The organism is Rhodobacteraceae bacterium S2214 (assembly GCA_025141675.1).
GTDB lineage: Bacteria > Pseudomonadota > Alphaproteobacteria > Rhodobacterales > Rhodobacteraceae > Yoonia.
On the sequence record CP081161.1, the window covers coordinates 2267883 to 2383225 of the forward strand.

At 55.7% G+C, this 115343-nt stretch carries 120 protein-coding genes and 3 tRNA genes (1 of these 123 only partly in view); 61 read left to right on the top strand and 62 right to left on the bottom strand.

Going from position 1 to position 115343, the window contains the following annotated elements:
* Positions 1–45: 45 nt before the first annotated feature.
* The 5 genes from K3729_11300 to rplU all read right to left on the bottom strand — a co-directional run bounded on the left by K3729_11300 (position 46) and on the right by rplU (position 2813).
* Positions 46–519, bottom strand: a complete 474-nt coding sequence (locus K3729_11300; protein UWQ98057.1) for a GNAT family N-acetyltransferase — start codon at positions 517–519, stop codon at positions 46–48.
* Positions 512–1054: a GNAT family N-acetyltransferase gene (locus K3729_11305; GenBank protein UWQ98058.1), complete on the bottom strand. Its 543-nt coding sequence runs from the start codon at positions 1052–1054 to the stop codon at positions 512–514. Before K3729_11305 ends, K3729_11300 begins: the two co-directional genes overlap by 8 nt.
* The gene (locus K3729_11310) at positions 1027–1587 is read right to left on the bottom strand and encodes a GNAT family N-acetyltransferase (GenBank protein UWR01025.1); all 561 of its coding nucleotides are present in this window, start codon (positions 1585–1587) and stop codon (positions 1027–1029) included. Before K3729_11310 ends, K3729_11305 begins: the two co-directional genes overlap by 28 nt.
* 152 nt (positions 1588–1739) lie before the next feature.
* Positions 1740–2009, bottom strand: a complete 270-nt coding sequence (gene rpmA / locus K3729_11315; GenBank protein ID UWQ98059.1) for a 50S ribosomal protein L27 — start codon at positions 2007–2009, stop codon at positions 1740–1742.
* Positions 2010–2021: 12 nt separating this feature from the next.
* Complete coding sequence (rplU, locus tag K3729_11320) at positions 2022–2813, bottom strand: 50S ribosomal protein L21 (GenBank protein ID UWQ98060.1); 792 nt, start codon at positions 2811–2813, stop codon at positions 2022–2024.
* 177 nt (positions 2814–2990) lie between these two features.
* On the opposite strand from rplU, the gene K3729_11325 reads away from it, so the two are divergent.
* Positions 2991–3338 carry a hypothetical protein gene (locus K3729_11325; protein UWQ98061.1) on the top strand — a complete coding sequence of 116 codons (348 nt, stop codon included), beginning with the start codon at positions 2991–2993 and terminating at the stop codon, positions 3336–3338.
* Here K3729_11325 and K3729_11330 read toward each other — a convergent pair.
* Both K3729_11330 and K3729_11335 read right to left on the bottom strand, forming a co-directional pair.
* Positions 3335–3823 carry a hypothetical protein gene (locus K3729_11330; GenBank protein UWQ98062.1) on the bottom strand — a complete coding sequence of 163 codons (489 nt, stop codon included), beginning with the start codon at positions 3821–3823 and terminating at the stop codon, positions 3335–3337. The genes K3729_11325 and K3729_11330 overlap by 4 nt on opposite strands.
* The gene (locus K3729_11335) at positions 3820–4647 is read right to left on the bottom strand and encodes a DUF2059 domain-containing protein (GenBank protein UWQ98063.1); all 828 of its coding nucleotides are present in this window, start codon (positions 4645–4647) and stop codon (positions 3820–3822) included. Before K3729_11335 ends, K3729_11330 begins: the two co-directional genes overlap by 4 nt.
* A 183-nt stretch (positions 4648–4830) precedes the next feature.
* Between K3729_11335 and K3729_11340 the strand changes: the two genes are divergently transcribed.
* Positions 4831–5709 carry a LysR family transcriptional regulator gene (locus K3729_11340; GenBank protein ID UWQ98064.1) on the top strand — a complete coding sequence of 293 codons (879 nt, stop codon included), beginning with the start codon at positions 4831–4833 and terminating at the stop codon, positions 5707–5709.
* Here the strand turns inward: K3729_11340 and K3729_11345 are convergent.
* Genes K3729_11345 through K3729_11370 form a run of 6 tightly spaced genes read right to left on the bottom strand, consistent with a single transcriptional unit; the run spans position 5706 to position 10501 of the window.
* A complete protein-coding gene (locus K3729_11345) occupies positions 5706–6371 on the bottom strand; it encodes a fumarate hydratase C-terminal domain-containing protein (GenBank protein UWQ98065.1) in 666 nt (221 codons plus the stop codon). The genes K3729_11340 and K3729_11345 overlap by 4 nt on opposite strands.
* Positions 6368–7324, bottom strand: a complete 957-nt coding sequence (locus K3729_11350; GenBank protein UWQ98066.1) for a fumarate hydratase — start codon at positions 7322–7324, stop codon at positions 6368–6370. Before K3729_11350 ends, K3729_11345 begins: the two co-directional genes overlap by 4 nt.
* Positions 7325–7346: 22 nt before the next feature.
* Entirely contained in the window at positions 7347–9107 is a 1761-nt protein-coding gene (locus tag K3729_11355) for an FAD-binding protein (protein ID UWQ98067.1), read from the bottom strand.
* Between the two features lies 1 nt (position 9108).
* Complete coding sequence (sdhC, locus tag K3729_11360) at positions 9109–9450, bottom strand: succinate dehydrogenase, cytochrome b556 subunit (protein ID UWQ98068.1); 342 nt, start codon at positions 9448–9450, stop codon at positions 9109–9111.
* Entirely contained in the window at positions 9447–9788 is a 342-nt protein-coding gene (locus K3729_11365; GenBank protein UWQ98069.1) for a succinate dehydrogenase, read from the bottom strand. Before K3729_11365 ends, sdhC begins: the two co-directional genes overlap by 4 nt.
* Positions 9788–10501, bottom strand: a complete 714-nt coding sequence (locus K3729_11370; protein ID UWQ98070.1) for a 4Fe-4S dicluster domain-containing protein — start codon at positions 10499–10501, stop codon at positions 9788–9790. Before K3729_11370 ends, K3729_11365 begins: the two co-directional genes overlap by 1 nt.
* Positions 10502–10618: 117 nt before the next feature.
* Here K3729_11370 and K3729_11375 point away from each other — a divergent pair, with 117 nt between their 5' ends.
* A complete protein-coding gene (locus tag K3729_11375; GenBank protein UWQ98071.1) occupies positions 10619–11449 on the top strand; it encodes a nitroreductase family protein in 831 nt (276 codons plus the stop codon).
* Between the two features lie 56 nt (positions 11450–11505).
* Here the strand turns inward: K3729_11375 and K3729_11380 are convergent.
* Positions 11506–11580 (bottom strand) — tRNA-Asn (locus K3729_11380).
* Between the two features lie 86 nt (positions 11581–11666).
* A complete protein-coding gene (locus tag K3729_11385) occupies positions 11667–12575 on the bottom strand; it encodes an MBL fold metallo-hydrolase (protein ID UWQ98072.1) in 909 nt (302 codons plus the stop codon).
* A gap of 45 nt (positions 12576–12620) precedes the next feature.
* Here K3729_11385 and K3729_11390 point away from each other — a divergent pair, with 45 nt between their 5' ends.
* On the top strand, positions 12621–13940 hold the full coding sequence (locus K3729_11390; protein ID UWQ98073.1) for a HAMP domain-containing protein: 1320 nt from the start codon (positions 12621–12623) through the stop codon (positions 13938–13940).
* Between the two features lie 6 nt (positions 13941–13946).
* On the opposite strand, the gene K3729_11395 is transcribed toward K3729_11390, so the two are convergent.
* Positions 13947–14561 (bottom strand): response regulator transcription factor, encoded by a 615-nt coding sequence (locus K3729_11395; GenBank protein UWQ98074.1) that lies wholly within the window; start codon positions 14559–14561, stop codon positions 13947–13949.
* 314 nt (positions 14562–14875) lie between these two features.
* On the opposite strand from K3729_11395, the gene K3729_11400 reads away from it, so the two are divergent.
* Both K3729_11400 and K3729_11405 read left to right on the top strand, forming a co-directional pair.
* Positions 14876–15379 (top strand): oxidoreductase, encoded by a 504-nt coding sequence (locus tag K3729_11400; protein UWQ98075.1) that lies wholly within the window; start codon positions 14876–14878, stop codon positions 15377–15379.
* A 42-nt stretch (positions 15380–15421) separates the two neighbouring features.
* Complete coding sequence (locus K3729_11405) at positions 15422–17911, top strand: response regulator (protein UWQ98076.1); 2490 nt, start codon at positions 15422–15424, stop codon at positions 17909–17911.
* Between the two features lie 6 nt (positions 17912–17917).
* Here the strand turns inward: K3729_11405 and aroB are convergent, their stop codons facing one another.
* Both aroB and K3729_11415 read right to left on the bottom strand, forming a co-directional pair.
* Complete coding sequence (aroB, locus tag K3729_11410) at positions 17918–19030, bottom strand: 3-dehydroquinate synthase (protein UWQ98077.1); 1113 nt, start codon at positions 19028–19030, stop codon at positions 17918–17920.
* Entirely contained in the window at positions 19027–19593 is a 567-nt protein-coding gene (locus K3729_11415) for a shikimate kinase (protein ID UWQ98078.1), read from the bottom strand. Before K3729_11415 ends, aroB begins: the two co-directional genes overlap by 4 nt.
* A gap of 164 nt (positions 19594–19757) precedes the next feature.
* On the opposite strand from K3729_11415, the gene K3729_11420 reads away from it, so the two are divergent.
* From K3729_11420 to K3729_11435, 4 genes are all read left to right on the top strand, one after another.
* Positions 19758–19910: a hypothetical protein gene (locus K3729_11420; GenBank protein ID UWQ98079.1), complete on the top strand. Its 153-nt coding sequence runs from the start codon at positions 19758–19760 to the stop codon at positions 19908–19910.
* Positions 19911–19995: 85 nt separating this feature from the next.
* A complete protein-coding gene (locus K3729_11425; protein ID UWR01026.1) occupies positions 19996–21468 on the top strand; it encodes a hypothetical protein in 1473 nt (490 codons plus the stop codon).
* Positions 21465–22424: a site-specific tyrosine recombinase XerD gene (locus tag K3729_11430; GenBank protein ID UWQ98080.1), complete on the top strand. Its 960-nt coding sequence runs from the start codon at positions 21465–21467 to the stop codon at positions 22422–22424. The genes K3729_11425 and K3729_11430 overlap by 4 nt, the downstream gene beginning before the upstream one ends.
* Before the next feature lie 53 nt (positions 22425–22477).
* Complete coding sequence (locus K3729_11435; GenBank protein UWQ98081.1) at positions 22478–23779, top strand: HlyC/CorC family transporter; 1302 nt, start codon at positions 22478–22480, stop codon at positions 23777–23779.
* Positions 23780–23847: 68 nt separating this feature from the next.
* Here the strand turns inward: K3729_11435 and K3729_11440 are convergent, their stop codons facing one another.
* Positions 23848–25389 carry a DUF853 domain-containing protein gene (locus K3729_11440; protein UWQ98082.1) on the bottom strand — a complete coding sequence of 514 codons (1542 nt, stop codon included), beginning with the start codon at positions 25387–25389 and terminating at the stop codon, positions 23848–23850.
* A gap of 417 nt (positions 25390–25806) precedes the next feature.
* Here K3729_11440 and K3729_11445 point away from each other — a divergent pair, with 417 nt between their 5' ends.
* A complete protein-coding gene (locus K3729_11445; protein ID UWQ98083.1) occupies positions 25807–26442 on the top strand; it encodes an invasion associated locus B family protein in 636 nt (211 codons plus the stop codon).
* A 54-nt stretch (positions 26443–26496) separates the two neighbouring features.
* Here the strand turns inward: K3729_11445 and K3729_11450 are convergent, their stop codons facing one another.
* From K3729_11450 to K3729_11465, 4 genes are read right to left on the bottom strand one after another with little or no spacing between them, the layout of a single operon-like run.
* Positions 26497–27705, bottom strand: coding sequence for a beta-ketoacyl-[acyl-carrier-protein] synthase family protein (locus tag K3729_11450; GenBank protein ID UWQ98084.1), 1209 nt, complete (start codon positions 27703–27705; stop codon positions 26497–26499).
* Between the two features lie 3 nt (positions 27706–27708).
* A complete protein-coding gene (locus tag K3729_11455; GenBank protein UWQ98085.1) occupies positions 27709–27966 on the bottom strand; it encodes an acyl carrier protein in 258 nt (85 codons plus the stop codon).
* A 26-nt stretch (positions 27967–27992) separates the two neighbouring features.
* A complete protein-coding gene (lpxD, locus tag K3729_11460; GenBank protein ID UWQ98086.1) occupies positions 27993–29075 on the bottom strand; it encodes a UDP-3-O-(3-hydroxymyristoyl)glucosamine N-acyltransferase in 1083 nt (360 codons plus the stop codon).
* A 43-nt stretch (positions 29076–29118) separates the two neighbouring features.
* Positions 29119–30735, bottom strand: a complete 1617-nt coding sequence (locus K3729_11465; GenBank protein UWQ98087.1) for a L,D-transpeptidase family protein — start codon at positions 30733–30735, stop codon at positions 29119–29121.
* Positions 30736–31063: 328 nt separating this feature from the next.
* Between K3729_11465 and K3729_11470 the strand changes: the two genes are divergently transcribed.
* The 3 genes from K3729_11470 (at position 31064) to K3729_11480 (ending at position 35094) form a co-directional block, all read left to right on the top strand.
* Positions 31064–31633 (top strand): DUF882 domain-containing protein, encoded by a 570-nt coding sequence (locus K3729_11470; protein UWQ98088.1) that lies wholly within the window; start codon positions 31064–31066, stop codon positions 31631–31633.
* A 144-nt stretch (positions 31634–31777) separates the two neighbouring features.
* Entirely contained in the window at positions 31778–34399 is a 2622-nt protein-coding gene (locus K3729_11475) for a Hint domain-containing protein (protein ID UWQ98089.1), read from the top strand.
* 44 nt (positions 34400–34443) lie between these two features.
* Positions 34444–35094, top strand: coding sequence for a DUF1194 domain-containing protein (locus K3729_11480; protein UWQ98090.1), 651 nt, complete (start codon positions 34444–34446; stop codon positions 35092–35094).
* Here K3729_11480 and K3729_11485 read toward each other — a convergent pair whose 3' ends face one another.
* Entirely contained in the window at positions 35095–35748 is a 654-nt protein-coding gene (locus K3729_11485) for a hypothetical protein (protein UWQ98091.1), read from the bottom strand.
* A gap of 269 nt (positions 35749–36017) precedes the next feature.
* Between K3729_11485 and K3729_11490 the strand changes: the two genes are divergently transcribed.
* From K3729_11490 to K3729_11515, 6 genes are all read left to right on the top strand, one after another.
* The gene (locus K3729_11490; protein UWR01027.1) at positions 36018–36788 is read left to right on the top strand and encodes a chromate resistance protein; all 771 of its coding nucleotides are present in this window, start codon (positions 36018–36020) and stop codon (positions 36786–36788) included.
* Entirely contained in the window at positions 36785–38032 is a 1248-nt protein-coding gene (gene chrA, locus K3729_11495) for a chromate efflux transporter (GenBank protein ID UWQ98092.1), read from the top strand. The genes K3729_11490 and chrA overlap by 4 nt, the downstream gene beginning before the upstream one ends.
* A gap of 128 nt (positions 38033–38160) precedes the next feature.
* Entirely contained in the window at positions 38161–38634 is a 474-nt protein-coding gene (locus K3729_11500) for a hypothetical protein (protein UWR01028.1), read from the top strand.
* Between the two features lie 79 nt (positions 38635–38713).
* On the top strand, positions 38714–40105 hold the full coding sequence (gene fumC / locus K3729_11505; protein ID UWQ98093.1) for a class II fumarate hydratase: 1392 nt from the start codon (positions 38714–38716) through the stop codon (positions 40103–40105).
* 75 nt (positions 40106–40180) lie between these two features.
* The gene (locus K3729_11510; protein ID UWQ98094.1) at positions 40181–40360 is read left to right on the top strand and encodes a DUF4169 family protein; all 180 of its coding nucleotides are present in this window, start codon (positions 40181–40183) and stop codon (positions 40358–40360) included.
* Complete coding sequence (locus tag K3729_11515; protein UWR01029.1) at positions 40353–40589, top strand: ribbon-helix-helix domain-containing protein; 237 nt, start codon at positions 40353–40355, stop codon at positions 40587–40589. The genes K3729_11510 and K3729_11515 overlap by 8 nt, the downstream gene beginning before the upstream one ends.
* Before the next feature lie 455 nt (positions 40590–41044).
* Here K3729_11515 and K3729_11520 read toward each other — a convergent pair whose 3' ends face one another.
* The 3 genes from K3729_11520 to K3729_11530 all read right to left on the bottom strand — a co-directional run bounded on the left by K3729_11520 (position 41045) and on the right by K3729_11530 (position 44494).
* Positions 41045–42403: a cytochrome P450 gene (locus K3729_11520; protein UWQ98095.1), complete on the bottom strand. Its 1359-nt coding sequence runs from the start codon at positions 42401–42403 to the stop codon at positions 41045–41047.
* Positions 42400–43671 (bottom strand): hypothetical protein, encoded by a 1272-nt coding sequence (locus K3729_11525; GenBank protein ID UWQ98096.1) that lies wholly within the window; start codon positions 43669–43671, stop codon positions 42400–42402. The genes K3729_11520 and K3729_11525 overlap by 4 nt, the downstream gene beginning before the upstream one ends.
* A gap of 67 nt (positions 43672–43738) precedes the next feature.
* Positions 43739–44494: a cytochrome c biogenesis protein CcdA gene (locus tag K3729_11530; protein ID UWQ98097.1), complete on the bottom strand. Its 756-nt coding sequence runs from the start codon at positions 44492–44494 to the stop codon at positions 43739–43741.
* A gap of 109 nt (positions 44495–44603) precedes the next feature.
* On the opposite strand from K3729_11530, the gene K3729_11535 reads away from it, so the two are divergent.
* Complete coding sequence (locus tag K3729_11535; GenBank protein UWR01030.1) at positions 44604–44834, top strand: sulfurtransferase TusA family protein; 231 nt, start codon at positions 44604–44606, stop codon at positions 44832–44834.
* 167 nt (positions 44835–45001) lie between these two features.
* Here K3729_11535 and K3729_11540 read toward each other — a convergent pair whose 3' ends face one another.
* The 7 genes from K3729_11540 to K3729_11570 form a co-directional block, all read right to left on the bottom strand.
* Positions 45002–47887: an Rne/Rng family ribonuclease gene (locus K3729_11540; GenBank protein UWQ98098.1), complete on the bottom strand. Its 2886-nt coding sequence runs from the start codon at positions 47885–47887 to the stop codon at positions 45002–45004.
* A 433-nt stretch (positions 47888–48320) separates the two neighbouring features.
* Positions 48321–49070, bottom strand: coding sequence for a hypothetical protein (locus K3729_11545; GenBank protein ID UWQ98099.1), 750 nt, complete (start codon positions 49068–49070; stop codon positions 48321–48323).
* Between the two features lie 77 nt (positions 49071–49147).
* Complete coding sequence (locus K3729_11550) at positions 49148–50485, bottom strand: sigma-54 dependent transcriptional regulator (protein ID UWQ98100.1); 1338 nt, start codon at positions 50483–50485, stop codon at positions 49148–49150.
* A gap of 11 nt (positions 50486–50496) precedes the next feature.
* A complete protein-coding gene (locus K3729_11555; protein UWR01031.1) occupies positions 50497–52251 on the bottom strand; it encodes a sensor histidine kinase in 1755 nt (584 codons plus the stop codon).
* 48 nt (positions 52252–52299) lie between these two features.
* Entirely contained in the window at positions 52300–52968 is a 669-nt protein-coding gene (gene purQ / locus K3729_11560) for a phosphoribosylformylglycinamidine synthase subunit PurQ (GenBank protein ID UWQ98101.1), read from the bottom strand.
* Positions 52968–53198, bottom strand: a complete 231-nt coding sequence (gene purS, locus K3729_11565; protein ID UWQ98102.1) for a phosphoribosylformylglycinamidine synthase subunit PurS — start codon at positions 53196–53198, stop codon at positions 52968–52970. Before purS ends, purQ begins: the two co-directional genes overlap by 1 nt.
* A 52-nt stretch (positions 53199–53250) precedes the next feature.
* The gene (locus tag K3729_11570; GenBank protein ID UWQ98103.1) at positions 53251–54015 is read right to left on the bottom strand and encodes a phosphoribosylaminoimidazolesuccinocarboxamide synthase; all 765 of its coding nucleotides are present in this window, start codon (positions 54013–54015) and stop codon (positions 53251–53253) included.
* 134 nt (positions 54016–54149) lie between these two features.
* On the opposite strand from K3729_11570, the gene K3729_11575 reads away from it, so the two are divergent.
* The 3 genes from K3729_11575 to bmt all read left to right on the top strand — a co-directional run bounded on the left by K3729_11575 (position 54150) and on the right by bmt (position 57479).
* Positions 54150–54464: a DUF1476 domain-containing protein gene (locus tag K3729_11575; GenBank protein UWQ98104.1), complete on the top strand. Its 315-nt coding sequence runs from the start codon at positions 54150–54152 to the stop codon at positions 54462–54464.
* A 137-nt stretch (positions 54465–54601) separates the two neighbouring features.
* Positions 54602–56419, top strand: a complete 1818-nt coding sequence (locus tag K3729_11580) for a phosphatidylglycerol lysyltransferase domain-containing protein (GenBank protein ID UWQ98105.1) — start codon at positions 54602–54604, stop codon at positions 56417–56419.
* Positions 56420–56462: 43 nt separating this feature from the next.
* Complete coding sequence (bmt, locus tag K3729_11585; protein ID UWQ98106.1) at positions 56463–57479, top strand: betaine--homocysteine S-methyltransferase; 1017 nt, start codon at positions 56463–56465, stop codon at positions 57477–57479.
* Positions 57480–57500: 21 nt separating this feature from the next.
* Here the strand turns inward: bmt and K3729_11590 are convergent, their stop codons facing one another.
* Both K3729_11590 and K3729_11595 read right to left on the bottom strand, forming a co-directional pair.
* Entirely contained in the window at positions 57501–57881 is a 381-nt protein-coding gene (locus K3729_11590) for a VOC family protein (protein ID UWQ98107.1), read from the bottom strand.
* Between the two features lie 69 nt (positions 57882–57950).
* Complete coding sequence (locus K3729_11595) at positions 57951–59033, bottom strand: PA0069 family radical SAM protein (protein ID UWQ98108.1); 1083 nt, start codon at positions 59031–59033, stop codon at positions 57951–57953.
* A gap of 146 nt (positions 59034–59179) precedes the next feature.
* On the opposite strand from K3729_11595, the gene K3729_11600 reads away from it, so the two are divergent.
* The 3 genes from K3729_11600 to K3729_11610 are packed head-to-tail and all read left to right on the top strand — an operon-like array spanning position 59180 to position 60711.
* Positions 59180–59884: a B12-binding domain-containing protein gene (locus tag K3729_11600; protein UWQ98109.1), complete on the top strand. Its 705-nt coding sequence runs from the start codon at positions 59180–59182 to the stop codon at positions 59882–59884.
* Positions 59885–59938: 54 nt separating this feature from the next.
* The gene (locus tag K3729_11605) at positions 59939–60097 is read left to right on the top strand and encodes a hypothetical protein (GenBank protein UWQ98110.1); all 159 of its coding nucleotides are present in this window, start codon (positions 59939–59941) and stop codon (positions 60095–60097) included.
* The gene (locus tag K3729_11610) at positions 60094–60711 is read left to right on the top strand and encodes a DUF1638 domain-containing protein (protein UWQ98111.1); all 618 of its coding nucleotides are present in this window, start codon (positions 60094–60096) and stop codon (positions 60709–60711) included. Before K3729_11605 ends, K3729_11610 begins: the two co-directional genes overlap by 4 nt.
* On the opposite strand, the gene K3729_11615 is transcribed toward K3729_11610, so the two are convergent.
* The 4 genes from K3729_11615 to purM all read right to left on the bottom strand — a co-directional run bounded on the left by K3729_11615 (position 60703) and on the right by purM (position 64055).
* Entirely contained in the window at positions 60703–61110 is a 408-nt protein-coding gene (locus tag K3729_11615; GenBank protein UWQ98112.1) for a SufE family protein, read from the bottom strand. The two genes, K3729_11610 and K3729_11615, sit on opposite strands and share 9 nt — an antisense overlap.
* 61 nt (positions 61111–61171) lie before the next feature.
* Complete coding sequence (gene rnd, locus K3729_11620) at positions 61172–62329, bottom strand: ribonuclease D (GenBank protein UWQ98113.1); 1158 nt, start codon at positions 62327–62329, stop codon at positions 61172–61174.
* 86 nt (positions 62330–62415) lie between these two features.
* The gene (gene purN, locus K3729_11625; protein UWQ98114.1) at positions 62416–63015 is read right to left on the bottom strand and encodes a phosphoribosylglycinamide formyltransferase; all 600 of its coding nucleotides are present in this window, start codon (positions 63013–63015) and stop codon (positions 62416–62418) included.
* Complete coding sequence (gene purM / locus K3729_11630; protein ID UWQ98115.1) at positions 63012–64055, bottom strand: phosphoribosylformylglycinamidine cyclo-ligase; 1044 nt, start codon at positions 64053–64055, stop codon at positions 63012–63014. The genes purN and purM overlap by 4 nt, the downstream gene beginning before the upstream one ends.
* Positions 64056–64172: 117 nt before the next feature.
* On the opposite strand from purM, the gene K3729_11635 reads away from it, so the two are divergent.
* The 10 genes from K3729_11635 to typA all read left to right on the top strand — a co-directional run bounded on the left by K3729_11635 (position 64173) and on the right by typA (position 71034).
* Positions 64173–64472 carry a hypothetical protein gene (locus K3729_11635; GenBank protein ID UWQ98116.1) on the top strand — a complete coding sequence of 100 codons (300 nt, stop codon included), beginning with the start codon at positions 64173–64175 and terminating at the stop codon, positions 64470–64472.
* Positions 64463–64539, top strand: a tRNA-Ile gene (locus K3729_11640). Before K3729_11635 ends, K3729_11640 begins: the two co-directional genes overlap by 10 nt.
* 114 nt (positions 64540–64653) lie before the next feature.
* A complete protein-coding gene (locus tag K3729_11645; GenBank protein ID UWQ98117.1) occupies positions 64654–64992 on the top strand; it encodes a metalloregulator ArsR/SmtB family transcription factor in 339 nt (112 codons plus the stop codon).
* Complete coding sequence (locus K3729_11650; GenBank protein ID UWQ98118.1) at positions 64985–65470, top strand: SRPBCC domain-containing protein; 486 nt, start codon at positions 64985–64987, stop codon at positions 65468–65470. The genes K3729_11645 and K3729_11650 overlap by 8 nt, the downstream gene beginning before the upstream one ends.
* Complete coding sequence (locus tag K3729_11655) at positions 65467–65883, top strand: hypothetical protein (GenBank protein UWQ98119.1); 417 nt, start codon at positions 65467–65469, stop codon at positions 65881–65883. The genes K3729_11650 and K3729_11655 overlap by 4 nt, the downstream gene beginning before the upstream one ends.
* Positions 65884–66071: 188 nt before the next feature.
* Positions 66072–66785, top strand: a complete 714-nt coding sequence (locus tag K3729_11660) for a PEP-CTERM sorting domain-containing protein (GenBank protein ID UWQ98120.1) — start codon at positions 66072–66074, stop codon at positions 66783–66785.
* Between the two features lie 94 nt (positions 66786–66879).
* Positions 66880–68088 (top strand): NADP-dependent isocitrate dehydrogenase, encoded by a 1209-nt coding sequence (locus K3729_11665; protein UWQ98121.1) that lies wholly within the window; start codon positions 66880–66882, stop codon positions 68086–68088.
* 210 nt (positions 68089–68298) lie between these two features.
* A complete protein-coding gene (locus K3729_11670) occupies positions 68299–68718 on the top strand; it encodes a response regulator (protein UWQ98122.1) in 420 nt (139 codons plus the stop codon).
* Between the two features lie 30 nt (positions 68719–68748).
* Positions 68749–69084, top strand: a complete 336-nt coding sequence (locus tag K3729_11675; protein ID UWQ98123.1) for a QacE family quaternary ammonium compound efflux SMR transporter — start codon at positions 68749–68751, stop codon at positions 69082–69084.
* 129 nt (positions 69085–69213) lie between these two features.
* A complete protein-coding gene (gene typA, locus K3729_11680) occupies positions 69214–71034 on the top strand; it encodes a translational GTPase TypA (protein ID UWR01032.1) in 1821 nt (606 codons plus the stop codon).
* Between the two features lie 52 nt (positions 71035–71086).
* Here the strand turns inward: typA and K3729_11685 are convergent, their stop codons facing one another.
* From K3729_11685 to recA, 4 genes are all read right to left on the bottom strand, one after another.
* Positions 71087–71602, bottom strand: coding sequence for a hypothetical protein (locus K3729_11685; GenBank protein ID UWQ98124.1), 516 nt, complete (start codon positions 71600–71602; stop codon positions 71087–71089).
* A 55-nt stretch (positions 71603–71657) separates the two neighbouring features.
* Positions 71658–71948, bottom strand: coding sequence for a DUF1330 domain-containing protein (locus K3729_11690; GenBank protein ID UWQ98125.1), 291 nt, complete (start codon positions 71946–71948; stop codon positions 71658–71660).
* Positions 71948–74602 (bottom strand): alanine--tRNA ligase, encoded by a 2655-nt coding sequence (alaS, locus tag K3729_11695; protein ID UWQ98126.1) that lies wholly within the window; start codon positions 74600–74602, stop codon positions 71948–71950. The genes K3729_11690 and alaS overlap by 1 nt, the downstream gene beginning before the upstream one ends.
* Before the next feature lie 120 nt (positions 74603–74722).
* Complete coding sequence (recA, locus tag K3729_11700; protein ID UWQ98127.1) at positions 74723–75799, bottom strand: recombinase RecA; 1077 nt, start codon at positions 75797–75799, stop codon at positions 74723–74725.
* A 196-nt stretch (positions 75800–75995) separates the two neighbouring features.
* On the opposite strand from recA, the gene K3729_11705 reads away from it, so the two are divergent.
* Positions 75996–76598, top strand: a complete 603-nt coding sequence (locus K3729_11705) for a sulfotransferase family 2 domain-containing protein (GenBank protein UWQ98128.1) — start codon at positions 75996–75998, stop codon at positions 76596–76598.
* Here the strand turns inward: K3729_11705 and glpK are convergent, their stop codons facing one another.
* The gene (gene glpK / locus K3729_11710) at positions 76599–78086 is read right to left on the bottom strand and encodes a glycerol kinase GlpK (protein ID UWQ98129.1); all 1488 of its coding nucleotides are present in this window, start codon (positions 78084–78086) and stop codon (positions 76599–76601) included.
* 47 nt (positions 78087–78133) lie between these two features.
* Positions 78134–79690, bottom strand: coding sequence for a glycerol-3-phosphate dehydrogenase (gene glpD / locus K3729_11715; GenBank protein ID UWQ98130.1), 1557 nt, complete (start codon positions 79688–79690; stop codon positions 78134–78136).
* Positions 79691–79841: 151 nt separating this feature from the next.
* Between glpD and K3729_11720 the strand changes: the two genes are divergently transcribed.
* Positions 79842–80600 (top strand): DeoR/GlpR family DNA-binding transcription regulator, encoded by a 759-nt coding sequence (locus K3729_11720; GenBank protein ID UWQ98131.1) that lies wholly within the window; start codon positions 79842–79844, stop codon positions 80598–80600.
* Here the strand turns inward: K3729_11720 and K3729_11725 are convergent.
* Both K3729_11725 and K3729_11730 read right to left on the bottom strand, forming a co-directional pair.
* The gene (locus K3729_11725) at positions 80597–81310 is read right to left on the bottom strand and encodes an RlmE family RNA methyltransferase (GenBank protein ID UWQ98132.1); all 714 of its coding nucleotides are present in this window, start codon (positions 81308–81310) and stop codon (positions 80597–80599) included. The genes K3729_11720 and K3729_11725 overlap by 4 nt on opposite strands.
* Before the next feature lie 63 nt (positions 81311–81373).
* A complete protein-coding gene (locus tag K3729_11730) occupies positions 81374–82486 on the bottom strand; it encodes a Ppx/GppA family phosphatase (protein ID UWQ98133.1) in 1113 nt (370 codons plus the stop codon).
* Between the two features lie 252 nt (positions 82487–82738).
* Here K3729_11730 and K3729_11735 point away from each other — a divergent pair, with 252 nt between their 5' ends.
* The 4 genes from K3729_11735 (at position 82739) to K3729_11750 (ending at position 86972) form a co-directional block, all read left to right on the top strand.
* Positions 82739–83035 carry a virulence factor gene (locus K3729_11735; protein UWQ98134.1) on the top strand — a complete coding sequence of 99 codons (297 nt, stop codon included), beginning with the start codon at positions 82739–82741 and terminating at the stop codon, positions 83033–83035.
* A gap of 31 nt (positions 83036–83066) precedes the next feature.
* Complete coding sequence (locus K3729_11740) at positions 83067–84005, top strand: methylenetetrahydrofolate reductase (protein UWQ98135.1); 939 nt, start codon at positions 83067–83069, stop codon at positions 84003–84005.
* Positions 84006–84016: 11 nt separating this feature from the next.
* Positions 84017–85084, top strand: coding sequence for a methyltetrahydrofolate cobalamin methyltransferase (locus K3729_11745; protein UWQ98136.1), 1068 nt, complete (start codon positions 84017–84019; stop codon positions 85082–85084).
* Between the two features lie 415 nt (positions 85085–85499).
* Positions 85500–86972, top strand: coding sequence for a hypothetical protein (locus K3729_11750; GenBank protein ID UWQ98137.1), 1473 nt, complete (start codon positions 85500–85502; stop codon positions 86970–86972).
* Between the two features lie 60 nt (positions 86973–87032).
* Here the strand turns inward: K3729_11750 and K3729_11755 are convergent, their stop codons facing one another.
* Both K3729_11755 and K3729_11760 read right to left on the bottom strand, forming a co-directional pair.
* A complete protein-coding gene (locus K3729_11755; GenBank protein ID UWQ98138.1) occupies positions 87033–87479 on the bottom strand; it encodes a DNA polymerase III subunit chi in 447 nt (148 codons plus the stop codon).
* A gap of 4 nt (positions 87480–87483) precedes the next feature.
* Complete coding sequence (locus tag K3729_11760) at positions 87484–88950, bottom strand: leucyl aminopeptidase (protein ID UWQ98139.1); 1467 nt, start codon at positions 88948–88950, stop codon at positions 87484–87486.
* 157 nt (positions 88951–89107) lie between these two features.
* Between K3729_11760 and lptF the strand changes: the two genes are divergently transcribed.
* The 6 genes from lptF (at position 89108) to rsmA (ending at position 96544) form a co-directional block, all read left to right on the top strand.
* The gene (gene lptF / locus K3729_11765; GenBank protein UWR01033.1) at positions 89108–90205 is read left to right on the top strand and encodes an LPS export ABC transporter permease LptF; all 1098 of its coding nucleotides are present in this window, start codon (positions 89108–89110) and stop codon (positions 90203–90205) included.
* Positions 90202–91296, top strand: a complete 1095-nt coding sequence (lptG, locus tag K3729_11770) for an LPS export ABC transporter permease LptG (protein UWQ98140.1) — start codon at positions 90202–90204, stop codon at positions 91294–91296. Before lptF ends, lptG begins: the two co-directional genes overlap by 4 nt.
* The gene (gene lptD, locus K3729_11775) at positions 91296–93392 is read left to right on the top strand and encodes an LPS assembly protein LptD (protein UWQ98141.1); all 2097 of its coding nucleotides are present in this window, start codon (positions 91296–91298) and stop codon (positions 93390–93392) included. The genes lptG and lptD overlap by 1 nt, the downstream gene beginning before the upstream one ends.
* A gap of 46 nt (positions 93393–93438) precedes the next feature.
* Positions 93439–94644 carry a peptidylprolyl isomerase gene (locus tag K3729_11780; protein ID UWQ98142.1) on the top strand — a complete coding sequence of 402 codons (1206 nt, stop codon included), beginning with the start codon at positions 93439–93441 and terminating at the stop codon, positions 94642–94644.
* Complete coding sequence (gene pdxA / locus K3729_11785; GenBank protein ID UWQ98143.1) at positions 94641–95636, top strand: 4-hydroxythreonine-4-phosphate dehydrogenase PdxA; 996 nt, start codon at positions 94641–94643, stop codon at positions 95634–95636. Before K3729_11780 ends, pdxA begins: the two co-directional genes overlap by 4 nt.
* 62 nt (positions 95637–95698) lie before the next feature.
* The gene (gene rsmA, locus K3729_11790) at positions 95699–96544 is read left to right on the top strand and encodes a 16S rRNA (adenine(1518)-N(6)/adenine(1519)-N(6))-dimethyltransferase RsmA (GenBank protein UWQ98144.1); all 846 of its coding nucleotides are present in this window, start codon (positions 95699–95701) and stop codon (positions 96542–96544) included.
* On the opposite strand, the gene K3729_11795 is transcribed toward rsmA, so the two are convergent.
* The 8 genes from K3729_11795 to K3729_11830 form a co-directional block, all read right to left on the bottom strand.
* Positions 96541–97077, bottom strand: a complete 537-nt coding sequence (locus K3729_11795; protein ID UWQ98145.1) for an AAA family ATPase — start codon at positions 97075–97077, stop codon at positions 96541–96543. The genes rsmA and K3729_11795 overlap by 4 nt on opposite strands.
* Entirely contained in the window at positions 97074–97661 is a 588-nt protein-coding gene (locus K3729_11800) for a DUF4167 domain-containing protein (protein UWQ98146.1), read from the bottom strand. Before K3729_11800 ends, K3729_11795 begins: the two co-directional genes overlap by 4 nt.
* A 194-nt stretch (positions 97662–97855) precedes the next feature.
* Positions 97856–98674 carry a peptide chain release factor N(5)-glutamine methyltransferase gene (gene prmC, locus K3729_11805; GenBank protein UWQ98147.1) on the bottom strand — a complete coding sequence of 273 codons (819 nt, stop codon included), beginning with the start codon at positions 98672–98674 and terminating at the stop codon, positions 97856–97858.
* Entirely contained in the window at positions 98671–99726 is a 1056-nt protein-coding gene (prfA, locus tag K3729_11810; GenBank protein UWQ98148.1) for a peptide chain release factor 1, read from the bottom strand. Before prfA ends, prmC begins: the two co-directional genes overlap by 4 nt.
* A complete protein-coding gene (locus K3729_11815) occupies positions 99723–100208 on the bottom strand; it encodes a DUF1499 domain-containing protein (protein UWQ98149.1) in 486 nt (161 codons plus the stop codon). The genes prfA and K3729_11815 overlap by 4 nt, the downstream gene beginning before the upstream one ends.
* Positions 100209–100274: 66 nt before the next feature.
* Positions 100275–101216 carry an agmatinase gene (gene speB / locus K3729_11820; GenBank protein ID UWQ98150.1) on the bottom strand — a complete coding sequence of 314 codons (942 nt, stop codon included), beginning with the start codon at positions 101214–101216 and terminating at the stop codon, positions 100275–100277.
* Positions 101216–102184: an agmatinase gene (gene speB, locus K3729_11825; GenBank protein UWQ98151.1), complete on the bottom strand. Its 969-nt coding sequence runs from the start codon at positions 102182–102184 to the stop codon at positions 101216–101218. The genes speB (K3729_11820) and speB (K3729_11825) overlap by 1 nt, the downstream gene beginning before the upstream one ends.
* Positions 102185–102325: 141 nt before the next feature.
* On the bottom strand, positions 102326–103489 hold the full coding sequence (locus K3729_11830; GenBank protein UWQ98152.1) for an amidohydrolase: 1164 nt from the start codon (positions 103487–103489) through the stop codon (positions 102326–102328).
* Between the two features lie 63 nt (positions 103490–103552).
* Between K3729_11830 and mazG the strand changes: the two genes are divergently transcribed.
* Together mazG and K3729_11840 are read left to right on the top strand one after the other, a co-directional pair.
* On the top strand, positions 103553–104383 hold the full coding sequence (mazG, locus tag K3729_11835; protein UWQ98153.1) for a nucleoside triphosphate pyrophosphohydrolase: 831 nt from the start codon (positions 103553–103555) through the stop codon (positions 104381–104383).
* Positions 104384–104451: 68 nt separating this feature from the next.
* Positions 104452–105456: a Fe(3+) ABC transporter substrate-binding protein gene (locus tag K3729_11840; GenBank protein ID UWQ98154.1), complete on the top strand. Its 1005-nt coding sequence runs from the start codon at positions 104452–104454 to the stop codon at positions 105454–105456.
* 62 nt (positions 105457–105518) lie between these two features.
* On the opposite strand, the gene K3729_11845 is transcribed toward K3729_11840, so the two are convergent.
* Both K3729_11845 and K3729_11850 read right to left on the bottom strand, forming a co-directional pair.
* Positions 105519–107330, bottom strand: coding sequence for an ATP-binding cassette domain-containing protein (locus tag K3729_11845; GenBank protein UWQ98155.1), 1812 nt, complete (start codon positions 107328–107330; stop codon positions 105519–105521).
* An 85-nt stretch (positions 107331–107415) separates the two neighbouring features.
* Positions 107416–108129, bottom strand: coding sequence for a GNAT family N-acetyltransferase (locus K3729_11850; GenBank protein UWQ98156.1), 714 nt, complete (start codon positions 108127–108129; stop codon positions 107416–107418).
* An 89-nt stretch (positions 108130–108218) separates the two neighbouring features.
* Here K3729_11850 and msrB point away from each other — a divergent pair, with 89 nt between their 5' ends.
* Positions 108219–108614: a peptide-methionine (R)-S-oxide reductase MsrB gene (gene msrB, locus K3729_11855; GenBank protein UWQ98157.1), complete on the top strand. Its 396-nt coding sequence runs from the start codon at positions 108219–108221 to the stop codon at positions 108612–108614.
* A 36-nt stretch (positions 108615–108650) separates the two neighbouring features.
* On the opposite strand, the gene K3729_11860 is transcribed toward msrB, so the two are convergent.
* Entirely contained in the window at positions 108651–109142 is a 492-nt protein-coding gene (locus K3729_11860; GenBank protein ID UWQ98158.1) for an outer membrane protein assembly factor BamE, read from the bottom strand.
* 70 nt (positions 109143–109212) lie between these two features.
* On the opposite strand from K3729_11860, the gene K3729_11865 reads away from it, so the two are divergent.
* Positions 109213–109773 carry a DUF177 domain-containing protein gene (locus K3729_11865; protein UWQ98159.1) on the top strand — a complete coding sequence of 187 codons (561 nt, stop codon included), beginning with the start codon at positions 109213–109215 and terminating at the stop codon, positions 109771–109773.
* A 59-nt stretch (positions 109774–109832) separates the two neighbouring features.
* On the opposite strand, the gene K3729_11870 is transcribed toward K3729_11865, so the two are convergent.
* On the bottom strand, positions 109833–110198 hold the full coding sequence (locus K3729_11870; protein ID UWQ98160.1) for a helix-turn-helix transcriptional regulator: 366 nt from the start codon (positions 110196–110198) through the stop codon (positions 109833–109835).
* A 125-nt stretch (positions 110199–110323) separates the two neighbouring features.
* Between K3729_11870 and K3729_11875 the strand changes: the two genes are divergently transcribed.
* The 8 genes from K3729_11875 to K3729_11910 form a co-directional block, all read left to right on the top strand.
* Complete coding sequence (locus K3729_11875) at positions 110324–110965, top strand: NAD(P)H-dependent oxidoreductase (GenBank protein ID UWQ98161.1); 642 nt, start codon at positions 110324–110326, stop codon at positions 110963–110965.
* 317 nt (positions 110966–111282) lie between these two features.
* Positions 111283–111489 carry a 50S ribosomal protein L32 gene (gene rpmF, locus K3729_11880; protein UWQ98162.1) on the top strand — a complete coding sequence of 69 codons (207 nt, stop codon included), beginning with the start codon at positions 111283–111285 and terminating at the stop codon, positions 111487–111489.
* Between the two features lie 98 nt (positions 111490–111587).
* On the top strand, positions 111588–112619 hold the full coding sequence (gene plsX / locus K3729_11885) for a phosphate acyltransferase PlsX (protein ID UWR01034.1): 1032 nt from the start codon (positions 111588–111590) through the stop codon (positions 112617–112619).
* Positions 112620–112653: 34 nt separating this feature from the next.
* Positions 112654–113625, top strand: coding sequence for a ketoacyl-ACP synthase III (locus tag K3729_11890; protein ID UWQ98163.1), 972 nt, complete (start codon positions 112654–112656; stop codon positions 113623–113625).
* A gap of 92 nt (positions 113626–113717) precedes the next feature.
* Positions 113718–114020: an integration host factor subunit alpha gene (gene ihfA / locus K3729_11895; GenBank protein ID UWQ98164.1), complete on the top strand. Its 303-nt coding sequence runs from the start codon at positions 113718–113720 to the stop codon at positions 114018–114020.
* 35 nt (positions 114021–114055) lie between these two features.
* Complete coding sequence (locus tag K3729_11900; GenBank protein UWQ98165.1) at positions 114056–114844, top strand: MerR family transcriptional regulator; 789 nt, start codon at positions 114056–114058, stop codon at positions 114842–114844.
* Positions 114845–114911: 67 nt separating this feature from the next.
* Positions 114912–114988: transfer RNA gene (locus tag K3729_11905), tRNA-Pro, on the top strand.
* A 71-nt stretch (positions 114989–115059) separates the two neighbouring features.
* Positions 115060–115343, top strand: partial view of a 2'-deoxycytidine 5'-triphosphate deaminase gene (locus K3729_11910; protein UWQ98166.1) — the beginning only. 832 nt of this gene lie beyond the right edge of the window; only the first 284 of its 1116 coding nucleotides appear in the window; the start codon lies at positions 115060–115062; its stop codon lies off the right edge, out of view.

Consider the following 115343-nt stretch of genomic DNA (forward strand, 5'->3'; position numbering starts at 1 on the left):
TGTTGGATGGCGCTTAATCTATTTCGCGCAGGCTCTCAAGCGCTGCTAGTCGGTGCGGGTTAAGCGATATTGGCGTGATGCAACCGGGTAGCCACGGGCCAGTGCATGGCGATAGCAAGTTTGCCAGTGGGTAAAACCGCATTTTATGAGCACCCGATGAGATGCCGGATTGTCGATCCATGTTGTGGCCGTCAAAACATCTGCATCATTGGTATCAAAGAAATGCGCCGTGGCGTGGCGCGTTGCTTGCGTCGCAATCCCACGTCCGTGAACTGATCGCGGCAGAGTATAGCCAATGTTTGCACCGGTTACGCCGATCCGACCGGCCCATTCACCACTGTGCTTGATCGTCCAACAAAAGCCGTCCCCCTCAAAAGGTTTGCAGTATTTCGCAACCTGATCAGGGTCCATCGGCCAAGCCCATCCTCCCAGCTGCCGCACGACGCGCCAGTCCGAAGCAAGCGCGGTCAGATCAGCATGATCATCAGCACACATCTCGTGATAAGTCAGGTCAAGCATTATGGAGGCTTTCCCAACGAGTACGAGTCAGCACCATGCCTTGCGATTGCACGTCTGCGCCTGTCGCCGCACAATGTGATGTACCAATAACCGTCGGCAAAAAGCCGAGCTTTCCCAGCACGTTGGCTGACCCGACGTTGCCGAGGAAGTAATTACTGGTGATCTCAACATCGTCGGTTGTGGCGAAATGGTGCGCACAGGCCGCCATCGCCGCCTCTGTCGCATAGCCCTGCCCCCAGTGGTCTTGGCCCAGCCAATACCCGTGGGCATCACCGCCGCCGACGTTTCCGATCAACGTATCATCTTCGAAAATCGACCACGACGCGGCGCGACCAGCAAGGTTTTCTTCGATGAACCAGGTCGCGTCCTCTTTAGTATAAGGATGCGGAACAACCGAAAGCCAACGCGTCACGTCAAGATTATTCAACTGCGGAACAATCGCATCGACATCAGACAGCGCCATCGGACGCAGTTCAAGCCGCGCGGTTTTGATCACCGGTACGGGGGTCACCCCATTTTGAGCATATACGTCCATGTTGGCACCGTAGCCTTGCGGGCAACGGAATAGGCTTCCGCATCGCCCAGATAGTCGAACCCGTTGTTTGTCAGCACACGTGCCGAACTTGGGTTGTCTTGAAACGCTTCAGCAAAAATTTGCTTTGCGTTGTGCGGATTTGCGGCCAGCAATGTCCGGACAGCTTCGGTCGCGAGACCCGTGTTCCAGAACGCAGGCGCGATCCAATAGAAAATCTCGGATTGATCACGGTCCATCCGGTTGAGGCTGATCAGCCCCAATGCTTCGGCATTCCCGCCATCAGTGCCGTCCAAAATCCAGATATCTTCAAGCCGGTCGTCGGCGCTGGCGCGATCAATCATCGCTTCGACAGTCCCCGGAGGCAGAGGATGCGGCATGGCACGGGTACCGCGCGCAATACGTTCGTCACCTGCATACATTGCGACAAGACCCACATCAGCACGCCGCAATGGGCGCAACACAAAGCGGTCCGCCGCAATTGTGATCTGGTCGTTTGTCGCCGCTTTATCCGGCGTTGCGATTGTATTGTGCATCATGGCTTTCCCTCCTCGAAAAACCGGTGCCTCCCAAACTGGGCCTCACGTCAGAACTGTCGTCTACTTTCATATCGTGTCGATAGTATGAAAAAGTAAGGGGGACCGGTGTTCACCGATCCCCCCAAATGCGTTACCTTGGAAACTTCGGTTTACTCAGCGGCCTCCGCCACTGGGAGAACTGAAATAAAGGTACGGCCCTTAAGGCCTTTGTGGAATTGTACGTTGCCTTCGATGGTTGCGAAGATCGTGTGATCTTTGCCCATGCCAACGCCCATACCTGGCCACATCTTTGTGCCACGCTGACGCATGATGATGTTGCCTGGGATCACGACTTCGCCGCCGTACTTTTTCACGCCAAGACGGCGACCAGCTGAGTCGCGACCGTTACGGGATGAACCGCCTGCTTTTTTATGTGCCATTGGTGTCTCTCCTTACGCTTCTTTAGCGAATTCTGCGGCTTGTTTCAGCCACTCGTCACGCTCAATGCGGCCTTTGAATGACAATTGGTCATCCATATACGCAATTTCGTCTGCTGTCCAAGCTGCAACTTGATCGAAGTGGAAGATGCCGTTTGAATGCAGCTTCTTTTCGAGTGCTGGACCGACGCCTGAAATACGCTTCAGATCGTCAGGCTGACCGCCACGTGCTTCTTTCAGCAGGTTAGCAGGCTTTGTACCAGCGTTTGCAACTTCAGCTTCAGCCTGTGGGGCGTCTGCTTTTGCAGCTTTCTTTGGTGCAGCTTTTGCTGGTGCGCTATCGGCTTTCTTCGCCGCAGGCTTCGCAGCCTTTGGAGTAGAAGCGCGTTTCGCAGCAGCTTCGGCTTTCTTGGATGTTGGTGCGCCGTTACCTGCAGCGATTGCTTCAGATACAACTTTACCAGCACCGGATACGGCAGCTTTTACGCCGGACTTGCCAGCGCCTGCTTCAAGAATATCGCCGATGCGAACAACTGTGAGCTGCTGACGGTGACCCTTCTTACGTGCAGAAGAGTGCTTACGACGGCGCTTAACGAAGTTAATCGTCTTAGGGCCTTTGATTTGGTCAACAACTTCGGCCTGAACACCAGCGTCTTCCACAAGTGGAGCGCCAACAGTGTTACCAACCATGAGAATCTCGTTGAATTGGATCTGGTCGCCAGCGGCGGCATCCAATTTTTCGACACGCAGTACGTCGCCTGATGCAACTTTGTACTGTTTGCCACCGGTCTTAAGAACCGCAAACATAGTGTATTCCTTTGTCTTTCGCGTCTCTGAGGCCCCCGATTGAACGAGTGTTTGGTACCTGTGGACTGCGTGCCTGTAAGGGCAGTTTTTCGCTTTACCCTCACCAAGTGCCTTGATGAGATGGCGGCTTATGTGCGCAGATGTATTTTAAGTCAAGCCCAGAAAGAGGCCAAAACCATGCGCAGCACACTTATTTCACTGATATTTCTCGCCGCCTGCAGTAGCGAAGCCAATCACCTTGGCAATCCATTACTGTGGCCCGTCAACGCCCTGACGTCCGCGACTGAAAACGCAATCTACAACGAACGGCGGGGACGCGTCGAAATCGCGGTGAAATCCAACTTTGACCAGATCATCCCCGAAATCATGGCAGGCGGCGGTCCAGCGATCAGCACCGCGATGGAAGAAGCAGGCATTCCCCTGCAGGATCGCCCTGCCCGTTTGGTCCAGTTACGCGGTGACATCGGGATATACGACGACAACCCCGGCGCTTTGGTCACTGCGCTGATGGTTTATAGTTCCTAGTCGCAGCGGGTCCATCCGCCTTTTGCGCCGCGATCCAGACACCACCCTGCTTGTGTCTTCGCATCATATAGGTGGTTGCCGAAGTCGAAAGAGACGGAGGACGGAATGCAGTCGAGCGCTGCAATCTCTTCTCCGGCTTTGCGCACTGTTATGCCGCCGTATTTCTGCGGATTGTCCTGACGTTCCGCACCCATCACAACCACGTATTCGTAGTCGCCGTTATAGAATGTGATCGTTTCCCAAATCGTGTTCCCAACGCCCGGCCAAGGTTGATAGTCGACATCTGCTGCTGGTGTGGTCAGCACGAGATCAGACATTTCATTGAGATTGCCATATGCATAGGTCACATCCGCGCCGTCCAATCGGACCGACACCATCTTTGAACTGTTTTCCATGGCGCAGAACATCAATTCGGTCGTGTCTGCATGGCTCATGTTTGCGGTCGCGAAAACCACGCTAGCGGCCAAGGCGCTTGGGCGCATCATAGATCCTGCCCCGCCATGTATTGTGATGAAGCAAGACCAAGCGCACGGCTGATCCCTTCGAACATTTCATCAAAGGCCACAAACAAAGCTGTGTTCAACGCCTGCCCGTCTTCGGTTTCGGAAAAGTCGATATAGGCCTGCAGTTCGGCGTCGCTGAGCGGTTGGTAAGCCATTAGCAAGTAGGAATAGACCCATTCGTACGTGTTCTTGCGGATTTCGGTTTCTTGGTTCCAAACGTCCGTCAGAATTTGTTCTTCTGTCAGATCTTGGCCAAAGGCCCCGCCATCCAACAGGCCCAAATAGAATGCGTAGTTTGCGTTCAGTGCCCCAACGACATTGGTTTCCACCAAATCATTTGTCTCTACGAATTCCTCGACCAACGAAAACCGTGGTGTTTCATCGGCAATTGCAATGGCCGCCGCTTCTTTGCTGGCCTCTTCGATGTCTTCGTCCATCAACGCACGGCGCGCCGCGACTTCTAAACCGACGACAGTCTGGCCAACGTCACCTTCGAAAAATGCGATCAGACTGTCGATGTCCACATCACCCAAGGCTGCACCGAACTGCATTTCCAGCCCATCGCGCATGGTGTCGTAGTCGTAAATCTGAGATACCGTTTCAGGCCAATCCGAAGACGTCCGATCCGGAAACAGGTCTTCAGCGATCTGTTCCCCGTATTCCAATCCTTCTTCGCGCATAATGGACACGATGGCATCAAGGTCCATGGCCGCAAACAGGTTCGCCACATCTTCTTTGGCCACATTGGCAAAACTTATGGCAGGTGTCAGCGCGAGGGCTGCGGCGAAGGTCAGGCGGGTCAACATCAAGTAATCCTTTTAGCGATCTTTTGTTAAGATATGGCGGGCCTTGCGTTTTTCCAAGCGCAATACCCTTCAACTTGCAGCAATACGCTGACACCCCCCAATGCGCGGTGGCTTTGCGTGACTTGGAATTCGCCGATTGCTTGCGTATCGTTCAGCTATGACCACAGGTATCAAGCATATCCCATGACAATCCGCCTTTTGCGCACGCTGGTGGCCGTGGCCGATACCCGCACATTTTCCGCAGCTGCCGTTGAGGTTCGCGTCACACACGCAGCTGTCAGCCAACAAATGCAAACGCTTGAGGCTAACCTTGGGTTGGCCCTGTTTAATCGGGACACACGCACCCCTGAGCTGACCCCAATCGGACATGACGTCGTCCGCAAGGCGCGTCAGTTGATCGCGGATTACGACAACCTTGCGCCGTCGGTACTGGGGGACGATGGATTAAGCGGCGTCGTCACCTTGGGTGCTTTACGGACTACTTTGACCGGCCTGACACCACACGCAATGGCACGGTTGAAGGACAGGTTTCCCGCGCTTGGCATCCATATTCGACCGGGCCTGACCGAAACCCTGCTCGCCGATATCTCGCGCGGGTCCGTCGATGCCGCGATTGTCACCCGTCCCCATTTGCTGCCCGCCGACATCGCCTTCAAGGACCTCGCGCGCGAACCCCTGCAACTGATTGCCCACGCCCAAGACCCGCTGGATGATCCGATCGCGTTGCTGCACAGCCGACCGTTCATTCGGTTCAACCGTCGCGCTGTGCTCGGGACATTGATTGAAAACTGGCTGGTCGCAAACAAAGTGCGTGTGACGGAAGCGATGGAACTTGATAGTCCCGAAGCGATCACAAGCATGGTGCAAGCGAACCTCGGTGTGTCCATCGTGCCTGACCTTGTCGTAAAGCCGCTTGAACAAGTTGCGGTGAAACGGGTCGCACTGGGAACCGATGCGCCTACCCGATTGCTGGGACTGGCGTACCGCAAGGATCACATCAAAACCCGCTTGCTGGACGAAGTCTTTGCCGCATTGTCAGATGTGATCGCAGAAGCGTCCTAGATCACTTCGTCAGACCTATCGTCGGTTTCGCCGTAGCGTTTGAGAACTGCTGGTTTTGTGCCTTCGTACACATGCGCAATATTGGCCGCGATTTTTGCGTTTTCGCGTTCGAACAGGCAGTCGCCGTTCATATCAGAGGCCACGATGAACGGTCCCATCCGATTACATTTCAGGACCCACATTGCTTGCGCGATCCCAAGTTCTTCGTTCCAGTGCACAGCTTCGACGCTTTCGACGCCACGCCCCAGGAGCGCGCCTGTCCCATATCCAACCGTAGATAAATAGACCGCGCCATTAGGGACGAAATAGTCCTTGTAGTCTTTTGACGTCATACCGCCTTTGCCCACGATCAATTTCGCGCCAGTTTTGGCCATCCATTCGGGCAACCATTTGGCAAAGCGAAACGATGCGGTAGCGGTCACCGCGCCCATGTCAAAGCTACCGTCTGGATTGATGCGCGCGGCAGGCGAACAGTGGAAATTCGCGGCAGACTGGCTTGGCAATTCCATCGGAATGTTCGCTTTGTCTTCGAGCGCGCGCATGTAAACGCCTTCGCGGGCTGTATACATGAGGCCATCAAGATAGACGATGTCGCCAAGCCGCAGGTCAGCGATGGCTTCAGGTGTCGGGGTCGTAGACAGACGGACTTCACGAATGGTCATTCGGCAGCCTCCTGTACTGGGGCCCAATCGACGGTTTCGCGCCTTTGGTAGGGTGTAAACCAATCGGGGTCCGTGCGATGTTCAACACACCCGTCACGGAATATCCGCGCCACGGCTCTACGCGATGACAAACAAAACGCATGCACCGACATCGGCATCCCCCCTGTATGGCAGTAGCCCACCTCGATGTTGCAATCGATGACCATGTTCTTACCGACAAAGCCCATGGCCCCCATACCAATGGAATTCCCAAGGTCTTTGAATTCATCTTCCATCTTTGCAATCTCGGGATCGCTATTGCGTGACCCGACAATCCGCAATGTCGATGCCCGTTTGCCAAGCGTCATGCAGGTGTCTTTTGATCCGCCAAGCCCGATACCGATGATCGCAGGCTGACAGGCCAATCCCCGTTTGCCGAAAGCCATCAGACTATCGAGGTAGAACCGTTTGATCCCCTGAATACCATCCGACGGAAACAACATCCGGTAATCGGATCCGAAAAGCCCGCCTTTGTGAACCGTGATCAGATCAATCCAATCACCATCAGGTTCAAACCCGTATTCAATTTCAGGCGCACCAATGCCGACGTTATTGTTATGATCCGTCCGCCAAAGTGGATGGACGCGGTTGGGACGCAGTGGAACCCCGTTGGTGGCGCTGGCGGTGGCACGACGCAACGCGCCTTCCAACGCAATCATGCCCCCTTCGACAGCCGCATCATTTCCCATCTTCACAAACCAACGCGGCACGCCCGTATCACCACACATCGCGCGGCGATCTTCCTTCGCGGCTTCGTAGTTTTCGAGCATCGCTTTGAGGACAAATGACGATAGATCGCCATCCTCTGTGCGTGCGGCCTCTTGCAGACCGTCCAGATAATCCTGCGGGATTTCGATGGCCGCTTTGTCCATCAGCGTTTCGGCGGTGGATTGAATAAGCGAGATAGGAATCATCTGATATCCTTTGTTTTGCGGGTCATGGCACAGCCACGAGCGTTTCTGGCGCATCATCGGGCAGGATCGTCTCGCCCGGACGTACGATTGTGAATTGAACCGGTTCGCGCGTGACATTCACCGCATCGCCAATTTGCTGCGCCACTGTGAAATCGCTGTCTTTCATCGCGCCCGGTTCGGGATGGTCTTCACGGTAATGCGCCCCGCGCGAATTTTCGCGGGCCATCGCCGCTTTGGTGATCACCTCAGAAACATCGCACAGTGACCGCAAATTCAGCCAATCGTGCCATGTCAGATTAAACGCCAGCGTATCGCCTGCCACGCCTATGTCCATTAGCTGACCCGACACAGCTGCGATGCCTTGCAAGCCGCGTTTTAACCCAGCCGCTGTCCGCATGACACCAACGTCGTCCCACATGACGTTTTGAAGATCTTGGCGCAGGGGGTGAACCAAGGCAGGTTTACGATCCAACGGATGTATCGCGCGCGCGATTTCTGCCGCCAGCACAGCTTCATCCGGATCGCGCAGCGACGGCATTTGCCGAATATCGCGACCCATTACGTCACCTGCGATACCGCCATAGACTGTCGAATTCGCGACGCCATTGCCGCCTAAACGGTTGGACCCATGTGCGCCGCCCGCATCTTCGCCCGCCACATAGAGCCCTTCCATCGCCGTGCGGGTGTCCACATCAACCACTACGCCCCCCATGAAATAATGGGCGGTTGGCACGACTTCGACCTTACCTGCCGCCAGATCAAAACCGCTGTCAGCACAGCGCGACACCATGCCTTTGAATTTCTTGCGCACATTGTCCGGCCCCAGATGCGCCATCGAAATAAAGACGCCTTCCTGTGCGGGATCATTGGTTTTGCGCATCTCCGCGTAGATACCGCGGCTGACGACATCCCGCGTGGCGCGTTCACCCTTTGCGTCGTAATCAAACATAAACCGCGCTCCGGCGTGATTGATCAACTGACCACCTGCCCCGCGCAATCCTTCTTCCAGTACCGTACCGGTCATGCGGGTATGGTCGCCGGCCAGCAGGCCCGTCGGATGAAACTGCACCATTTCCATATCGCGCAGCTTCAGCCCCGCACGCAGCGCCATCGCCAAGCCATCCATCGTCTTGTCGCCGCTCGGTGTGTGGTACTTGTACATGGAAGGCCCGCCACCCGTGGCCATCAGCACCGTCTTGGCCCGCACCAAGCGGAACCCGCCGGTGCGCATGTCGATAAACAAGACCCCCGCCAGCGCCGATCCATCTTTCGTTGGGATCAGCCCAATCGCGCGGTGTTCTTGAAGTTTCTCGACACCGCTCGCTAGCACCTTTTCCATCAAGCGGTTGATGATTTCGATGCCCGTCAGATCACCCTTGTGGACGGTCCGATCCGCCGTTTGGCCTGCAAATGCCTTTTGATGCAAACTGCCATCGGGATTGCGGTCAAAAAAGCATCCGACCTCGTTCTCTAACTCACGGACCCGCACAACGGCCTGCTCACACAATCGCCACGCCATGTCCTGATTGGGGAGCCACTTGCCCCCGTTGATCGTGTCCATGAAGTGCCGTTCAACTGTGTCGCCACCGCCCATCGCCACGTTGTAGCCGCCTTGCACCATCCGTGTGCAACCACATTTCCCGATCAGCCCCTTCACAGCGATTGTGATCTTTGTCCCCTCAGGCGCTGTCTGCTGCGCGTGCAATGCCGCGAAAAGACCCGCGCCACCGCTGCCGATGATCAAGATATCCGTGTCGTGGCGGTCAATGTCGGTCAAACCCATTTTACAGCGCCTTCATCAAGAACAATGTTGCGACTAAAAATGACGCGGCGGCTGCTCCCGCGGCTAATGTCTTTTGAGGCGGGCTCCACGGTAGCCATTCCAGCGCCATAAGGCGCAAACCGCCAAACATATGTACCGCAAGCCCAAACACGAGACCGAATTCAGCAAGCTTCACAGCAGTGTAGTCGGTCAATTGCAGGAAACCGTCCAACCTTGCCGGATCATTTAATGCCATCGCAAGTAACCAGAAATGCAGCGGCAGAAAGATAGCTAACCCCACGCCTGAGACGCGATGCAAAATATAGGCAAGCCAAAGTGGATGAGCACGAGGCGGCATTTTCATAGCGCCGCTCCGAATGTCACTGCCCAGACCGCGCGCGCGCCTAGTGCAAACAGCCCCAGACCGGTGATCCACATCAAGACGTCTAGCACAATACCCTTTAGCCCGCCCCATTCATGCGCAACGACGCGCAAACCGATTGCGGCGTGGATGCAGACGGCGACAACAAATGTGCCATAGAACATGAACCAGGCAGCAGAGCCTTGGGTCCGCCCCAGAATCTCGGCCGTGCTCAGCCCGCCTTGGACGGCGATGATCATCACGGCCAGATGTCCAACAACCAACGGGGCCATCAAAAGCGCTGTGATCCGTTGCAACATGTAAAGGCGCAATGTCAGCATCAGCGCCCCCTTTTGAAAAAGGATTTAGCTGTGGCCCGCTTCAATCCGGCGATGGCCGTCATCGGATCAAGGTCGTTGGGGCAATAAGCAGTGCATGACCCCATGGAATGGCAATTGTGGCATCCGCCCTGACCGGAAACCGCATCAAGGATTGCCGCTTTATCCCCGTCTTTGGCGTCATTCAACACCGTCCACGCCCGTTGAAGTGCTGCTGGACCAAGGTAATCATCATTGCCCGTCACCGTGTCACAGGCCGCGTAACAGACGGAACAGTTGATACATTCGATCCCGGCGTTTGCGACAACACGTCCAGCAGATGTTTCATCTACTGGGGCAATGGGATCATCGCGCGTCGCTGTCGGGTGGTGCACCCCTTCTGCCGCAATCCATTTGTCGAAGAAGGGATCCATGTCGACGACCAAATCTTTAATCACAGGCAGGTTCTGCAGCGGCCCAATTGATACTGTATCCCCCTGCAAAACCTTCGATATATGCGTCCGGCATGTCCAGCGCGGCACACCGTTGACCATCATCGCACAGCTTCCGCACATGCCGACGCGGCACGCGAACCGGTAGCTTAGGGTCGGATCGGCGTTTTGCTGTATCCACGACACGACATCCAGAACGGTTTGATTAGCCGCCGCAGGGACATCAAACGTGTCGTCGCCCGCCGCACCGCGCGCAATGGTCACTTTCAACGTCGATGGTGTCATGCCCTACACTTCCCAATTGGTCAGCCGCGCTGCATACTTACCAAAATAGCTGTGCTTTATAAATCCACATAACACTTAATCAAAATGTAAGCGTTACTGACAGAAAGCCATCCACGCATGACAACTGACCTGCACTCTGCCCTTCAGTCTCGGTTTCAGGATCACACGGACGTACCTGATCAATTACAGGGTGCTGAGGTTCTCGCAGGTATGGCGGACCGTGGATCATGCCGCGCATTTGCAGATCAACGTGTACCAACAGAGGTGCTTGAAACGCTTTGCGCCGTTGCCCTGTCATCCCCGACAAAAAGCGACCTGCAACAGCGCGATATTGTATTGATGACATCTGCGGGGCCGCGCAAGGAACTGGCCGACATGGTCACGACGCAACCATGGGTCACGGGTGCGCCGATGATCGCCGTCTTCTGCGGAAATAACCGGCGCCAACGACTGAACCACGCATGGCACGATGTTCCTTTCGCGAATGATCACCTTGATGCTTTCTTCAACGCGAGTGTAGACGCAGCCATCGCGCTGGGCGCATTTGTGACGGCTGCGGAATCAATCGGGCTTGGGTGCTGCCCTATCAGCGGAATCAGGGATCAGGCGGCGGCTGTGTCGCGGCTTTTGAATCTTCCGCAACATGTGTTTCCAGTGGCTGGTTTAGCCGTCGGATATCCAGCGGCACCCAAGGTGATTTCAAAACGTCTGCCATTGGCGGCGACGGTTCATCAGGACACGTATCACGAAACGGACCTTCAACAGACGGTCAATGCCTATGATACGGATCGCGCGCTGACCCAGCCTTACGCACAACAACGCTATGAAGAGCGTTTCGGAACGGCAGCAGGATACGGATGGTCTAAGGACAAGGTTCGCCAATACAGCGCCCCCGAGCGGGCCGATTTCGGGGCATTCATTCGCGCAAAGGGATTTAATCTGGACTAGCGCAATATACCAAAGAAATAGGGCTTAGTGATTTCTCGCTAAGCCCTTGAATTCTTTGGCTCCGACGGTAGGGATCGAACCTACGACCAATTGATTAACAGTCAACTGCTCTACCGCTGAGCTACGTCGGAACACTGTATGCGCGGTCTATAACGATGCGTTTTCGGCGCGTCCAGAGGGTTAAATTGCTTTTTTCACTTTTCTTGCAATTTCCCTGTCAGTCAGTCCACGAAAAGACGGCTTCAGGATGCAGCTTTCCATCAACACTCACTTTATTTTGCACATATAAATCAACGAGATGGGCAAATACGTTCCGCCCCGCGATCACATGAAGGCGCGGGTGCAAATCAGTATAGATTGCCGTCACAATTTGGCTGACGCTGTGCGGACCGTCTTGCAGCGTCGCCAGAATTTGAGCGGTGCGGGATTCTCTGTGGTTGATCAGTTCGGTTAGGCGGTCATGCGGGGTTGTGATTGGCGCGCCATGGCCAGAATAATGCACCCTTGCAGGGATTTCACGCAGCCGCGCACATGACGCCAGAAAGTCTGTCATATCCCCATCTGGGGGCGAAACCAGCGACGTCGACCAGCCCATCACCAAATCACCCACAAAAATCGCGTCATTCCACCCGAGTGCGATGTGATTCCCCAAATGTCCCGGTGTGTGGATTACCGACAGGTCCCATCCCTGCCCTTTAATCACATCGCCATCCTTGACCAGTTGATCCGGTGCGAAGTCGTGATCCAGCCCTTCGCCGCCACCAGCCATGCCGTCCGTTGCCAATGCCGTCATCACAGCACTGCGCCCCGCATAGGTGTCCCCGAATGCGATAACAGGCGCGCCAGTGTGATTGGCTAGTGGCTTAGCGAGCGGTGAATGATCCAAATGGCTATGCGTGACGACAATATGGCTGACAGGCCGACCATCGATTGCGACGATCAATGCTGCCAAATGCGCGTCACTTGCGGGACCCGGATCAATGACTGCAAGGCTTTCGCGGCCCAAAAGATACGTATTGGTACCCGGCCCAGTCATGGGCGACGGGTTCGGCGCCAAAACGAGACCCAAGTCTGGTTCTAACATCGTAAGTTGACCGGCTTTGGCGTGAAAATCCGATTCTGGCATCGCTTGTGACTTTTTGTTTGGCGCTGGGCGGGTTAGCCTGCTGCAATGTTTCTAGGTTGGATCAAAAACGCAATGCCGCGTGGCATTTATGGCCGCGCCGCCCTGATTTTGGTGCTGCCGGTTGTGACGCTGCAGTTGCTCGTGTCGGTGGTGTTTATTCAACGCCACTTTGACGGTGTCACGGAATCAATGACCAGTGCTATGGCGATTGAGTTGCGATTCCTGCAATCCCAAGTCAACGGCGCTGTCGATTACGAAGCGGCCCGCGTGGCACTTGATCGCGTAACAACGGGGTTAGAGCTGACAACCACCCTGCCCGCCAGCCCGATGCTGCCTGACGATGTTAAACCGTTTCAGGACCTGACGGGTCGCAAAGTGATCACCAATCTGCGCGAACAGGTCCCCGACGTCCTGCGCATTTCGCTCGCGGAACGGCGGGTCGTGACGCTGTGGCTAGAAACAAACAAAGGACCGCTGGAGGTTTCATTCCGCCGCAACCGTGTTTCGGCGTCTAACCCCCATCAGCTCTTGGTTATTATGGTTGTGATGGGTGCAGTCATGACCACCATCGCCTATTTCTTTTTGCGCAATCAGCTGCGCCCGATCAAACGGATGGCCGCGGCCGCAACAGATTACGGTAAAGGCCGTATGACCAATTTCAATCCAACAGGTGCGCTTGAAGTCCGCGCTGCGGGCATGGCGTTTCTGGACATGCGCAACCGGATTGAACGCCAAACGCAAAGCCGGACGATGATGCTGTCAGGCGTCAGTCACGATCTGAGGACGCCCTTAACGCGTATGCGGCTTGGCCTGTCGATGCTGGACAACGAAGACGTCGAACCGCTGATCAAGGACGTCGATGAAATGCAGCAGTTGCTCGACGGATTTCTTGATTTCGCACGCAGCGACGCCGCAGATGTACTGGAACCGAGCGATCCGGTTGATCTGCTGAATGCGGTGATAGAAGACGCGAAACGTAGCGGGCTTGCATTGACCTGCATTGAAACGGCTCCGGCAGGGACAAGCATCGCGATGCGGCCCGATGCGATCCGGCGTGCGCTGGACAATCTTGTCGGTAATGCGCTGCGCTATGGCCAAAACGCAGAGATCAGCCTGTCCGTCACAGACCGTAGCGTCCGCTTCACGGTTGAGGACGATGGCCCCGGTATTCCAGCAGATCAACGCGATGAAGCGACACGTCCCTTCGTCAGACTAGATCCAGCGCGTAACCAAAACAAAGGCAGCGGCGTGGGGCTTGGCCTGTCGATTGTCAGCGATATCGCGCGGACGCATGGCGGCATGCTGCGGCTGGGCGACAGCGAACGTTTGGGCGGACTAAAAGCGGATTTGGTTCTGGCTCGATAGCCAGCGTCAGAACAAACCCGATTCTCGGGCGATAAGTGCTGCGACAGTGCGGTTTGGCGCACCAATTTTGCGGTACGTGTTCTTGATGTGCAGTTTGACGGTGGGTTCCTGCACCTCCAGATCGCGGGCGATCTGTTTGTTCGTTTTACCTTCGGTCAAACCGCGCAAAACCTGCAATTCGCGCTTCGTCAGCTGATCAGCAATCGGATGCGGCGTCGCGGGTTCTTCAGCCGTCATAAATTCGACAGGCGCGTAGCGTTCGCCCATCGCCATAAACCGGACAGCGTTCACGAGCGACTTGGCAGGCAAGGATTTAGGGATGAAACCGGCTGCACCCAGCTCTAACGCTTCTTCGGCAATTTCGCGGGTCGCTTCACCTGAAATCAATGCAAAACGCTGATCGCTACCAGACGCGATGGCCGTCTTAAGCCCCTCAAGACCATTCATACCGGGCATATTGAAGTCGAGAAGCACCAAATCGAACGGACCATCCTGATCCAGTTTCCGCGTCGCTTCTTCAAATGTACCGGCAAGATCACTGGCGATCCCACCTTCGATGTCCAGAAACATCGCCAAGGTATCCCTTACGAGTTCATGGTCGTCTGCAATAAGAACTTTCATATCAATCCTTTAGCGACACCCGCGTCCGCGACACGAACATACATCAAATCATCAAATAACATCATGGGGAAATAAAACCGATACAACTCTAGGTAGGCATGCACGACTATTTTGTCGTTACAACCTATGTGCCAACCAAATGATATCCCACATCTTCGTTGAGAACGATGACGAGGTAAAGTAAAAATACAATCAACTAAAACGTGATTACGCCTACAAAACCTACCCTTCTGGGTATCTCCTTATCCCAAAGTTCTTTTTACCGATTGCGGATTTGGTGCCAAAGTCCATGCACCGATAGAAGAGAGACTACCGTGCGTTTTTTATTACCCATCGCTTTTGCAGCCATTTGCGGACCGACAATTACAACTGCAGAAGATTTCTTGGCACCGGTCGGGGATGTTATCCTCACGGTGGGTGGCGACATCGCACAGACCAACGTAGGCGAAACGCTGCAATTCGATTACGCCATGTTGGAAGCCTTGGATGACACGCAAATAGAAACCAGCACCATTTGGACGGATGGTGTCAGTGTATTCCAAGGTGTCTCGCTTCATTTACTAGCCGATGTTCTGGGGACAACAACTGGATCGTTGCAGGCAACTGCAATCAACGATTATTCAGTACAAATCCCAGTGACTGACGCGATCGAAGGCGGGCCAATACTGGCCTATTTGATGGACGGCGACCGCATGTCGATCCGTGATAAAGGGCCACTTTGGATCATCTACCCGTATGACAGCGCATCCGAATATCGATCCGAGGTCATATATTCCCGCAGTATCTGGCAACTCGACAGAATAGCTGTCGTCAAGTAACCCCGTAGGTACAAATATTTCTTGAACCTTTGGGGCGGTCTTGTGCCAGCAACCACTCACACACGAACCCGAACCGGTCGGACCCTTGCGGGTCTGGCCGGTTTGGCCGCCCTTATCGCGATTGGTTTGTTAGCCAACAATGTTGCGCGCGAAATGCAAAGCCTGCGATCCGCAAGATCCGATAATGCGCAATGGTCGCTAGCCCAGACCGAGGTTGAATTCCTCGATTTTGTAAACGCCGTTAATCTTTTCGAAGAACCACCGGACCGGATCAGACGACGATTTGACGTCTTTTACAGTCGCGTGAATACGATTGAAGTCGCCGAAGTTTATGAAAAACTGCGCCAATCAGATCAATTCGCAGCGCAATTGGCCCTGACCCGCGCCTTTTTGGACGACGCAGTCGCGATTGTTGACCAATCCGACGAAGACTTCATCGCGCAACGGGATGCCCTTAAAACGCTCGCGCAGGACGCACGCACCACAGTTCGGGGATTGTCCAACGCCGGTCTGTCGATTTTCGCTGCAAATGCGGACCGACAGCGCGAAGCCGTAGCCGGGACATTGGCGCAATTGGCCGTGGCACTGGTGGTGTTTGTCGGGGCGCTTGCCACATCAATTTTATATCTCAACCGATTGAATACGATTAATATTATCCGTGAACGCGCGCAGAAAGAAATCGCGACCCGCATGAACACAGTGATCGAGACGTCATTGGACGGGATCATCGTGAGCAGCGATTACGGCAAGATCATTGAGTTTTCGCAAGCGGCAGAGAAAATTTTTGGCTACGCAGCAGCCGAAGCCATCGGTCAGGATGTCGCCCACATCATCAACCCCAAGACCGTTCAGAATGACCAGCGCACCGGACTACAGCGGGTCAGTCGCGGCGGGCTTCAGCACATGATCGGTGCGGGCCGCCACCGTATGGACGCATCACGCAAAGACGGCAGCGTGTTTCCAATTGAATTGTCAATCCAAGCCGCAGAGCTTCACGACAGCAAAATCTACGTCGTTTTCGTGCGCGATGTTTCTCGAGTTGTAGCCGCCGAACAGGAACTTGTCACAGCCCGTGATGCGGCCCTTGAGGGAGAAAAGATCAAGACTGATTTTGTAGCGACGATGAGCCACGAAATCCGCACACCATTGAACGGGCTACTGGGTAACCTGGCGCTGATGCAGGATACCGAACTGACATCTCAGCAAGATCGCTACATGCGTAATATGGAAACCTCTGGTCGATTGCTGATGAGCCATATTTCAGATGTGCTGGATATTACGCGCTATGACGCGGGCAAACTGCAGGTCACGACTGGCCCCATGAATATCAGCATTCTGGTTCAGGATATCATTGATAACCAAAGCGCAATGGCCGTGTCGTCGGATACCACGCTAAGGTGGCACTGGATCGGTGAAAGCCGCGACTGGGTGTTGTCCGATCCGGATCGGGTACAGCTAGTCTTGATCAACCTGATCAGTAACGCCGTAAAATTCACCCGCGCTGGCGAGGTTCTTGTGACAGCTGAAATCGGCGACGATAACGCGACTTCGTCAGACAACATCGTATTTTGCATCCAAGATACCGGTCCCGGCATGACCGAAGATCTGGCAAATCGTATCTTCGACGACTTTGTCACCGGTAACGCAGCATTTGATCGCGAAGTCGGCGGCACCGGCTTGGGCCTGAGCATTGCGAAGCGGTTTGTAGATGCGCTTGGTGGTGTCATTTCGGTGGACACGGAAGTTGGGAAAGGCAGTGTATTCAAAGTCATATTGCCGATGCCAGAAGCCGAAAAGCCGGTGGATGTCTATGCCACACCCAATACAATCCCACCAAGCCCCATCCTTTCGATCCTGTTGGTTGATGATAACGATATTAACCGGATCCTAGCCCGCGAAATGTTGGAAAATGCTGGTCACAAAGTCGTCGAGGCGCACAACGGCAAATCAGGCGTCGATGCCGCGGCCGAGATCCGTTTTGATCTGATTTTCATGGATATCAGCATGCCCGTGATGGATGGTCGCACTGCCGCACGCAAAATCCGTTCTGGCCATGGCAAGTCTGCGCAAACCCCGATTGTCGCCCTTACCGCGCACGCGCTGCCCGAAGACCAAGCGGCATTCAAAGAAGATGGGATGGTCGCAACGCTGACAAAACCGCTGTCAAAGAACAGCCTTTTGGACGTTCTTAGATCGACCGAACTGCAAAATGTGCCTGATGCTGAAACGCGGGATCAAGGCGATGTGTACCGTTCACAAGCCTACGGCAAAATGCTCAAGCGGTTTATATCTGAGACCGACAGTTTTGTGGAATGGTCCCAGACGTCTAGCTTGCCGTTAGACGACATCGCCGATCAAGCCCACAAAATCGCAGGCAGCGCCGCTACGTTCCAATCCAAAGCATTTGCCGAAACCCTGTCAGATTTGTCGGTCGCAGCACGCGCAGGCGAAGTGACCCTCGTTGGTCACGCTTTGCAAGCGTTACCGACAGAATGGCAGGACACGAAACGCGGGCTTTTAGAGCGCAATTAGGCTGGGTTAAAGTTGGTCTTTCAGAACCTTCAGCACTGCATCGGATGGTACATCACTGGTAATAAACGCATCGCCGATACCCCGCGCGAGGATGAACCGCAATTTGCCATCAAGCACCTTCTTGTCCTGTGCCATCAAATCTAAAAGCGCCTCGGCCCCTGGCAAATCGCCCGGTATGTCCGCAAGATCGGTCTTCATACCCATCGCTTTGAGATGCGCGCGCACGCGGCTTGGGTCTTCCTGACTACACAGGCCCAGACGAGATGACAGTTCAAACGCCAAAGCGCAGCCGATGGCGACACCTTCGCCGTGAAGCAACCGATCAGAATACCCAGTCGCGGCTTCAAGAGCATGACAGAACGTGTGTCCAAGGTTCAACAGGGCACGATCCCCCTGCTCAGTCTCGTCGCGCTTGACGATATCGGCTTTCATTTCACACGACCGCGTCACCGCCTGTACACGTGCCGCCATATCGCCGCCCGCCATGCCTGGCGCATTGCTTTCCAGCCAATCAAAGAACAGCGCATCGCCTAACAGGCCGTATTTGACAACTTCGCCATACCCCGCAAGGAAATCGCGTTTTTCCAGCGTTGACAAAAGATCAGTATCCGCAAGCACCAAACTTGGCTGATGAAATGCGCCGATCAGGTTCTTGCCTGCCGGAGAGTTGATGCCTGTCTTGCCGCCAACCGAACTATCGACCTGCGCCAGCAACGTCGTCGGGATCTGCACAAAGCGGACCCCGCGCCGCAATACTGCGGCTGCGAACCCAGCCAAATCACCGATCACCCCGCCGCCAAAGGCCACGACGATATCGCCACGTTCAACTTTTTCAGACAACAGCCATTCGACCGAACGTTCCAGCTGAGCCCAGCATTTTGTCGCTTCACCTGCCGGTAAGGCAAGCGCTGCAGAGGTTAAACCGGATGCCTCAAGAATTGTTTGCAGGGTCGCAAGGTGCAGCCCCGCCACGGTTTCATCCGTGATAATCGTGACATGCGGGCGGCGCGTCATCTCGGCAATACGTGGCCCAGCTTGCGCCAATACACCCGGCCCAATCTGAATGTCATATTCGCGGCCGGGCAAATCAACGGAAACGGTACGCGGTGTCGTCGTCATGACAATTTCTCCAGCAGGTCTGGGTATTGAGACAAGGTATTCACAACCATTTCGGTCGTTTGTTCGATGGATGCGTTGTCCGTAATTTTGATATGTATACCAGCCTGCGCATATACAGGCACGCGGACATCAAAAATATCGGACAGTGTTTGGCGTGGGTTGTCAGTGCGCAAAAGCGGACGCGTATCCTTATTGCGTACCCGTTCCCACAGAATACCCAAAGAGACATCAAGCCAGACGGCGGCCCCTTTATCTGCGATCGCGGCACGCACTGTGTCAGTCAGGAATGCGCCGCCGCCTGTAGACAGAATACACGGATCGCCTGCCAACAACCGATCAATCACTTCGGCCTCGCGTTTCCGAAAAAAGGCTTCACCGTCGCGCTCAAAAATCTCGGCGATTGAAATTGCGGCGGCTTCTTCGATAGCAGCGTCACTATCCAGAAAGGGCACATTAAGCTGGGCCGCTAACGCCTTGCCAATGGCCGTTTTTCCCGATCCCATCATTCCAACCAGAACAACAGTCTTTTTCAGGCAATATGCATCTTCAGTGGCTTGAGACATGTCTGGTCCGCTGTATAGTCAGGCAGGTCATCGGCTGTGACCCGCTTAATCATGATTTATATCATTCAATGGCGTGATCTTGCCGAAAAGGCCATATATAAACGCAAGCAAATGCGGGTCGATAACCGTAACATTGGGCAATTAACACAATTTCGAGGCAATCTATGTGGCGACTGATCAAAGCACTGGTATTTTTGACAGCTCTGGCTGCGATCGGCTTGATCGGCTACGCATACGTAGGTCCGATATTCTTCCCCGGTGATTTTGCCCCACCACGGGTTCAGGTCGTGGAACCTGTGACGTTGGATCTGGAGTGATATGAAACCTGTTGTTCTTACATTTGTTTTTGGCACGTTTGCCGCCACATTAGGACCTCAGGTTCACGCACAATCGGCTGAACCCTTGTCAGCCATTGATTGGCTATCCCAAAGCGTTGAACCCGCAAAAATTCCGACACGCCGCCTACCAACGGCACCTGTCGTTCGCGATGAAGCGCCTGTTGCATCCGGCGCAGGGACACCATCCGTTACGACGACCCCGCTTGACGGACCGTCACCTGATCCGATTGGCCTGTTGTCATCCGATCTGACTGGATTGCCCGCAACGCTTTGGTCCGCGAGCGAAGAAGCAACGCTAATCGCATTGCTCCAAGCCCAACAGACCGATGGCTTGCCGGCCATGCAGGATTTGCTGAAGACCTTGTTGATGGCTGAGGCTGATCCGCCGTTAGGCGCGTCGGCTGCTGGCGGTTTGTTCCAAGCTCGTGTTGATAAACTGCTGGATATCGGTGCGATTGAACCTGCCCAAGCCCTACTGGAACAGGCCGGTGCCGATACGCCCGATCTTTTCCGCCGTTGGTTTGATGTGGCCCTGCTGACCGGATCAGAAGACATGGCCTGCCGCACCTTGCAGGCCCGCATTGACGTGGCCCCAACCTATGCCGCCCGCATTTTCTGCCTTGCCCGTGGCGGCGACTGGAATGCGGCGGCATTGTCTTTGAATACGCATCGCGTGTTGGGCGATATTTCGGAAGATGAAGAAGCACTGCTGTCGCGCTTCCTTGATCCTGAACTTTACGAAGGTGAACCGCCACTTGGCACGCCCGAACGGATCAGCCCGCTGGTGTTTCGCCTTTATGAAGCAATTGGTGAGCGGATGACGACAAACCGTCTGCCCCGTGCCTTTGCCCATGCAGACCTGCGCAATCAGGTCGGTTGGAAAAGCCAACTGGAAGCCGCCGAACGCCTCGCTCGCCATGGTGCCATCGCGGGCAATGTCTTGTTCGCGCTGTATACGTCGCGGCGGCCGTCGGCCTCTGGCGGGGTGTGGGACCGTGCGGATGCGATACAGGATTTCGACACAGCCATCCGGGATAACGATCCAGACGCGATTGCCGCGACCTTGCCTGCTGCTTGGGACGCGATGAAATTCGTAAAGACGGAAATCGCCTTTGCACAAAACTACGGTCCCGATTTAGTTAATGTGCCCCTTGATGGGGAAGCCGCAGAAGTCGCCGCGGCCGTCGGCCTGTTGTCATCATCGTATGAGGCCACGGCCATTGCCCGCAGCGATGGTGACGCGTTCCTTGTGGCACTTGCGCGCGGTGTTCCTCAGGGCGTTGAAGCGAACGATCCACTGCGCCGCGCTATTGCGGATGCGTTTGGCGACGTCAGCGCCCCTGATGCGTTGAAAGACATGGTTGATAACGGCCAATTGGGCGAAGCGATCCTGCGATCTATCGCCTTGGTTGATGTGGGCATGTCGGGCGATTATCAGACCTTGACCGAAGCCCTTTCATTCCTGCGATCTGTTGGATTGGAAGATGTCGCACGCCGTGCAGGCCTGCAATTGTTGCTATTAGAGCGGCCAACATGACCCCCGCTGATCGCCCGATGATGCACTGGGTGCAGGCATTTCTAGAAGCGCAGGCCGCCGAACTTGATGCCGCGACAAACACGCAACTGGCCTACGCAAATGACCTCAAGGATTTTGCAGGGTGGCTGACACCGCTTGGCAAACACTTTGCAACCGCGACCCAAGACGACGTTGAAGGTTATTTGATCGAATGTGACACCCAAGGGCTATCCGCATCGACGCGCGCACGCCGCCTGTCTGCAATCAAGCAATTGTACCGGTTTGCCTTCGAGGAAAGCTGGCGCGCGGACAATCCCGCCATCCAGATCAAGGGCCCCGGCAAGAAGAAATCACTGCCAAAGACGTTATCGATTGAAGAAGTTGATGCGCTGATCTCTGCCGCTGCGGCCCATAAGAAAGAAGGCAAGCGCAATGCCTGCCTAATGCAACTGCTCTATGCCACGGGCATGCGGGTGACTGAACTGGTAACGCTGCCGGTGACGTCAGCGCGTGGCGATCCTGCGATGCTGCTGGTTCGCGGCAAAGGCGGCAAAGAACGTATGGTCCCTCTGTCACCCCCAGCCAAAGCTGCGATGGCAGAATGGCTAGTCGCATGGGATGAAGCCGACGACGCGGCACGCGCGCTTGGTAAACCGTCATCGAAATTTCTGTTCCCATCTCGGTCCAAGGCCGGTCATCTGACGCGGCATCGCTTCTTTGGCATGATCAAGGAATTTGCAGTCACAGCGGGGGTTTCGCCCGACAAAGTTACACCTCACACGCTGCGCCATGCCTTTGCCACGCATCTGTTGGCAGGTGGCGCTGATCTGCGGGCGATCCAGACGATGCTCGGCCATGCGGATGTGGCCACCACGGAAATCTACACGCATGTAGTTGACGAACGGCTGACCGCTCTGGTGATGGAACACCACCCGCTGTCAAAGGCCAAAACAACGAAGGATGACGATGCGTCTTGATCGTCAGACCTGTAACCCTTACTTTCCCACCACCCTATTATTGAAAGAGAGCAATGGACCCCTCGACATTTGACGCCGCGTTTTGGATTACTGCGGCCGCTATTTTAGTTTTGCTTGCCATGTCAGGCTTTTTCTCTGGGTCAGAAACTGCTCTTACCGCCGCATCACGGGGCAAATTACGCTCTGCTGCGGATCGTGGATCGAAGGGTGCTGAAACCGCATTGGACCTGACAGACGACAGCGAACGGCTGATCGGGTCGGTTCTGCTGGGCAACAACGTCGTGAACATTCTGGCGACATCGCTTGCAACCGCCGTGCTGACCAAGGTCTTTGGCCAAAACGGCGTAGCGGCAGCGACCCTGATCATGACCTTACTGGTGCTGATCTTCGCCGAGGTACTGCCCAAAACCTACGCGATCACGAACCCCGAACTGGTCGCATCCCGTGTGGCGCGCCCGATTGCATTTGTGGTGCTGATCTTTTCACCCATCGTTGCGATGGTGCGTGTGCTTGTCCGCGCAATCTTGCGCCTGTTCGGTGTGCAAACAGACCCAGACAGCCACATCCTTGCGGTTCGCGAAGAAATCGCAGGTGCCTTGCAACTTGGCCATTCAGAAGGGTTCGTCGAAAAAGAAGACCGCGACCGAATTTTGGGCGCGCTTGATCTGAACGAACGCGCGGTTGAGGAAATCATGCTCCACCGTTCCAATATTGAGATGGTTGATGCGGCCCTTCCCGCCCAAGAAATCCTGGCGCAAATCCTACAGTCCAAAAACACGCGCCACCCGATCTACCGTGACGATCCCGAGAATATCGTCGGCGTGATCCACGCCAAAGACCTGTCGCGGGCGCTATATAATTTGCTGACCAGTGACGAAAACACGGAAAAAGCATTGCAATCCTTCGACATCATGTCGGTCGCAATGGACCCGTATTTTGTGCCTGAAACCACAACGCTGGACGATCAGATGCGCCAGTTCTTGCTGCGTAAAGCACACTTTGCGCTCGTTGTGGACGAATACGGCGGCCTGCAGGGCTTGATCACGCTGGAAGACATCTTGGAAGAAATCGTCGGTGAGATTGCCGATGAATTCGACGAAGACGAAGACCACCAGATCGAGAAATGTGCCGACGGCACCTATCTTGTCGACGGCAGTATGACAATCCGCGACTTGAACCGCGCCCACGACTGGAACATGCCCGACGAAGAGGCCAACACAGTGGCCGGTCTGGTCATCCACGAAGCGCAGATGATCCCGATTGAAGGTCAGGTATTCAGTTTCCACGGCTTCCGGTTTGAAGTCGTGAGCAAAGAAGAAAACCGGATCGCCGAGCTGAAGATCCGGCCACTTTAATGACTTTTCCGTCGGTGGCACCTAAGTGATGCCTCCGGCGGAAATTGTCTGTCTTATGGACCAAAGGGTTAGCGCCCTTTGAACAGGCTGCCCAAGATACCACGCACCAAACGGCGGCCAGTGGTGCCTTTGAGTTCTTTTGCCACGACCGATGCCAACGCCCCGCCAAAGCTGTTGTCTTTGGTGGACCGTTTTGAGGTTGAACGCCCCTTGGTTCCATTCCCCGAATAACGCCGTGCCGCTTTAAATTCGCGTTCTTTTTCTTCCAGACGTTCTTCTTCGGCTTCCGCCTTTTCCGCTTCGGCTGCTGCATCTGCCGCGCGTTTGGTCAGCATTTCATGCGCAGAGTCGCGGTCGATGGTTGTGTTGTACTTGCCCGCCATTGGTGACGCGTTCATCACTGCCTTGCGTTCGTTTGCGGACAATGGCCCCAATTGCGAAGACGGCGGGCGAATCAACGTCCGTTCCACGATCATGGGAATGCCCTTTGCGTCGAGCATCGATGTGACCGCTTCGCCTGTTCCGACTTCCTGGATCGCCTCTGCCGTATCGAATGCCGGATTGTCGCGATAGGTTTGCGCGGCCAATTTCAGTTCTTTACGATCTTTCGCAGTGAAGGCCCGCAGCGCGTGCTGCACACGGTTGCCCAGCTGTGACAACACATCGTCAGGCACGTCGGCAGGGTTTTGTGTGATGAAATAGATGCCCACACCTTTGGACCGGATCAGGCGGGCAACTTGTTCGACCTTATCAACCAGCGCTTTGGGCGCGTCGTCGAACAGCAAATGGGCTTCGTCGAAGAAAAACACGAGCTTGGGTTTATCGGGGTTGCCGACCTCCGGCATGACTTCGAACAATTCGGACAGCAGCCAAAGCAGGAATGTCGCGTAAAGCCGCGGGCTGGCCATCAACTGGTCTGCCGCGAGGATGTTGATCATACCGCGCCCGTCCGTATCGGTGCGCATCAGATCGTGCAAATCGAGCGCAGGTTCGCCAAACAGTGCAGACCCACCTTGGTTTTCCAACACAAGCAACTGTCGTTGGATCGCCCCCACAGATGACGTTGATACGTTGCCGTAGCGCAATGAAAGATCAGACGCGTTTTGTCCGACCCAGACCAGCAACGCTTGCAGGTCTTTTAGGTCGAGCAGCGGCAGACCTTCCTCATCGGCGACGCGGAAGGCGACGTTCATCACACCTTCTTGGACGTCCGTCAGTTCCATCAATCGGGACAACAGCAGCGGCCCCATTTCGGCGACTGTCGCGCGGATCGGGTGGCCTTGTTTGCCAAACAGATCCCAGAACGTGACCGGAAACTTGTCGTATTGCAGATCAAGGCCGATCGTCGCGGCGCGTTTCATGAACGCATCATGCAATTTAAACTCAGCGCTGCCCGACGCGGCAAGGCCGGACAGATCACCCTTCACGTCCGACAAAAACACCGGCACGCCATTGGCGGCAAACCCTTCGGCCAAAATCTGAAGCGTCACGGTTTTGCCGGTGCCAGTCGCACCCGCAATCAGACCATGACGGTTTGACTTATCAAGCAACAAGGATTGCGCTTCAGCGTAGTCTTGACCACCGCCACCAATAAAAATTCTGTCAGACATCCGCCAAGTACTCCTTTTGTGCTGAGACAAAATACAATCTTAACTAGTTTGCGCTAGGTCTAATGTAGCGCTGCCGTCACTCCCCCCTCCCAGATGCGCGGCGCTTGACTCCCTGTCAGACTTGCCGTGCCTTCGGGCACGGCTTTTTTGGGCTTAATCCCCCGTTTTACTCAATTTTTCGAACTATCCAGTTGACGATCTGTGCGTCATTCCGTAGCGTTCGCGTAATAAGTCGGCAAAGTCCGACAGGGAGACATAGAAGAAGGGTCCTTGCGCTGCAGGGGCCCTTTTTTCTTGACCCATGTAAGTTGCGCAGGTGGATATAAGCAGACCTTTGCCGCTTTGGGCGGTTTTGCCCCTGACACCCGTGTTTTACCGTGCTAATCCGAGTCAACTAAAACCAATGGACTGATATTCATGTTGAAGACCGCTACACCGTTTTTGGTCGCCTTGATGTTGGCGACACCTGCATTCGCACAAGAAACTGCGACCGACGACGCCACCACCGAAGAAGCCGCACCAGCGGTTGAAGCTGATCCTGCTGACGGCCTGTCATTGGGTACGTTGCTTGATGACGCCGCAGAACCAACTGTTGATGATCTTGCAGTTGGCCAACCTTACGTGCGTGGGGAATCCGGTGACTGGGTGTACCGTTGCCTGAAATCTGAACCCGGCAATGCCGATCCTTGCCAGCTGTATCAGTTGTTGAACGACGCGTCTGGCAATTCTGTCGCTGAAATCAGCATCTTCCCGCTGGAAGGGTCCGGTCGTGCAGCAGCTGGTGCAACAATCGTCGCACCACTTGAAACGCTTCTGACACAGCAGCTGACCCTGTCAGTTGATGGCGGTGCGGCACGTCGTTACCCGTTCACATTCTGTAACACCGCAGGCTGCGTGGCCCGCGTGGGTTTCACAGCAGAAGAAGTCGCACAATTCAAACGCGGCAACGCGGCGACCATCGTGATGGTCCCAGCAGCAGCACCTGACGAAGCAGTTGAGCTGAACGTTTCGTTAAGCGGCTTTACAGCAGGCTACGACGGCTTGTCCGAGTAATCTAAGTTTTACGGTTGATAGATGGGCGCCCAGAGAAATCTGCGGCGCCCTTTCTTATGCGGCTTTGACAGCGATAACAGCGTTCAGGCCGCCAAATGCAAATGCATTGGACAAAGCGACATCAACTTTTGCTCCCCGCGCTTCATTCGGCACGACATCCAAATCACACGCCGGATCAGGCGTCTCAAATCCAATCGTCGGTGCGATGACACCGTCCTTCACGGCCATGATGCAGGACAAAAGTTCAACCGCACCCGTACCGCCGATCAGATGACCATGCATCGATTTCGTGGATGATATCATCAGGTTGTCCGCATGCGTACCAAACACATCCCTGATCGCGGCACATTCCGTTTTGTCGTTCACGGTCGTGCCGGTCCCGTGGGCATTGATGTAGCCAACAGCATCGACATCGACCTGCGCATCCCGTACCGCACCGGCAATCGCACGCGCGGCCCCATCCGGTGACGGCACCACGATATCAGATGCGTCGGAAGACATGGCGAAACCCACGACTTCACACAGAATGTCAGCACCGCGGGCCTGAGCGTGTTCCATATCCTCAAACACAAACACAGCCGCCCCTTCGCCTTGGACCATGCCGTTACGATTGGCTGAAAACGGGCGGCAGCCGTCTTTTGACATGACCCGCAAACCTTCCCATGCTTTGATCCCGCCAAAGCACAGCATCGCCTCTGATCCGCCCGTAACCATGACCGGAGCCATCCCGGACCGGACCATGTTAAACGCCTGTCCCATTGCGTGATTGGATGACGCGCATGCGGTCGCAACAGTGAAGCTGGGACCGCGCAGATTATGGGTCATGGCCACATGGGACACAGCCGCGTTGTTCATTAGACGTGGCACGATAAACGGATGGATACGGTTTTTACCGTCCTCATAAACGGCGCGATAATTGTCGTCTTGGGTATTCAATCCACCGCCGGACGTGCCGAGAATAACACCTGACTTATCAGACAGTTCGCCATCAAAGTTCATGCCTGACTGCGCAATCGCCTGATCTGCAGCCAAAAGCGCAAATTGGGTAAAACGATCGTAAAGCGTCAGTTTCTGGCGATCAAAATGGTCCGCTTCGTCATAGCCACGCACCTGTGCGCCAATCTTGATCTGCAACCGATCAACGTCACGGATATCCAGTGGACCAATACCGCAGCGTCCTTCGCGCATTGCGTCCATTGTAGACGCCACATCATGACCCAATGGGTTAATCGTGCCAGCACCCGTGATCACCACACGGCGCATAGGCTAGGCCTGCTCTGTCACAAGACGGTCAACCGCCTTGATGATGGCCGCGACATCCGAGATGTCAAAATCGCTTTCCGATGGTTCGTTCGCGTTAAATGGAACGGCGATATCAAAAGCTTCTTCGATACCGAAGATGGTTTCAACCAGCCCCATACTATCGATCCCAAGCAATTCCGGCGTATCAGTCAGTTTGATATCAGACGGGTCCATCAAAGCTTGTTCGGCGATAATAGCGATGACTTTGTCTTGGGTATTCACGGACCGACCTCGTTCTGACTTTGCGCTTATGTATCATCACTTGGTTTGGAAACAAGATTACGACGGGCCCCGTTTTGGGCCGCATCACGCAGCGCCCGTTGTTCAGCGCGGAACGTCAGCATCGGCTTGGCCGGATAGCCCATCATAAAGCTGCCACGAGGTGTATTGCCCAGCACAATCGCGGCGCCACCAAGCAGGCAATCGGATCCAATAGAAATGTTATCAGCGACACCAGACTTTCCCCCTAAGATTGACCGATCTCCGATCACAGCAGACCCAGCCACAGCCGTTTGCGCGCACAAAAGGCAATCTTCGCCGACAATGACATTGTGCCCAACTTGCACAAGGTTATCGATCTTCGTGCCGCGTCCAACTTGCGTCGGACGAATGGTGCCAGCATCAATTGTCGCGTTTGCACCAACTTCGACATGATCCCCCAAGACGACCGATCCAAGTGAATGAATACGATGTTGGATGGCGTCATCTGACGCTTCAAAAGCCGTCTTGCCCAGTGTCCGTCGTCCGATTTCAGCAATAGAAGGTGTTGCGGTGACGAATGAAAATCCATCCGCACCGATCACAACATTGGGGTGCAAAATAGCCCGATCCCCGATCCGCACATTTCGTCCAATCCGTACGCCCGCATGTATTTCACCGCGCGCGCCAACCATTGCACCAGCCCCGATGCTGACATGTTCGGCAATCGTTGTATCAGCCCCGATGACTGCATCTGCACCAACCACACAGAACGGTCCAATAGAAACGCCTTCAGCGATAGTGGCAGATGGATCGATGATCGCAGACGGATGGATGCCCTGCCCGATCAACGGCTTGTCCATCATCTGGGTCAGGACTGACATTGCGAGACGCGGACGGGGCACAACAATCGCCGCTTTCAGACCAAGCGCTTGCCAATCGGCATCCGCCCAGACGATTGCAGCAACCGCATCACTTGTTTTCAGCGCCTCGCCATAACGCGGCGACATCGCAAGGGCCAGATCATCCGGCCCTGCTGACGCGGGCTCTGACAGGCCTTGAACAGCCACAGTCCCGTCGCCCAGAACCTGAGCACCAAGCGCCTGTGCGATCGTTGCAATCGTTTGTGTCATCTATCCCTGCCCTTTGACCCAGCTTGGAGGTCGTGGGACAGACTTAGCCCTGAACGCCGGGAACGACCACCCCTTCGCGGGTCAGTGCATTCCAGATCTTACGGTCACGCCCGTAGATGTCGCGACGAAACTCCACGTCGCCCGTGTTCGTCGTGAACGCGGTTCGGTACACCAAATGCACAGGAACAGCTTCATCCAACGTCACACGCGATTCATTGCCCGTCCGCAAGCGCGACTGGAACAATTCTTCGGGGTTATCAGACTGTTTCGCCAGCAATGCATAGGCGAAATCAAACGGATCGTTCAGACGGATACAGCCGTGGCTGTAGGCGCGAACTTCGCGGCCAAATAGGCTTTTGGCGGGCGTGTCATGCAAATAGATATTGTATTGGTTCGGGAACATGAACTTCACCAAACCAAGGGCGTTCCGGTTCGACGGAGGCTGGCGCATCGAGAACGGGAAGTTACGCGCGTTGTAACGGTTAAAGTCGATATTCGCACGGTTCACCGTCCGGCCATTGCGGTCCGTGATCAGCAAATGACCAGCAGCACCACGGTTACGCTGCATCTGCGGTAGGTATTCCTTTGTGACGATAGAGCGTGGGACGTACCAGCTCGGGTTGATCACCATATATTCCATGATGTCGGAAAATTCGGGCGTTTCACGGTCCGGATCGACGGCCCCGATCACGGAACGTGTCGAAAATGTAACTTGGCCAAAATCAACGACCTTCGCTGAGAAATCAGTCAGATTCACCCAAACATGGCGGTCGCCTTTGTCTTGGCTGAACCAGCGTTCGCGTTCCATCGCGACCACAATCGACTGAAGTCGTTCGCTAATCGGGCGGTTAATTTCCGCGATTGTAGACGGACCAGCAGTGCCATCTTCTTGCAAACCATGACTGCGCTGAAATGCACGAACAGCTTCGACGATCTGCGCATCATAGGTTGCGGTGACAGACCGCTCTAAATATCCCATCGCAACCAAACGGTTCCGTAAGGCGATGACTTCTGTACCAGTGGCCCCTGCTTCCAGCTTTTCAGCGTTCACTACCGGACCCCAACCGCCTGTCGCTTGTTGGGTTTCCAAACGCAATTTTGCAGCAACCAATCGCGTGTATTCTGGTGTGCTTGGCGGCAATGACCGCAGGAAAGTCGTAGGGTTGCTGCTGCGGAATTCCGTCAGAAGATCGACACGCGGCGTATAGGTTACTTCACGGACAATCATCGGATCAACCGACTTTGGACGCAACACACCGGATTGGACGTCGCGGGCGTATTGCAAGAACGTCTTGGTCAACAGCACTTCGATCTCACCCAGCTCTGCTGGTGTCCGTGCAGATTGCATTTGTGCAATTAGGGACGCGACATCATAGCGGTTCGTGGGCAGGCCATGGTGACCTGCATTTTCAAGCGCGGACAACAACGCGTTGCGGTGCCCCATCGCCGAATCGCCGCTCCAAATCCCTTCGAAATTACGAGACCGGTAAAACGCAGCCACATCATCGTCACGCGCCGCAGTTTCAGCAACGGCTTGGCGAAAAGCAGTAACTTGTGCCTGAACGCTTGCAGGAATGGCAGTTCCGGCCAGTGCGACAACGCTTACAACACATCCAAAACGACGCAACCGCGCGCCAGCGAAATCGATAAACCGACCCATTATTCCCCCTAGAATACTCGTCTTTTGCCCGAAATTATTGCCGCGGGCAGCGTTATCCAACTGTGTACGCACAATATGTTGTAGGTGTCTAATCACGTTGAAAACATCCGTATGCCTGACGGCACTAGACGTGATCAAAATGACACGTCCAATGTTTGATCCGTTCAATTGGCCGAAATTCGCCTATTTTGGATCAATTATGGCCATTTCGACACAAAGCACTTGGTTGACTGACAGGTTTGTGAGAAGTTGTGCGTGCATCTGGGGGAACAGTGCATCGTCGGCGAAAAGCCGACATCAGATCGAGCGACGGGACAGGCGCATAGATATGACAAATACTTCGACATCGGGCATGACCCGACGCGGCGTGCTTCGCGCGTTTGCAGCAACAGCTGTAGCAGCGGCACCAACCTATTCAAATGCAGCAGGATTCTTGCGCGGTGGCGGCGACGTACGCCGCTTGCGGATGTATTCCGGGCGTACCGGCGAACGCATGGACACGATCTACTGGATCGAAGGCCAATACGTTGGTGAAGCGCTGGCTGAAATCAACACGTTCATGCGCGACTGGCGTAACAACAAAACAATCAATATCGATATCCGCAACATCGATATCATGGCCGCGTCTTTGCGTCTTTTGGATGCAAACGAACCGTACATGTTGTTGTCCGGTTACCGGTCACCTGAAACGAACGCGATGCTGCGCAGCCGGTCTTCGGGCGTGGCGCGCAATTCACTGCACATCCAAGGTCAGGCCGCTGATCTGCGCTTGGAAAGCCGCTCTACCGCGCAGATGGCGCGTGCCGCACGGTCATGTGCTGCCGGTGGTGTCGGTCGGTATTCCGGTTCTAATTTCGTGCATATGGATTGTGGTCCTGTCCGATCTTGGGGCGGTTGATCCCACACTAGAAACAATCCAAGGAATTGGGCCTGATTATCTGGTTAACGCCATATAATCAGGCCTTTTTTCTGCCACATAGCCCTTTGTCACAACACAGAATCGTGAAACCTATGGGACACGTTAACAAGTGTGACCGGTTCCATGCCCTTTACCCACGATCCAAAGCCACAAATCCGTTTGACCGAAGCAAACTATGCTGACGGCGTCGGCGAAGCTGTCGGCGGCACCGATCCAGTCGCGATTTCGGCCAATCTGTTTGACCAAGACGGTGACACGCCAAATGCGGCGGGGCTAAGCAATATGTTTGTGGCGTGGGGTCAGTTTCTGGACCACGACATTACGCTATCCCTAGAAAGCCACGCAGAGGTTTTGACCGCTGAAGGGCTTGTCGCCCCTCTCGCGCGGTCCGTGTATGAGATCGGCGAGGACGGCGCACGCGTGCCGACGAATGCCATTTCGTGGCAGATCGACGGCAGCCAAGTCTATGGATCAACCGAAGAACGCACCGCAGATTTGCGCAGCTTTGAGGGTGGGAAACTCCGGATGTCGGACGATCCCGCATCCGATGACGGGCTTATGCCGTTGGCTGATCCCGATAGTTTCATGGCGGGTGATATTCATTCAGACGATCCGGTCTTTTTATCGGGCGACATTCGCGCCAACGAAAATCCGGCACTTGCGTCGATGCACACGGTCATGGCGCGTGAACATAACTATTGGGCCGAACGATTGGCAGAAGAACATCCCGATTGGACGGATGATCAGCTGTTTGATGCAGCACGCCAGATCGTTACTTATGAATTGCAGTCAATCACTTACGAACAATGGCTGCCGCATCTGATCGGTGAAGCCGCTGGTGATTATGACAGTCATGATCCGGATGCCGTGGGTGAAATATCGGTCGAGTTTTCCACGGCTGCGTTCCGGTTTGGACACACCATGGTGTCCAGCACCCTGCCCCGCATCAACGCCGATGGCACCGATACCGAAGATGGTGATCTGGCCATTATGGACGCGTTCTTTAACGCCGATCCGCTGAAAGACGGCGATCTGGATGCGATCCTGCGCGGCCAGTTGACCAGCAACGCGCAAGAATTCGACACCAAAGTTGTGGATGACCTGAACTTCTTTTTGTCGTCGCCCGATGGTCTTTCAGGGTTCAGCCTTGTGGCATTGAACCTGTTGCGCGGCCAAGATCATGGCCTGCAAAGCTACGTGGACACCCGTGCCGCTCTGCTCGGTGATATTGATCCGGACACGCTCGATCCTTACGACTTTTCGATCATCACTTCCGACCCAGACCAACAAGCCGCCTTGGCCGAAGTTTACGATACGGTCCATGACGTTGATCTGTGGGTTGGTGGATTGGCCGAGGATTCGATCGGCGACACGCAACTAGGTCCGACGTTTACGTTTATCGTCGCGGACCAGTTCAGCCGCATCCGTGACGCTGATCCGGAATTTGGTCAGCTTGATCCGGCGATTGGCGAAGACATCATCGCCGAGGTACAACAAAGCGGGCTGAACGATATCCTGATGCGCACAACGGGCGTTGATGCGGTGCAGGACGATCCGTTCCTGGCCGCACCTATGGATTTAGTTGATACGGCCGCACCGGACACAACGTGGTTCGACGACGATTTCGATCTTGTATCGCAACGCATTGACGACACGGTGCAAGGCGGCGCTGGCGATGATGAAATTACGGTGCGCGGCGGCACGATCGTGAACGGCAACGTACAGCACGGCAGTGGCAACGACACCTTCACCCAGACCAGCGGCACGATCACCGGTGATGTGCGTACTGGAAGCGGTGACGACGTTTTGTATATCGGCGGCGATGGCGAAGTCCTAGGTGACGTCTCCGGCGGCAGCGGCAACGACGAAATCACGCTTGATGACTTTGCAGATGTCGCGCGTATCCGTGCAGGGGCCGGTGATGACACTGTCAGCCTTGGTGAAAACACGTCCGCGCCCGAGGTCTTTCTTGGTAGCGGCAGTGATACCATCACTGTCGAGGCAGGTGCTGATGTCGCCAAAATAAGCGGTGGCTCAGGCGAAGACACACTGACAATCAAAGGCAGCCGTTTCCGCGTCGATTATCAGAATGATGATCCGAGCGCAGTCAACGGAACAGTGGTCTATCTGGATGCAGACGGCAGTGAAACCGGTGACAGCATTACCTTCCAGAACATTGAAACGGTTGCCTGTTTCACGACTGGCGCACTGATCCTGACACCGCGCGGCGAAATCCCGATTGAAACGCTGCGCACGGGAGATCAGGTCATCACACGCGATCATGGTGCACAGCCGATCCGATGGATTGGGACGACAACGGTTGCTGCTCTGGGTGATCTCGCGCCAATCCGCTTTGCCGAAAATGCGCTTGGCCTGCACGCCGCGTTCGAAGTGTCACCGCAACACCGGATGCTCTTATCCGGATGGCGTTGCGAACTGGCCAGCGGCGCACAAGAAGCATTGGCCCCAGCCAAGCATCTGATCAACGACACCACCATCCGGCAGGTCCACCGCGACACGGTCACATACGTGCATCTCGCGTTTGAACGGCACGAAGTGATCTGTGCCGACGGCGCGTGGTCCGAAAGCTTCCATCCGGGTGCGATGGCGCTTGATGCCCTGTCTGCGGCGACGCGAGCAGAATTGTTCCGCCTCTTCCCAAAGGTCGCAATGAGCCCGATCAGTTACGGCCCCTCTGCCCGCCTTCAGATCAAACGCCACGAAGCTCGCATGATCACTGCCTAAACCGGAAGGTTGCAAATTTCAGCGACCCCGCGCAGGCTGTTGGGATGAAAATCCTTAGTCTGATCGCCGCATGTCTTGGTTTTGCATCGCCCTGCATGGCTTGCGATACAGCTCTTGTTTTGTCGATTGATGTGTCAAATTCCGTCGATGTTGCCGAATACCGTTTGCAGGTCGATGGTATGGCCGACGCTCTACTAGACCCAGAAATCGTTGACGCAATGGTCGCGGGAGACGTTGCAATCGCCGTGATGCAATGGTCAGGGGCGGAACGCCAAGAACTCAGCATCCCATGGCGTCAAATACGAACGAAATTTGACGCAGAACGCTTGTCCGCCGACGCACGTTTGATGACCCGCGCGTTTGTGCTGTCCGACACAGCACCCGCAGAGGCGATATACTACGCCGTCGACCTGTTTCGCAGCGCTCCGGACTGTAAGCGGCAAGTCATCGATGTCTCTGGCGATGGCACCCCGAATGCCGGATCGGATAGCGGTACAGCACGGCAATTTGCCCAACGCCGCGGGATCACGATCAATGGGATCGCGATTGAATCGATGGGCGTCGCCATCACAACCTTTTTCCAAAGGCATATCATCACCCGCGATGGCTTTGTGATTACGGCGCGCACGCACCGCGAATACCCCGACGCTATTAGACGCAAGATCATCAGGGAACTCAGCCAAGTGCTAGGTTAATCAGCCTGTGCAGGTTTCGAGGTTTGCATCAATCGTGCCGATCAAGCGGCGATCTTCGGACAGATATGAATAGGTGTAATCAAAACCGTAGTCTTCCATCAAGATTTTGATTTCTGGCGACCCACAAACCGCGCCGATCACTTTTGACTGCTGGCGTTCGATCACTTGCTCCGGTTCCAGCGCAGAATGTGGCAGCATGACGGTGTAATAATAGCGGACGTTCAACCCGACGACGGCCATGTTATTCAACACAAGACTGCCATCACCAGCAGCCCCTTTGTTTTCGTTCTGGCGTCGTGCGGTCGCGCGGAACATTTCAATGACTTGTTCCTGCTCCGGCGTCAGCTTGACGACATCTTCACCAGCTGCGGCATCTTCGTTCTGATGCGAGCTAATGACCTGTTCGAGAATAGCAAAGGTGTCGAGGTTCGACGCCATACGGGAAACCTGAACGTCATCGGTCAAAGGTGCGGGCGTATCCGCCGCCACATCGTCTGTCGTAGCAATCTCCGTAGGTGCTGCGTCAACAACGGGTACATTTGCACCGATTCCAGTTGCCTCTTCCGGTGCAGCATCCGTGAACAGAAATTGTGTCACACCGAACGTCGCAATCGCGCCAACAGCAACCATTCCAATGGCTTCGCCTAGTTTCATCTACTCATTCCCCCACGCGACGCGGCCCAAACTTTGGTTTGTTTACCGCAATATGTCGTTATTATTGTTTCGCCAACTACCACAATAAGACAGCGCAACACAATCTGCGCGCCCGATAATTTTGCCTTGACCCATGGCCCCCAGACCGCCATTCCTAGGTCATGGGGATCGCGACCGCCCCGTGAGGCTGATGCCAAAGGTTCGCATCCACTGACCATCTCAGAAAGGATGCCCTCATGGCTGACACCCAAAAACCTGGCTTCACCGAAATGTCCTGCAAGCAATTGATGCGATTAATCGGGACGCCTGATTGTCCCGTGATCATCGACGTCTGTATTCCCGAAGACGTCGCAGAAAACCCGTATCGCATCCCGACAAGCGTATCGTGCAGCCACAAAGACATCACGGCTATGATCCCTGCCCTGCAAGGCCAATCCGTTGTTGTTGTGTGCCAGAAAGGCAAGAAACTAAGCCACGGCACCGCCGCCGTTTTGCGCAGTCATGGCATAGCTGCCGAAGTTCTGGCTGGCGGTATTCTGGCATGGCTGGCAACGGATTATCCCCGCATTTCGCTTGATGCTTTGACGGGCACCGACCTGTGGGTCACGCGCCATCGCCCCAAGATCGACCGCATTGCTTGCCCTTGGCTGATCCGCCGCTTCATCGCACCTGACGCCCGCGTTCTTTTTGTCCCGCCTGCCGAAGTTGTCTTGGTCGCTGAAAAGTTCGACGCAATCGCGTTTGACGTGCCGGACGTCACTTTCACCCACAGCGACAGACAATGTACCTTTGACGCGATGCTGGACCACTTTGGTCTGCGCACACCAACGCTGGACCGCCTGAGCCGCGTGATACGCGCCGCAGATACAGATGATACGTCTGTGCCAGAAGCTGCGGGGTTGCTCGCGCTTTCTGTCGGTACGTCCCGCCAATACAAAGACGATCAAGCCCAGTTAGAAGCCGCTTTGCCGCTTTATGACGCGCTATATCGCTGGGCCCGTGATGGCCAAGACGAAACACACGATTGGCCGTACCAATGACCCCGTCTTACGCTGACCTGACCCGCGTTTTTGGCCGCATAGGTTTGCTGTCGTTCGGCGGCCCCGCCGCGCAAATTGCCTTGATGCATAAATCACTGGTCGAAGACCGCGATTGGCTGACCGAGGATCAATTCCTAAGAGCGTTATCATTCTGCATGTTGCTGCCCGGACCCGAAGCCATGCAGCTTGCTACCTACGCTGGCTGGCGAAAGCGCGGCATTCTGGGTGGTTTGATCGGCGGCGGATTGTTCGTCCTACCCGGCGCAATCGTCATTATGGCGCTGGCACTGCTGTATGGCAGTTACGGGTCGTTACCGCTCGTGCAGGCGATTTTCTTGGGCGTGAAGGCGACCGTTGTCGTGATCGTCATCGAAGCATTGATCAAAGTATCCAAACGGGCGCTCGTCTCGCGCACAGCACTATGGCTGGCTGCATTTGCCTTTGTCGCATTGTTCTTTTTTGCACTGCCCTTTCCGATTGTCATTGTTATCGCGGCCATTGTCGGGGCCATGACCGCAGCGACTGATACAGTTGCGACGCCAAGTGCAAAATTCCCGTGGGCCAAAAGTTTCGCGGTCATCGTGATCGGTTGTTTGCTTTGGGCCGCACCCTTTGCCCTGATCGGAAACGCCGACCCTATCCTTGCCGAAATTGGTGCCTTCTTTGCGTGGCTCGCTGTTGTCACCTTTGGCGGTGCCTACGCGGTGCTAGCCTATATGACCCAAGCAGTCGTTGGCGATTATGGTTGGCTGACAACGCCACAAATGATGGATGCACTGGGGTTAGCCGAAACGACGCCAGGGCCGCTGATCCTTGTGACGCAATTTGTCGGCATGATCGCAGGCGCACAGGCTGGCGGGACCGGACTGGCCTTGATCGCAGGTGTCCTGACTTTGTGGGTGACGTTTGTCCCCTGCTTTATCTGGATTTTTGCAGGCGCGCCGCTGATTGACTGGCTGGAACAACAGCCGCGCCTGAAAGCAGCGCTTGCTGGCATCACAGCCGCGGTTGTGGGGGTCATCGCCAACCTGTCAGTGTGGTTCGCGCTCCATGTCTTTTTCGGCACTGTCACACCCTTCACAGCAGGCCCAATCACAAGCGTTTGGCCAGACCTGACGACCGTACAGCCATTAGCAGTCGCTTTGGCCGGACTGGCTGGGGTGCTCTTGCTGTGGCGACATATCAATCTTCTTTGGGTCCTGTTTATCTGTGCTGCAATCAGTGGAACAGTCGCGATGTTCTGACACGTTTGCGCACGCCCCCTTTCATCCGCCTTCGAATCCCGTATGTTGTCGGTCAGTTAAGTGAAGTGAAGGACGTGCCGCCCGTGACCCGTACACCAGCCTCAAGCACCATTGATTATGGAAACCTGATGCACCGGGCCATGCGTGGCTTGATCCAAAAAGTTTTGTCCGACATCGCCGAAAACGGCCTGCCGGGCGAACATCATTTCTTTATCACCTTTGATACAATGCACCCCGACGTCGAAATCGCTGATTGGCTATCGGACCGGTATCCGGGCGAAATGACCGTCGTGATCCAGCATTGGTTCGACAATCTTGAAGTAACGGACGAAGGGTTTTCGATCACTCTGAACTTTGGTGAAAACCCCGAACCGCTTTATATCCCTTACGATTCGATCCAGACGTTTGTGGATCCATCCGTAGAATTCGGGCTGCGGTTTGAAACCCAAAGTGAAGACGACGACGATGATCACGACGATTCTGAAAACGTCGAAACGATCCCAGAGGCGCCCATGCAAGAAATGGTAGAGCCCGAGCCGGAAGAACAAGCGTCCGAACGCAAAGACGCTGATGTGGTCAGCCTCGATCAATTCCGCAAATAACCGAACTGAAGACTTGCCGCGGCCGAAATTGCGGCCTAATCGGTATACAACCGCATACTTTACACGATTGGAGCGTCCCATGACCGCCACCCGTACTGAATCCGACAGCTTTGGCCCACTGGAGGTCCAAGCAGACCGGTATTGGGGGGCGCAGACACAGCGTTCCATCATGAACTTTCCAATTGGCTGGGAAAAGCAGCCCGTTGCAATCGTCCGTGCACTTGGCGTGATTAAGCAGGCCTGTGCCGTCGCAAACAAAGAACGTGGCAAGCTGGATGCAAAACTGGCCGACGCGATGATCGAAGCGGCATCCGAAGTCGTGGCTGGCAAGCTCGACGATCACTTCCCGCTTGTCGTTTGGCAAACAGGGTCCGGCACACAGTCGAACATGAACGCGAACGAAGTTATTTCAAACCGCGCGATTGAAATCTTGGGCGGCGAGATCGGGTCCAAAGATCCAGTGCACCCGAACGATCACTGCAACATGGGCCAGTCGTCAAACGACACATTCCCGACAGCCATGCATATCGCGGTCGCGACTACAGCACACGACGTGTTGCTGCCGGGTCTTGCTAAACTGCACGCGGCGTTGGAACAGAAACAGCAAGAGTTCGACCACATCATCAAAATTGGTCGGACCCACACAATGGACGCGACACCGCTGACATTGGGTCAGGAATTCTCCGGCTACGTTCACCAAGTGGCGATGGGCATCCGCCGCGTCAAAGCCGCCCTGCCCGCGATCTACGAACTCGCACAAGGCGGTACAGCCGTCGGCACTGGTTTGAACACGCCAAAAGGTTGGGGTGAAACCGTGGCGGCGGAAATGGCGTCGATCACAGGTTTGCCGTTCGTGACAGCACCGAACAAATTCGAAGCGCTTGCAGGTCACGACGCCCTTGTCGAAATGTCTGGCGCTTTGAAAACTGTCGCAGCCAGCCTTTACAAAATCGCAGCAGACATCCGCATGCTGGGTTCTGGCCCGCGCTGCGGCCTCGGCGAATTGATGTTGCCTGAAAACGAACCAGGCTCGTCCATCATGCCGGGCAAAGTGAACCCAACACAGGTCGAGGCGATCACCCAGGTCTGCGCGCATGTAATGGGCAACGACGCTGCAGTCGGTTTTGCTGGTTCACAGGGCCACTTTGAACTGAACGTCATGAAGCCAATGATGGCCTATAACGTATTGCAATCTATGCAACTTATCGGTGACGCATCCTCTGCCTTCACTGACAACTGCGTATCTGGCATCAAAGCCAACGAAGACCGCATCGAAAAACTGATGCGTGAATCGCTGATGCTTGTCACAGCACTTGCACCAACCATCGGCTACGACAACGCAACGACTGTCGCGAAGACGGCGCACAAGAACGGTACGACACTGAAAGAAGAAGCGATTAAGCTTGGCTTTGTGGACGAAGAAACCTTTGAAAAGGTTGTGCGCCCCGAGGATATGATCGGGCCAAAGTAAGCACCTTCCAATATAAGTTTTCAAGCGCGCGCCCTGCTATCAAGGCGCGCGTTTTTCATTTATGACAGAGACATCATGACAACGCCGATCAACCTCAACAAGGTCCGTAAAGACAAAGCGCGCAGCGAAAAGAAACTGCGCGCCGACGCGAATTCCGTGAAGTTCGGGCAAAGCAAAGCGCAACGCCTGCTTGAGGTTACCCAATCAAAACAAGCCTCTGCGCGGTTAGATGCGCTGAAATTCGATGATGAATGAAATACTCACAGGTCGGCCCGTCAAACGGTCCCTGACATTGGCAGGGCACCGGACCAGCGTGTCGCTCGAAGATATCTTTTGGAACGCATTTCGCCAGATTGCCGCACGGCGTGGTCAGCCGATCAACGACTTGGCCCGTGAAATTGATGCACAGCGGGGCGATATCGGGCTCGCGTCAGCGATCCGTGTATTTGTCCTAAAGGACGTTCAGGACCGCGTACCAGAATAAAGACCCTTACGGATTAGAGATGCACTGTCGTGCTCAAGGCGGGCGTTTGTACGGCGCCCATCGCGCGCCGACGCAGGAACGGTCGTTGACCGACCTTTATGGGGTGCAGCCGCCTTACGTGCGTACAGCGCATGTTCCGAAGGTGCACCAATCGCGCGTAGACGCGCCCGTAAACCAACCATTTTTCCCATTACGCTTTCTGAAGACTGTCCAAACATCATTCAATTCCTACCCATCCCAACACACACACTGTGTCGCGCTTCTGACAAAAACGCACCTTTTCGACGCATTTCGAAGTCTATTATCGGGTACATTAACAAAGGATTAATCAGCGTAAGTATCTGAAGTTAAATTATAATATCATAGAATTGACGCAAATCTTAGACAAATTGCTCAATTCTCGCCTTCGACACGAAACCGCAAACTGATCGCGATTGTCACGACGTCGGCTACAATTACATGGAACGCGGCACGAATCGCAGCCATATTCCGTCCTTCGAACGGACCGTCAAATGTGCGACGGGCACGGGAACACGTCCCTCGACGATTTCAAACCGATACGCACGTACCAATTGCGCGAGCAACACAACGCCCTCGATCATCGCAAAACCGGCACCGGTGCACACACGGGGGCCAGCCGAGAACGGCAAATAGGCCTCTCTTTGGCAGGTTTTCCCGTTTTCGGTCCCCCATCGCGCCGGATCAAAGGCATCCGGATTATCCCAAAGCCGCGATTGGCGATGCAGATGCCACGGTGACACAACAACCTGCGCACCCGGTTTCACGGACCGCCCACGGAAGATCTCCGGCTTTGTTGTCTCGCGGACCATCATTGGCACCGGCGGGTACAGGCGAAGCGCTTCGCGAAACACGTCCCGTGTATGTTTTAAAGTTGAAAGCTGCGAAAATTCCGGTGACATTTCAGCGGCTTCTTCGGCGATCTTATCCTGCCATTCGGGATACATCGCCAACAGATAAAGTGTCCATGCCAAGGCAGATGCGCTAGTTTCGTGTCCCGCCAGAAAGAAGATCGCGACCTGATCCACCATTTCTTCGACATCAAATTTCTCGCCCGTTTCGGGATCGGCCGTCGTCATGATTTTCGTCGCCAAATCATCAGGTACATTGCCGCTTTGAATGTCATCCAATCGATCTTGCGTCAGTTGCGTGATCAGCTTTCGAATGGCCGCTGCGGACTCTTTCGTGTCCTTGCGGAAGAAACGCGGCATCCACGACGGCCCCGGTACAAAGGCTGCGAGGTTCAAAATCGGCTGGGTGCGTTGATACGATTTGAACTTATCGAACACCTCTGACGCGATCTCGTTTTCAATCGGGATCGAAAACAAGGTTCGAAAAATGACATCCGCGGCGGCGTGGCTTGTTTCCGGCTCAATTTCAAACGGCGTATTCGTGGCATGTGGCGCCATCCGCGCAACAGCGGCTTCCCCTGCCGCCCAGATCGCCGGAAACGTATCGCGCAAGCGCCCGCCTTCAAACGCGGGATCAATGATCCGCCGCTGCCGTTTCCAAACGTCACCATTTGTCAAAAACACCGAATTACCAAGCAACGGCCGCAAACCAGCACCGATGCGATCCGACTTCGGAAAATCATCCGGCCGTTCGTTCAGCACGCGTTTGATCAAGCTATGATCATTGATCAGATAACTGCGAAAGAACGGCGTCTTAAACTCGGCCATCCATGCGCGATAAAGCTTTGCAGGCTGCGCCGACAGAATATCGGCGCGGAACAACTTCATATACTGCCACAGCGACACACGATCAGGTCGCGACTTAGGTTTGGGCGGCAAGGTCATGATGTGCTTGTGTATTTTGACAATGGCGTCTCGATCCGGCTCTTGGATGCCGCGCGATCCTTATAGCGATCTGACAACGTCACTGGCCCGCAAGTGATCTGGAAGTAATCGTAATCTCCCGGATTGTCGAAGGCGCACAGATACTGGAAATGCAGCCGGAAAAAGCGCCACCGCAGCGCCTTCCATGTCTCGGGCTTCAGGGTTTGGGTAAAGGCCGCAGAGACCACCAGCGGCCATTTCTTATCCGCCGGTGCCACACCTGACACGGCCACAGGGTCGCACAATGCAAAGGCGCAACCATCACCGGGTGCGGTCACATCGACCCACGTCAGCCGGTCTTGGGCGCTGAGATAGGCCAAATCAGCGCGCAGGCGTTTGGACTCTGGCAAGAACGACACCATTGGGACAACTTGCCCCAGCGACAGAAACGCTAACCGAGGACCATCCAAAGGCACCCTGCCCGCGCGGATCAAATCGGCAAGGATCGAAACGCTTAGATGCGCGCCGGATGAATGGCCGACAACAAGGACTTCCTCCACGTCATCGTCAAAGGCTGCAGCGATTTGATCGCCAAACGCCGCAATACGGGCTTCAAGTGGTGCCGGATTCGCACCCCGCCATTTCGCCGAGTAGGAATAATCATGCATCAGGTAATAGGCGAAAAATTTGCCGTCTTTGGCTTTGAACCATTTGAGCACCCTAAGCCCGATCCAAATCCCAACCACCCAACTCGTAATGAGAAAAGAGATCGAGAGAGTTGGACTCGGCGCAAATCCCAATCCCTGAAATGCCAAGACGCCCAAGATACGGCCGCAAACGAAACGCACCCAAAGTGCTACGACGACTGCCAGCAAAAGCTGCAAAACCAACATCCCAACCGGATACAGCGCCGCAATCACGGGCCCCTTACGCATCTTCATCAACCGGCCTAAGGCGCCCGTTGCGATGTAGGTCCATGCGGTCCGGATGAGCTGCCAGTAGGTCGCGGGGATCGTGTTCGACATGCTGTCCCGCACAATGTCGGACCAAATCAGAACATCAATGTCGGCAGACGTTGTTCGACCGTCAATCTCGGCCTCAGCATGCCACCCGAATGTTTTCGATTTCAGCTTTGGCGTAATGCCTATATCGTAGCCGGAAATCTGCGCCTGCGCGGCCCCTTCTTTGCGGTAAAGTTCGCGATACCTGCGCGGATGAATAGGATCATAGCCAGGAATGTAAAACACCCGGCGGCGCTGAACCTGTTGTGAACCTGTGGTACTCGTCATGTGCTGCCTGATATGCTGCGCGGCGTTTTCGGCAGCATAACCGGAAACTGTGCCGATAATAAGCCTTTTAGCCGAAGTTGGCTAAGGCAGGGAAAGCTTCCAGCATCCAATAGCTCATCGCAGCGAATTGACCCGTGATCATCATCAGACCAACAGTCCACAATAATAGGCCAGACGTCCGTTCGATCCGGCCCATATGGCGCTTCATCCAGCCCATCACGCCTTTCAGACGCGGGAAAAACGCAGCAACGAGCAGAAACGGAATACCAAGACCAAGCGCGTAGAAAGCCAGCAGGACCGTGCCACGCGCGACATCCGCCTCAGACGCTGCGAGCCCAAGGATGGTGCCAAGTATCGGCCCCAGACAAGGTGTCCAGCCGAACGCGAAGGCGAGACCAAGAATGTATGCGCCCATCGCGGATCCACCCTTGTCACCAATATCCACGCGGGCCTCGCGATCAAGAAAACCAATCCGGAAGACGCCCACGAAATGCGCCCCGAAAATCATCACGACGATACCCGCGATCAACAAGAACCAATCTTGGAATTGCAGGAACGTGCGCCCAAGCGCGGAAAACGCGAACCCAAGCAGCAGGAAGACCGTAGAAAGCCCCAGAACGAAAAATGCGGCCGCTAACAGAACCCGCCGCCGCGCCGCGCGATCTTCGTCCATCTCGCCCATCGACACGCCGCCCATGTAGGCCAGATATGGCGGCACAATTGGCAAAACGCAGGGTGATAAAAACGACAACAGGCCCGCCGACATCGCAATGATAATCGCAGGCAAAAGCGTGGCGTCTAGGATCAGATCAGCTTCGAGCATTAGAATTCGGTCTCCTTACCCCTTCCCTACGCGGGGAATGCGGCGGCGTCACGACGCAGATCGTCACAAGTCTGTGGACTCTTTGAAACATCGGCCCTACCTCCCTGATATGACAACACCTGATCAAACCCTTGATGCGCTCGGATTGCTGTGTCCGCTGCCGGTCCTGAAAGCCCGCAAACGCCTGTCTGGTATGGCCTCTGGCGCTGTTCTGGAAATGGTCGCGGACGACCCAGCTGCAGTGATAGATGTACCGCATTTCTGCGCTGAGACGGGTCATACCCTGCTTGATCAAAACGATGCCGACGGCGTGCTGACGTTCATCATCCGCCGCAAGTGACAAATTCCCCCGAAAAACCGAAGGCCGCAGCGCGGCTTTAAACGGATCGATTCGGGGACTAGCAGATCGCGGGCAGGCCATTGCGCTTTTTAGAAAATCGCACATTCTGTAGCCGTTCACATAAAGAAAAAGGGCCGCCGCATTATGCGACGGCCCTTTTCTATGTCTTAGCGTCCCAATGACCACCAGCCTTTACGCTTTGGTTTTTCGGGCTCATCCGCCTTAGTCTCAGCAACCGGCTCTGGCGTTGGCTCAGGTGCCGGTTCCGGTGCGGGCTCTGGCGCAGGCGCGGGTTCAGCCGCTGCTGGCTCGGCGGGTGCTTCAGCCTTTGGTGCTTCAGTCGCCGGAGCTTCTTCCGAAGCAACTGGTGCCTCAGCATTTGGCGCTTCTTCTGCAACCGCTGCCGCAGGTTTTTTCGCCCGTGACCGCCGCTTCGGTTTTGGCTTTTCTTCAGCGGCTGGCGCATCTTCAGTCGCTGCCACCTCTTCAGTCGCCGCCTCTTCCGCCACTGGTGCCGCTTTCTTCGCACGGCTCCGACGTTTTGGCTTTGGCTTTTCTTCCGCAACCGGCTCTTCAGCTGGCGCCGCCTCAGTCGTCGCAACCTCGGCTGGCGCGTCTTCCGCCACAGCAGTTTCTTCTGCAACTGGTGCGTCTGCCGCAACTGGTTCTTCAGCCTTCTTACGCGACCTGCGCGTACGTGTCCGCTTCGGTTTCTCTTTTACCTCTGCGTCACCCTCAGCCACAGGCGCATCCGCAGCATCGTCGTTGGCCGCTTCAGCATCTTCTGACGGCGCATCCGCAGGTTTAGCTTCCCCGTCAGTCGTACCTTCGGTTTGGCCCTCAGCGTTTTGCGTCTCGCCGTTCTGGCCGTCTGCGTTTCCGCCGCCACCCCGACGCCGACGACGCCGACGCCGTTTGCGTTTTGGTTGATCCTCAGTCGACGTTTCAGTCTCTGCCTCTGCGGTGACCTCCGTTTCGTCCTCGTCGGTCATACCGAGCAGTTCGAGATCGTCATCGTCGTCCATGATCACGGATGATCCGACGACAGGTGCGGCCGCTTCTGGCACAACACGTGTCGCTGTCTTGAACTTCTCAATCGCGAAGTCGGGCGATGTCAGTGACATATCGCATTCGATCCGCACGGACATGCCGTGGCGGGCTTCGATATCGCCGATATGTTCACGTTTGCCGTTCATCAAGAAGTTGGCAATGGCGATAGGCGCACGTACCAGAACTTCTTTCGACCGACCGCGTGTGCCTTCTTCTTCCAGCGCACGCAGGATCGACAGTGATACGTTGTCGTCAGACCGCAGCAGGCCTGTCCCGTGACAATGCGAACACATCTGTGTTGTTGCTTCCAGCATCCCCGGACGCAGACGCTGACGCGACATTTCCATCAGACCAAAGCCTGAAATCCGACCGACCTGAATACGGGCGCGATCCGTCTTCAACTTGTCTTTCATCCGCTTTTCAACGGCGATGTTGTTGCGGCGTTCGTCCATATCGATGAAGTCGATCACGATCAGACCAGCAAGGTCACGCAGACGCAACTGACGGGCCACTTCATCGGCCGCTTCCAGGTTGGTCTTCAGCGCTGTTTGCTCGATCGAGCCTTCTTTGGTCGCACGGCCAGAGTTCACGTCGATCGCGACAAGCGCCTCTGTGATCCCGATCACGATGTAACCGCCAGATGGCAATTGAACCGTCGGGTTGAACATACCGCCAAGGTAAGTTTCGACCTGATAACGCGCATACAGCGGCAATTGTTCGCCGTAATGCTTCACGTTCTTGGCGTGGGACGGCATGATCATTTTCATGAACGTCTTGGCTGTTTTGTAGCCTTCGTCGCCCGCGACAATCACTTCGTCGATGTCTTTGTTATACAGATCGCGAATCGACCGCTTGATCAGATCGCCTTCTTCGTAAATCTTCGCAGGGGCGATAGATTTCATCGTCAGTTCGCGGATCTGTTCCCACATACGCTGCAGGTATTCGTAGTCACGCTTGATCTCGGCCTTGGTCCGCTGGGAACCCGCAGTCCGGATGATCAGACCCGCCCCGTCAGGCACGGTCATGGAATTTGCGATTTCTTTCAGCTTCTTACGGTCGGCAGCGTTTGTGATCTTACGCGAAATGCCACCACCACGCGCAGTGTTTGGCATCAGAACGCAATAACGACCCGCCAGTGACAAGTAAGTCGTCAGGGCAGCGCCCTTGTTGCCGCGTTCTTCTTTCACAACTTGAATCAACAGAATTTGGCGTACCTTCACCACTTCCTGAATTTTGTAGCGCTTTGGGCGTGGCTTACGCACAGGACGCACTTCGTCGGTGTCGTCTTCCTCAGCGACGCTTTCGATGCTGTCGTCTTTGGACGTAGCGTCTTTGCCTTTCGGCGCGTCATCTTCATCGTCAGAGGATGCGTCATCCGCGGCCTCTTCAACAGTTTCTGCTGGTGTATCTTCCAACGCTACTACTGCGTCCGCGTCACCAGTCGCTGCATCATCCGCCGCGTCTTCATCAGCAGATGGCGTTTCAACAGGCGTTTCCGCGACCAATTCCATCGGAGACGACCCTTCGTCGCCTTCCTCCAGATCAATGGTTTCCATGCCCGCGACTTCTGCGCCGGAATCGTCCGACGCAACTTCGGCCGTTGCCACTGCATCATCAGATACAGTCTCGGACGCTTTGGCACGACTACGGCGGCGACGTTTTGGTTTTGGCTTTTCTTCGTCCTGCGCTTCGGCTTCGGCCTTCAGGCTTTCGGCATAGGCTTTTTCTTCCGCAAGCAGTGCTTCGCGATCAGCTACAGGGATTTGGTAATAGTCAGGGTGGATTTCAGAGAACGCGAGGAAACCGTGACGGTTCCCACCGTAGTCAACAAAAGCAGCCTGCAACGACGGTTCAACCCGTGTCACTTTGGCTAGATAGATGTTCCCAGCAAGCTGACGCTTGAACTGGCTCTCGAAATCAAACTCCTCTACTTTGTTTCCGTCTACGACAACAACGCGGGTTTCTTCCGCGTGTGTTGCATCGATTAGCATTTTCTTTGGCATATTGTCCGTTCGCACACGACAAATCACGCCGCCCCGGTGGGGCAGACGCGCCTGTGATGTGTCTGATGTTGGCGATGTGCGCGTAGGCGTCGTCGCGGCCCCTCGGGGCGCGTGCGTCGTAGCCTGTATCTGGCGCGCTTTGCATCGCGTTGGTCTCCAGCGTCGCGGTTTCGCGACACCCATTCAAGGCCTAGCGGTTGATGTGATCTCTCGCCCTAGGCGTTATATATGGCGTTTCCGCCAAATCAGCTGATCATCATTCGGGGGGCGTATTCGCCGCGCGACGCTGTCAGAGAATCTCACCGGGGTCACAACGATCCTTCTCGTGGCACTCCCGTTCACCATACATAGGTCACTTACATGCCCGAAAACAAGTGTAGATCGACGTAGATGACCGAAATCGCAAGTTAATCCGCAAGATAAATGAGGTGGATCAGTTGTCGCGCCCCAAAACGAAGCCACCCGTTATGATTGTATTATCTTGTGATCCGGCAAATGCGGCGACAACGCCACGCTGACCTGCAACGACTTCGTTACGCGGGGATAGTGCCTGCCCATCGACTGTGATGTTCAGGTCTGAGACAACAGACGGCGCAGACAGATCACGTTGGTTCAGCAAATCATAAATGCGCGATTCCTCGACGACAAAGCGTCCATCGACAGATTCCCCAGTGAGGATCATGTCGTTTTGGTAAACATCAACGTCACCAGCTGTGCTAGGGTCTTCCGGATCGGAAATATCCGCTTCTTCACGGTCAAAGGTGATTGTTGCCATCATGGACCCCGCAAATTCCTCTTCGGTCCAATTCGCGGCATTTGGCGTATCTTCGTACCCTGTGATCTTTGTGAAGGCGTAGTCACCTGTTAAGGATGCTGATCCGGACAAAATCGGTTCGCCGACATCGTATCCAGGCACGATACCTGCAACGCCGAAGTTGCCCGTATCCCCGGAAGATGCTTGGTAAGAATTGCCAACGACGGTCGCATCCAGACCGCGCGAAAAGCCAAACGCCACAGCGTTGGCGCCGTCGCGCACGATCTGCACATCTTCAGGTGGTACGCCGACAAAGTTGCCGTTGATGTCAGCTTCCTCAATGACGCCGCCCAGATAAGCGCGACCACTGCCAGTCCCCCCACAGGCTGCAAGAGCCGCCAACGCAATCAAACTCACAACTTTCCGCATCACACACCTCAGAATAGAAACACCTGTCGCGGCAGAAGCTACGACAGGTGTTTACTGAGTTCAAATGTGCGCGCGCCTTACGCAGCCAGATAATCCGACCGTTGCAGCCCGTATTTCGCCATCTTTTCGTTCAACGTCCGGCGCGGCAGACACAGCTCGTCCATCACCGCGACGATAGACCCCTTATGGCGGCGCATCGTGTTGTCGATCAGCATCCGCTCGAACGCTTCGACAAACTCTTTCAGCGGCTTGCCTTCAGTCGTCATCACCGGCTTCATTTCTTCAGTGTCCGACATCAAAAGCGATGCAATTGATCCGGACCCACGACGGTTCTGCAACACGGCCCGTTCTGCCACGTTGATCAACTGGCGCACATTGCCCGGCCAAGGCGCCTGCAACAGCTGCGCGGCTTCTTGGGCTGTCACCTCTGGCGCGTCACACCCGTATTCATCTGCAAATTGTTCGCCCAGACGTGTGAACAACGTCAAAATATCTTCGCCGCGCTGGCGCAGTGGTGGGACTGTGATCCGCAGGGCAGCAAGGCGATAGAACAAATCAGGCCGCAGCACGCTTTCGCAAGTCTTGTCCTGCTCTTGCAGGTTACAAATCGCGACAATGCGCGTTTCCGCAGGCGTGCCTTGCTCGTTAATGGCAGTCAAAAGACGAGCCTGCAGTTTGTCGGACAACGCTTCAACGTCTTCCAGCACCAATGTGCCACCACGGGCGGCTTCAATCGCGGGGATCGGTTCACCTTCATCGGCAGGACCAAACAGGCGACGGCCAAGACTGTCTTCGTCAAAAGCAGAACATGAAATCAGGCTAAACGTCTTGGACGCGCGGGCACCAACAGCATGCAGAGCATGAGCGACGAGTGTTTTACCGGTCCCCGTCTCGCCTTCGATCAACACATGGCCGTCGGCTTGGCCCAGATCAAGAATGTCTTCTTTCAAACGTTCCATCACAGGCGACTGACCAATTAGTTTCTTGATAATCGCGGTCCCATCAGACAATTCACGGCGCAATGCACGGTTGTCCAACGTCAAACGGCGTGCCGTCGTGGCCCGTTTTGCCAGTTCCGTCATCCGGTCAGGGTTGAATGGCTTTTCCAAGAAATCAAACGCACCGACGCGCATCGCCTCAACAGCCATCGGCACATCGCCGTGACCTGTGATCATGATCACAGGCAAGCTGCTATCGACGCCCTTCAGCTTCTTCAGAAACTGCATCCCGTCCATGCCAGGCATCTTGATGTCACTGACAACAATCCCCGGGAAATCAGGCGACAGGCCTTTCAGCGCATCTTCGGCGCTGGCGTATGTTTCGGTGTCGAAGCCAGATAGCGCAAGCCACTGGGAAATCGACTGCCGCATATCTTTTTCATCATCCACAATGGCAATCTTCATAGCCTTGTTCATCGGATCATTCCTTATTCTGCCGCAGCAACGTGTTCTTTATAGATAGGGAGCTGCACCTCAAAAACAGCCCCCCCGGCCACTGCATTGCGCGCAGTCAGCCGTCCACCTAGGTCGTTTACGATCCCGGAAGAGATCGCAAGCCCCAAGCCCACGCCGTCACCCGGCTCTTTTGTGGTGTAGAATGGCTCGAACAATTCATCCAAGTCATCAATCCCCTGCCCGTTATCGCGGACCGTCAAACTAACGGTGTCACCAGCGGCAAGGATGATTTCAATCGCCGGATCATCGGACAATTTGGTGGCGTCCAGCGCGTTGCGCAACAGGTTGATAATCACCTGTTCCAAACGCAGCCGGTCGCCCATGATCATCACCGGTTCAGACGGCAAAGTACGGGTGATATCGACGTCGCGGGTTTTCAATTGCGGTTCCATCATCGCAAGCGCAGACGACACCGCAGCCCTTGTATCAACGGGTTCAAAGGCATCGGCACCTTTGCGGGCGTAAGATTTCAGCTGACGTGTGATCGCACCCATCCGGTCGATCAAATCGTCGATCCGCTGGAAGGACGACAGCGCCTCATCGGGGCGTTTGCGTTGCAGCAAAAGACGGGCACCTGCGAGGTATGTCTTCATCGCGGCGAGCGGCTGGTTTAACTCGTGGGACACGGCCGCCGACATCTCGCCGAGTGCTGCCAATTTGGACGATTGCGCGAGCGTCTGTTCCGCCACTTCCAGCGTCTTTTCGACCTTTTCGCGTTCGGCAATTTCCCGCTGCAGCCTTGCGTTCAGTGCGCGCAACTCTGCCGACTCGCGTTGGAAAAAGATCAACCGTGACGTCGTCTGGCGGTTCGACAGCCAGAACATCAGCGCCAACAGGATCGCGAATCCCATGACTTCGAGCGCCAGAACCCCGTTCACCTTTTCGCGGACCGAACTGTAAGTTGTGAAACTGACCATGCGCCAACCTTGGAACGGCACGCGGATTTCGCGGCGCAGAACGGCCTCGCCCCCCAGATAGATATCAATCGGCGGATCAGCCCAATCTTGGGTCGCTTGTAACGCACGCTGGATCGCGGACGGGGCCGATTGACGGGCCAGTGCTTCCGTTTCTTGCAAACCCCGCCAACGCGGTTCTGTCGCAAGGATAATCTCGCCCTGACTGGTGGTCACAAAAACAGCGTCAGACACCCCTGCCCAACCGCGTTCCAGCTTCGCCATGTCGACCTCAACGGTGATCACGCCCAAAACGGTACCGGCCGCTTCTACTTTGCGGGAATAGACAAAAATATAGCCGCCTTCGTCACGTTCCGTGACGGTAAAGGTGGTTGTATTGCTCCGCAGGGCATTCACAAAATACGGCTCTGTTTTGTGGATTTCTGCGATTTTATTACGATCCGTCGCCGCAACCGTGCGGCCATCGCGGTCCAAAAGCATCAAAGACGCCGCACCGATTTCGTCAACAAACGACAACAGGCGCTGGGTGGACAAGGAATAATTGCGATCTTGCAAAGCCGTCGTCAGCTCTGGATCACGCGCCAAAAGCTGCGGCACGATAGAATTGCGCTGCAGCTCGCTCATCAGACTGGCGACGTATAGCGTCAACCGGACTTCGGCGCGCGTGTTTGTGCTCGCCGTAAAGCGTTGGGTCAACAGACTGTTCGTGACCGTAATGACCACAACCGCCAGCAAACACACGCCAACAACGGCAATGCGGAAGAACCAGCGGTCAGATCTTTTTGTCTTAGGTGCGGCAGCAGCTTGCGTCATAAACGCCAGTCTAGGCCGAGCCATACCGTCTCACAAGCAACCGTCGCTTCACGCGGCGGTCAATTGCCCAAGCAGCCCCGTGAACAACGCTTTGCCGTCCGTACCACCGTGTGCAGCATCAACAGCGCGTTCAGGATGCGGCATCATGCCCAGAACGCGACGGTTCTCGGACAAAACACCCGCGATGTCGGCAAGTGACCCGTTCGGGTTCTGCGCATAGGTGAACGCAATCCGGTCTTGGTCTTTCAGTGCAGCCAGCGTTTCTGGGTCCGTCGTGTAGTTGCCGTCGTGATGCGCGATTGGATAATCAACGACATCGCCTGCGGCATACCCTTCGGTGAAAGCGGAATTTGCAGTCGCGACCTGAAGGCCAACAGTTTTGCATAGAAACTTCAGACCGGCATTGCGCATCAAGGCACCCGGCAACAATCCCGTTTCTGTCAGAACCTGAAACCCGTTACAGACGCCAAGCGCGTAACCGCCGCGTTCTACGTGTTTCACGATGGCTTGGGACACGGGGCTTTGGGCGGCAATGGCACCACAGCGCAGGTAATCGCCAAACGAAAACCCACCCGGTACAGCGACCAAATCGACACCCTCAGGCAAGGCCGCATCTTTGTGCCACACCATGCTGACGTCCGCGCCCGCCGCTTTCAAAGCGACAGCCATATCCCGATCGCAGTTAGACCCTGGAAAAACAATAACGGCCGCGCGCATCAGAGCACCTCGACGCGGTAGCTTTCGATCACAGTGTTCGCGAGCAGCTTTTCACACATCTCGCCGATTGTGGCCTCTGATGTGCCGTCTGCCAATTCCAGCTCGATCACTTTGCCCTGACGGACATCTTCAACACCAGCAAAACCCAACGCACCAAGCGCGTGCTTCACAGCAGCCCCCTGCGGGTCCAAAACACCGTTTTTCAACATCACATGTACACGGGCTTTCATCGGCGGGTCCTTTATTTCATCTGTCTATGTCATCTCAAACGGCAGAGCCGTTTCAGTTGATGAGTGTCGGTTTTGTTGGGGCGTGGGTCACGTTGGATGGCAAAACGCCCAAACGCTTGGCAACTTCAGTGTAAGCATCGGCCAAATCGCCCAGATCCTGACGGAACACGTCCTTGTCCAGCTTCTGACCGCTCTCGATGTCCCACAGACGGCAACTATCAGGGCTGATCTCGTCGGCGACAACTAAGCGGGGGAATTCACTGTCAAAGACACGACCGATTTCGATTTTGAAGTCGATCAGCTTGATCCCAACACCGTACATCGTGCCAGACAGGAAATCGTTGACGCGCAGCGCCATGCTTACGATATCGTCCATCTCTTGCTGAGATGCCCAACCAAAGGCCGCGATGTATTCTTCAGGGACCAACGGATCACCAAGGGAATCGTCTTTGTAAGAAAATTCGACAATCGGACGCGGCAGCGCCATGCCTTCTTGCAGACCCAGACGCTTGGCCATCGACCCTGCGGCAAAGTTGCGCACGATCACTTCCAAAGGAATGACCTCAACCTGGCGGATCAATTGTTCGCGCATATTCAGGCGTTTGATAAAATGTGTGGGGACACCGATCTGGGTCAACCCGTTCATGAAATATTCGGAAAGGCGGTTATTTAACACGCCTTTACCTTCGATCACGGCTTTCTTTTCAGCATTAAAAGCGGTGGCATCGTCCTTAAAATACTGAACATACGTGCCCGGCTCTGGGCCTTCGTACAGAATTTTTGCTTTGCCTTCGTAAACCAGTTTGCGACGTGCCATGCCGAATATCCTCAAGTCACACCCCGCAGCAGGGTGCGTCATAGCGCGCCTCATAAGCCAAGCCCCCCTTGCGAGCAAGCCTACCTGACGTCATATCATACATAACGTAATTCGAACCACTCGGAGGGACACCAATGTCCAGCATGAAAGACCGCGAAAACGCATTTGAAAACAAATTCGCACATGACGCAGAAATGCAGTTCAAAGCGGACGCTCGCCGCAACAAACTGCTCGGGCTTTGGGCCGCAGGTTTGCTGGGCAAAAACGGTGACGACGCGGCGGCATATGCCAGCGAAGTGGTGAAGTCCGATTTTGAAGAAGCCGGTCACGAAGACGTTTTCCGCAAAGTATCCGGCGATCTCGGCGACAAAGCCGACGAAGCGACAATTCGCGCCAAAATGGAAGAGCTGATGGCAGAAGCCAAAGCCCAGCTCGTTGACGAAGTTTAAGAAAAGTCTTCTCAACTTCTGATTAAATATGATGAACAAACAATGGCGTTGCCCCGCATGGGCAGCGCCATTTTTCATGCCCCATTAACGACCCACATTTACCTCTGAACAGCGACAACAGCGGTTCGGGGCGACATATGCAAACACCATTCATTTCATCCAAAGGGGCCGCAAAAAGCGTCTTGGCGCTGGCTGTGATGGCCATATGTGGCGCGATCCTATGTCGGCAGATCGCCGCTATCCCAACGGAAGACTTGCTGGCAACCTTTCATGCCATCGCTCCGTGGCAATGGGGTTTGTCATCTGCTGCGACACTGTGCAGTTTTATGGCCGTGGGTCGCTACGATGCCGTTTGGCACAAACGTTTCGGCACCGACGTTCCCGACGCCAAAGCCCGCCGCACCGGCATGGCAGCCATCGCAATCGGCCAGACAATTGGCGCTGGAACAGTAACCAGCGCGTTCGTCCGCTGGCATCTATTGCCCGGGCTGGGGTTCAAGACAACAACCGCAATCACCGTGGGGGTTAGCCTGTCCTTCCTAACCTGCTGGGCTGTCTTGGGATTGGGTGCCGCAGTCTGGATCGGCATTCTTCCGTTAATGCCTGTGCTGTGGGGGATCACGATCTGCGCGGCTTTGGCCCCGTTCCTTGCCGCCCGTTTCGCCGCAAGGATTGCGATCTATCGCAAAGACGCGGGTCGGCTGTTGAAGCTTTCTGCACTTGATATGGGGTTCGCAGGCTTGGCGCTGTGGGCCTTGGTTCCCGACGCATCACTGAGCCTGCTCGCCCCCGTAGTGGCCGCCTTTATTGTCGCGCTCGGCGCAGGTCTGATTTCCAATGCACCCGGCGGGCTTGGTGCTTTCGACCTCTGTCTGCTCGCATTCATTCCGGCGATCGCCGAAGCTGATGCGCTGGCCGCGATCCTCGCCTTTCGCGTTGTTTACTATCTGATCCCTGCCATCGCAGCTGGCGCGTACCTTGCCGTTGTGCACTGGAACCGAAGTCGCACCACCGGAACGACAGACGCACCAATCAGCGACCTCTGCCGACAAGGAGCACAACTGAAACAAGTCGGTGCCAAAGATTGGGTCGTCCGCAAACACCTTTTAGGTACCGTTGCCATCGAACCATCAGGACGCGACGCCGACCTGACAGGTTGGCTGACCAAGGTCGGTGGTTTTCGCGCCCTTTACAAAGCAGACAGCCATCTCGCGGCAAAGGCCCGACAACGCGGTTGGGCTGTCAGGCGGATTGCCGACGACGCAGTGATCGATCCCCAAACATGGACTGCCGATGGATCAAAAATGCGCCAGTTGCGCCGCAAAATCGCCCAAGCCACGAAGGCAGGCGTGCAGATCATCCCAGCCCAAGGCCCCTTGCCCATTCGTGATATGGCGCAGGTCGCGCAAACGTGGGCGCAGCATCACGGCGGTGAGTTAGGCTATTCAATGGGCCGCTATTGCCCTGACTACATTGGGCAGCAACGCGTCTATCTGATTTGGGACGGCGCAAAGCTATGCGGGTTCATAACGGTTCAAACGCGCCAGAAAACATGGTCAATCGACGTCATCCGACACTTACCAGACATGCCAAACGGCGCTATTCATGCGGCCTATGCCGCGGTCATTGATGACGCCAAGACAAGCGAGGCAAAGATGCTGTCGCTTGGCGCGGTCCCCACGGCCGACACGGTCTGCAAACATCAACTGAAATTTCGATCCGCAAAGGCAGGTCTGGTTCAGTTCAAACAAAGCTTTGCACCCACGTGGCGTCCGTTGTATCATGTGGCACCGACACGGCTGCAATGGATGATCTCCATAGCACATGTCGTCTGGCACGTTCAGCGCCCCCTGCCACGTACATTTGGGCGTCTTTCGCGAACTGTTAAATCCCTCATAATGATCAGTGAAATTTTTCATTTGAACCGAGCCGATCCCCGTGACATCCGTCCCTGATCCCGTCGTGCAGGCGCGCGACTGACCAAAAAGGCATCTCCCCATGACGAATACCGCATTTGCGACACTCTTGTCCGAACGTGATTGGCTTTTGGCCGACGGCGCAACGGGGACAAACCTGTTCAACATGGGTCTCGAAGCAGGTGACCCACCGGAATTCTGGAACGTCGATCACCCTGATCGGATCAAGGCCCTGTATGAAGGGGCGGCACATGCCGGTTCTGACATCTTCCTGACCAATACGTTCGGGGGCAATGCGTCGCGTCTGAAGCTGCACGATGCGCAAGACCGCGTGTTTGAACTGAACAAAGTCGGCGCAGAATTGGGCCGCGACGTGGCAGATGCGATGGATCGTAAAGTGATCGTTGCGGGGTCCGTCGGCCCGACAGGCGACATCATGAAAGACATGGGCGGCACTTTGACCCACGAATTGGCGGTCGAAATGTTCCATGCACAGGCCGAAGGCCTGAAAGCGGGCGGCGCGGACGTGCTGTGGGTCGAAACAATCAGTGCAGCCGAAGAATACAAAGCCGCGTCAGAAGCCTTCGCCATGGCCGATATGCCGTGGTGTGGCACGATGAGTTTTGATACCGCTGGTCGCACAATGATGGGCATCACATCTTCCGCGATGACCAAAATGGTGGGCAAGCTGGAAAACGCACCGCTGGCCTTTGGTGCAAACTGCGGCGTTGGCGCGTCCGACCTTCTGCGGACGATCCTTGGGCTGTCGATCAACGCGCCCTTCCCGCTGATTGCCAAAGGCAACGCTGGCATCCCGAAATTCCACGATGGACATATCCATTATGACGGTACACCAGAACTGATGGCTGATTACGCGACGCTGGCGCGTGATTGTGGCGCAAAGATCATTGGTGGCTGCTGCGGGACGACGCCAGAGCACCTGCGCAGCATGCGCGAAGCACTGGAAACACGGCCAAAAGGCGAAACGCCATCACTCGACGCGATTTCCGCCGCACTTGGCGGGTTCTCTTCCGAATCCGATGGTACAGACGGCGCAGGCCCAGTGCGCGCTGCACGTCGTGGACGGCGTCGGGCTTAATCCCCGCCGCCCACACCAAATTTACGGATTGTGGCACACAGCTTCGATGTTGTGCCCGTCCGGATCACGCACAAACGCACCATAATACGCTTCATGGTAATGCGGTCTCAGTCCGGGGGCCCCGTTATCTGATCCACCCGCTGCCAAGGCCGCCGCGTAAAACGCATCCACGCTCGCCCGATCCGACGCACGCAACGCGATATGCAATGTGCCACTGGTCGCGTTTTCCTCGGCGATCCAGAACCACGGGGCGGTGTCGCCATATCCTGTCACCTGCACCCCATCGGTGTGTTCAGGCGGAACGGTAAACAATCGCGTCACACCCAAAGGCGCAAAAGCGCGATCATAAAAGGCCACCGACCGCGCAAAGGCGGTCACGCCAAAACTAATATGATCAATCATGCGCTGTTCCCTTGATCACTGGCCCAATGCTTCCGGAGCCTCACGAAGTGATAGCAGAAAAAACCGACGTCAGAACAAATTCATCTGATCCCCAACCTTGGGCGGCACGGCAAACAAATCACTGCGCAGCTTTGGGAGGTCGCGATCAAGCCCCAGCTTGCGCGTGATCAACCGGAACCGTTGCTTCATCAAAGCGGCCCATTCACCCTGCCCGTTCATACGCGTTCCAAATGCGGGATCGTAATCTTTCCCGCCATGCAGTTCACGCACGCGGGACATGATGCGATTGGCACGATCCGGATAGGTTTCCGTCACCCAGTCGCTGAACAATCCTGCGACCTCACGTGGCAAGCGCAGTACAATCGACGACGCAGCGACCGCACCCGCCTCTGCGCAGGCCGTGACGATCGCTTCCAGTTCATGATCCGTCAGCGCGGGCACAACGGGCGATACCATCGCCCGCACAGGTATCCCCGCATCCGTCAGCCGCCTGATTGTGCGCAATCGCACTGCAGGCAACGGCACGCGCGGCTCCATTGCCCGCGATGTCGCGTTATCAAGCGTCGTCACCGAAATCCCGACCCGCAACAGGCCCTTTGCCGCCATCGGCGCAAGAATATCAATGTCGCGCTCAATCAGGGTTCCCTTGGTCACAATCGCTACCGGATGATTAAATGCCGACAACACCTTCAACACCTCGCGCATGATCTGCCGATCACGCTCTATCGGTTGATAAGGATCTGTGTTCGTACCAATCGCGATTGTGTCCGGCACATAGGACGCCTTCGACAATTCGCGCGCCAAGACCTGCGGCGCATCAGGCCGCGCCACAAGTTGAGTTTCAAAATCCAGACCAGCGGACATCCCAAGGTAAGCATGGCTCGGGCGGGCGAAACAATAAATGCACCCGTGTTCGCACCCACGGTAGGGATTGATCGACCGATCAAATGACAGATCAGGCGACGTATTGCGGGTGATCACACGACGCGGAACCTCATCCGTGACGACAGTCCGCAGTACAGGCAATTCATCGTCACGCGCCCAGCCGTCATCGACCGCTTCATCCGTCAAACGATCAAACCGATTGTCAGGATTCGATAGCGCTGCCCTGCCAGGCGTACGGTGTTTGGGTTGAATGGGATGCTCTGCCATATCCCTCACTAGAACAAATACAGAACATGCGCAAGAAAAGGTCGGGATTGTTCATAATGATGTCGCGAAAAGTTCAATAGAAATTCACGACTTATCGCATTACTAAATGCATAGGGCAAAATGCCACACGCCACGGAGACCTTATCATGTCCGACGAAGACGATATCATCCTGTCTGAACTGAACGACGAAGACCTTGTCGCGCAGATGTTCGACGACCTTTACGACGGTATGAAAGAAGAAATCGAAGAAGGCGTAAATATCCTTCTCGAACGTGGCTGGGCGCCTTACCGCATCCTTACCGAAGCCCTCGTGGGCGGCATGACCATCGTTGGTCACGACTTCCGCGACGGTATCTTGTTTGTGCCCGAGGTTCTTTTGGCCGCAAACGCGATGAAGGGCGGGATGTTCATCTTGAAGCCACTTCTGGCCGAAACAGGTGCGCCGCAAGTTGGCAAAATGGTCATCGGAACCGTCAAAGGTGACATCCACGATATCGGCAAGAACCTTGTCGGCATGATGATGGAAGGTGCAGGTTTCGAGGTCATCGACCTTGGCATCAACAACGCCGTTGAATCCTACATGGAAGCACTGGAAGCGGAATCGCCAGATATCCTTGGGATGTCCGCCCTGCTGACAACCACAATGCCTTACATGAAGGTCGTCATCGACACGCTCGTCGAAAAGGGCATCCGCGATGATTACATCGTCCTTGTTGGTGGCGCGCCCCTGAACGAAGAATTCGGCAAGGCCATCGGTGCGGACGCCTACTGTCGTGATGCAGCTGTTGCGGTTGAAACGGCAAAAACCTTCGTGGCGCGCAAACATAATCAAGGTACTGCCAGGACTTGATTGCAACCATGGCGATTCCTAGCCATAGTTGACGTGTCCTGGGGGGGACACGATATGCCAACAACTGTCTTCGCAATCATTCTGTTTACCGTACTCGTCGCAGGTGCCATCACAGCCTTTGCGATTAGCATTGCACCATCATCTACGCTGATCCCAATCGTCCTTATCGGCGCGATCGGTCTGCGTATGATCTTACGACAGCGGGTCCCTTGATACCAAAAACGTCTTCTAACAACGGTGAGCGGGTTCTTCTGCTCGCCTGTGGTGCGCTGGCCCGTGAAATTCTAGCGGTTACGGAAGCAAACGGGCTGGATCACCTTGATCTGCAATGCCTCCCCGCCATCTACCACAACCACCCCGAAAAAATTGAACCTGCCGTGCGTGAAGCCGTGCGCAAATATCGGGACAGCTACACCAAAATCTTTGTGGTCTATGCGGACTGTGGGACCGGCGGCTTACTGCAAGCCACATGCGCAGAACTTGGCGTCGACATGCTCGACGGACCCCATTGCTATTCCTTCTTTGAAGGCAACGCAGCTTTTGCCGCAAAAGACGAAATGACAGCGTTCTACCTGACCGATTTTCTGGTTCGGCAATTCGACGCTTTCGTCTGGGAACCGCTTGGCTTTGCAAAATACCCCGACCGAGCGGATACCCTGCGTGACATGTACTTTGGCCACTACACCAAACTTGTCTACCAAGCACAGATCGACGATCCGGACCTCACAGCCAAAGCAAAAGATTATGCAGCCCGTTTGGGGCTTGCATTCGAACGTCGGTTCACGGGTTACGGTGATCTGTCAGTTGCATTGAAAGAATTAAGCTGACGCCGCAACCGTTTGAATACGTTCAATCATTGCGCGCACACCGTTCGATCTTTGCGCCGACAAGTGATCATTCAAACCAAGGCGGCCAAGCTCTGCATGGGCATCGACAGCGGCGACATCCGCGACGGGTACACCGGTATAAAGCGCCTGCAGGACCGCGATCAGCCCCTTAACAATCATCGCATCGCTGTCGCCGTCAAAATAGAACCGACCATCTTCGATACGCGGCTGAATCCAGACCTGTGACGCACAACCGTCAACCTTCGTCGCGGGCACTTTCAGCGCATCATCCATCGCGGGCATCGCCCGGCCCATGTCGATTACATGACGATAGCGGTCTTCCCAATCGTCCAGAAAGTCGAATGTCTCTGCAATCTCTTCAAAGGCTTCGGTCGCCATGGTGTGCTCCTCTTGATAACTCTGATCTAGGGGCCGAACGGGCAAACGTCCAGCCTTGGGATCACAGCATCACGGGCACAACTTTTTGACCGTCCACCTTCAGGCCGATTTTGCCTTCGCAAAGCAACAAAGCGTCATTCCCGAACACCTCTTTCCGCCAGCCGCGCAACGCGATCATGTCGCGCTGCCCTGCTGCCAAAGCATCGAGGTCAGATGACGTCGCGATCAGCTTGGGTGCGACACCTTCGCCTTCGGATTTCGACTTGAGCAACACGCGCAGCATATCCGCAATCGCAGGGTTTACTTGTAGCTTCGTGCGGCTGGTATCTGCCTTTGGTAATTCATCATTCGACAGCTCAAGGCCCGCTTTCACAGCGGCCAGAATACCTTGGGCAATATCGCCCTTACGGGCATCGCGCAGCAATAGACGGGACCGGCCAAGGTCTTGTTCTGATTGAGGTTTCGTCGATGCGAGCTCAACCAGAGCATCATCTTTGTAAACACGGCTGCGCGGAATGTTGCGTTCCTGCGCATAAGCTTCACGGAACCGCGCAAGTTCGCGCACGATCCCAAGGAACCGACCCGAATTATTCCGCGTTTTCACACGTTTCCACGCATCATCCGGATGCGCCTCGTATGTCGCGGGGTCCTGCAACACGCCCAGTTCTTCCTGAACCCATTTCGCACGACCAGACTTGGCTAATTGTGCGGACAGGAATTCGTAAATGTCCCGCAAATGCGTCACATCCGCGACCGCATATTTCGCCTGTGCATCCGTCAAAGGACGCCGCGACCAGTCGGTGAAACGTGACGATTTATCCAGATCAGACTTGGCGATCTTACGGACAAGCGTTTCGTAGCCCACTTGTTCACCGAACCCACAGACCATCGCGGCCACTTGGGTGTCAAACAACGGCTCCGGAATCACACCTTCGTCGACGTAGAAAATTTCCAGATCCTGACGCGCGGCGTGGAATACTTTCACAACGCCATGATCGCGGAACAGATCATAAAGCGGCGCAAGCGAAAGATCACCCGCCAGCGGGTCAACCAAAACCGCGTCACTGCCTGCATCATCCTGATAGGCAAGCTGGACCAAACACAGCTTTGAATAATACGTGCGTTCACGCAAAAACTCAGTATCGACAGTCACATAGGCGCGTTTTGCAGCCTCTTTACAGAATGCCGCAAGATCGTCAGTCGTCGTGATTGTCTTCATGTGGGCTGTTCTCTTTTTTGTCCGTCTTTTTATGCCGCCCAAGTCTGGGTAGGTTATGATAGGCGATCACGGAAGGGTTGAAAAGGTCAAGCCTCGCCAAGTTGGATTGGCGTAAGGTCACCCTGCGCAAACCGCTCCAAAACAGCAGGATAAAGCTGATGTTCCATCGGCAAAACCCGCGCCGCCAGATCGTCAGGCGTATCATTCGCGAATACCGGCACACGCGCCTGTCCAAGCACTTGGCCCCCATCGAGCTCACCGTTCACTTCATGCACCGAACAGCCATGGACCGTATCACCGGCCTCTAACGCGCGGGCATGTGTGTGCAGCCCTTTGTATTTCGGCAGGAGCGACGGGTGAATGTTCAACATTTTGCCCGCCCACTGCGCCGTGAATTCAGGCGTCAGGATGCGCATAAAACCGGCAAGACAGATGATATCTGGATCAGCCGCCTCAAGCGCCGTTTGCAGTTCTTTTTCAAAGCCATGCCGATCACCTTTAAAGTCGCGATGATCCACAACAGCCGTCGGAATTCCCATGTCAGCAGCCTTAGCCAGACCGCCCGCATCGGGAACATTCGACAGAACCAAACAAGGGCGCGCCGGATAGTCACCCGTCATCGCGCGGGCCAGCGACACCATGTTAGAGCCGCCCCCCGAAATCAGGATCGCGACCCGTTTTGTCACAGCAGCGATCCAGTGTAGCGCACGCCCTCGCCCGCCGTCACGGTGCCGATCTGCGATACGGTTTCACCGGCTGCGGTCAATGTTGCTTTGGCGGTTTCAACCTGATCAGCCGGGCAAATCACGACCATGCCAAGACCGGAATTAAACGTCTTCAGCAACTCGGCCTCAGCCATGCCGCCCTCAGCCGCCAACCATTTGAATACAGCAGGCAATTCCCAAGCACCTAGATCAACGTCCGCGCCCAATCCTTCTGGCAACACACGCGGTAGGTTCTCGGTCAAACCACCACCTGTGATATGGGCCAGCCCGCGCACGGAACCCTCTTTCACAGCAGCCAACGTCGATTTCACGTATAGACGTGTAGGGGCCAACAAAGCCTCGCCCAGCGTACCATCTGCCCAAGGGCAGGCATCTGACCACGCCAGCCCGCTTTTCTCAACGATACGGCGCACCAGTGAATAACCGTTGGAATGAACACCATCCGACGCGAGGCCAAGCAGCACATCACCCTCGGCCACACCGCGCGGCAAATCGCGGCCACGTTCCATCGCACCCACGGCAAAACCCGCAAGGTCAAAATCACCATCGTGGTACATCCCCGGCATTTCCGCCGTTTCACCACCGATCAACGCGCAACCAGAGGCCTCACAGCCCGCGGCTATGCCGTTGATGATCCGCGTGGCCGCATCCAGTTCCAGTTTGCCGGTCGCGAAATAATCGAGGAAGAACAAAGGCTCAGCGCCTTGGCAGACCAGGTCGTTGACACACATGGCCACCAGATCGATCCCGATCGTGTCCACATTGCCCGTATCAATCGCGATCCGCAATTTGGTGCCAACGCCATCAGTCGCAGCGACCAGAACCGGATCAACGTAACCCGCATCCTTGAGATCGAACAAAGCACCGAAGCCGCCCAGACCGGCCATCACGCCGCTACGCTTCGTGCGTTTCGCGGCAGGTTTGATCCGCTCTACCAAAGTATTGCCCGCATCGATATCGACGCCCGCGTCCGCATAAGTCAGGCCAGTTTTGTCGGTCATATCATGTCCCCCAAGGATTTGACGCTGCGATAGCCCAACAACGCGTGCGGCGCAAATGTTTGAAAGGTTTTTTTCGCGGTTAAGGAACTATTCATCTCTTTAGGTGTTCATGCACACATGACACATCTCAAGCCCCTCGCCCGCTTCGTCTATGCATCCGCATTTTTCATCCCGTTTTTCTGGGCGGCCACGTCGCATGCGGCACCAGGTCATACAGAAGAACCCGTGATCGAAATCAGAACAGCGGCTGACATTGTGGCGCTCGCCAATCTCGACGGCGACCCCAGCATCATCACCAATGAAGAACTCGAAATGATCACAGTTCTCCACCAAGTTTTCGGCATCCCGCTTCAGAGTGATTTTTCGACCTTGACGCATCGGGCGAGTCTGATACCTCAAGCTGCAGGGGGCCTGTAGCTCAACTGGTTAGAGCAGAGCGCTCATAACGCTTTGGTTGCGGGTTCAAGTCCTGCCGGGCCTACCACCTTTCCCCATCTTATTGTGACGAATGCACCTGATGCGCTTTATGCGTGCGGCGATTCTTCACGTCCATCAATAAACCACTTGATTAATTAACCATACGGTTTATCAATCTGGAATGACATCGCCTGATCAACTTGATGCGGCATTTGCCGCCCTTGCCAATCCGACCCGACGCGCAATTCTGGCGCAACTTGCACGCGGCCCCGCGACCGTGAACACCTTGGCAGAACCCTACGACATGAGCCTGCCTGCCATTTCCAAACATATCCGTGTCCTCGAAACCGCAGGGCTGGTCACACGCGGACGCGACGCGCAATTTCGCCCCTGCACGCTGAACACCGGACCGCTTCAGGCGGTGGCGTCTTGGACAGATCAGTACCGTCCTATTTGGGAAGCACGGTTCGACGCGATGGCCGAAATTCTTCAATCAATAAAGGAAAACCCCGATGAGTGATCAACAAGACTGGGTGAAAATCCAACGCGAATTTGACGCACCGATTGAGACCGTTTGGCAAATGTGGACCGACCCCGCAATGTTTCAGAAATGGTACGGACCCAACGGTATGAAGATTCCCGTGGCCGAAATGGACGTCATTGTGGGCGGAACACGCAAGATTTGCATGGAAATGCAAATGCCCGATCGCACGATGACCATGTGGTTTACGGGCGTCTATAAAGAGGTGAACAGCCCGACCCGTCTCGTCTACACTGAAAGCATGTGCGACGAGAACGGAACGATCATTCCTGCCGAAGCGATGGGCATGCCCCCCGGCCATCCTGACATCACCGAAGTGATCGTCGAACTTAGCGACAATGACGGAAAAACGGCGATGACAATGGTCCACGTTGGCGTCCCTGCGGGCACTGCAGGCGAAGGTGGCTGGGTTCAGGCAATCGACAAGCTTGGCGCGATGCTGGCGCAAGCATCATGACTGCCGGATCAGAACGCCCGACGGGCTGGAAGCCCATCCCGTTGGCACTAAAAATTCTTTCCGTTTTCATGATCTTATGGGCTATTGGGTCCGCGATGAACCTGCCCAACTTGATGACGAATGGCCTGCCTTTCTTTGGAACATTTGTCTTCGGGGCGGTCGCGCTGTGTGTTGTTCTGTTTTTCGATTTCATTGGCCCCGCGATCTTCCTAATCGCACTTTGGACGCGCAAGCACTGGGGGCCGCAATGGGCCACGATCTATATCGGTCTATTCGTTCTCAACGGGATCGTCGCATTGGTCACGGTCAAAGCAGAGCTCGGCCTTGCGCAGATACTTATCCCGAACGTGATCAGCCTGATTTTCCTCGCGGTGATCTACTGGAAACGGGACTATTTCAAAGCCGTGAACTGACCAACCTACCCCACAAGCAAAACCAAAGCCGCAACACTGTGTTGGCTTTGGTTTTCGGGCTCACAATAGCTGCCCAATTATCGCCACAAAACACGTGATTTCAGTGCGTTATCAGACCCAAATTCCATCGTTAAGCCACAGTTAACTGTTCTAACACAACGCATAAGGCGACCTGAAAGGTCTGTGACGTGAGTAAACGAGCAACGGTTTTGCGTCTGGTGAACGCGCTGTTGGCCATAACGGCCAGCCTGTTGCTGTGCGCGCTTCCCACATCTCGGGCTATTGCCGGACCGATCGAACTTGCTGATATTTTGGAAATCGACGCCCTAGGGTATCGCTGCATTCCATCAGTGTATTTTGACGATGACGAAAACGGCGGTGCCGCGATTGCGTTCTCGCTTTCAGGCAAGACCCGCCTGCCCCGTACTTGTCTGCCCGATCCATGCGCACGCGCACTGACCAAGCGGGAATTGTCTAACATCACGGGGACAGAGCCGATTCTGGCCAGCTTTCACGATGAGTGGGACGACTATTATTCACGCTACGCTGACCACTGCCGCCGCGAAGTTGTGGTGTCGCGCCCACGAACAGCAGACGGGTTCTGGAAACCGATCATCGACCGCGCCCGCATTATTCAATACACCGGAACGCCAACATCGTCGCGTTTGCGCCCGTTTATCCCGGGCGGACTTGGTGAGCCGACCAGCGCCAGCTTAGCACCACAGACCGTGGCGTACCTGATTCCCCCCTCAGCAGGACAATCCGTGCCAAACGCGGACCGACCGATCCCCAGCCCCGTACCGGTACCCGCATCGGGCGCGCTTCTCGGGCTTGCGCTTGCGGCAGGTGCATACCTTCAGCGACGGCGCCGCCAAGGTCTTCAAAAATCAGCAGAAATATAAACGATCCATTCAGCATACCATGGTATACACTCTTTCCCTCGCGTTCCAATTGCGCTAAGGCATGATCAAACACATCACCTTACCGGAGAGACCTATGTCCAAGATCAAGGTAGAAAACCCCGTTGTTGAACTCGACGGCGATGAGATGACCCGCATCATGTGGGACTTTATCAAGCAGAAGTTGATTTTGCCCTACCTCGATATCGATCTGAAATATTACGATCTGGGCATGGAAGTCCGGGACGAAACGAACGATCAGATCACTATCGACGCGGCTGAAGCGATCAAGAAATATGGCGTTGGCGTGAAATGTGCGACCATTACGCCAGACGAACAGAGGGTCGAAGAATTTGGCCTGAAACAAATGTGGCGCAGCCCGAACGGCACGATCCGCAACATCCTTGGCGGCGTTGTCTTCCGTGCGCCTATCATCTGTAAAAACGTGCCGCGTCTTGTCCCCGGTTGGACTGACCCGATCGTCATTGGCCGTCACGCGTTTGGTGACCAATATAAAGCGACCGATTTCTTGATGCCCGGCCCTGGCAAACTAACGATGAAGTTCGTTGGCGAAGATGGCACCGTCATCGAAAAAGAAGTCTTCGACGCCCCATCCGCGGGTGTTGCGATGGGCATGTATAACCTCGACGAATCGATCCGCGATTTTGCCCGTGCGTCCTTCAACTATGGTCTGAACGTTGGCTGGCCGGTTTACCTGTCCACGAAGAACACTATCCTGAAAGCATATGATGGTCGCTTTAAGGACCTGTTCCAAGAAATCTACGACGCCGAATTCGCCCAGGAATTTGAAGACGCAGGTCTGTATTACCAGCACCGCCTGATCGACGATATGGTGGCATCCGCAATGAAATGGTCCGGTAAATTCGTCTGGGCCTGTAAAAACTACGACGGCGACGTGCAGTCCGATACCGTGGCCCAAGGGTTCGGGTCACTTGGCCTGATGACATCCGCACTGCTGACACCCGATGGCAAGATCATGGAAGCCGAAGCCGCCCACGGCACAGTCACACGTCACTACCGCCAGCACCAAGAAGGCAAAGCGACGTCCACCAACTCCATCGCGTCGATCTTTGCATGGACTGGTGGCCTGAAACACCGCGCCAAGCTGGACGAAAACACGCAGCTGATGAACTTCGCAGAGACGCTGGAGAAGGTCATCGTTGATACGGTCGAATCCGGTCACATGACCAAAGATCTCGCTTTGCTGGTCGGACCTGATCAGTCGTGGCTGACAACCGAAGGGTTCCTTGAGACGATCGATCAGAACCTGAACGCGGCGATGTAAGCCTTCGAAAAATTGACGTAAAAAGGGCCACGATACGGAATGTATCGTGGCCCTTTTTGTGCGCCCCTCCGTGCGGTGCGTACATAATCTAGAAACCTTCGTAAATTTTTCACTCGAGATGGAACAAATCCGGTCTCAGTTTCGTTAGGGTGTGACGCGATAGATCAAACAAGGGTCGCACGCACCAATTTTGAAGCAGCTAACCAACTTATGACATTCACTTTAGACATTCGGCCTTCAGAGACCCTGATCGGGAAACGCATCTTGATAATCGAAGATGAGATTTTCGTGGCGCTTGATCTTAAGATGGAACTTGAAGCGGCTGGTGCCACGTTGTTTGGCCCTGCCGCGTCGCTGAATGCTGCACTTGACGCGGCAGACGATCCGTCGCTTGATGCCGCAATCGTGGATGTGGACCTCAAAGGTAAGCACAGCTATGCGGTTGCTGACGTCCTGAAAAAACACAACACGCCGTTCATTTGGCATACCGGTGTGATTGACCGCGACATATTCGGGTCATCTTTTCCCGACGTCCCCGTCATCGAAAAACCGACCCGTGAAGGCGCAATTATCGAAGCCCTGACGCAACTTCTGGCACCTTCGAAAAAATCGAATCTGGACCGATTGTAACTCTGCGAAACTGTCGCTAGCGTTCTGGCTATGCCAAACCATTACATCATCCTTTTCTTTGCTGTTGCCGCTGAAACAATCGGCACAACAGCGCTGCAATCCAGCCAACAGTTCACACGGCTTCTGCCATCCGTGATCTGTGTGATCAGCTATGCGGCTGCGTTCTACTTGTTGTCACTTGCGCTAAAGGTGATGCCAGTCGGCATTCTCTACGCGGTTTGGTCCGGCCTCGGCATAGTTCTGATCGCGGCTATTGGATATGCCGTATTCGGCCAAAAACTGGATCTGCCAGCCGTTCTTGGCATCATCATGATCCTGTCCGGCATTCTGGTCATTCACCTGTTCTCGAACAGCAGCACGCACTAAATAACGCAGCGGACCCGTGGGCGCATAACACGCCTGCATTTTAAAGGGGTTCCCTTTAGACGCGATGCCCTGTATCCGCGCGTCAAATCCGTGCTGTTTGGCACTGAACTCCCGATGAAAGACCATGATATGGATATCCGCAATATCGCGATTATCGCGCACGTTGACCACGGCAAGACGACACTTGTTGACGAACTTCTGAAACAATCCGGTGTTTACCGCGACAACGAAGCCACCGTTGAACGGGCGATGGACAGCAATGACATCGAACGCGAACGCGGGATCACGATTCTTGCGAAATGTACGTCCGTTGAATGGAAAGGCACTCGTATCAACATCGTTGATACGCCAGGCCACGCCGACTTCGGCGGCGAAGTGGAACGCATTCTGTCCATGGTTGACGGCGTTGTTCTGCTGGTTGATGCGGCTGAAGGCCCAATGCCACAGACGAAATTCGTAACCGCGAAAGCATTGGCCCTTGGCCTGCGCCCAATCGTTGTTGTGAACAAAGTCGACAAAGCAGACGGCGACCCAGACAATGCAGTCGATCTTTGCTTCGACTTGTTCGCCAACCTTGATGCAGACGACGACCAGCTCGATTTCCCAACGATGTTCGCATCCGGTCGTGCAGGCTGGTGTGACCAAGAACTCGACGGACCACGCGAAAACCTTGACGCGCTGTTCGACCAGATTGTTGAGCACGTCCCAACACCTGCGCAAATCACCCGCAAAGACGAACCATTCCAAATGCTCGCCACAACCCTGTCCGCTGACCCGTTCATCGGTCGTATTCTGACAGGCCGCGTGGAAGCTGGTACGTTGAAAGCAGGCGACACGGTTAAGGCGCTATCCCGTGACGGCACAAAAATCGAACAATTCCGCGCGTCCAAGATCCTCGCGTTCCGTGGCCTGATGCAGCAGCCAATCGACGTGGCCGAAGCGGGCGACATCGTCACAGTGGCTGGCATGACCAAAGCGACGGTTGCCGACACCCTGTGTGATCCGGAAATCAACGAAGCGATCCCTGCCCAGCCGATCGATCCGCCAACCATCACAGTGACCTTCGGGATCAACGACAGCCCACTGGCTGGTCGTGACGGCAAGCACGTGCAATCCCGCGTCATCCGCAACCGTCTTGAAAAAGAATGCGAAGTGAACGTTGCGATTAAAATCGCTGACACCGAAAAAGGCGACGCGTTTGAAGTCTCCGGTCGTGGCGAATTGCAGATGGGCGTGTTGATCGAAAACATGCGCCGCGAAGGGTTCGAGCTGTCCATCTCGCGTCCACAGGTAATTTTCAAAGACATCGACGGCGTGCGTAACGAGCCAATCGAAGAAGCGACAATCGACGTTGATGACGAGTACACAGGCGTCGTTGTTGAAAAACTGACTGGCCCACGCAAAGGCGAATTGGTTGAGATGAAACCAGCAGGCGTCGGCAAAACGCGTATCGTGGCCCACGTGCCATCACGCGGCCTGATCGGCTACCACGGCGAATTCCTGACAGACACACGCGGCTCAGGCATCCTGAACCGTCTGTTCCACGGCTGGGCACCTTACAAAGGTAAAATCCAGGGTCGTCGTCAGGGCGTTCTGATCTCTATGGAGAACGGCACATCCGTGGCCTTCGCATTGTGGAAACTCGAAGATCGCGGCAAGTTCTTCATCGGCGCACAAGAAGCGGTTTACCAAGGCATGATCATCGGCGAACACAGCCGTGAAAACGACCTCGAAGTGAACCCGCTCAAAGGCAAACAGCTGACCAACGTGCGGGCCTCCGGTACGGATGAAGCGGTGCGTTTGACAACACCAGTGACCATGACGCTGGAACAAGCGATTGCGTATATCGACGACGACGAATTGGTCGAAGTCACGCCAAACGCGATCCGGTTGCGCAAACGCTACCTCGATCCACACGAACGTAAACGCCAGTCGCGTTCAGCAGAATAAAAACAAAAAAGCCGCGCTCACTGCGCGGCTTTTTCTTTTAGACTGAAGTAGATCAAACAGGAAAAATGCGCATTAAATCAGCAATCGCTTCCTGCTGACGCTCCGTTAGGCCATCTTTTGCGAGCTCACCAAAGATATCCTGAGCAACGCTCAGGTAGTCAGTGCCGTTCAATTTTTTCCAACGCCGCGCCACCCGATCGAATGCCTCAACCTCACCGCCACACTGTTGAATGACCCAGCGACCGTAAACCTGAAGTTCCTTCGCATCCTCTTCAGAACACCGCAACTTTGACCGCAATAACAAGTGCAAATGATCGTACTGGTCCTTCGACGGAAGATCATCAAGGCCAATAAATGCCATCGCCATAGTACCGACAGCGACTTCCGGGTCATCGATTGATTCTACAGGATGAACATTCGTCTGTCGTCGAAATGCTAATCGTCGAGGTGCATTTCTGATTGTCGTGACAGTGTCGCTGGCCACATTCAAAGCATCACGGGGGTTTGATCGCACCCAAAACCAGATCAAACCACCTAGTGTGCTCAGAATTAGGATAATAATTGGCATTACATTTCCACTACTTAGTTAACCTCCTCAAACTAGGAGGTAACAAAGCCGGAAATCAACCAATCTCTTCCACAATACTCAACTCACGCTGGCTCGCACCTTTGGCGAAGCTCAACGCGTGTTGGTAGGCCTCTGAATAGTAGCAATCATGCGCCGCTTGCAGGCTTGGGAAACGCGCGACCACGTTGCGGGACCGTTCCGGCCCTTCCAACTGTTCGAACTTCCCGCCACGTGCCAGAAATTCGCCCTTAAAGTCGTCAATCGCCACGGTCGCCCGTTTCGCATATTCGGCGTAAGACGCTTCGTCCGTTACGGTCACATGCGCAATCCAAAGTGCAGTTGGCATCACAGGCCCTCCAAGTAAGTTTTCGCAGCAGCAATCGCGTCATCAGCCTTTTCAGCCGATGCACCGCCACCCTGCGCCATATCAGGACGACCACCGCCGCCTTTACCGCCCAATAGTGGCACGGCCGCGCGCAGCACGTCTACCGCCGACACTTTGTCGGTCAGGTCTTTGGTCACACCAGCCGCGACAGCCGCTTTGCCGCCCGTGTCGGCGATCAACAGCACAACGCCGCTCCCAATGCGATCTTTCATCTGGTCAACCAGTCCCGGCAGGTCTTTGCCCGTGATGCCCTGCATCACCTGACCGATAAAACCCATGCCGTTCACCTGCGCATCAGCAGGCGCAGCATCACCGCCACCGCCCATCGCCACATCGCGACGCAATTGCGCCACTTCATTGGCCAGCGCTTTGCGTTCATCCATCAAAGCCTTCACACGATCCGCGACATCCGCCGCAGGTGCTTTCAGCACATTCGCCACAGCCGCAAGCCGCTGGTCCTGCGCACGCAGATAGTCCAACGCAGCTTGCCCTGTCAGCGCTTCGATCCGGCGAACACCCGCACTGGAAGCGCTATCGCCCAACGTTACAAACGCGCCGATTTCACCAAGCCGATCCACATGCGTACCGCCACACAGTTCAAGACTATAAGTCGCACCGTCGGTGCCCTTACCTGATCCATCTTGCTGCCCCATGGACACAACACGCACTTCGTCGCCGTATTTTTCGCCAAATAGCGCCTGCGCTCCAAGACCGCGTGCATCGTCAGGTGTCATGATCCGCGTCTCGACGACGCCGTTCTGACGGATAATCGCGTTCACTTCGCGTTCGACTTTATCAAGGTCTTCCAGACTGACCGCATTATTGTGGCTGAAATCAAACCGCAGACGATCCGGCGCATTCAACGACCCTTTCTGCGCGATATGATCGCCCAGTACATTCCGTAAAGCTTCATTCAGTAGATGCGTCGCAGAGTGGTTCGCTTGGATCGCGGCACGGCGATCTGCATCCACGGCCAAAACAGCGGCCTGTCCAGATTTGACTTCGCCCTCTGTCACGGTGCCGATGTGAATGAACACGCCCGCCACCTTTTTCGTGTCCGTAATCGTGGCCACGCCGGTTTCCGTCTTGATGATGCCAGCATCGCCAACCTGACCACCGGATTCCGCGTAGAATGGCGATTGGTTCAACGCGATTTGCACGTCAGCTGACGCTGCATCAGCGGACTCGCCATCCACGATCAACGCCACGATCTGACCTTCTGCAGACAGGTTTTCGTAGCCCAAGAAATCAGTCGTGCCGTGGCTGTCCGCCACATCGAACCATACACTCGCATCAGCTTGCGCACCCGTGCCAGACCACGCGGCACGCGCCTTGGCCTTCTGCTCAGCCATCGCTGCATCAAAGCCATCGGTATCCACACCCAGACCCTTTTCGCGCAACGCGTCTTGGGTCAGGTCGAGCGGGAAACCGTAGGTGTCATACAATTTAAACGCCGCCGCACCAGGCAAATCAGCGCCTTCGGACAGGCTGGACACCTCATCGTCGAGCAGTTTCAGACCACGATCCAATGTCGTCTTGAACCGGATCTCTTCGTTCAGCAATGTTTCTTCAATCAACCGCTGACCTTGGCCCAATTCAGGGTATGCAGCGCCCATCTGTTTGACCAGCTCAGGCACCAGTTTGTGCATGACAGGATCTTTCGCACCCAACAGATGCGCATGACGCATCGCACGGCGCATGATCCGCCGCAGCACGTAACCACGACCTTCGTTCGACGGCAGAACACCTTCGGCAATCAGGAACGACGTGGACCGCAAATGGTCCGCAATCACGCGGTGGTGCGTGTTGCCGTCACCATCCGGATCAACGGACGTGGCCTGCGCGGAGGCCTCGATCAACGCACGCATCAAATCGGTGTCATAGTTGTCGTGTTTGCCTTGCAGCAACGCGCCGATCCGTTCCAGGCCCATGCCCGTATCAATCGACTGCATGTCCAGCGGCGTCATCGTGCCGTCAGCATGCTGTTCGTTCTGCATAAACACGACGTTCCAAATCTCGATGAACCGGTCGCCGTCTTCTTCCGCTGATCCCGGAGGACCACCCCAGATGTGATCGCCGTGGTCATAGAAAATCTCGGTACACGGGCCACAAGGACCAGTCGGCCCCATCCGCCAAAAATTGTCATCAGTCGGAATGCGGATAATCCGGTCATCGGACAACCCGCCAACCTTTTTCCAGATGTCTGCCGCTTCGTCATCCGTGTGGTAAACAGTCACGAGCAGCTTGTCTTTGTTGATCCCGAAATCTTTGGTCAACAATTCCCAAGCATATGGAATCGCTTCGTTTTTGAAATAATCGCCAAAGCTGAAGTTACCGAGCATTTCAAAAAACGTATGGTGTCGCGCCGTATAACCCACGTTATCCAGATCGTTGTGCTTGCCGCCTGCGCGCACACATTTCTGGCTGGTCGTCGCACGCTGGTACGGGCCCTGTTCAACACCGGTGAACCGGTTCTTGAACTGAACCATGCCAGAGTTGGTGAACATCAAAGTCGGATCATTGCGCGGGACAAGCGGGCTAGAGGCCACAACTTCGTGCCCATTACGCGCGTAAAAATCCAAGAAGGTAGAGCGGATATCGGACAGGCTGGTCATGGGCGTCTTTCGCAGGAAAATAAGGTTATCTCGTGAAATACCCGCAGGTCCGCAAACTGTCCACAGCCAACGCAAAAGGGCGCCCCATCAGGGACGCCCTTTGCTAATATTTCAGACGATTTACATCTCGACGAGGTCGTCGTCACCCGATGGCATGTCGTCGCCGTCAAAATCCAGACCATGTGCGGCGCGAATCTTGTCTTCGATCTCAATCGCGATGTGGCTGTTTTCGCGCAGGAATGTTTTCGAATTCTCACGCCCCTGCCCGATCCGTTCGTCCCCATAAGAGAACCACGCACCGGATTTTTCAACGACACCAGCTTTCACACCCAGATCAAGCAATTCGCCCATCTTGGAAATGCCTTCACCGTACATGATATCAAACTCGACCTGTTTGAATGGCGGCGCGACCTTGTTCTTCACAACCTTCACACGGGTCGCGTTACCCACGACTTCGTCACGGTCTTTGATCGCACCAATGCGGCGGATATCCAGACGGACAGACGCGTAGAATTTCAACGCGTTACCACCGGTTGTCGTCTCAGGTGAACCAAACATAACGCCGATTTTCATCCGGATTTGGTTGATGAAAATCACCATACAGCCGGACCGGTTGATCGACCCTGTCAGTTTCCGCATCGCTTGCGACATCAGACGGGCATGCACACCTACAGAGCTGTCACCCATGTCGCCTTCAAGTTCGGATTTCGGCGTCAATGCCGCAACCGAATCGACAACTACAAGGCTAACCGCACCGGACCGGACCAGCGTATCCACAATCTCGAGCGCCTGCTCACCTGTGTCAGGCTGCGAAATCAGCAGCTCATCCAGGTTCACGCCCAGCTTTTTCGCGTAACCCGGGTCAAGCGCATGTTCCGCGTCAACAAAGGCACAAACGCCGCCCTTTTTCTGCTCTTCAGCCAGCGTATGCAGCGTCAGCGTGGTTTTACCGGACGATTCCGGTCCATAAATCTCAACAATTCGACCTTTCGGCAGACCGCCAATGCCAAGCGCGATATCCAAACCCAACGACCCTGTGGACGTCGCTTCGATATCCGGCATCTGGTTGCCGCCACCGAGGGTCATGATCGACCCTTTACCAAACTGACGTTCGATCTGCGCCAAAGCGCTATCCAACGCCTTTTGTTTGTCCGCTGTTTTCTTATCAGTCATTTTCAGAAGTTCTGCCGTTGCCATGTCAATTACGCCCTTATTCCATAGGCCCTGTCGGGCTACAATCGCTGCTTTGTTCTTTTTATGTTCTCTTTACCATATGAGACCAAAACCAGAACATTTCAACTAAAATCTTTGAACACTATGAAATGCTATTGGTGGTTAATTAAGTATTTATGCCTTACGATAAACGGCATCGAACATCACAAACGGACCCCAAATGCTTGTTTTCTGGGCTGAAAAACTTGTCTTCCTTGCCGTACCCAAAACCGGCACCACCGCGATTGAAGGGGCGTTAGCCCCGCGTGCGTCCATGGTGCTGCGTGATCCGCCGCAGCTGAAACATTCACCCGTTTACCGCTACAAACGATTCCTTCAGCCGCTTTTTGCCCAAGGCGGCGGCCAAGATGACATGGAAACCTTCGCCATGGTCCGCAATCCGATCGACTGGCTTGGCAGTTGGTATCGCTACCGCGCGCGCGATGAAATTGTCGGAACAGAAAATTCAACCCGCGACATTAGCTTCGACGATTTCGTGGTGGAATACTGCAAAGGACAGCCGGCATCCTTCGCGAATGTCGGATCACAGGCGAAGTTCCTGACCTTAGGCGATAAATCCGTCGGCGTGAACCATCTCTACAAATACGAAGCGATGCCCAAAGCCATCGATTTCCTGAAACAACGGCTCAAAAAAGACGAGATCAAACTCAACCGCAAAAACGTCTCACCACCAATGGCGCTGACGATTTCACAGGATGTAGAGGCGCGACTGCGTGACCGCCGCGCCTTTGAATTTTCTGTTTGGGATCAGGGCCAGTCCTGATTAACGCGACAACGTCCGTTCAATCGCGTCCTGCCAGCCGGCATAGCGGCGGCTGCGGCTGTCTTCGTCCATTTGCGGATCGAACCGCTGGTCCAACGCCCAATTTGCGGCAAAGCCTGCCTGATCAGGGTAGACCCCTGCCCGCATCCCCGCCAGCCAAGCCACGCCAAGCGCGGTTGTTTCCAAAACCTTCGGCCGATCCACAGGCGCACCAATGATGTCGGACAGGAACTGCATCGACCAGTCAGACGCGCTCATCCCGCCATCAACGCGCAAAACACCCGCATCTGCGGCATCCGGCCAATCGCTTTTCATCGCATCCAGCAGATCGCGAGTCTGATACCCAACACTTTCCAAAGCGGCTTTCGCGAATTCCGCAGGACCAGACCCACGCGTCAGACCGTAAATCGCCCCGCGTGCATCAGCGTCCCAATGCGGCGCACCAAGACCGGTAAAGGCAGGAACAAGATACAGTTCCTGCGTTTCATCCGCATCCTCAGCCAGCTTTTGTGTCTCGCTTGCATGTTCAATGATGCCCAACCCATCGCGCAGCCATTGCACAACAGCGCCTGCAATAAAGATCGACCCTTCCAGCGCATAAGTCATTTTGCCGTCCAACTGATAGGCAATTGTACCGAGCATCCGCTTCTGACTGCGCACCAACGTGTCGCCCGTGTTCAACAACGCAAAACACCCCGTGCCATATGTCGATTTCAACATGCCCGGTTCAAAACAGGCCTGCCCGATGGTCGCGGCCTGCTGATCACCCGCGACACCCAAAATCGGCACCTCCGCACCCAAGATAGACGCATCCGTCACACCAAAATCAGCGGCGCAATCAAGCACTTCTGGCAGCATCTTCATCGGAACGCCAAGACGCGCACAAATGCTTTCGTCCCACGCGCCTTCACGGATGTTATACAGCATCGTACGGGCCGCATTGGTCGCATCGGTCACATGCCGCGCACCGTTGGTGAACATCCAGATCAAGTAACTATCGACGGTCCCGAACAGCAGTTCACCCGCCTCGGCACGCGCACGCGCACCATCAACGTTGTCGAGAATCCATTTCAGCTTCGTGCTCGAAAAATAAGGGTCGAGCAGCAGACCGGTCTTTTCGGTCACTTCATCCTCGAACCCGTCCGCTTTCAATTCGCGACAAAGCTCTGCTGTCCGTCGATCCTGCCAAACGATAGCGTTATGTATAGCCTCGCCCGTTGCTTTGTCCCAAACAACCACGGTTTCGCGCTGGTTCGTGATGCCAATCGCAGCCACATCAGCAGCAGCTATGCCCGCCTTTGACATCGCACCTTTTGCGGTGGACACAGTCGTCGCCCACAGATCCGCGACCTCATGTTCAACCCAGCCCGATTGCGGAAAATGCTGCGTGAATTCAAGCTGATCAGAGGCCACAACCCCCATGTCTTTGTCAAAAACAATGCCACGGCTTGATGTCGTGCCCTGATCAATGGCCAGAATATAGGTCATGTTGTCCCCCCGAATTTCTTGTGATCTTAACGGCTTGGCAGCAATGCTCAAGCAGTGCCGACAGCCGTCTGGATATAGGTGTCGATGGCTGCAATCTGATCTGACGTCAAACGCAGGCCCAACTTGCTGCGCCGCCATACGATATCTTCGGCGGACCGCGCATATTCGTAACGCATCAGGTAATTCACCTCACGTGCCGTCAGCGTCGCACCAAAATCTTCACCCAGATCAGCCTGTGTCGTGGCATCACCCAGCATGTCCACCGCATCGGTGCCATACGCACGGATCAACCGCAGCGCCCAGAAGTCTGACAAGAAAGGATAATCAGCCTTCAGGGTCGCAACCAAGGCATCGCGATCAGCGACCTTAAAGTCACCACCAGGCAACGCAACGCCAGCCGTCCAGTCGTCCGATCCGCCGACAAATGGGATCATCTTCGCCATGACCTGTTCGGCCAGCTTACGATAAGTTGTAATCTTACCGCCAAAGATATTCAGCAACGGTGCACCGTCGTCGTTCACAGTCAAAACGTAATCGCGGGTTGCGGCCGTCGCGGACTTCGCCCCGTCGTCGTACAACGGACGCACGCCTGAATAGGTCCAGACCACATCGTCGCGCGAAATGTCTTGTTTGAAGTACTGGTTCGCAAACGCGACAAGGTAGTCTTGTTCTTCATCCGTAGCGACAGGTTTCGCGCTAACGTCCGTATGTTCGGCGTCTGTTGTGCCGATCAAGGTAAAGTCGGTCTCGTACGGGATAGCAAAGATAATCCGCCCGTCTTCACCTTGGAAGAAATAGGATTTATCGTGATCGAACAAACGCTTGGTCACGATATGTGATCCACGGACCAGCCGCACTCCTTCGGTCGCATTTAACCGCACGACACCTTTGATAACGTCCTCGACCCATGGGCCACCCGCGTTGACCAATGACCTTGCCGTCACCTGATGCACAACGCCATCATGGTCCAGATCAATCACCCAATGATCATCCTGCCGCTGCGCAAACACCACCTTTGTGCGGGTCATAATCTTCGCGCCGCGTTCTTCGGCGTCGCGTGCGTTCAGCACAACCAACCGCGAATCTTCGATCCAGCAATCGGAATACTCATAGGCGCGTTCGAACTTTTCCTTCAACGGCGCACCCTCAGGCCCCGTCGTCAGATCAAGCGTTTCTGTCCCAGGCAAAATCTCGCGTCCACCAAGGTTGTCATACATGAACAAACCCAAACGGATCAGCCACGCAGGCCTGCGCCCTTTCATCCACGGCATGAACAACGTCAGCAGCTTGGACGTCGGCGTGTCGCCTTCGAACCGCATATCTTTGTGGTACGGCAGCACAAACCGCATCGGCCATGAAATATGCGGCATTGCTTTCAGCAAAACCTCGCGTTCGATCAAGGCCTTTTTTACCAATCCGAATTCGAAAAATTCCAGATAGCGCAGACCGCCATGAAACAACTTCGTCGATGCAGACGACGTGGCCCCACCAAGATCGTTCATCTCGGCCAGTCCAACCTGCAACCCACGGCCCTGCGCGTCACGGGCAACGCCCACACCGTTGATGCCGCCACCGATGATGAAAATATCGAAATCTGTGTTCATGTGCTTCGTCCAAATCTGTTTGCGGATCGATAACAACCCACCTGCCAGACGCAACGACTGACGCGATAGAATGTTCCATCATTGCAAAGCGAACCGAACCCTTCTGGATATATCTGGCAATTCATGTTCGCTTTGACTAAAAACCGAACACATGGATACCGAAACCCGCCACACCGCCATCCTGACCCGCGCCCGCGACAAAGGCAAAGTCAGCGCCACGCAACTCGCCGCCCACTTCGACGTCGCAGTGCAAACAATCCGGCGTGACCTACGCGAACTCGCGCAAGCGGGTCTGCTGGAACGGGTGCATGGCGGCGCGGTTCTACCGTCCGGCACGCGCAACATCGGCTACGACGACCGTCGTGCACTGAACCGTGACGCCAAGGCACGGATCGCGGCAAAAGCTGCGCGTCTGATACCGGACAACGCGTCGCTGTTCCTCAACATCGGGACAACAACCGAAGCCCTCGCCCGCGCCTTACACCATCACCGCAATCTGAAAGTCGTGACCAATAATCTCAACGTCGCCAACATCTTGGCCCACACCCGCGATTGCGAAGTCGTCGTGGCAGGCGGTGTTCTACGCCCGTCCGATGGCGGTCTTGTTGGTGACCTCGCAGCACTCGCCATTGCGCGGTTCAAAGTAGATATAGCAGTGATCGGCGCATCGGCAATCGATCTGGACGGTGACCTGCTGGACTTCGATCCCGAAGAAGTGCGCGTATCTCAGGCCATCATCGGGGCCGCGCGTAAAACCATGGTCCTGTCAGACAAGGCCAAATTCACACGCAAAGCGCCCGTCAAAATTGGATCACTGCAGGACGTTGATGATTTCGTGACCGATGGCATCCCGTCCGAACGGCTCGCAAACGCACTATCGGACTGGGGCACCAAGGTGCATCTGGCCTAGCCTTTGAAACCAGTCGCGACGACGAACTTTTCCGAACTGTCTTGGCGGGATGATGGCGGCTTCACGTTTGCAACTTTGGTGAAGCGGTTCTTCAACAACTTCTGCAAATCGCCTTCCGCACCACCAGCCAGAGTCTTGGCAATAAAGGTACCACCTTCCACCAGAACATCGAAAGAGAAATAGGCAGCCGCTTCGCACAACGCGATAATCCGCAAATGGTCGGTCTGTTTGTGGCCGGATGACGACGCGGCCATATCCGACATCACAACATCCGCCTGACCACCAAGCCATTCCATGACCTTCTTGTCCGCATCATCCTCAAGAAAATCGAGCTGATGGATTTCAGCACCCGGAATGGGTTCAACTTCTTGCAAATCAATGCCCAACACAGTGCCAACCGCTTTAGACTTCCGATCACCCAAGGCGTTGATCCTTGGCACAGCCACCTGAATCCAGCCACCAGGCGCACAGCCCAAATCGACGATCCGCGCACCCGGCACTAAGAACTGGAACTTCTCGTTCAATTCCAGAATCTTATACGCCGCCCGCCCGCGATAACCGTCCTTCTTGGCCCGCACGACATAAGGATCGTTCAACTGACGCTGCAACCACCGCGTCGAACTTTGCGACCGACCACGGGCCGATTTGACCTTTACGGTCAGATCACGCTGGCCACGGCCGCTAGAGTTCTTTGTTGGAGTCTTCGCCATCTCATCTGTCCTAAACAACTCGCCGCCAACAGGCCGCAATTTTTCTAGAAAAATTGCCCTACTCTAAAACGGCGCGTCTTCCAACACACCATCTGCGGACATTTGCTGGTATAACAGCCCTTCACGCAATCCGCGATCCGCCACTGATAAACGATCCGTCGGCCACAACCGCATCAAAGCCTGCAAAATCGCAGAGCCTGACATAATCAGCGCCTGCCGGTCCTTACCAATCCGCGGATCACTGCGCCGCCCGTTTGGACCAAGGCTCAGGTAATTGCGGATCACTTTGTCAATCTGGTCAGACGTCATGCGCAACCCGTCGACCTTCGTGCGGTCGTAGCGCTTCAGGCCCAGATGACTGGCGGCCACGGTCGTTACCGTCCCGCTGGTGCCCACAATCTGAAACCCCTCACGTGCTTGCGCGGCAGAGTAAGGCGAGAAATCTTCAAGGTTTTCCTCAAAGAACCAAGACATCAACGCAAAACGCGCCGCGTCATCTTCCACATCGGCAAACTGATCGCGCAGCGTCGCCACACCCAAAGGCACCGAAATCCAATCGACGACCTTCGCGGCCGCAAACGGACCGGGATCCGATTTGAACCCCGCGTGTAGCCGCATAATCGCATGCGGGCGTTCGCGTTTTGGCACATTGGTCAGATCAATCCAAACCAGTTCAGTCGACCCGCCGCCAATATCAACGACCAGCAGCTGCTCTGTTTTGGTGCTGACCAACGGCGCGCAGGAAATCACCGCAAGACGCGCTTCTTCTTCAGGCTTGATGATCTCAAGCTTCAGACCCGTCTCGCGACTGACTTGCGCCACAAAACTATGCCCGTTTTTCGCACGCCTACAGGCTTCCGTTGCGACAAGTCGCATCCGTTTCACACCGTGGCGATCCAGCTTTTGCTTGCACACACGCATCGCGGAAATCGTCCTGTTCATGGACGTCCGCGACAGTTTCCCCGTGCTTTCAAGCCCTTGGCCCAATTGCACAGACTTCGTAAAGCTATCGACCACATGAAACTGACTGCCCTTCGGTTGGGCAATCAACATGCGACAGCTATTTGTGCCCAAATCCAAGGCAGCATAAAGCTGCGCCGGATCAGGCGATATTGGCGCGGGGGTATCGACCGCTTTGGGAAACGCGCCCGCACCGTTGGGACGCTTGGGCGCCATCTGACACGCCCTCCATTTCTAAGTTACCCCCAAGCTATGTCTGGACGGCGCGCCGCGCAAGCCTTGCATGCGATACAGTCACGCTTTCATGAACGCGACACATGAACATAGTGAAGAATACGGGCGCGCGGGCCTGTGGTGTTTGCCAACAAGCATCGGCATAAAAATGAAGTCGCCATTGTTACAATCATGTCGATATCAGGCGATGGACGGACAAAAGTGCTGTTACAGATAGCAAAAAGGGAGGCCGTGATGGCAGATGTGATCATCGTTTATTGGCGCGACATGCCAGCTCAGGTTCTAGTGGGCCGTGGGCGTCGGGGTGTGAAGTTGCCTTTGCCAGAGCGCTTTGAACAAGCAATTGATCGGGCCGCGATGAAATCGGGTGCCGCAGAATCTGATGCCTACCTTGAAGGGTTCCGCAAAGCCGCCCCCATTCCAGTAGACGGCAGTGACGAAGAAGCGGCAGCAGCAACTGTCGCGAAAATCGAAGCTGAATACGACCAAGAGCGGATCAAAACCCTGATTGCAAACGATGGCTGGGCGTAGGGCCCTGTCTTTTTCTGTAAAGGAGGCTGTGATGGCCCTGCTGAACTTCCGCAAGAAATCCGAAGACCCTGCCCCAGTGTCTGACAACGTCACAGCCTTTCTCAAGGATTACTCGATAGAGGTCATGCCGCGCACGGCAGAGAAAATCGTCGACTTCCAAAGCCTCCTGCCGACTGGAACCCGGGTCTACATCGCCCATATCGAAGGGACGCCGATTGAAGACATGGTCGCGACGGCCAAACGACTATCTGCGGACGGCTACAACGTGATGCCGCATTTTCCGGCGCGGATCATCAAAGACCAAGCAACCCTTGGCGATTGGATCGCACGCTACCAAGGCGAAGCAGGCGTCGACCAAGCCCTATTGCTCGCTGGCGGCGTCGCGACCCCGCACGGGGATTTCGATTCGTCGATGCAATTGCTGGAAACGGGCCTCTTCGACAAAGCCGGTTTCAAACGGCTGCACGTCGCAGGCCACCCCGAAGGTAACAAAGACATCGATCCGGATGGCTCAGACGCAAACGTCATGGACGCCCTGCGCTGGAAACAGAAACTCAACGCCACAACGGACGCCGAAATGGCGCTGGCCACGCAATTCGCGTTCGAGGCGGACCCGATCATTGCTTGGGCCGATGCGCTCAAGGACGCGGGCATCACTATCCCCATCCACATCGGCATCGCGGGCCCTGCCAAACTGCAAACGCTGATCAAATTCGCGATCGCCTGTGGCGTCGGCCCGTCCCTGAAAGTGCTGCAAAAACGCGCAATGGACGTGACCAAACTGCTGCTGCCCTACGAACCAAACGACGTGGTCACGCAACTGGCCGACCACAAAGCAGCTAATCCCGACTTTAACATCGAAGCCGTCCACTTCTTCCCGCTAGGCGGCATCAAGACCAACGCAAAATGGGCCATGGCCCACGGCGGGGACAATGCGATCCCTGCCAACCCTGACAAAACTCCTGAGTGAAAGACCGAAATATGACCCGCACGATTGTTGAAAGTAAGACCAAGACGGCCGTCATCGGCTTTGACGAACCATTCTGCGTGATCGGGGAACGGATCAACCCTACGGGTCGGAAGATCCTCGCGGCAGAACTGGAAATGGGCGACTTTTCCCGCGTGGAAGCGGACGCAATCGCGCAGGTCATGGCGGGCGCAAACATCCTCGACGTGAACTCTGGCGCTGTGTTTTCGAACAAAATGGCCGAAGACCCACGTTACGCGGACAACAACTTTGTCGAACCGATGCTGATGAAACAGCTGATCGAAAAGGTGCAAGCCGTCACAGACATTCCGCTGTGCATCGACAGCTCTGTGCCGGGTGCGTTGGAAAACGGTCTGGCAGCTGCCGAAGGGCGTCCACTGCTGAACTCTGTTACCGGCGAAGAAGAACGTCTGGAATTGGTGCTGCCGCTCGTCAAGAAATACAACGTACCAGTTGTGGCCATTTCCAACGATGACACAGGCATTTCCGAAGACCCTGATGTCCGCTTTGCTGTGGCAAAGAAGATCGTTGAACGCGCCGCTGACTTTGGCATTCCAGCCCATGACATCGTGGTCGATCCATTGGTGATGCCAATCGGCGCGATGTCGACTGCGGGCCTACAGGTATTCACGCTCGTGCGCCGTTTGCGCGACGAATTGGGCGTTAACACGACCTGTGGCGCGTCGAACATTTCTTTCGGCCTGCCAAACCGGCACGGTATCAACAACGCATTCCTGCCAATGGCGATGGCCGCTGGCATGACATCCGCGATCATGAACCCAGTAGCGCTGCCAATCGGGCCAAAGAAAATTGCCGAAAAGAAGGCCGAAGTTCTGGCATCCGGTATCATCCTGCCGGACGGCATGGACGACGAAACGTTCGTGCAGATGTTCGGACTCGGGTCCACCAAAGCGCGTGCAGGTTCCGAAATGGAAGCGATCCGCGCGGCGAACTTCCTGACCGATAATGACCCAAGCGGTGCAGAATGGATCAAGGCCAATCGCGTCGCACCGAAAGAAGGCGAAGGACGCGCACGGACGGGCCGCCGCCGTCGGGGATAAACCCACCGTTCGGAACGCTTGCGTCTCTCCAATTCAAGAAAAGCCCGAGGCGAAAACCTCGGGCTTTTCGACTCTGCGCTGTCTCAGCTCGCAGGACAGACTCCACGCATGCGTAGGCAACCACAACATGTCCTGACCCCGCAATATCCGGCGGCACGGACGACGGTCAAAACAGCGCGACACCCCAGACCAAAGCGCAACAACTTCGGCGGAAGTTTGCGCACCACCCTTCCCTACCACATCAAAACACACCCATAATTCATTGTTTAAATTGAATTAAACCAAACTCCACGCAGCGACGCGCCAAGTTGACCTTAAGTCAGGAAATCCCGACTTGAGAAGCATGCCACCCGTGCCACGATATACCCACTCACAAATTTCTATTTTAACGCGATCCATTTTTAGGAGAAGTCCAATGGCCAAGATGCCACACGGGATGTCCCGTCTCGATCTGTTTCTGAAAGAATGCCTAGATAAACACAGCCTGAACGATGACCGCCCCTTGCCCCAAACATTCGGCTATCTGACGCATGCCAATCCTGTCACAGGCAACCTGTCAAAAGCCACAATAGTTGCCGCTTTTGATGCATTGGTGGAAACCATGCGCACAACCGTCGTGAAGGATGGACCTGCTGATGCGGGCATGACGTTCTTCGGGCAATTCATCGACCACGACATTACGCTCGATGCGACCTCGGCCATCGGAACAAAGATCGACCCACGATCAATCCGCAATATCCGCACGCCGGAGCTTGATCTCGATTGCGTCTATGGCGATGGCCCTGAAGCGTCGCCATACCTTTATGGTGGCGGAAATCTTCACGAATTCCTTTTGTTCGGACGCGAAGATAACCCCTACGATCTCGCCCGCAATTGCACAGGTCGCGCGTTAATCGGCGACTTCCGCAACGATGAAAACATCATTGTCAGTCAGGTGCAGGGTGCCTTCATTTGCCTCCATAACATCCTGATGACGCAGGCGGAAAAGAACGGTGCTGTGAAGCGTGACATCGCACATTGTTCATCAATGGGCGTGCGGACTGAAGTTTGGCACGACGTGCTGAACCCCGGTCTCAAGACATTCGAGGAAGTCCGCCGCTTTATCCGGCTGCATTACCAGTGGTTGGTTCTGCATGAATTCTTGCCCAGCTTTGTTGATCAGGCCGATATCGACCACGCCCTATCGCACGACATCTTCCCGGATGCGCCAATGATGCCTGCCGAATTCTCTGTCGCGGCTTACCGTTTTGGACATGCCACGGTGCAGCCTGAATATGCGCTGCGCAAAGGTGAAGCACCTGTCGGTTTGTTTGCATTGGATGGCGGCTTTAAGCCGCGCGATCCGGGTGCGACTATCGACTTGGAAATGTTCTTTGGTCCAGGGGCGCAAAAAGCGCTTCCCGTCGGGACCGACATGGCTGAAACGCTGTTTGAACTACCCAACTTTATCGTTGGCAGCGGTCTGCAATGGGGCGATCACAAGATCCCAGTCGAACAAGCCAAAAAGCTAAGCTTACGGAACATCCTGCGGGATCGCACGGCGATGCTGCTGCCATCCGGTCAGCAAATGGCCCGCCACCTCGGTATTCCGGAATGCCCAACACCACAGGTTCTGAAGGATCATCACGTCGATAAAACGCCGCTGTGGTTCTATTGCCTGCAAGAGGCGCAAGCTTCGGGCAAAGGTAAACTCACAGGTGTTGGCGGTAAGATTGTCGCCTCTGTCATCGTGCGCCTTTTGCGAGAAGACCGCGAAAGCGTGCTGCATATCCCAGACTTCGCACCATGGAGCGGCTTTGGCGAAACCTGCACAATGGGCAACTTGATGAAGTTCGTCGAAAAGCACCGCGACGACGTCGCACACCGCGAAGACCTGTATTGCGGGTAATTTTCAGCATCGACGGGGGCCGCTTTGCGCGGCCCTCGCCTCACAATCCGACCAAGACCGTTAGCTTTCGGCCTTTTTCGTCCAGCGTCCGTCTTCTTGCGCCCAATACTGCGCCTGACACCCCTCAGCTGTCAGTGTTTTCCACTGACCACGTGCGTGGTTCAACGCACCCTCGTCAAAGCCGTCAAACAAGATGCAAACGCGGTCTGACAGCCCGACCTCAGCCGACGTCAGCTCTGCGCCGCCAACAGACATCACGCACTGAAATCCCTCTGCAGGAATGTCTGTGCCTAACAGAACCGGTTGATCAGCGTCATGCACACCGCCCGCCATGCCATGCGGTAAAAACCCGTCATTCCATAGCGTTGCATCAAGCCGTTGAAGTAACCCCTGATCGCGACCACGTACCGCCACCCGCCAACCCGCCGCACGGCATTTGCCAAGCAACATCGGTAAAGTCCGCTCCAACGGCGTGTCCGTCAGGTGGTAGAAATACGCAGCGCCCACAATGTTACCCTTCGTATTTATCAGCAATCAAACGGTTCAGCGCCATCACGCCCCAACCCGTCGCACCTGCGGGCGCCAATGCAGTCTCGGATTTCACCGACGCGGTGCCCGCAATATCCAAATGGCACCATGGCACATCGTCCTTTACAAACCGTTTCAGGAATTGCGCCGCTGTAATCGACCCAGCCATGCGGCCGCCAACGTTCTTCATGTCCGCAATCCGCGACTTGATCAGCGCGTCATAAGCAGGCGACATCGGCATCCGCCATGCGCCTTCGCCCTCTTCACCGGCAGCCTTGATAAACGCACCAGACAGATCATCAGAATTCGAAAACACACCTGCGTTTTCATGGCCCAAAGCAACCAGCATCGCACCAGTCAACGTCGCAAGGTTGATCATCCCAACAGGCGCAAACCGTTCCTGCGTGTACCAAAGCACATCCGCCAGCACGAGCCGCCCTTCGGCGTCCGTATTGATCACCTCAATCGTATCGCCCTTCATCGACGTCACAACATCGCCCGGACGCACTGCATTGCCCGACGGCATGTTTTCAACGATCCCGACAAGGCCCACAACATTGGCCTTCGCCTTGCGCAGCGCCAGCGTTTTCATCACGCCCGACACAACACCCGCGCCGCCCATGTCCATGGTCATGTCTTCCATGCCCGCGCCGGGTTTCAGGCTGATCCCGCCCGTGTCGAACACGACGCCCTTACCAACCAGCGCAAACGGGGCTTCGTCGCCGCCGCCATTCCATTGCATCACAACAACTTTGGACGGGCTGTCAGAACCTTGCCCGACACACAAAAGCGACCCCATCCCGAGCTTTTCAAGATCAGCTTCTTCCAGCACTTCAACTTGCAGCCCAATGTCAGCCATCCCGGCAAGTTGATCGGCAAAAGACGTCGTCGTCAGGTCATTGGCTGGGGCATTGGTCAGATCACGTGTAAAAAACACACCTTCGACAATCGCCGCAATCGGGGCGTAGGCTGCAACGGCAGCGTCCGGATCATTCACCATGAAGGACACATCGCCGGTCTCTTTTGGCTCTGCGGTCTTGTGTGCATCGTAGCTGTAGTTGCGCATCGCGATGCCTTGGGCGATTTCTTCGACGCGGTACGTGGACCCGGCGATCACCAGCATACCATCCTTGCCCAACAGTTTCGCCAAATTGGCACCTGCTTTACGGGCTTCGGTTGATGTTGGACGTCGCGGCAGCTTCACAACCAGCAACGCTTCAGCCGCCAACCCAACAGGCATCGCAATGCTTGTCACATCACCAGCCTTCGCCTTTTCGAAGGCAGCACTCTCCGCAACCCGCGCCACGGTTTTACGGGTCAGGCTGTTCACCTTCCGGCAACCTTGATCCATCTTGCCGTCTTCCGTTACAAAAACGACGACTTTTCTGAGCGTTACAGGCAGATCTTCATGTGCATATGCGAGGAAAGAAATAGGCGTTGGCGTTGTCATGATGACCTCTAATCAAACTGAGTTGCGATATAGGTAGTCCGCCCTCCGCCGATTGGCCAGATATCAGTTCAAACTCCTTTGGAATTGCGGTAGACAACGGCCAACATACAAGATGATGCGGTAAGAGGTGACACACGTGGCAAGGTTTGACAGATACATGCTGTCCCAGCTTGTCGTGATGTTTGGCTTTTTTAGTCTCGTTTTGGTGCTGGTCTATTGGATCAATCGGGCTGTCGTTCTATTCGACACGTTGATCGCAGACGGGCAATCAGCATCCGTTTTCCTAGAATTCACAGCACTTTCCCTGCCCGGAGTCATCCGTCTTGCGCTGCCACTTTCTGCTTTTGCTGCGGCCGTTTACGTGACCAACCGCATGTCCACGGAATCGGAACTGGTCGTCGTTCAGGCCACCGGATTTTCGCCTTACCGCATGGCGCGGCCAGTGGCGTATTTTGGCGTCTTGGTTTTTGCACTGATGACCCTGCTCATGCATCTACTAGTGCCACTCGCATCATCCCGGCTCGACGTGCGCCAAGCAGAGATTGCCCAGAACATCACATCACGCCTGCTCACACCGGGCGCATTTTTGGAACCGATCGACGGCGTGACGTTCTACATTGGTGACGTGACGCCCTCAGGCGAACTGCAAAACGTTTTCCTAACCGATCTACGGAATGCGAACCGCCAGATCACCTATACCGCAGCATCCGCCTATCTGGTGCGCAATGACGCCGGCACGCAGTTGGTGATGGTAGACGGGATGGCCCAAATCCTCGAAGCCGAAACACAGCGCCTTGCCACCACGTCGTTCAAAGATTTTGCCTATGACATTGGCGGCTTCATCACCGTGACAACGCGGGATGGACGGCGCGATACGCAAGTGCCGACGCTCGAACTTCTTCAGGCCAGCCCCGCATTGATTGCCGAAACAGGCAAAACACGGGCAGAACTGATCGCCCGCGCCCACGACCGCTTTAGCCAATCCATCCTTGGATCGGTCGCTGCTTTGTTGGGCTTTGCGGCCTTGATCGTCGGTGGGTTCAGCCGCTTTGGGGTCTGGCGTCAGATCGTCGTCGCGATTTTCCTGATCATCGTCATGAAGGGTGTTGAAACAGCGGGTCTGAACGCCGCCCGTGACGATCCCAACCTGTGGTTTGCGGCCTACGCAGCGTCAGCCGTTGGTCTGTTATTCGTCGCAGCCCTTCTTTACATGTCCGCGCACCCCGCACTTTTCAAACGCCGGATAACCGCATGATCCTTCACCGTTATTTTGCATATCGGTTCTTGAAAACCTTCGGCGGAGTCCTTGGCATATTTGTGCTGATCCTCGTGTTTCTGGACCTCGTCGAACAATTGCGCCGCTTTGGAAACACGCCCGCGACCTTTGCCGATATTGTCGGATTAACCCTGCTGAACGTGCCGCAAGGCATCTACGCGATCCTGCCGCTGATCATGATCATCGCCACAATTGCGCTGTTCCTAGGACTGGCGCGGTCTTCTGAAATGGTCGTGACGCGGGCCGCCGGCAGGTCGGCTGTGCGCGCATTGATGTCCCCCGTTTTGATGGCCTTCCTGATCGGCGTTCTGGGCGTGGCAGTGATCAACCCGATTGTCGCGTCGACGTCTCGCGAATTCGAAGAACGCAGCAATAGCTTCAAGGGCCAAGATCGGGTTTTGACACTTGGCTCAACGGGGCTCTGGTTGCGGCAAGGCGACGAGGAAAGCCAGACCGTGATCCGCGCTGAGACGGCAAATCTGGACGGGACACGGCTGCAAAACGTGACGTTCCTGCGGTTCACCGACGACGGTCTGCCGGTCGAACGGATCGCGGCGAAAACGGCCGTGCTGACCAACGGCGCGTGGTCCCTGTCCAACGTCAAGATATGGCCGCTTGCCACGTCGCTGACGCCGGAATCCAACGCCATCACACAAGACAACTACGACATCAGTTCGACCCTAACCGCAGACCAAATCCGCGACAGTTTCGGAACGCCGTCCTCAATCCCGATCTGGGATCTTCCGGCGTTCATTGAACGTCTGAAGACAGCGGGCTTTTCTGCACAACGCCATCAAGTCTGGCTACAAATGGAATTGGCCATGCCCATATTCCTCGTCGCGATGGTCATGATCGGCGCCAGCTTTACCGTCCGCCATCAGCGCGGCGGACGCACTGGCATGATGGTCCTTTTCGCAATCATGCTGTCGTTTGGAACCTACTTCTTGCGTAACTTCGCCCAAATTCTCGGGGAAAACGGGCAATTGCCAGCTGCTTTGGCCGCGTGGGCCCCGCCGCTTGCCGCCATCGGTCTTGCGCTTAGCTTTCTATTACATCGGGAAGACGGATAATGCGCGCCCTTCTCACCTGCCTTTTGCTGCTGCTACCAATGACCGCGACCGCCCAAGGGGTTGCGACACTTGTGGCCGATAACGTCTCGGTCGAAGGCAACAGCCGCCTGATTGCACAGGGCAACATCGAAGTCTTCTATGACGACACCCGCTTGTCCGCCCGCCGGATCGTCTACGATCAATCTGGCGATCAGCTTACGATTGACGGACCTATTTTCATCCAAACCGCAGACGGTGAAATACTGACAGCCGACCGTGCCACGCTCGATCCGCAACTTGAAAACGGCATGCTGCGCGGCGCGCGCTTGGTCTTAGATCAGCAGTTGCAACTAGCGGCCAACCAGATCGACCGCGTCGACGGTCGCTATTCGCAGCTCACCCGCGTCGTGGCGAGCTCTTGCGCCGTTTGCAACGGACGTCCTGCGCTGTGGGACATTAGGGCCGAACGGGTTGTCCATGACCAAGATGCCCAACAACTTTACTTCGACAATGCGACCTTCCGCGTCCGTGGCGTGCCTGTCTTGTGGCTGCCTTATGCGCGTCTCCCCGATCCAACGCTCGAACGTGCGACTGGTCTTTTGGTGCCTGACTTTCGGAATTCCGATCTACTGGGTCTGGGGATCAAGCTGCCCTATTTCATCACCCTCGGCGACCATCGCGACCTGACTCTAACGCCATATTTGTCGTCCGAAACCACAACGCTTGAGGCCAGCTATCGTCAGGCGTTTCTTTCCGGTGATCTGAATATTGATGCAGCCTACAGCCGCGATACGCTAAACACTGATCGACGGTCGTATCTGTTTGCAGACGGCGAATTCAACCTCAGCGCCAACACGGTATTATCGTTCGATATCAAAACCGTCAGCGACAAAGCGTACCTTACGGAATACGGTTATGCGGACCTTGATCGGCTGGAAAGCAGTGTGACATTGGAAACAATAACGGACGATAGCCTGTTCCGCGCACGTTTCAGCTTTTTTGAAACCCTGCGCGATGACGAAGTCAACGCAACCTTGCCCCCCATTGTTGCAGACCTGCGCTACGAAAAACGCGATAGCTTTGCCGGTGGTCGACTGACATACGGCCTGTCTGGGGATGCGGTTTTCCGGACTGGCGACGGCACTGGCGACGATGGCCGCGATGTCGCCCGTGCTGGCGCATTTGGGTCGTGGACACGCGATTTGACCTTACCAGCAGGTGTCATTGGCGACATCACCGCAGCCATCCGCGCAGACCAGTACTTTGTCCGCGATGATCCAGCCTATGAAACGTCCTTCAACCGGATTGTACCCACCATTGGGGCGTCGTTCAGCTGGCCCGTTATCACAGGGAATACAGAAGCCGCGGTTCATACGGTGACTCCAAAACTGGCAGTCGCGTGGTCAGACGTTCTGGGCACCACGCCCCCGAACGAAGACAGCACGCGCGCCGAACTGGACCAAGCCAATCTGTTCGACCTATCGCGGTTCCCTGGGGACGATCGCGTTGAAATCGGTCCACGGGCGGCCCTTGGTGCCACTTACGCGCGGCAAGGCACAACCGGCAGCTTTACATCGCTTACCTTCGGGCGCGTGGTCCGGGCAGAGGCGGACGATGCGTTCTCTCCTTCATCGGGCCTTGATGGCAAATCATCAGATTGGTTGATCGCGGGACAAATCACGTCTCCACAAGGTGTTCATTTTGACGGGCGTGTCCTCTTGAACGACAATCTTGAAACGACACGGGGCGCTGGACGCGTTGGATGGCGGACTGACGACGTCACATTGAATGCAGCCTACATTTGGCAAGAAGCAGATTTGACCGAAAGCAGACCCGACACGGTGTCCGAATGGACGCTTGATACAGCTGTGCAATTGAACGATGCGTTCAAAATTAGCGCCGACGCCCGCTACGATATCGCCAACGACAGCCCCGCCACCGCCGGATTTGGCGTAGAATGGCGCAACGAATGCGTGACTGTTGATCTTTCGGTCTCGCGCCGCTTTACGTCTTCAGATACGATTGAACCGTCCACGGACTACGGCTTGTCCATATCGCTCAACGGCTTTTCTGCCGGACGCAGTGTTGCAGGCCCAAGTGCAGGATGCCAGAATTAATGACCATTCGGACAAACCGGATGCACCGAGCCCCATGAGGACCCCGATGCGCGCACTCAACATTCTTTGCGGCCTGATTGCCCTGACAGTTGGTTTCACCCCCCTTGCCACAACCGCGCAGGGCCAGTTTGGACCTTCCGTGACCGTCAACAATAGCGCCATCACCGGCTATGAAATTGACCAACGGGCGAAACTACTGGAACTGTTCCGCACACCCGGCGCAGGTCGGGCTTTAGCCCGCGAACAGCTGATCGATGATCGGTTGAAGCAAGCCGAAATGGACAGCGTCGGTTTGCGCATCGCCGAAGGTGGGCTGCAAACCGCACTGGAAGAATTCGCAGGCCGCGCCAACCTGACGCTTGATCAGTTCGAAGTGATCCTCGCCCAAAACGGCGTCGCCCCCGAAACGCTGCGCGATTTTGTCGAAATCGGCGTGACATGGCGGGACTACGTGCGGTCGCGGTTCGGATCACAGGCGCAAATCTCGGAAGCCGAAATCGACCGTGCGCTCAGCGCATCTGGCGGTACGGCAGACGGGATCGAAGTGCTCTTGTCCGAGATCATCATTCCGGCACCACCCCCACGCGCCGCATCAGCGCTCGCGACCGCCGAACGTATCGCCCAAACGCGGTCCACGGACGTGTTTTCAAGCGAAGCCCGCCGCGTGTCCGCATTGCCATCCAAAACCAACGGTGGACGTCTGGGCTGGTTGCCAATTTCAAACTATCCGCCTGCGCTGCAAGGGTTGATCCTTGGTCTCGGCACGGGTGAAGTCACAGCTCCTATCCAAATTCCAAACGGTGTCGCGTTGTTCCAAATGCGCGGCGTGCGTGAAGTTCCTACAGCGCGCCCTGCTCCGGCTGAGATCGAATATGCGGCGTATTACATGGCCGGTGGCCGTGACGCCGCACGTGCGCTTCAAGACCGCGTTGATACCTGCGACGACCTTTACGGCGTGGCGCAAGGCCAACCAGCGGAAGTACTGGAACGCGACAGCCTTGCACCATCACAAATCCCGCAGGATGTGGCCCTTGAACTGGCGCGCCTTGATCCGGGCGAAGTGTCTTACAACCTCACGCGCGCTAACGGCCAAACAACCGTGTTCTTGATGTTGTGCAACCGTGTGACAGCAGGCCGCGAAGATGCGGATCGTGAAGCGGTCAGCAACCAATTGCGCAGCGCCCGCTTGGCAGGATTTGCAGATGCGCTTCTGGCAGATCGCCGCGCCTCTGCGGTCATCGTAGATCAGTGACCCAAGCGAAACCAATCGTCATCAGCTGCGGCGAACCAGCTGGCATCGGACCTGAAATCGCGGTTGCAGCCTTTGATGTGCTGTGCCGCGATATTCCACTCGCGTGGCTTGGCGACCCAAGGCACCTTCCGGCGGGGACAGATTACGTCTGTATCGACAAGGCCAGTGACGCAGCGGACCTGTGTCAGCAAGGCAAGCTGCCTGTGCTTACCGTCGCGATGGATGGCACCGCGATCCCCGGCACGGCGGACCCAGCCAATGCGCAAGGGGTGATCGACGCCATCGCCACCGGGGTCGATCTTGTCACAAAAGGCCAAGCTCGCGCGATCTGCACCGCACCTATTCACAAGGCCGCACTGATCGATGGAGCGGATTTCGCTTATCCAGGTCATACTGAATACCTCGCAGCACTCGCGAAAACAGACCGTGTCGTGATGATGCTGGCGTGCGACGACCTGCGCGTTGTGCCGGTCACAATCCACATCCCGCTGGCGGATGTGTCATCTAACCTGACGGCCAGCCTCCTGACCGATACGCTACTGATTACCCATGCCGCATTGCGCCGTGACTTCGGGATCAAAGCGCCGCGCATCGCGGTGGCAGGCCTAAACCCCCATGCGGGCGAAGACGGCAAAATGGGTTACGAAGAAATCGAGATGATCACGCCTGTACTGGACGCACTACGGCAAGAAGGCATGGATTTGATCGGACCGATGTCTGCGGACACGATGTTCCATGCGGCCGCCCGCCAAAACTATGATGTCGCGGTTTGCATGTATCACGACCAAGCGCTGATCCCGGTCAAAACGCTCGGCTTTGATACGGGTGTGAACGTGACGCTAGGCCTGCCGTTCATCCGCACATCACCAGATCACGGGACAGCCTTTGACATTGCGGGCAAAGGTCTTGCCAATCCGTCGTCAATGATTGAAGCGATCAAAATGGCGGCTGTGATGGCTGACGCAAGAGACGCAGACGCGGCGCGTGCCTGATCTTGCGGGAGCCTCCGGCGGGGATATAGAAGAACCCAAAGAAGCACGGACGGAGTGCCACCATGAGCACCATTGATAATCTGCCCCCCCTGCGGGAGGTGATCGACACCCACGGGATTGCCGCGAAAAAATCGCTTGGGCAGAACTTCCTGCTGGATTTGAACCTGACCGCGAAAATCGCGCGGATGGCGGGTGATCTGTCGGGCGCAGATGTACTTGAAGTCGGCCCCGGTCCGGGTGGCCTGACACGCGGCTTGCTGGCCGAAGGCGCGCGGCGTGTGCTGGCGATTGAAAAAGATGAACGCTGCATGTCAGCGCTGGCCGAAATTTCGGCCGCCTATCCGGGACAGTTGGAGGTCATCAACGGTGACGCGCTCGAGGTGAACCCGCTGACCCATCTAACACCACCAATCAAAGTAGCCGCCAACCTGCCCTACAACGTCGGCACTGAATTGCTCGTCCGCTGGCTGACGCCGCCCGAATGGCCACCGTTCTGGGAAAGCCTGACCTTGATGTTCCAACGCGAGGTCGCCCAGCGGATCGTGGCCCAGCCGGGCACAAAGGCCTACGGACGCTTGGCGCTTTTGGCGCAGTGGCGGGCTGAACCACGGATCGTATTGGACTTACCGCCAGAGGCGTTTTCACCGCCCCCGAAAGTCAGTTCCGCCGTCGTCCACCTGACAGCCCTGCCCGCACCCCGCTTTGAGGCCGATCCGGCTGTGCTGAACCGTGTCGTCGCTGCGGGTTTCAACCAGCGACGCAAAATGCTGCGCTCTGCGTTGAAGGTGTTGGGACCAGATATAGAAGACCACCTTATCGCGGCGGGAATCAAGCCCACGGAACGCGCCGAACAGGTGTCACTGGAAGAATTCTGCGCATTGGCGCGTAGCGTCGCGTCTGCGTCCTAGAACAGGTCTCGCGCCGCCTTTGCGGTCCTAAGGCGGATCGTTGGGGTTGGCGTTTCCGCTAGTGCAGCACCGATTCCCACGCGGATTTTCGCATCAAGCCGCCACGCTTTACGCACAAAACGGAATTGCCGCCGACCAGGCCAATCTGCATTGCCTTCAGGATGTTCCGGTCGGTTGCGCCCCATGAACCGGATACTGCGCCACATGATCCGGCCAATACGAACTGATTTGGGCGGATCGAGCCAGACGACGACATCTGCACGCTTTAGCCCGTCCGTTTGAAGCAGCGATGGACCGCCTTCGAGGATCCAACGTGGCTGGGCAATAACATCGTCTTGGGCACGTCGTATGTCTGAACGGTCGCGATATGCCCAACCCGTTTTCAACGCGAACGCATCGTTGTGGAAAACGGGAAGCCCCGTGCGGTCCGACAGCCTAATGGCAAACCAAGTCTTGCCCGCCCCGTTTGCGCCGATGATCAGGACACGTTGGCAAGAAAAAAGCGCCCCGAAATCGGAGGGCTTTGCAATCATTCAGCGGCTTCCGGCGCTGCACCGCTATCAGGTGCAGGCGCATCGGGTTTCGCCTCTTCTTTGGGCTGGTCCGCTTCTGCCTTTGGCGCACGTGGCTTGCGCGGTTGGCGCGGGCGGCGTGGCTTTTTCTCGGGCTGCTTTTCAGGCTGTGGCTGATCGTCCGATTTCGCCTCGGGCGTATCAACGATATCCGACGACGTATCAGGCTGATCCATATTGGCCGGATCATTCGACGCCGCTTCTTGCGCCTTCAGACGTTCCGCGCGTTCGCGATCCCGTTCAGCTTGGCGTTCGCGGTTCGCTTGTTCCTGCTCTTCGCGCTTAGCGTCGACTTCTTTCTGCGCCTCGGCCAGCATCCGCAGGTAATGTTCTGCGTGCTGCGCAAAGTTTTCCGCATTCACACGGTCGCCAGACAATTGGGCGTCGCGGTGAAGCTGGTTGTATTTCTCGATAATCTGCTGCGGCGTACCGCGCACCTTTCCGTCAGGTCCGTTACTGTCGAACACACGGTTAATCAGGCTGCCACCTGAGGGGCGGTTGTTGCGGTTCTTATTGCCCCGCGAACGCGACTTCGATGATCTCATGGAATGCTTTCCGTCAAGCCTTCGGGCTTTGTTGCGCTTTATTTTCCCGTACCGCAGCAGCGCGGCATTTTGGGATTAAGCGTGTTTGGCGATGGCCAACGAGAGCATAACGGCTCTGCTGTTGGTAGCGAAGAAAAAGCACGGGTCGTCGTTTTGTGCAACCCCTAAGTGCCATTTGACACCTTGAAAGACAGTTAACTCCCGGATTTTTGCCCGAAAACCACACGATCACGGCCATCAAGGTCTTGCGTGACCTGAATCTTGGCGAATCCATTTGCGGCAAACATCTCCGCGACGGCAGCACCTTGGGTTGGTCCAATCTCGACCATCAGGTGACCGTCTGCGTTCAGCGCCGCGTGCGCACCGTGCGCGATGATGCGGTAACAGGTCAGCCCATCCGCCTCGTCGGTCAAAGCCATGCGTGGTTCATGATCGCGCACATCCGCCTGCAGGCCCGCCATTTCATCCGCCGCGATATAAGGCGGGTTCGACACGATCAGATCAAACGACCCTGCGACATCGGCAAACCAATCGGACCGCAAAAACGTAGCCCGCGACTGCAGGCCCAACGCCGCAGCGTTCCTCCCAGCCACCGTAAGCGCCGCGTCAGATAGATCGGTGCCCACGCCTGTTGCATCGGGACGGTCCCCGAGCAACGACAGCAGGATACAGCCAGACCCTGTCCCAAGATCCAAAACATGGCGGAACGGCACGGCCAAAGCGGCCTCAATCAAAGTTTCAGTATCGGGCCGTGGATCAAGCACATCCGCCGTCACAATGAACCGATGTTTGTAAAAATCGCGGTAACCCAGCAGGTGCGACAGCGGAACATAGTCCGCACGTTGCGCCACCAACGCGTCAAATGTCGTCAGATTGCCCGCAGCGACGGCCCACAGCCGTTGTACCTCGCCCAAGGCCCCGTCAAAGCCAAGCCGCTTGGCCGCATCCCGTATTGCCGCGTCCTGCGTGCCGTTTACGTCCCAAAACGTCCCTTCGGCAAAGAATCCGCTCACGCGCCCATCTCGGCCAACAACGCCGCTTGGGCATCGGCAGACAGCGCCTCAATCACTTCATCCAGATCGCCCTGCATGATCTGCCCCAGAGAATAGAGCGTCAGATTGATCCGGTGATCCGTCATCCGGCCCTGTGGGAAGTTATAGGTGCGGATACGTTCCGACCGATCCCCCGACCCCACTTGGGCCTTCCGGTCCGCAGAGCGTTCGCCGTCCACACGTTGGCGTTCGAGATCAAACAACCGCGTCTTCAGCACTTGCATCGCAATCTCGCGGTTCCGGTGCTGGGATTTCTCAGCTGACACGACGATAATTCCCGTCGGAATATGCGTGATCCGAACAGCAGAATCGGTCGTGTTCACGTGCTGACCACCGGCACCCGACGCTCGCATCGTATCAATGCGAATGTCAGTGCTGGCAATTTGAATATCCACGTCCTCGGCTTCCGGCAGCACCGCAACCGTCGCGGCAGAGGTATGGATACGCCCGCCGCTTTCCGTTTCCGGCACACGTTGAACACGGTGCACGCCAGATTCGTATTTCATCTTCGCAAAAACGCCTTCACCAGCGATCCGCACAGTGGCTTCCTTCACGCCGCCCAGCTCAGATTGGGAATGTTCGAGAATTTCAAACGTCCACCCCTGACCTTCGGCGTAACGCTGATACATCCGCAGTAGATCCGCGGCAAAAAGACCAGCTTCATCGCCACCTGTTCCGGGACGGATTTCCAACAGCGCAGGACGGCCATCGGCTGCATCCTTTGGCAGCAACGCCAGCTGCACATCATGTTCCGATCCTTCGAGCTGCGCTTTCAACTCTGGCAGTTCCATTTCGGCCAGCTCACGCATTTCGGGATCTTTCAGCATCGCTTCGGCTTCGGCGATCTGGGTGACTAGGTCTTTGTAGGCTGAAACCGTCTCAACAACGGGCTTTAACTCGCTGTATTCTTTCGCCAAAGCGGCGATATCAGCACCAGCAACATCGCCCGACATCTTGGCTTCAAGAAACTGGAACCGATCGATCAGTTGAATGATTTTGTCTTCTGCAATCATGTGCTTGGCGTGTCCTGATCAACTGCGACCGTCAAAGGGCCAAGTGCCGACAGCCACCCCAGCACACGGCGCTTATTCACGCCCATATCGCTTTGTCCGTAGCGCAATCGCGCATTGATCATCAACAACGGCCCCTCATTATCCAGCCCGTCTGCCCCAGCAGCAATAATAGAAACGGTGGTATAGTCGGGAAAACCCACGACCTTTGAACGGGTCGCGAAGGTGATCATACCGTCCTCTACCGTCCCGTCCAATACGGTGGTCCTGTCGGTGTCCATCGCGGCTTGGGTGATCACCGTCAGGACGTCAGCTGGTGCCGCCGTGATCTGACGCACGGCAGTGAAGCCACCTGCCGACGGATAGTCACCCGGCCCCCTGACTTGTGCCTGAACATGGACGCTGTCCGGGTCATTCGGTGCAAGACGTACATAAACGATGAGAGCGACGAAAATGCCAATCGCCAGTAAAAAAATGGTGCGCATGTCGTGTTCTCACTTTGGGAATCCAGTGCACGCCTTGTGTACGGGTTGTGCACGGGTTGTGCCAGCCTATCTGTACGGCACACCGGGCAAAATCGACAGCATCTCGAACATCAGATTTGCGCCCGTCAGCGCCGTATTCCCCGAGGTGTCATAGGGCGGTGATACCTCTACCAAATCACACCCAACGATGTTTAGTCCACGCAACCCACGGATCAATTCCATCGCTTGCGGCGTCGTCAGCCCACCGATCTCAGGGGTACCAGTTCCCGGTGCATATGCAGGATCAAGACTGTCGATATCGTAGGTAATATAGGTCTTCTGATCACCAATCTTTGCTTTTATTTCAGCAGCTAACGTCGCAAGGCTCTTGTGCCAAAGATCAGGCGCAAGGTACTGATTAAAGCCCCAGCCCGCAGCTTCAGTGAAGTCATCCGCCGTGTAACCCGTGCCACGCAAACCGATCTGGAACACCTTGTCGGCAGTGATCAAGCCTTCCTCATAGGCACGCCTGAAAACGGTGCCGTGGGTTTCCCTTTCACCGAACATCTCGTCATTCACATCGGCATGTGCGTCGACATGCACTAGCGCAACAGGACCATGTTTTTTCGCAATCGACCGCAAAATCGGCAACGTCAAAGTATGATCCCCACCAAGCCCCATCGGGATCACATCATGCTTAAGGTGTTTGTCGTAAGTCTCTGTGATTAAAAGAATAGATGCCTGCAAGTTGAACGTATTGATCGGCACATCGCCAAGGTCCGCACACTGCAACGCATCAAACGGTGCAGCCCCCGTTTGGATATTATAAGGCCGGATCATCGCCGATTGTTCACGCAATTGCTTTGGCCCCATGCGGGTACCGGACCGCCAAGACGTGCCAATGTCCATCGGTATCCCGATGAAGCCAACGTCGATCCCTTCAGCCGTCGCAACTTCGGGCAAACGCATGAAACTTTGCGGCCCAGCAAAACGGGCCAGATCGTTTCCGGAAATTGGCATATTCGGCATCAGACTTTCCTTTTATTCCATAGGGCTAGACAGCAAAGCTCCATCGCGACGTGGGCACCTGCAATCGCGGTTGCACCGGTCGTGTCATACGCGGGCGATACTTCGACAACATCGCCGCCCACTACGTTTACACCAGCCAAGTCCCGCAGGATCGCCGCCGCTTGCCAAGATGCAAGGCCGCCCCAAACCGGCGTCCCAGTTCCGGGGGCAAACGCAGGGTCCAAAGCGTCAATATCAAACGTCACATAAGTCGGATGATCACCCACAATCTTCTTAACACTATCAACAACATACGCGGCACCCTTCTCGTGAACAGTGCGGGCGTCGATGTAAGGCATCCCAAGGTAGTCATCGCATTCCGTCCGGATACCGACCTGAACAGACCGCGTCACATCAACCAGCCCCACTTTCACCGCCTTATACATGAATGTACCGTGGTCGATCCGGTCCATATCGTCATCTGCCCAAAGATCAGAATGGGCATCAAATTGGATCACGGACATCGGCCCGAATTTCTCAGCGTAAGCGCGCAGAATCGGAAGCGTCATAAAATGATCGCCACCCAACGAAACCGTGCCCGGCCCCTGCGCCAGAATCCCAGCGATATGTGCCTGCAAAAGTCCCGGAAAACTCGGCGTATGCGCGTAATCAAACGCCAGATCACCGTAATCCACGATCGAAAATTCGGACAACGGATTAAACCCGTCCCAGCCATATGGGGGATCATAGGGCTGCAACGTTGATGCTTCACGGATCGCGCGCGGCCCCATGCGGCAGCCCGTGCGATGGGTCACGGCCTGATCGAACGGCACGCCCGTGATTGCTAGATCCACCCCCGTCAAATCCTTGGTGTATTTGCGACGCAAAAAGGACGTGGCGCCAGCAAAGGCATTTTCAAACGCTAAGCCGCGCGGATCATCAGTCGTGAATGCGCGATCAATTTGGCGTTTGGCATCTTCAAGGCTCATGGATTGGGGTCTCCTGTCTTTCAAATCACCTGACACTGGCAACGCTGCGCGGTCAAGACATGCGCCACGCGCGACTGCGGTCCGCCCACGCAGCGACATGTGCAACCAAAACAAGTCTTGCGCGGCACGCGCACATCCGGATCAAACCACCGGCTGCGCGGTCTCCACAAGACGCGCAAAGAACGATGCCCCATGCGCCGCCCCTTCGTCAGTGAAATCATAGGCCGGATGGTGCAACCCTGCCGTATCGCCGTTCCCCACAAACAAATAGGCACCGGGGCGTTTTTCGAGGAAGTAGGCAAAATCTTCGGCGCCCATTTCGGGGCTCGCCGCGCCATTGACGGCCGCATCTCCCGCCATCTCACGCGCCACATTGCAGGCAAACGCGGTCTTGTCGGCATCATTCACAGTCGCTGGATACCCGATTTCATAATCGAGCGTCGCCTCGACCCCAAAACTCGCCGCTTGGCCCGCGCAAATCTCTTCCAGCCGCCGGATCACCATTGCCTGCACATCTTTGTCGTAACTACGCACCGTCGCTTGGATCCATGCCGTATCGGGGATCACGTTATCGGCGGACCCCGTGTGAATTTGCGTCACCGAAATCACCAATTGATCAAATGCATAATGATTCCGGCTCAGGATCGTCTGGATCGCCTGCACAATCGAAACAGCGGCGACGACGGGATCGGCCGTGTCATGTGGCATCGCCCCATGCCCCCCGCGCCCCTGAACCGTGATTGTCGCGGTATCAACAGCCGCCATGATCGGTCCCGCAACCGTTTGGAAATGCCCGACAGGCAAACCTGGCAGGTTATGAAGCGCGTAAATCTCGTCGATGGCAAAGCGGTCCAAAACGCCTTCCTCCACCATCACCTGCGCCCCACCGATGCTTTCCTCGGCGGGTTGGAACACAAGCGCGACACGGCCACGAAAATTGCGTGTCTCAGCCAGATACTTTGCGGCACCCAACAGCATTGTCGTGTGGCCATCGTGGCCGCAAGCATGCATCGCACCATCCACCTTGGATGCGTAATCTAGCCCTGTGACCTCATCCATCGGCAGCGCATCCATATCTGCGCGCAGGCCAATCGTCGGGCCGTCGCCCTGCCCTTCGATGATCGCCACGACACCCGATGTTGCGATACCTTCGTGGATGTCCGTGATCCCGAATGACCGAAGCTTTTCGACAACAAACGCCGCCGTTTGATGGCAGTCAAACACAAGTTCGGGATGCTGGTGCAAATGCTGCCGCCACGTAGTCATGTCAGGCGTAAAGTCGGCGATCCGGTTGATAACAGGCATAGGTGGTACTCGGTCGTTAGGGGCAATATGGTCGTAGTTGATCCTAACCGAGAGGCACTGGCAATGGACGATACCCTTATTCATGATCCAAATGGCGGGATGCCGCGGCTGCTGGAAATCATGCGCCGCCTGAGGGACCCAGACACAGGCTGCCCGTGGGACATCGAACAGGATTTCAACACCATAGCGCCCTACACGATTGAAGAAGCCTATGAAGTCGCGGACGCCATCGCCCGCAGCGATTGGGCCGATCTGGAAGGCGAACTGGGCGATCTGTTGCTTCAGACGGTTTACCACACGCAAATGGGGTCCGAGGCAGGACATTTCGACTTTGATAGCGTCGTGAAGGCGATTTCAGACAAGATGGTTGCCCGCCATCCCCATGTCTTTGGCGACGAATCGCGGGACAAATCGGCAGCACAACAAACCGCTGATTGGGAAAAGATCAAAGCAGCGGAACGCGGTGCCAAGGCGCAAACACGCACGTTGGACGGCGTGGCGGTGGGCCTGCCTGCCCTGACGCGCGCCGTAAAACTGCAAAACCGTGCTGCGCGTGTGGGATTCGATTGGCCGGATACGTCACACGTCATCGACAAGATCAAAGAAGAATCGGCTGAACTGGTTGAAGCCCGCGATACGTTGACCGACGCGGAGGTTGCAGAAGAATTCGGCGACCTGATGTTTGTCGTCGCCAACCTCGCACGGCACCTCAAACTTGATCCCGAAGAAACGTTGCGATCCGCAAACGCCAAATTTCAAAGGCGTTTTGAGGCCGTTGAGGACGCACTGGAAGCACGTGGCAAAACACCAACGGACAGCGATTTGGCTGAAATGGATGCGCTTTGGGACGCTGCGAAACTGGCGGAAAAGCGCGCGAAAAATGTATCCGACTAAATAATTCAGGTATTGACCCGACTAAAATAGTCGGCTTTATGAGCGACATCAAATAACGGAGCTTTCCAATGTCACTGCGTACCTGCCTTCTGGCAACATCTACCCTCGCAATCGCGGCCCCCGCCCTTGCGGACGTCAACATTTACACCACCCGCCAGCCAGAGCTGATCCAGCCTGTCATGGACGCCTTCACCGCCGAAACCGGCATTGCTGTGAACCTCGCCTTTGTTGATGACGGTCTGGTTGAGCGCCTGAAAGCCGAAGGCACACGGTCCCCTGCTGATCTGGTGATGACTGTCGACATCGCGAACCTGAAACAAATCGTTGATGCTGACGTTGTTCAACCCGTTGAAAGCGACGTGCTGAACACTGCCATTCCTGCAGCCCTGCGCGATACAGACAACCAATGGTTCGGCCTAACAACACGGGCCCGCGTCGTATATGCATCCCGTGACCGCGTCGCAGACGGCGAACTGACAACATACGAAGATCTGGCCGACGACAAATGGGAAGGCCGCATTTGCACACGCTCTGGCCTGCATAACTATAACCTCGCACTTGTGTCTGCGATGATCGCACACCTTGGCGAAGACGGCGCAAAAGACTGGGCCGCTGGCGTGAAAGACAACCTTGCGCGCAAACCCGAAGGCAATGACCGCGCACAGGTCAAAGCGATCTGGGCTGGCGAATGCGACATTTCCTTGGGCAACACCTACTACATGGGCAAAATGCTTGAGAATGAAGAGCAGACCGAATGGGCCAATTCTGTCCGTCTGGTGTTCCCAGAATTCGAAGATGGCGGATCACACGTGAACGTATCCGGTATCGCGCTGACGCAAGCCGCACCAAACAAAGAAGAAGCCCTGCAACTGATGGAATTCCTCGTGTCTCCTGCGGCACAAGCGATCTATGCAGAGCTGAACTACGAATATCCCGTGCTGGACGGCGCACCATTGTCAGAGCTTGTGGAAAGCTGGGGCCCTGTGACCGCAGACGCAACCGATCTTACAGAAATCGCAGGCCACCGCGCGGCGGCATTGCGGATCATGGAAGAAGTTGATTTCGACGGCTAACGCCGCCGACCAAGCGGGGGGCTCGCCCCCCGCACCCCCCAAGGTATTTGGGACCAAAAGAATTAAGACGCTTTTTCCTCAAGCGTTAGCCATTCTTCTTCAGCAGCTTCCAAGGCGGCCTGACGTGCGACAAGCGCGTCGGTCGCCTTTTCAAATTTCACAGGGTTGTCCGTGAAAAGTGCAGGATCGGCGAGCAGCTCTGTCAGCTTCTCAATTTCGGCTGTGATCCGTTCGATCACACTTGGCAGTTCTTCCAGCCGATGTTTTTCGGTGAACGAAAGCGTGGTTTTGCGCGCAACTGCTTGGCCTTGCTTGCCTTTGTTGGACAACTGCTTGCCCACAGATTTCGGCGCGTCAGGCGTATCCGCACCGCGCTGTTCGCGGTAATCCGTCCAGCCGCCAGCATAGACGACAGCCTGCCCGTTGCCTTCCATCGCGATGGTCGTGGTCGCCGTACGGTCAAGGAAATCACGGTCGTGGCTGACGAGCAGCACAGTGCCCGGATAGTCGCCAAGGATGTCCTGCAGCAGGTCCAGCGTTTCGATGTCCAAATCGTTTGTCGGTTCGTCAAGGACGAGGAAATTGCTTTCCCGCGCCATCAATTTCGCCAGTAGAAGCCGCGCTTTTTCGCCACCGGACAAAGACCGGACGGGCGCGCGTGCCTGCGCATCGTCAAACAGGAACTCCTTCAGGTAGCCCACCACGTGTTTCGGCGCGCCGCGCACCATGATCTGGTCGGACTTACCGCTCGCCCCGAGCACAGGGTCGCTGGCCAGATTGTCCCACAACGTCATGTCCGGATCGAGCGCCGCACGGGTCTGATCAAAAATCGCGATATCAAGGTTGGTACCAAGCTTGACTTCGCCCTCATCTGGTTGAACTTGCCCCAGTAACATCTTGATAAGTGTCGTTTTTCCAACACCGTTGGGGCCGACGAATGCAATGCGGTCACCGCGTTGAACCTTCAAGTCAAAATCTTTGACGATCTGTTTGCCGTCATATGATTTTGTCAGACCGAACGCCTCGACAACCTTTTTACCCGACGTGCTACCGCCGTCGAACGCCATTGCCGCTGTGCCTTGCCGCTTAATCTGTGCGGATTTCTCAGCCCGCAAATCTTGCAGTGCGCGTACACGTCCTTGGTTCCGTTTACGGCGAGCGGAAATACCTTCAACAGCCCAACGGGCTTCCGCTTTGATCTTACGGTTCAGCTTGTGGCGTTGTTGGTCTTCTTCTTCCCAAATCTTGTCGCGCCATTCTTCAAAGCCGTCAAAACCCTGTTCGGCTCTGCGCACCATTCCCCTATCAATCCAAAGGGTTGCGCGGGTGAGTTCGCGCAAAAATGCACGGTCGTGTGAAATTAGGACGAAACCTGCGCGGGTCGTTTTCAGTTCAGTTTCGAGCCACGCAATCGCTTCGATATCAAGGTGGTTGGTCGGCTCGTCCAGCAGCATCAGCTCAGGCGCTTCGGCCATCAATTTGGCCAAGGCCGCCCGCCGTCTTTCCCCGCCAGATGCCGTATTCACGTCACCCGCAGGATCAAATTTCAGCCCTTCCGCCACCATGTCCACGCGGTAGGCTTCATCAATATCCAAGCCGCTCGCAGCGTAATCGCCAAGCGTCGCAAACCCTTCCATCGTCGGGTCTTGTTCCATGTACCCCACAGACACGCCGGGGGCTGCGACCCGCGTGCCGCTGTCGGCCTCCACAAGGCCTGCCATGACTTTCATCAAGGTAGATTTCCCAGACCCGTTGCGCCCCACAAGCGCCACGCGGTCGCCGGGTTGCACCACAAGCGACAGGTCTTCGAATACAGGATCGCCGCCGAAGGTCAGCGCGATATCGGACATTTGGAGTAAAGGTGTACGTGCCATGCCCACCAGCTATTGCCGCAAACGACAACGTGCAAGCCCCTGTTTTACCCGCCCGACACCAACCGCACCCAGCGGGTCGCCGCGTTTAAACCAGTGCGCGCAATGCGCGGGCGCGTGCGGGTGGGATTTTAGCGATTTCCACAACCGTCAGCACGTGAAGCGTGTCCATCGTCCGGTCCACGACCGCATGATCACTGACCCATCCGCCCATCGCCAAATATGTCCGCAGCAAAGGCGGCATGGGGCGTTGATCTGTGTCGTCCATCGGTTCAACGAAACGAATGACCTCGGGCGCAATGGCGCCGGGCATCAATGCATGTGGTCCTTGGTAACGGTCCTGCAACGCCCGAATGACACGGGCATATGGGGCCGGATCAGTGCCGGTCAGGCTTGTGCAGCCAAACAGGATCGTGGCTTCACAGGCGTCGACGTATTGCGTCAGCGCACCCCACGCGACACGTAGGATATGAGGGTCAGGCGTTGCCGGATCCGTACAAAAACGACCAATTTCGATATGTGGGCCAGCCGTTTGGGCTAGTCCTGACAGATCGTAGAATTGCCCCGCGTACCCGTCTTGCACCGCAGCTGCCGGTGATTGCCGCATGCGAAACGTGCAAACAAGCGGGCCATTTGTGCCGTCTTCGATCATCAGATGCGACCAACTGACATCAAATTGATCCAGATCGACGCCCGATTTTCCAAAAAAGCAGCGATGCCGCAGCTTTTGACAGGCGACAACGTCCGCAGCAGATGTCGCAAACCGCGCGACGTAACGCCCTTTCGGAAAGCCCACAGTCATGTGATGCCCCCCAAAGACAGCAAACCCTTGGAACAAATGGAACTAAGCCCTACATCTTGTGTCAGCACCAAAGAGGACATCGTGAACCCATGGATAAAATCGTCAAAACAGACGCCGAATGGCGTGCGCAACTTTCTGACCTTGCTTACAAGGTCACACGTAAACATGGCACGGAACGCGCAGGGACGCACGAAGATTTCCCAAAAGACGCAGGGACCTACATGTGCGTCTGCTGCGGCGCGCCTTTGTTCGAACAGGATACGAAGTTCGAAAGCGGCACGGGCTGGCCTTCATTCTATGCGCCGATCGACGCCGAACAGGTCGGCGAAAGCGAGGATCGGAAGTTTTTCATGAAACGCACGGAGGTGCATTGCAACCGCTGCGAAGCGCATCTGGGGCACGTTTTCCCGGACGGTCCGGCCCCGACGGGTCTGCGCTACTGCATTAATGGCGTCGCTTTGACGTTCGAACCTGAAAGCGACTAATCAGTCATCGCAAAAAATGGATATCTAGGCTTTGGCCTAGATATCGTTATCGGCCAGAGGCCCACCCAAGAACTGGCCTGCATCAATCTGGCCAATAGAGCCCAACAGCTGTGAAATCACCGTCAGATCGGCGATTCCATCGTCAGTCACACGCCGTGACAACGCGACAACGCGACCGTCTTGTAATGTAAACCGTTCGATGTTGGACAGCGTCCCTGCCCCGGTGAAGCTGATCGCCACGACTTGGCGGTCCACTTCGGTCGGTTCAAAAGGACCGTAGTGTTCGAATTTGCTGGCCACGTAATACATCGTGTTCTCGCCAATGACACCGCCAGCGGTCGCAGGCCCCACCAAAGCCATGACAGATTCGCGCGTATCAACGCCAACCGTCAACTGCGCCAGATCTTCGGGCAAAGGCACAAAACCATGGTTGCGCGTGATCGGCGTACAGGCCACCACAAGGCCAAGTCCTGCCATCATCACGGCGCGGCGCAATAGAACACCCGATGTGCTGTCGTTCCTGCTCATGACTGACCTCTTGCTTTGGGTGCTCTTGGCTTTTATTCCACCTACAACATGCACCCCTCCTTGTTCAAGAATGGATACGCCCGTGACCAATAAAGCGCCGACACAGTTTCGTATGGCTGATTTGGCTACCCGGAAAGCCACGACATTCAGCATTTTGCCGGATGGACCAACCCGCACCGCGCTGGCTGATGAATTGCAGATCATCGAAATCCGCAAACTTCGGTTTGATGGGGAAATCGCGCCGCAAGGCGGACGTGACTGGCAATTGTCGGGCACGCTTGGGGCGACGGTTGTGCAAGAATGTGGTGTGACGCTTGAACCTGTGGTCACGCGGATCGACGAACCCGTGACCCGCACCTATGTCGGCGATTACGAAGAAATCGAAGCATCCGAGGCCGAAATGCCTGAAGACGATACCGTTGAACCGATCCCAGCGGTGCTCGATCTCGAAGTGCTTTTGGAAGAAGTCCTATCACTCGCACTGCCGCCCTTCCCGCGTGCCGAAGGCGCAGAACTGGGCGAAGCGGTCTACGCGCAGGACGGAGCGACACCAATGACAGACGATGACGCGAAACCATTCGCAGGTCTCGGAGCGTTGAAAGCAGCGTTAGAGGCAAAAGGCGACGAGTAATTTGAACCACGGGCGGACAACCATCCGAACAAAGGTAAATCGCCGCAGCACAGCTACCCTCAGCCGCTCACATTATTGTCATATGCTTCGCGTGAGGCGTCGATTGTCGCCAGGTTCTGCAAAGCCCATTCACCCAAGACGGTGACAGGTCCACGGAAAGATTCGCCCATTTCGGTCAAATTGTATTCCACCTTCGGCGGGATCGTCGGGTGGTAGGTCCGGTTCACAAGACCGTCCCTTTCCAGCTGTTTTAGCGTCAGGCTCAACATACGTTGGGAAATCCCAAGGTTCCGTTTCAGTTCGTTAAACCGCAACGTTCCGTATTGCGCGAGCGAAATAACGACCAGCACGCTCCACCGATCGCCGACACGCGACAACACTTCATTGATACGTTGGCATTCGGGACATTGCGCTTCGTCGGGCATAGCGGTTCCCTTTGTGTAACCGAGGTTAAAGAATGTGCCTTCTTGCACCAACACCCAGTACTTATTAGGTCGCCGGTTACAAATGTATACCGCCCATTTCGGGCGCAAGCAACGGGAAGACCGACATGACAACCAAGACCTTGAACGAGCATCTAAACTGGCGCTACGCCACCAAGAAAATGGATGCTACAAAATCAGTACCGCAAGAAAAGGTCGACGCGATCGTTGAAGCGATCCGTATGACGCCAACATCCAGCGGCACGCAACCGTTCGAGCTGCTTGTCGTGACCAACCCCGACCTGCGCGCGCAGATTGCCAAAGCATCTGGCGATCAAGCACAAATCACGGACGGATCACACTTGTTGGTGTTTGCGGCGTGGGACAATTACACCGCTGACCGCATCGACGCCGTCGTCGATCTGAACGTAGACGTGCGCGGCGATCTGCCAATGTTGCGGGCGTATTATGACAACCTGAAAGGCAATTACCTGGCGCGCGACGCAGACGTGAACTACGAACACGCAGCGCGCCAAGCCTATATCGCGCTTGGCGTCGCGCTGGTCGCTGCCGCCGAACAAGAAGTCGATAGCACACCGATGGAAGGTTTCTCACCCGAAGCTGTCGATGAAATCATCGGGCTCAAAGAACGCGGTCTGCGCTCTGTCGTGCTGATGCCGCTGGGCTATCGCGACCAAGACGGTGACTGGCTGCTGCCAATGGGCAAAGTCCGCAAATCGCGCGACACGATGGTCAGCGTCATAGACTAAAAGAACAGTTTGCGATGGCAGGTTGATCAAACGGCCTGCGATCCGCCTCATCGACCTAGCAAGGCGCATCGCACAGGTAGACGCGCCTTGTGAAGACAGACGATTCTAGCGCAGTGTCGCACCGCGTTGCGGGCCTTTGAAAACAGCGCAAAACACCGTCTGGAAATATCCAAACAAACCCCTTGCACCATAAAAGAATCGCAGTATGTTCCGCGGCTCTTGAACATTGCGTCTCGACAGGGCTGCCGGAATGGCGTAGTTGCCCCGAAAGACAGATACATCCGGGCATTGAGCCCCATAAACTAAGGGCCGAGACAATGGCTGTACAGCAGAATAAAGTTTCCAAATCCCGCCGGAACAACCGTCGTTCCCACGACTCACTCTCCGCTGCGAACCCAAACGAATGTGACAACTGTGGTGAGCTGAAGCGCCCACACCACGTTTGCCCGTCCTGCGGTCACTACGCACAGCGCGAAGTTGTGGCGCAAGCCAACGAAATCGATCTGGACGACGACGCCGCATAATTACCCAAGACAGGGGCCGCTCAGTCATGATGAACGCCGTAACGGACACCGATCCGACCAAGGCTACTGCGACTGAAACCGTGCTTTCTGTTGATGCGATGGGTGGCGATTCCGGGCCTGCAACTGTTGTTGCGGGCCTTTCGTTGTTTCTAAAGAAGCAACCTGACGCCAAGATCATCCTGCATGGTCCAGAAGACGAGCTTAGCGCCCTGCTGGCAGCAAAAGGCCTGACCAACAACGTCACGGTACATAACGCGACTGACGTTGTGAAAATGACCGATAAGCCTAGCAAGGTGCTGCGTAGCGGTAAAAACACATCCATGTGGTCCGCCATCGAAGCGGTCCGTGCGGGTCAAGCGCAAGTGTGTGTCAGCTGTGGCAACACTGGTGGCCTGATGGCGATGTCTATGTTGCGGCTGCGCAAGGCCGAGGGCGTGAACCGCCCCGCCATCGCCTGCCTATGGCCATCCCACAATCCGTCAGGTTTCAACGTTCTGCTGGACGCCGGTGCCGATATCCGCGCGGACCAAGACGATCTGTTGGCATACGCGCTAATGGGCGCGTCTTATGCGCGTAACGGTATGGATATCCCGCGCCCCCGCGTGGGCCTTTTGAACGTTGGTGTTGAAGAACACAAAGGGCGTGCCGAACTGAAAGTCGCGCACGAACTGATCGCAAGTGCGGCAGACGCTGGCGACTTTGAATACGTAGGTTTCGTCGAAGGTGGCGATATTCCGTCAGACCGCATCGACGTGATCGTCACAGACGGGTTCACGGGCAACGTCGCGCTAAAGACAGGCGAAGGCACAGCCAAGCTGATTTCCGGCCTGCTGCGCACAAACCTCAAGGCGAATCCAATGGCGATGCTGGGCGCGCTGCTTGCGCGCGGCGCACTGAAAGCATTGCGTAAAAAAGTCGATCCAAGCGGCGTGAACGGCGGCGTTTTTCTGGGGCTCAACCATACGGTGATTAAGAGCCACGGTTCAGCGGATGCGGCCGGCGTTTCTGCGGCAATTTCGTTGGCATATCGCCTCGCACGCTCAGGTTTTTCAGACAAACTCGCGGCGCGGGTTGCCTCTGCTGTCAGCCTAGCCCAAGATGTCCGAGATGAAACCGACGTAACGTCATAAGACGTGTCGGACTTAACGGGCAACAGGCAATACAATGACACGACGTGCAGTGGTTCGGGGGGTTGGTCACTACCTGCCCGAACGGATCGTACCAAATTCTGAATTTGAAAAGACACTCGAAACGACAAGCGAGTGGATCAAATCCCGGTCCGGGATTGAACGTCGGCACTTTGCCCTCCCAGAGCAAGGCACATCCGATCTTGCCACAGAGGCCGCGAACAACGCGTTGAAAATGGCGGGCTTTGAACCAAACGACATCGACGCAATTATTGTTGCGACGTCGACGGCAGATCAAACGTTCCCGTCAGCGGCCACAATGGTCCAGCACAAGATCGGCAACACAAAGGGATTCGCCTTTGACATTCAGGCGGTCTGCGCGGGCTTCATTTATGCACTGACAAATGCAAATGCGTTGATCTTATCGGGCCAAGCAGATCGGGTGCTGGTCATCGGCGCTGAAACTTTCAGCCGCATTATGGATTGGACAGACCGGTCCACCTGCGTGTTGTTCGGCGACGGTGCGGGTGCATTGGTTCTTGAGGCCCAAGAAGGCGACGGAACCACCGCTGATCGGGGTATCCTTGCCACCGACCTGAATTCCGACGGAAGCTACCGCGACCTGCTTTATGTCGATGGTGGTGTGTCCACCCAGAACACTGGCGTGCTCAAGATGCAGGGCAAAGAAGTATTCCGCCATGCCGTTGAAAAGCTTGCGAAAACTGCGGATACGGCGCTTGAAAAAGTAGGCCTAGGCGCAGACGATGTGGACTGGGTTGTCCCACACCAAGCGAACATTCGGATCATCCAATCCACGGCTAAAAAGCTGGGCGTCGGCATGGACCGTGTCATCGTAACTGTCCAAGATCACGGCAATACATCCGCTGCATCCATTCCGTTGGCGCTATCAGTCGGCGTCGAAAATGGTCAAATCAAACAAGGTGATATGATCGTGTCCGAGGCAATTGGTGGCGGTCTGGCATGGGGCGCGGTTGTTCTACGCTGGTAGAAAAATCCCGCGCAATCAGCGACCTAGGCGTCGTAGTTATTGACTTTGAAAACGGAACCCGCCTATCGTCCTCGAAATAACAGGGGGATACGATGGCTGATAAGACATTAACGCGCATGGACCTTGCTGAGGCTGTGCACAGTGAAGTGGGTTTGTCCCGTAACGATAGTGCGGATTTGGTTGAAAGCGTTTTGTCACATGTCTCCGATGCCTTGGTGTCCGGTGAGTCAGTCAAAATCTCGTCTTTCGGTACATTTTCGATCCGCGACAAAGCGGCCCGCGTCGGTCGTAATCCAAAAACCGGCGAAGAAGTCCCAATCCACCCACGCCGCGTTCTGACATTCCGTCCATCACATCTGATGAAAGATCGCGTCGCGTCCGGCAACAAACGCTAAACGCGACCACGACACCTTAACAAGAGGCTACTGCCATGGCCAAATCACGCGATGCCTTCCGGACCATTTCGGAAGTTTCAGACGTGCTTGAAACCCCTGCCCACGTGCTGCGGTTTTGGGAAAGTAAATTCAGCCAAATCAAGCCCGTCAAGCGGGCTGGTGGTCGGCGGTATTACCGTCCCGACGACGTATCCCTGCTCGCGGGGATCAAGCATTTGCTGCACGATCAGGGCATGACCATCAAAGGCGCACAGAAACTGCTGCGCGAAAAGGGCGTGAAACACGTCGTCGGCATCGGCCAAGGCCTCGATGGCCCATTAGAAACCATGCCGCAGTCGCACGTCGAAGTCCCCCCAGAGGCTGCAGCAAAAGCGGTCTCCGAGATACTCAAAGCCGAAGATGAGTCGCAAACCGAAATGTTTACGGCACCGGTCGCTGCGACGACGCCTGAAGAGCAACCCAAACCCAAGTTGCAGATCATCAGCGCAAAGCGGACACCGGACACACCAGCCGAACCTGTCGCATCAAACGAACAACCGGCTGATGACTTCGAAGAGCTTGAAATTCCATCCGCATCCCCTGCCCCTAATCCATCAGCGAATGCCGATACGCAGACAGCAGATCCTATCACCGCTTTGTCGTCCTTGGCCAAACCGAAGGTCGATCTGCCAGCAAATCCAATGCCTCGGTCAGACCTGCCAGCGCGGTGTTTGGCGTCTGTGGTCCATGCAAAACCACAGCGGGTGGCGGCGAATGCGGCGAAGATTGCACCTTTGCTAGATCAGCTCACCAAACTGCGCGACGAGATGCGCCATCCTTGGTAAGCAACCGATGCAGCAGCCCGATTTCGCGCTTGCCCCGCGTGGGAATTGCGGTAAATACACACGCAGTCGGGCTATAGCGCAGCCTGGTAGCGCGTCCGTCTGGGGGACGGAAGGTCGCAGGTTCGAGTCCTGCTAGCCCGACCAATCATAACCGCCCGTCCCGCTTTTTTGCGTGGCGGGCGTTTTGATATAATACGCCGCTTGGGAGGCACGATATGACACAGACACCACAGCCGGGCGTTCTAGCTGATCACCAAATCCGCGCGATGCTGGATGCGGGACAAATCGCGGCCTCTGCGGATGTGGCCGATGGTCAAATCCAGCCAGCGTCGCTTGATCTGCGTCTTGGCAATATGGCCTACCGTGTCCGCGCGTCATTCCTTGCAGGTCACGACCATACGGTTGCGGACCGCCTGAACCTGTTCCAGATGCATGAAATCGACCTGACAGGCGGTGCCGTGCTGGAAAAAGGCTGCGTCTACGTCGTGCCCCTGATCGA

Bases quoted from the DNA above. Each gene is read 5' to 3' on its own strand.
- K3729_11300 (UWQ98057.1), bottom strand. From the start codon at position 519: ATGCTTGACCTGACTTATCACGAGATGTGTGCTGATGATCATGCTGAT.
- K3729_11305 (UWQ98058.1), bottom strand. From the start codon at position 1,054: ATGGACGTATATGCTCAAAATGGGGTGACCCCCGTACCGGTGATCAAA.
- K3729_11310 (UWR01025.1), bottom strand. From the start codon at position 1,587: ATGCACAATACAATCGCAACGCCGGATAAAGCGGCGACAAACGACCAG.
- rpmA (UWQ98059.1), bottom strand. From the start codon at position 2,009: ATGGCACATAAAAAAGCAGGCGGTTCATCCCGTAACGGTCGCGACTCA.
- rplU (UWQ98060.1), bottom strand. From the start codon at position 2,813: ATGTTTGCGGTTCTTAAGACCGGTGGCAAACAGTACAAAGTTGCATCA.
- K3729_11325 (UWQ98061.1), top strand. From the start codon at position 2,991: ATGCGCAGCACACTTATTTCACTGATATTTCTCGCCGCCTGCAGTAGC.
- K3729_11330 (UWQ98062.1), bottom strand. From the start codon at position 3,823: ATGATGCGCCCAAGCGCCTTGGCCGCTAGCGTGGTTTTCGCGACCGCA.
- K3729_11335 (UWQ98063.1), bottom strand. From the start codon at position 4,647: ATGTTGACCCGCCTGACCTTCGCCGCAGCCCTCGCGCTGACACCTGCC.
- K3729_11340 (UWQ98064.1), top strand. From the start codon at position 4,831: ATGACAATCCGCCTTTTGCGCACGCTGGTGGCCGTGGCCGATACCCGC.
- K3729_11345 (UWQ98065.1), bottom strand. From the start codon at position 6,371: ATGACCATTCGTGAAGTCCGTCTGTCTACGACCCCGACACCTGAAGCC.
- K3729_11350 (UWQ98066.1), bottom strand. From the start codon at position 7,324: ATGATTCCTATCTCGCTTATTCAATCCACCGCCGAAACGCTGATGGAC.
- K3729_11355 (UWQ98067.1), bottom strand. From the start codon at position 9,107: ATGGGTTTGACCGACATTGACCGCCACGACACGGATATCTTGATCATC.
- sdhC (UWQ98068.1), bottom strand. From the start codon at position 9,450: ATGAAAATGCCGCCTCGTGCTCATCCACTTTGGCTTGCCTATATTTTG.
- K3729_11365 (UWQ98069.1), bottom strand. From the start codon at position 9,788: ATGCTGACATTGCGCCTTTACATGTTGCAACGGATCACAGCGCTTTTG.
- K3729_11370 (UWQ98070.1), bottom strand. From the start codon at position 10,501: ATGACACCATCGACGTTGAAAGTGACCATTGCGCGCGGTGCGGCGGGC.
- K3729_11375 (UWQ98071.1), top strand. From the start codon at position 10,619: ATGACAACTGACCTGCACTCTGCCCTTCAGTCTCGGTTTCAGGATCAC.
- K3729_11385 (UWQ98072.1), bottom strand. From the start codon at position 12,575: ATGCCAGAATCGGATTTTCACGCCAAAGCCGGTCAACTTACGATGTTA.
- K3729_11390 (UWQ98073.1), top strand. From the start codon at position 12,621: ATGTTTCTAGGTTGGATCAAAAACGCAATGCCGCGTGGCATTTATGGC.
- K3729_11395 (UWQ98074.1), bottom strand. From the start codon at position 14,561: ATGAAAGTTCTTATTGCAGACGACCATGAACTCGTAAGGGATACCTTG.
- aroB (UWQ98077.1), bottom strand. From the start codon at position 19,030: ATGACGACGACACCGCGTACCGTTTCCGTTGATTTGCCCGGCCGCGAA.
- K3729_11415 (UWQ98078.1), bottom strand. From the start codon at position 19,593: ATGTCTCAAGCCACTGAAGATGCATATTGCCTGAAAAAGACTGTTGTT.
- K3729_11420 (UWQ98079.1), top strand. From the start codon at position 19,758: ATGTGGCGACTGATCAAAGCACTGGTATTTTTGACAGCTCTGGCTGCG.
- K3729_11430 (UWQ98080.1), top strand. From the start codon at position 21,465: ATGACCCCCGCTGATCGCCCGATGATGCACTGGGTGCAGGCATTTCTA.
- K3729_11435 (UWQ98081.1), top strand. From the start codon at position 22,478: ATGGACCCCTCGACATTTGACGCCGCGTTTTGGATTACTGCGGCCGCT.
- K3729_11440 (UWQ98082.1), bottom strand. From the start codon at position 25,389: ATGTCTGACAGAATTTTTATTGGTGGCGGTGGTCAAGACTACGCTGAA.
- K3729_11445 (UWQ98083.1), top strand. From the start codon at position 25,807: ATGTTGAAGACCGCTACACCGTTTTTGGTCGCCTTGATGTTGGCGACA.
- K3729_11450 (UWQ98084.1), bottom strand. From the start codon at position 27,705: ATGCGCCGTGTGGTGATCACGGGTGCTGGCACGATTAACCCATTGGGT.
- lpxD (UWQ98086.1), bottom strand. From the start codon at position 29,075: ATGACACAAACGATTGCAACGATCGCACAGGCGCTTGGTGCTCAGGTT.
- K3729_11465 (UWQ98087.1), bottom strand. From the start codon at position 30,735: ATGGGTCGGTTTATCGATTTCGCTGGCGCGCGGTTGCGTCGTTTTGGA.
- K3729_11470 (UWQ98088.1), top strand. From the start codon at position 31,064: ATGACAAATACTTCGACATCGGGCATGACCCGACGCGGCGTGCTTCGC.
- K3729_11475 (UWQ98089.1), top strand. From the start codon at position 31,778: ATGCCCTTTACCCACGATCCAAAGCCACAAATCCGTTTGACCGAAGCA.
- K3729_11480 (UWQ98090.1), top strand. From the start codon at position 34,444: ATGAAAATCCTTAGTCTGATCGCCGCATGTCTTGGTTTTGCATCGCCC.
- K3729_11485 (UWQ98091.1), bottom strand. From the start codon at position 35,748: ATGAAACTAGGCGAAGCCATTGGAATGGTTGCTGTTGGCGCGATTGCG.
- K3729_11490 (UWR01027.1), top strand. From the start codon at position 36,018: ATGTCCTGCAAGCAATTGATGCGATTAATCGGGACGCCTGATTGTCCC.
- chrA (UWQ98092.1), top strand. From the start codon at position 36,785: ATGACCCCGTCTTACGCTGACCTGACCCGCGTTTTTGGCCGCATAGGT.
- K3729_11500 (UWR01028.1), top strand. From the start codon at position 38,161: ATGCACCGGGCCATGCGTGGCTTGATCCAAAAAGTTTTGTCCGACATC.
- fumC (UWQ98093.1), top strand. From the start codon at position 38,714: ATGACCGCCACCCGTACTGAATCCGACAGCTTTGGCCCACTGGAGGTC.
- K3729_11510 (UWQ98094.1), top strand. From the start codon at position 40,181: ATGACAACGCCGATCAACCTCAACAAGGTCCGTAAAGACAAAGCGCGC.
- K3729_11515 (UWR01029.1), top strand. From the start codon at position 40,353: ATGAATGAAATACTCACAGGTCGGCCCGTCAAACGGTCCCTGACATTG.
- K3729_11520 (UWQ98095.1), bottom strand. From the start codon at position 42,403: ATGACCTTGCCGCCCAAACCTAAGTCGCGACCTGATCGTGTGTCGCTG.
- K3729_11525 (UWQ98096.1), bottom strand. From the start codon at position 43,671: ATGACGAGTACCACAGGTTCACAACAGGTTCAGCGCCGCCGGGTGTTT.
- K3729_11530 (UWQ98097.1), bottom strand. From the start codon at position 44,494: ATGCTCGAAGCTGATCTGATCCTAGACGCCACGCTTTTGCCTGCGATT.
- K3729_11535 (UWR01030.1), top strand. From the start codon at position 44,604: ATGACAACACCTGATCAAACCCTTGATGCGCTCGGATTGCTGTGTCCG.
- K3729_11540 (UWQ98098.1), bottom strand. From the start codon at position 47,887: ATGCCAAAGAAAATGCTAATCGATGCAACACACGCGGAAGAAACCCGC.
- K3729_11545 (UWQ98099.1), bottom strand. From the start codon at position 49,070: ATGCGGAAAGTTGTGAGTTTGATTGCGTTGGCGGCTCTTGCAGCCTGT.
- K3729_11550 (UWQ98100.1), bottom strand. From the start codon at position 50,485: ATGAACAAGGCTATGAAGATTGCCATTGTGGATGATGAAAAAGATATG.
- K3729_11555 (UWR01031.1), bottom strand. From the start codon at position 52,251: ATGACGCAAGCTGCTGCCGCACCTAAGACAAAAAGATCTGACCGCTGG.
- purQ (UWQ98101.1), bottom strand. From the start codon at position 52,968: ATGCGCGCGGCCGTTATTGTTTTTCCAGGGTCTAACTGCGATCGGGAT.
- purS (UWQ98102.1), bottom strand. From the start codon at position 53,198: ATGAAAGCCCGTGTACATGTGATGTTGAAAAACGGTGTTTTGGACCCG.
- K3729_11570 (UWQ98103.1), bottom strand. From the start codon at position 54,015: ATGGCACGTCGCAAACTGGTTTACGAAGGCAAAGCAAAAATTCTGTAC.
- K3729_11575 (UWQ98104.1), top strand. From the start codon at position 54,150: ATGTCCAGCATGAAAGACCGCGAAAACGCATTTGAAAACAAATTCGCA.
- K3729_11580 (UWQ98105.1), top strand. From the start codon at position 54,602: ATGCAAACACCATTCATTTCATCCAAAGGGGCCGCAAAAAGCGTCTTG.
- bmt (UWQ98106.1), top strand. From the start codon at position 56,463: ATGACGAATACCGCATTTGCGACACTCTTGTCCGAACGTGATTGGCTT.
- K3729_11590 (UWQ98107.1), bottom strand. From the start codon at position 57,881: ATGATTGATCATATTAGTTTTGGCGTGACCGCCTTTGCGCGGTCGGTG.
- K3729_11595 (UWQ98108.1), bottom strand. From the start codon at position 59,033: ATGGCAGAGCATCCCATTCAACCCAAACACCGTACGCCTGGCAGGGCA.
- K3729_11600 (UWQ98109.1), top strand. From the start codon at position 59,180: ATGTCCGACGAAGACGATATCATCCTGTCTGAACTGAACGACGAAGAC.
- K3729_11605 (UWQ98110.1), top strand. From the start codon at position 59,939: ATGCCAACAACTGTCTTCGCAATCATTCTGTTTACCGTACTCGTCGCA.
- K3729_11615 (UWQ98112.1), bottom strand. From the start codon at position 61,110: ATGGCGACCGAAGCCTTTGAAGAGATTGCAGAGACATTCGACTTTCTG.
- rnd (UWQ98113.1), bottom strand. From the start codon at position 62,329: ATGAAGACAATCACGACGACTGACGATCTTGCGGCATTCTGTAAAGAG.
- purM (UWQ98115.1), bottom strand. From the start codon at position 64,055: ATGACCGACAAAACTGGCCTGACTTATGCGGACGCGGGCGTCGATATC.
- K3729_11635 (UWQ98116.1), top strand. From the start codon at position 64,173: ATGACACATCTCAAGCCCCTCGCCCGCTTCGTCTATGCATCCGCATTT.
- K3729_11645 (UWQ98117.1), top strand. From the start codon at position 64,654: ATGACATCGCCTGATCAACTTGATGCGGCATTTGCCGCCCTTGCCAAT.
- K3729_11650 (UWQ98118.1), top strand. From the start codon at position 64,985: ATGAGTGATCAACAAGACTGGGTGAAAATCCAACGCGAATTTGACGCA.
- K3729_11655 (UWQ98119.1), top strand. From the start codon at position 65,467: ATGACTGCCGGATCAGAACGCCCGACGGGCTGGAAGCCCATCCCGTTG.
- K3729_11665 (UWQ98121.1), top strand. From the start codon at position 66,880: ATGTCCAAGATCAAGGTAGAAAACCCCGTTGTTGAACTCGACGGCGAT.
- K3729_11670 (UWQ98122.1), top strand. From the start codon at position 68,299: ATGACATTCACTTTAGACATTCGGCCTTCAGAGACCCTGATCGGGAAA.
- K3729_11675 (UWQ98123.1), top strand. From the start codon at position 68,749: ATGCCAAACCATTACATCATCCTTTTCTTTGCTGTTGCCGCTGAAACA.
- typA (UWR01032.1), top strand. From the start codon at position 69,214: ATGGATATCCGCAATATCGCGATTATCGCGCACGTTGACCACGGCAAG.
- K3729_11685 (UWQ98124.1), bottom strand. From the start codon at position 71,602: ATGCCAATTATTATCCTAATTCTGAGCACACTAGGTGGTTTGATCTGG.
- K3729_11690 (UWQ98125.1), bottom strand. From the start codon at position 71,948: ATGCCAACTGCACTTTGGATTGCGCATGTGACCGTAACGGACGAAGCG.
- alaS (UWQ98126.1), bottom strand. From the start codon at position 74,602: ATGACCAGCCTGTCCGATATCCGCTCTACCTTCTTGGATTTTTACGCG.
- recA (UWQ98127.1), bottom strand. From the start codon at position 75,799: ATGGCAACGGCAGAACTTCTGAAAATGACTGATAAGAAAACAGCGGAC.
- K3729_11705 (UWQ98128.1), top strand. From the start codon at position 75,996: ATGCTTGTTTTCTGGGCTGAAAAACTTGTCTTCCTTGCCGTACCCAAA.
- glpK (UWQ98129.1), bottom strand. From the start codon at position 78,086: ATGACCTATATTCTGGCCATTGATCAGGGCACGACATCAAGCCGTGGC.
- glpD (UWQ98130.1), bottom strand. From the start codon at position 79,690: ATGAACACAGATTTCGATATTTTCATCATCGGTGGCGGCATCAACGGT.
- K3729_11720 (UWQ98131.1), top strand. From the start codon at position 79,842: ATGGATACCGAAACCCGCCACACCGCCATCCTGACCCGCGCCCGCGAC.
- K3729_11725 (UWQ98132.1), bottom strand. From the start codon at position 81,310: ATGGCGAAGACTCCAACAAAGAACTCTAGCGGCCGTGGCCAGCGTGAT.
- K3729_11730 (UWQ98133.1), bottom strand. From the start codon at position 82,486: ATGGCGCCCAAGCGTCCCAACGGTGCGGGCGCGTTTCCCAAAGCGGTC.
- K3729_11735 (UWQ98134.1), top strand. From the start codon at position 82,739: ATGGCAGATGTGATCATCGTTTATTGGCGCGACATGCCAGCTCAGGTT.
- K3729_11740 (UWQ98135.1), top strand. From the start codon at position 83,067: ATGGCCCTGCTGAACTTCCGCAAGAAATCCGAAGACCCTGCCCCAGTG.
- K3729_11745 (UWQ98136.1), top strand. From the start codon at position 84,017: ATGACCCGCACGATTGTTGAAAGTAAGACCAAGACGGCCGTCATCGGC.
- K3729_11750 (UWQ98137.1), top strand. From the start codon at position 85,500: ATGGCCAAGATGCCACACGGGATGTCCCGTCTCGATCTGTTTCTGAAA.
- K3729_11760 (UWQ98139.1), bottom strand. From the start codon at position 88,950: ATGACAACGCCAACGCCTATTTCTTTCCTCGCATATGCACATGAAGAT.
- lptF (UWR01033.1), top strand. From the start codon at position 89,108: ATGCTGTCCCAGCTTGTCGTGATGTTTGGCTTTTTTAGTCTCGTTTTG.
- lptG (UWQ98140.1), top strand. From the start codon at position 90,202: ATGATCCTTCACCGTTATTTTGCATATCGGTTCTTGAAAACCTTCGGC.
- lptD (UWQ98141.1), top strand. From the start codon at position 91,296: ATGCGCGCCCTTCTCACCTGCCTTTTGCTGCTGCTACCAATGACCGCG.
- K3729_11780 (UWQ98142.1), top strand. From the start codon at position 93,439: ATGCGCGCACTCAACATTCTTTGCGGCCTGATTGCCCTGACAGTTGGT.
- rsmA (UWQ98144.1), top strand. From the start codon at position 95,699: ATGAGCACCATTGATAATCTGCCCCCCCTGCGGGAGGTGATCGACACC.
- K3729_11795 (UWQ98145.1), bottom strand. From the start codon at position 97,077: ATGATTGCAAAGCCCTCCGATTTCGGGGCGCTTTTTTCTTGCCAACGT.
- K3729_11800 (UWQ98146.1), bottom strand. From the start codon at position 97,661: ATGAGATCATCGAAGTCGCGTTCGCGGGGCAATAAGAACCGCAACAAC.
- prfA (UWQ98148.1), bottom strand. From the start codon at position 99,726: ATGATTGCAGAAGACAAAATCATTCAACTGATCGATCGGTTCCAGTTT.
- K3729_11815 (UWQ98149.1), bottom strand. From the start codon at position 100,208: ATGCGCACCATTTTTTTACTGGCGATTGGCATTTTCGTCGCTCTCATC.
- speB (UWQ98150.1), bottom strand. From the start codon at position 101,216: ATGCCGAATATGCCAATTTCCGGAAACGATCTGGCCCGTTTTGCTGGG.
- speB (UWQ98151.1), bottom strand. From the start codon at position 102,184: ATGAGCCTTGAAGATGCCAAACGCCAAATTGATCGCGCATTCACGACT.
- K3729_11830 (UWQ98152.1), bottom strand. From the start codon at position 103,489: ATGCCTGTTATCAACCGGATCGCCGACTTTACGCCTGACATGACTACG.
- mazG (UWQ98153.1), top strand. From the start codon at position 103,553: ATGGACGATACCCTTATTCATGATCCAAATGGCGGGATGCCGCGGCTG.
- K3729_11840 (UWQ98154.1), top strand. From the start codon at position 104,452: ATGTCACTGCGTACCTGCCTTCTGGCAACATCTACCCTCGCAATCGCG.
- K3729_11845 (UWQ98155.1), bottom strand. From the start codon at position 107,330: ATGGCACGTACACCTTTACTCCAAATGTCCGATATCGCGCTGACCTTC.
- K3729_11850 (UWQ98156.1), bottom strand. From the start codon at position 108,129: ATGACTGTGGGCTTTCCGAAAGGGCGTTACGTCGCGCGGTTTGCGACA.
- msrB (UWQ98157.1), top strand. From the start codon at position 108,219: ATGGATAAAATCGTCAAAACAGACGCCGAATGGCGTGCGCAACTTTCT.
- K3729_11860 (UWQ98158.1), bottom strand. From the start codon at position 109,142: ATGAGCAGGAACGACAGCACATCGGGTGTTCTATTGCGCCGCGCCGTG.
- K3729_11865 (UWQ98159.1), top strand. From the start codon at position 109,213: ATGGATACGCCCGTGACCAATAAAGCGCCGACACAGTTTCGTATGGCT.
- K3729_11870 (UWQ98160.1), bottom strand. From the start codon at position 110,198: ATGCCCGACGAAGCGCAATGTCCCGAATGCCAACGTATCAATGAAGTG.
- K3729_11875 (UWQ98161.1), top strand. From the start codon at position 110,324: ATGACAACCAAGACCTTGAACGAGCATCTAAACTGGCGCTACGCCACC.
- rpmF (UWQ98162.1), top strand. From the start codon at position 111,283: ATGGCTGTACAGCAGAATAAAGTTTCCAAATCCCGCCGGAACAACCGT.
- plsX (UWR01034.1), top strand. From the start codon at position 111,588: ATGGGTGGCGATTCCGGGCCTGCAACTGTTGTTGCGGGCCTTTCGTTG.
- K3729_11890 (UWQ98163.1), top strand. From the start codon at position 112,654: ATGACACGACGTGCAGTGGTTCGGGGGGTTGGTCACTACCTGCCCGAA.
- ihfA (UWQ98164.1), top strand. From the start codon at position 113,718: ATGGCTGATAAGACATTAACGCGCATGGACCTTGCTGAGGCTGTGCAC.
- K3729_11900 (UWQ98165.1), top strand. From the start codon at position 114,056: ATGGCCAAATCACGCGATGCCTTCCGGACCATTTCGGAAGTTTCAGAC.